Here is a 115,343-nt window from a genome sequence, read left to right as displayed (position 1 = left end):
AACAAAAGGCTAGACCACCGTATACCCTTGTCGAGGTGAGTTAGGCTTGTTGGGAAACGCCAGTTTGAGTTGCCTCGCATCCACCATGGGCTTTAAGTAATTCTGGCGAATACTCTGCGCCTTACGTCCCAATAATTTCTCCATAACTGCGACGGATAAGTAATGACCAGCGCACAACTGGACAAGCAACGCCTTCATCACCTCGGTTTCCAGTCGTCGTTGCGCCCGGGATGGCGCGGTTAACACTTCAAGCTCATGCCGGAATCCATCACTTAATGCGTCAAGATCATCAATGAACGGCTTATCTAAAAAGTGGCTGATGAACCGACCATATTCATCCCTTCCCTGAGGGTTACCGACTAAATCAGGAACGCTATGCGTTAAGCTGTTGCCACTATGCGTTAAGCCCTGAGCGTTATGCGTTAAGCTCGATGTAGAACTTAACGCATTTGCAAATATGTCTTCCGGCGATGGCAGTGCCATTCCAGGTAAACTATATGATTTATCTCGCTTTTGACCGCTGGCAACCAGAAATCCCCTATCGACTAATTTGGGAAATGCCAGGGTGACATCACGCGAATGTCTGCTCGTTAGCTGACAGGCTCGCTCATGGTTTACCCATCCCTCTGTCGCCGCGGTGATAACGATCATCCTTTCAAGATCATCAAGCAGAGAAAAACGGTGCCCAAACAAACCATTGAGCCGCTCAGTCACTACCTGTGATACAAGGCTTACTGTGGACAGTTCAAGCAACGTTTGTTCAGAGGGTTCCGTTTTTTCATATAACTTTGGTGTGCGCCAGTTTGCCCATTTCCAGCCGCTTATAATTTTCGGAACCCCGGACCCCGCTCGCTCCCCCGCCCCAATCATTAAAAACATCTGATGCATACGGCGGTTACGACAGTCGCTTTCTCCACCTTTCACTGCGATTTCCGGCGGTATTCGCATCAGCCCTGGATTACGGAAGCCAAAAAGATCCGGCCGTCTGACCACTAAGATTGAGCTTCGACCCGTATAATCAGCATGCACCAGGGTATTAACAAGCGCCTCTCGGATAGCTTCATGAACTTTGGTTTCATCCAGCCGAATACCGTCCTGCAATTCAAAAGGTACCTTAAGATCAGTGATCAGTTTTCGATAAGTCCGGCGGTAAAAATCAAAAACATTGCCTGACCATGAGCCATCCGGATAGATACGGTCGATCCAGCGGGAATCAGGTTGTGCATCGTCCCGTTCACGATAATCAACAAAATAGTTAGGGACCGCGTCCTGAATGGCATTCCAGGTGCCAAACATCAGGATACCAGCAAGAGTTATGCCCTCCTCCCCGCTCTGACGATTTTGACGCCAGCCGCCGATATTCTTAAATAAATCAACGAGATTTAGTTCCTGCCATGGATGCTGAGGTTTCGCCACCGCAAAGAGATTACGGTAGGCGCGCAAACTGTCCTGATCGATATCACTGAAATCAAAGCCGGTCAGGATCCGGTCATCACGGCTATCCTCGACCTGCTCTGCAAGCATTCTTTTGATTTGCTCTGCAGAGCAGTGGCAGTCCGCTTCATGACGGCGGAGATAGGTTTCCGTCATCGGCTGATTATTGAGATAGACGGGTTTTTGTTCTCGTCTTGCTATGGGAATCTCAATGACAATGACTTCTTTATTATCAAGTTTGATGACTTGTAGCGACTCTTCGGTCAGTAAATTGACATTGACTTTCTTCTTATTGTTAGCAATATCAAAAAGTTGCTTCGTAACGGTAGCCATATCGCTAATCCCTTCAACGATAAAGTTTCCTTTCTTTTCCCTGACACCTAACACGACATAGCCACCGCGGGTGTTCGCCATCGCACTGTACGTCCGCCAGAAATCCTCTGGCAGTTTACCTTTACCCTCCGCTCCCTGCGCCAGCTTAAACTCCAGTTCAACTGATTCAGAAAGCGTTTGTAAGTCCAGCAAATCACTGACAGGAAACATAATCGAATTGGCACCTGTTTGATTTTTCAATCAAGGGATGAAAAGGACAACCTGAGCGCTCAGTTAATCTCATTACCAATACATTTGCCTGCTGTGCCTGCAAAAACTTCGGCTTAATACGCAAAAAAAGCCTGCTCATTGAGCAGGCTTTCAGATTGCGGTTAAACGCACGCCCGGCGGCGCTGCGCTTGCGCGGGCCTACGGAACACAAGTCGAACTCTGCCCCCGGAGGTTCTCATCCTCGCAGGCCACAGATGCAAAAAAGCCTGCTCGTTGAGCAGGCTTTCAGATTGCGGTTAAACGCATGCCCGGCGGCGCTGCGATTGCGCGGGCCTACGGAACACAAGTCGAACTCTGCCCCCGGAGGTTCTCATCCTCACAGGCCACAGATGCAAAAAAGCCTGCTCGTTGAGCAGGCTTTTCGAATTTGGTCGGTGATAGAGGATGACTCACCACTTCGTGGCTCGCCCTGCGGGCCGTTGCTGACGCAACGTTCTCTCGCTTCGCTCGAGTCGAACCTCCTGCCCCCGGAGGTTCTCATCCTCACAGGCCACAGATGCAAAAAAGCCTGCTCGTTGAGCAGGCTTTTCGAATTTGGTCGGTGATAGAGGATTCGAACCTCCGACCCCTTCGTCCCGAACGAAGTGCGCTACCAGGCTGCGCCAATCACCGAATGCGGGGCGCATCTTACTGCTGGGATGCCTACCCGTCAATGCCTTATTTTCAAAAAATCGCTCAACCGGCGAGAAACTCAGCAGCCTGAGCAGCGAATCGTCGGTTGGTCATCGTTTTCAGCGGCAGGTCACCTCAAACGCTTTGCGATACTCGGATACCTTACAGGTCACCGGCTCACCGAGATAGGTCGAGCCCGCCGGGTTGAATTTAAATTCCCCCAGCAGCATCGTCAGTTCCCCCAGCTCCGGGCAGGATTGCTGATGACGCATAATATCCGGGCGGGTATCGTTATTCACCGCGCGGGCGATGTCGCTGTATGCCAGCTTGTCGGCAAAGGCATTAGCACAAAACTGCAGTTCGCTTTGCGCCATATGCGCGGCCTGCCCCTTCAGCTCGGCATGCTGCGCCAGCAGCAGCTGGCGAACCTCGCCGGCCCGGCTGTAACCGATCGCCGTATAGCCGGCCTTATTGCTGAGGTTGACGCTGGCGCCAGCCTCAAGCAGCGCCTCGACATTGGCTTTATTATTCATTTTGACCGCCAGCATCAGCGGGCTGAGGTCGTTGGCGGAGACCTGGTCCACCTTTGCGCCGCGCTGCACCAGCGCCGCGATCACCGCAGGCGACCCCTGACCCGCCGCCACCTGCAGCGCCGTGAGTCCTTCACGGTTCGGCTTATCCACCTCCACACCGGAGGCCGACAGCGCCAGCACCAGATTGGGATCATCCCCCGCCGCCGCCAGCATCAGCGGGGTGGTGCCGGATTTATCCGCCAGGCTGGTGTCCGCCCCGGCGTTGGCCAGCGTCGTGATGGTTTCCGCCGAACGCGCGTGATCGACCGCGAGGAAAAAGGCCGATTCCCCTGACGCATTGACGGCCTTCACGTCCGCCCCGTGCCTGATCAGCAGCGCCACGATCTCGTCGACGTTCTTCTTAAACGCGCCGGGCGCCAGTTGTAACGCCATGTCTTCGGTCATCAGCGCACGGTTACCCGTCGCCAGCGATTTCGCCGCCGTTGCGCCGACAATTTTATCCAGCGCGCTCTCCTTCTCGACAGGCGCATCGGGCTTTTTCATCGCCAGAATATGCTGATAGTCGTTTCTGACGTCCCCGCCGTCGGCAATGGCGGACATCAATGCCGTACTCTTCTCGACGCTGGTCTGATTTACCGACGCGCCGGCCTGGAGAAGATCGCCGATAATCGCGGCATCGCTGCCGCGCGCCGCCGCCAGCATCAGCGCCGTGACGCCCTGGCGCGTCTGGAGATTCGGCTTCGCCTGACGCTTAAGCAGTAACGCTACCACATCACGACGATTTTCCGCGGCAGCGACCATCAGGCCACTTAAGCCGGTTTTATCCTGACCATCCACATCAATGCCGTTATTCAGCATGGCTTCGATCGTCGCTGGCGCATCGTATTTACAGGCCAGCAGGAACTGGCTGGTCTCTTCCTCAGACTGGCAGCCCGCGAGCATCAACAGGCACAGTAAGGCCAACCCCTTTATCACCTTCATCCTTTCTCTCCATGAAAAGTTCGTGCACAGGGGGAGCGAGAAAACTGGAGGGTAATCAAAGAAGAAGAGGCAACCTGCCAGACACATCCACTGTGCGAAAAAAATCCCTCGCGCGGCGTCTGCCGGCGAGGGATTAGCTTATCCTGGGCTCAGGAAGGGAGAACAGACCCGAGAATCTGAAAATAAACCCCGTGCCTTACTTTTTCCACCGGCACCAGTTGTTATTCTCATTGATCCCGCCATCCGGCGAGGTATAGCCGAGACAGCCCATAATGGTGTCATACAGCTCGACGTGACGGCGCGGCACCTTCATCGCAGCCTGCTGCTGCAGATGGGCAAACGCGGCGGCATGATCGGGGTTCTCCAGGTATTTATCCGACATCCACACCATCATCGGCACGCGGAACTGCTCCGGCGGCGCCATCTTGCGCGGCGTTCCGTGCAGGTGTTCGCGTTCATTAATCGACTCCCCATGATCGGCGGCATAGAACACAATCGCTTTCTTATCCCGCAGCTGGTCGAGGACGCTGACGATAAAGTGATCGACGTAGGTCACGCTGTTATCGTAGGAGTTAATCAGCTCCGCTTTCGAGCACTTGTTGTCGACGCCGACGCACTCCGGCTTCCACTGGGCGAAGCTGCGCGGGTAGCGTTGGGTGTAGTTAAAGTGGGAGCCTTTGGTGTGGAGAATGATCAGATGCTTACCGGAGGCGTTGCCCTGCGCCATACCGCGCTTCATCTCCTCCACCAGCAGCATATCGTCAACGCTCTTACCACGGTTGCGCGGCTCGGCGCCAATCTGCTCGCGGTAGGCGATATTGTTAGCCATCGTGTTGCTGTAGAACCACATCTCGCTCTGCATGGCGTACAGATTGCCGCTGAAGCCCAGCTGATGCAGCACGGCAAAGACGTTCTGCTCTTTGAGCGTCCGCTGCGGGTTATCCTCCGCCCCGCCCTGACGCACAAACATGCAGCGTAACGACAGCTTGGTGGCGGTATCGCAGGAGTAGCCGCGGAAGGCGACCAGATTCTTCTCTTTCTCCAGCTCTGGCGTGGTATTGCGGCTATAGCCAAGGATGCCCATATGGTCCCAGCGGGTCGTTTCGCCAATGATAAACACCACGTAGGTGTCATCCAGGCCTTCCGGCGCGACGTAGGTAAACTTCTTCGCCGGGTTAATCAGCGATTTATTATCCGAGGATTCATCCACCTGCGCCCAGGCGTACAGCCCCAGCGCCGACAGCCAGTTAGATGGCAGATAGGAGTTGGCGATCACCCCGCCATAGCTCGGCATATCCACTTCCGAATGGCGCTCCACATCATGCTGACGCAGCTCAAGCAGGCGGATGGGACCCCAGACAATGAGCCCGGCCAGCACGACGATCAATACGTTTTTAACCCGCTGCCCCGGGGTGCGCAGTTGGCGCAGCAGCGTATGGCGGCAGCGGTTGCTCCAGATGAACAGCAGCGGCGGCGCGCTCACCACCACCAGCCAGAGGATCAGGTGCCAGCCAATGACCTCTTTCGACAGGTCGATATCGGTGGTCATCACCGAAGCGATAATTCCGTAGCCAATCACCACATTGAGGAACGTCATGTAGTAACTGGCGGCGGCGGAAAACAGGACAATCAGCGTCGCCAGAATGCGCCAGATGCGGCGACCAAACAGTGACAGCAGACGTAACAGGAAGAAGGTGACAAAGACCGTGGCGACCAGTTCAACGACACCGGAAAGCCCTTTCCAGAAAGTGAACTCTTGAGCATAACCATCGAAACGCCGGAAAAAAACGGCGATGTTCATAAACCAGCCGATGTACAGCGCCAGCCAAAAACTAAGCTTCTGCTGTGTCATCGTTCTAATATATTTCATGCAAGCAAACCTGGAAAAAGAAGAATAAAACACCGCCTGACGCTGTGGCACGAGTCAGTAGGCTAATAGGGTGCGTTAGGGTTGGTTATCAGAAACCTCTACAAAGCGCGATAAGTAGACCACAGGGAACGGGAAAAGTATCAGGAGGGAATGTGATCCAGCCAAACATTTACAAAACATTTGGCTGGATTGGCACTATTTGCTTAGGGGATTAACCAGGGGCACGTTTCGCGCTGCAGGTTTCAGGCGTGCGCCTCGCTATAAACACTGCCTTTCGGCTGACGGATGGTGGTGGACAGCGCCAGCGACAGAATCAGCAGGGCGAAGATCACGCAGAAGGTCACGTAGAAGCCGCCGAACAGCGAAGCGATGAGAGAGCCGCAGATGCTGCCGATACCAAAGCCCAGATAAATCACGCCGTAGTTTTTCGCCAGATTGTTCAGGCCAAAGAACTCACTCACCAGCGACGGGAAGACGGTGATGGTGCCGCCGAAGTTAAAGGCGACGCAGGCGATGGCGGCGAAGAAAGTCATGGCATTCAGCGGGGCGAACAGCAGCGCTGCCATCCCTACCAGCGACACGATCTGACCGAGGGTAATCACACGAATGCGGGAGATCTTGTCGGACAGGATGCCTAACACCAGGCGGCCGCTGAGGTTAGCAATCGAGATAACGGTTACCGCGTTTGCCGCCGTGGCGACATCCAGGTGGACCATCCCCTGGGCAATATCTTTCGCCACGCCAATCACGTACAGTCCGCTCATGCAGGCCGTCAGGAACATCACCGCCAGCATCCAGTACTGCGGTTTGCGCATCGATTCGGCGAGAGTAAAGTCATTTTCCACGACGCCGTTGGCCGCGGTGGTCGCCGTATGATTCGGCGCATCTTTCATCAGGGTCGCGCCAAAGACGATCATCACCAGCACGATAGCGCCCCAGATGACGAAGGTTTTTTCCAGGCCGACGGTGGCCAGCAGATGGGAATCAATGAATTTGAACCCCAGGCTGCCGAGCCCATAGGAACCAATGGAGAAAGCAGAGATCAGCCCTTTACGCTCCGGGAACCACTTCACGCAGTTCGACAGGGTCAGCAGATAGCCGGCGCCGTCCGCCAGCCCCACCAGCACGCCCGCGCTCAGCCACAGCATCATCAGGCTGTTGGAGTGCGCGGTCAGGAAGAAGCCCAAACCGAGCAGTATCCCGGAGGCCATGGTCACACGCTTAACGCCAAAGCGTTCCTGCAACTTCCCGGCGACCGACGAGGAGAGCGCCAGCCCGAGGCTCAGCAGGCCAAAGGAGAAAGCCACCTGGCTGACCGGCTCGCCCAGTTTGTCAGACAGCGAACTATTAAACAGGCTCCAGGTATAGACCGAACCGAGAGCAAATTGGGTGACGATGGTGCCGATTAGCGTAAGCCAGCGGGTCGATTGACGGTTTGCAGCGTTCATAGCAGTTGTCCTGATAAATTAACTGCCGCCACAATAGCGAAGGCCCCTCATCCTGTGGGGAAAAAGGCATGAACTGCCACCAGCAGGGAATGAAATGCATTAATGGCGGAACGAATGACATTGCAAAACATTCATTCCGCGAATTTCAGGAAAAAAGTTAGTGTGCGCTATCTCACAGAAATGCGCCATTACTGAGATTTAACAATAACCGCGTCGTTTCAAACGCGTAACAATATCGGTCAAAAGTTGGCGCTGACGCCCATCAGATAGAGCGTATTTTCCCCGGATGGGACATTGTCCGCCTGCGACAGCGTCGCCCATGCCGCAACATGGGATCCCAACCGCATATCGGCGCCCAGGGTGACATCACTCCAGCCGCCCTCTCTGGCGCGGGTCGTCGGCGACCAGGCATCGCTGGTAAGCGACTGGTTATAGCTCACCTGAGCCCAGGGATGCACGCCCCACAGCGACTGATAATCCATGCGCCAGCCGAGCGTGTTGACATACCCCGTCTCGCCAGCGCTTCTCGTCACTGGCGCGGTGACGTCACTGCGCAGGCTGGCCACCGGCCCGGAGGTCATGCCATTTGCCAGCAGATAATTCCAGCCAACGCTCTGACCACGGCTGCTGTCCGGTGGCGCCAGCGCCTGGTTTAATGCCAGCCCGCCAGGCGTCTCTGAGGACTTCATCCGCTCAGCGAGAATATCTTCGTAACGTGGTTGGTGATCGCTATCCCATGTATAGCGTTCCGGCGTATTACTTTTTGTATCGATAGCGATATATTCCTGTTGCCAGGCATTCGCTCCAGAGACACACGTCATCCAGACGGATACGCTCGCCGGGAACAAGAAGCCCCGGAGGCCATTGCATTTCTTTATTATCATTAATGCGACTCCAGAAAAGAGCCGAATCGGCAATATTGCTGTGTTTTTTTTGGGGATACGATTTCCCTGTATTAACTATTATCTTTATCTTTCAGCCGTCAAGCCGGGGCGTCCACTTTTTTAGCGCAGAGGGAGAAATAGCTATGCAACGTTGCGGATGGGTGAGTCAGGATCCGTTATATATCGAATATCACGATACCGAATGGGGTGTGGCGCAAAAAGAGGGCCGCCAGCTGTTTGAAATGATCTGCCTGGAGGGCCAGCAGGCCGGTTTGTCATGGATCACGGTGTTAAAAAAACGGCAGAACTACCGTCAGGCTTTTCACCAGTTCGACCCGGTGCGCGTGGCAGCGATGGGGGAAGACGATGTCGAGCAGTTGCTGCAGAATGCCGGCATCATTCGCCATCGGGGAAAAATCCAGGCCATTATCGGCAACGCCCGCGCCTATCTGGCGATGGAAGAAAATGGCGAGTCGTTCACTGATTTTGTCTGGTCCTTCGTCAACAATGAGCCGCAGGTGACCTGCGCCGCGACGCTGGCGGAGATCCCCACCACGACGCCGGCCTCCGATGCGCTGTCGAAGGCATTGAAAAAACGCGGCTTTAAATTTGTCGGCTCGACAATCTGTTATTCCTTTATGCAGGCCTGTGGGCTGGTCAACGACCATATCACCGGCTGCTTCTGTCACCCTGGAGGTCAGGATGATCCGCAAGTGGGACACTAAAGATACCGCGCCGCTGCTGGCCCTGTGGCTGGACAGCACGATTCATGCCCATCCTTTTATCAGCGAAAGTTACTGGCGCGACAGCGTCGCGGTGGTACGGGATGTCTATCTTCCCGCCGCCAGCACCTGGGTCTGGGAACGCGATGGGGAATTAAAAGGCTTTGTTAGCGTGCTGGACTCCCGCTTCGTCGGCGCGCTGTTTGTCGCGCCGGACGCCATCCGCCAGGGCATTGGCCGGGCGCTGCTGGATGAAGTCAAACAGCACTACGCCTGGCTGAGTCTCGAGGTTTACCAGAAGAACGAATCGGCGGTCAGTTTCTACCATGCGCAGGGCTTCCGGATTGAAGACTGCGCATGGCAGGACGACACTCAGCACCCGACGTGGATTATGCGTTGGCCGGCGGATCAAATGCTGTAAGCGGCAGCGTCGGGCCGGTATATTTCTCCAGCCACGCCAGGGCGGTGTTCCCGGCACAGCCGTTGCCCAGCCGGGATGTCGGGATATCTTTGGTTAAGACATTCACCGCCCCGTTTTTGCAGATGCCCACCCGCGGATCCAGGTCGGGCCATGCCCCTTCATGCAGGCAAATCACCCCCGGGCGGATCCCCTCCGTCACCACCGCGCCGGCCAGCACCTGACCGCGGGCGTTCCACACCCGCACCAGATCGCCATCGGCAATCCCCCGGGCCCGGGCATCCTGCGGATGAATAGTCACCGGTTCGCGTCCGGCGACAGCATAGCGTTCGCGCAGCGTGGTGTGGTTCAGTTGACTGTGCAGACGGTGGGCCGGATGGGCCGACAGCAGCTGCAGCTGCCCCGCCTCAGCGTTGCCATGCCACTCGTCGGGCTCCAGCCACATCGGGTGCGGCGGGCAATCGGCGTAGCCAAAGGCGGCGATGGTCGGCGAGTGGATCTCAATTTTACCGCTCGCCGTTTTCAGCGGATTAGCCTGCGGATCGGCGCGGAAGGCGGCGAAGCGCGCAAAACGGGCATTCTCCGGCTCCTCTGGCATCTCAATCAGCTGGTTAGCCTGCCAGAATTCGGCAAACGGCGGCAGCGTCACCTGCTGGTGAGCCCCGCGCTGGGCGGCGATCTGATAGAAGGTCTCCAGCCACTGCAAATCACTCTTCCCTTCGGTGAAGCGCTCGCGGCCGCCCACCTCCCAGCGTTCGCTGAGGTCGGCAAAGACCGCGAAATCGTCGCGCGCTTCATCTCGCGGGGCGACCACCTGCTTCATCGGCACCAGATGCTGATTGCTGTAATCTCCAGTCATGGTCAGATCGTTGCGCTCAAACGAGGTGGTCGCCGGCAGGACGATATCGGCATGGCGCGCGGCGGCGGTCCAGAAGCATTCGGAGATGACGATCAGCTCCGGCTTCTGCCAGGCCTGAATCAGGCGGTTGGTGTCCTGATGATGAGTAAAGTTGGCCCCGCCGGCCCACCAGATAAAGCGAATATCGGGGAAGCGACGCGCCATGCCGTTGTGCTGATACTCTGCCCCCGGATTCTCCAGCGCCTCGACGATCCGCGCGACCGGGATCTTCTCCACCGCGTCCACGCCCCCGGCGACGCTTCCCTGCATCGAGCCCAGTACCGCCGCGCGGCGCGTCGGGTTGCCGCCGTTGGCGAAATGATAGGAAAGACCAAACCCGCCTCCCGGGGTGCCAATCTGCCCCAGCATGGCGGCCAGGGTGACCAGCATCCAGTGCTTCTGCTCGCCATACTGCTGGCGCTGCATGCCCCAGCCAGACATCAGCATGGTGGTATTTTCATGGAAAATTTTCGCCAGTTCACGGATCTTATCCGCTTTCACGCCGCAGATCGCCGCCGCCCAGTCAGCGGTTTTCGCTACGCCGTCGCTTTCGCCGGTCAGATAGCGGGCAAAAATATCGTAGCCGCTGGTGCAGCGGGTAAGAAACGCATCATCCTGCCAGCTATTCTCCACCAGCGTATGGGCGATCCCCAGCATCAGCGCGACATCGGTGCCCATATGCGGCGCGATCCATTCCATCGAATCGCCAAAGAAATCGACGGTTTCCGATCGCATCGGATCGATGCAGATCAGGCGCTTACCGCTCTGGCGCAGCCGGTCGAACCACGGGATCCCCTGCTCGTCGGAGGCGTTCCAGGCAATTTTCAGGGTGTTCAGCGGGTTGGCGCTCCACAGCACCACCACTTCGCTGTGCTCGAGCACCAGCGGCCAGCTGGTCTGCTGCTGATACACCTCATTCCCGCCCACGACGTAAGGCATGATCGCCTGCGCCGCGCCAGTGGAGTAATCGCCAAGATGGCCGGTATAGCCGCCCGCCAGGCTCATGTAGCGCTGCAGCAGGGTGGCCGCCTTATGCAGGACGCCGTTAGAGCGCCAACCGTAGGAGCCGGCGAAAATCGACTGCGGACCGTAGCTTTCGCGGATCCGCCGATGCTGGGCGTCAATTAAATCCAGCGCCTGATCCCAGCTCACCCGCACGAATTCATCCTGACCGCGGACCCCCTGGGGCTTGTCCGGTGAAGCAAGGAAGCCTTTGCGCACCATCGGATAGCGCACGCGGGTTTTGCTGTGGACCTGATCGCGCACCGCCGTTTGCAGCGAGTTGGCAAACGGTGCCGCCAGCGCGCCGCGGGAAGAGAGGACGTTTTCACCGTCCGTTTCCACCAGCATCGGTCCCCAGTGGGCGGCGGTTAAGATGGTTTTGGTTGCAGATGAGGTTGGCAAGGGCGGCTCCTGGTCAGCGAATGCAGGTGTCATGACGGCGTGATGGGCAACCGTTCAATGTTATTTACAAAATGAGATGGTATCCGGGGAATTTTCTACGTAATCACGCGTCATAATCAACCGTCACGTTCGCTGTGACAAAGAATAAAAAGGATTAAGGACATTAAATGAAAAAACGCGTACTTATGATTGCGGCGCTGGTCAGCGGCACTCTGGCCATTTCTGGCTGCACCACCAACCCCTATACCGGTGAACGTGAAGCAGGTAAATCCGGTATTGGCGCAGGTATTGGCTCCTTAGTGGGCGCTGGCGTCGGCGCGCTCTCCTCTTCCAAACATGACCGCGGCAAAGGCGCGCTGATTGGCGCAGCGGCCGGCGCGGCGCTCGGCGGCGGCATTGGTTACTACATGGACGTGCAGGAAGCGAAGCTGCGCGACAAAATGCAGGGAACCGGGGTCAGCGTGACGCGAAATGGCGACAATATCGTGCTGAACATGCCGAATAACGTCACCTTCGACAGCAATAGCGCCAACCTGAAGCCGGCCGGCGCCAACACCCTGACCGGCGTGGCCATGGTGCTGAAAGAGTACGAGAAAACCGCTGTTAACGTCGTCGGCTACACCGACAGCACCGGCAGCAAGGATCTGAATATGCGTCTGTCGCAACAGCGTGCAGACAGCGTCGCCAGCGCGCTGATCACTCAGGGCGTGGCGGCCAATCGCATTCGCACCACCGGCATGGGGCCGGCGAATCCTATCGCCAGCAACAGCACGGCGGAAGGCAAAGCGCAGAACCGTCGCGTGGAAATTACCCTCAGCCCGCTGCAATAAGCGCATCCTCATGTCGCCCGGCAGCCGCTCTGCCGGGCAAAATGCTTGATATCGCTATTTTTCGCGCTAAGGTGTTGGCAGATTTTCAGCAAAGGAAGCCACCATGGCGAAAGCGGCGCGTGCAACTATCAGCGATGTGGCGAAAGCCGCAAAGACCGGCAAAACCAGCATTTCACGTTATCTTAACGGCGAGAAGCATCTGCTTTCCGACGATCTGTTATCACGTATTGAAAAAGCCATTGCCGAACTCGACTACCGCCCCAGCCTGATGGCCCGCGGCCTCAAGCACGGCCGAACCCGCCTTATTGGCCTGATCATCGCCGATATCACCAACCCCTACTCGGTCAATGTCATGAGCGGCATTGAAGCGGCCTGCCGGGAAAAAGGCTTCACCCTGCTGGTGTGTAATACCAATAACGAGCTGGATCAGGAACTGCACTACCTGGACCTGCTGCGCAGCTACCAGGTGGAAGGCATCGTGGTCAACGCAGTCGGTATGCGGGAGGATGGCCTGAACCGCCTGCAGCAGTCGGCCCTGCCGATGGTGCTGATTGACCGTAAAATCCCCGACTTCGCCTGCGATGTGGTCGGGCTTGATAACGCCCAGGCCGCCACCACCGCCACCGAACACCTGGTGGAGAAAGGGTTTGAGGCCATCCTGTTTCTCAGCGAACCGCTGGGCTCGGTGAATACCCGCCGCGAGCGTCTGAGCGCTTTTCGCGCTACCCTCACTCGTCACCACGGCGTGGTGGCTGAAAACGCCGAAGTGCAGCTCAACGACGGCGCGATGATGGACAACGTCCTGCGCCAGTTCCACGCCCGTCACCGCGGGATGCGCAAAGCGGTCATCTCCGCCAACGGCGCCCTGACGCTGCAGGTGGCCCGCGCTCTGAAGCGCGTCGGCCTGATCTGGGGGAGCGATATCGGCCTGCTGGGCTTCGACGAACTGGAGTGGGCGGAGCTGGCTGGCGTCGGTATTACCACCCTCAAACAGCCGACGTGGCAGATCGGCTACGCCGCGGTCGAACAGGTGATTCGGCGCATTGCCGGCACTAACGACCCCATCCGCGAGCGGGTCTTCTCCGGCGAGCTTATCGTCCGCGGATCAACCTCCCGTTAACGATCCTTCGTGATGCCGATCATAAATTAAACATCTCGCCCTTTCTTATGGAACCGATACCATCTAGCGTATTAAGGAGATTAAGCAACAAACGCCGGGAGTAAGAGCGCGATGGCCAGAAAAATTATTGTCGTTACCGCTGCGTATGGTAATGACCATGTTAAATCCTTAGGCGGCCAGGCCGCTGTCCTGCCGTTCATCGCCGACGCCGGTGCGGACGGTGTCGAAATCCGCCGCGAGCTGTGCAGCGCGGAAGAGCTCAACGCTCTGCCGTCGCTGGCGGCCACCATTGAGCGCCACGGCCTGCTGGCCTGCTACTCCGCGCCGCAGGCGCTGTTCGCCGATAACGGCGAGCTCAACCCGGAACTCCCGGCGCTGCTCGCGGAAGCGCAAACCCTTAACGCCCTGTGGCTAAAGCTCTCCCTTGGCCATTTCCTTCACAATCAGCAGTTGGATGAGCTGCGCGAGATCCTCCGCGACAGCGGCATGGCGTTGGTGGTAGAGAATGACCAGACCGACTGCGGCCAGCTGGCGCCGATGCAGCGCTTCAAAGCCGCCTGCAGGGTCCATCAGTTGCCGGTCACCTTAACGTTTGATATGGGCAACTGGCTGTGGGTCGGCGACTCGCCGGAAGAGGCGGCACGCCACCTTGCGCCGGCGGTCAGCTATATTCATGTGAAAGCGGCGGAGCCTCATCATGAGAAATTCCGCGCGGTACCGCCGGATCAGGCCGCCGATCGCTGGCTGGCCCTGCTCGATAATCTTCCTGCCGACGCGCCGCGTGGAATCGAGTTCCCGCTGACTGGCCATGACCTGACGGCCGTGACCCGCCGCTACGTCAACCTGTTACGCGAGGATTAAGCCGTGGAAAATTTAGATGTCATCACCATCGGCGAAGCCATGGCCATGTTTGTCGCCACCGAAACCGGCGATCTGGCCGAGGTGGAGCATTTCATGAAGCGTGTCGCCGGCGCCGAACTGAACGTCGCCACCGGCCTGGCGCGCCTGGGTCTGAAGGTCGGCTGGGTCAGCCGCGTCGGCAACGACAGCTTTGGCCGCTTCGTACTGCAATCGCTGGCGAAAGAGGGGATCGATAGCCACGCTGTCGCCATCGACAACCGCTTCGCTACCGGTTTCCAGATGAAATCGAAAGTCGAAAATGGAACCGATCCCATTGTGGAGTATTTCCGCAAAGGCTCTGCCGCCAGCCATCTGTCGCCGGACGATTTTCGCGCCGACTACTTCACCAGCGCCCGCCATCTGCACCTGAGCGGCGTGGCCGCCGCGCTCTCTGAAAGCTCATATGCGCTGCTGGAGCATGCGGCGAAGGTGATGAAAGCCGAGGGAAAAACCCTCTCTTTCGACCCTAATCTGCGCCCGGTGCTGTGGAAAAGCGAAGCCGAGATGGTGGAGAAACTCAACCGTCTCGCCTTCCAGGCTGACTGGGTTTTGCCAGGCTTAAAAGAGGGCGTGATTCTCACCGGCCAGCAGACCCCGGAAGGGATCGCCGATTTTTATCTCTCCCGCGGCGTCAAGGCGGTAGTCATTAAAACCGGCTGCGACGGCGCCTGGTTCAAGAGCGCCAGCGGCGAACAGGGAACGGTTGATGCCATTAAAGTCGAAAACGTCGTCGATACCGTCGGCGCCGGCGACGGCTTTGCCGTCGGGGTGATTAGCGCCCTGCTGGAAGGCAAAACCCTGCTTCAGGCGGTGAACCGTGGCAATAAAATCGGTTCGCTGGCGATTCAGGTCCAGGGCGACAGCGAGGGGCTCCCCACCCGCGATGCGCTGGGCGAATAACATTTATACGCAACAATAACAGCCGTCCTGTACCCTACCTGCAGCGCGGCACAGCAGCGTCCGTTTCGACGGACGGATGTCACCTCATTGACAGAGGCAAGCCTATGAATAGCTCAACAAATGCAACGAAACGCTGGTGGTACATCATGCCTATCGTGTTTATCACGTATAGCCTGGCGTACCTCGACCGTGCCAACTTCAGCTTCGCCTCCGCGGCAGGCATTACCGAAGACCTGGGCATCACCAAGGGGATCTCCTCCCTGCTGGGGGCCCTGTTCTTCCTCGGCTACTTCTTCTTCCAGATCCCCGGCGCTATCTATGCGGAGCGCCGCAGCGTTCGCAAACTGATCTTTATCTGCCTGATCCTCTGGGGCGGCTGCGCCTCGCTGACCGGTGTTGTGCATAATATCCCGGCGCTGGCGGCCATTCGCTTTATCCTCGGCGTCGTCGAAGCGGCGGTGATGCCGGCGATGCTGATCTATATCAGCAACTGGTTCACCAAATCAGAGCGCTCTCGCGCCAACACCTTCCTGATCCTCGGTAACCCGGTGACGGTCCTGTGGATGTCGGTGGTCTCCGGCTACCTGATTCAGGCCTTCGGCTGGCGGGAAATGTTCATCATCGAAGGGGTGCCGGCAGTGATCTGGGCCTTCTGCTGGTGGGTGCTGGTAAAAGACAAACCGTCGCAGGTTAACTGGCTGGCGGAGAGTGAAAAAGCCGCGCTGCAGGAACAACTGGATCGTGAACAGCAGGGCATCAAAGCGGTGCGTAACTATGGCGAAGCCTTCCGCTCCCGCAACGTGATCCTGCTCTGCGCGCAGTACTTTGCCTGGAGTATCGGCGTGTACGGTTTTGTACTGTGGCTGCCGTCGATTATCCGCAGCGGCGGTGAAAATATGGGGATGGTGGAAGTGGGCTGGCTCTCTTCTGTTCCCTATCTGGCGGCGACTATCGCCATGATCGTGGTCTCCTGGGCGTCCGATAAAATGCAGAACCGTAAGCTGTTCGTCTGGCCGCTGCTGCTGATTGGCGGACTGGCCTTCATCGGCTCCTGGGCGGTCGGCGCCAACCACTTCTGGGTGTCTTATACCCTGCTGGTGGTGGCCGGTGCGGCAATGTATGCGCCTTACGGCCCCTTCTTCGCTATTATTCCGGAAATGCTGCCGCGTAACGTCGCCGGAGGCGCCATGGCGCTGATCAACAGTATGGGCGCTCTGGGCTCCTTCTGCGGCTCGTGGTTTGTCGGCTACCTGAACGGTGCCACCGGCAGCCCCGCAGCCTCCTATATTTTTATGGGGGTGGCGCTTTTCGCCTCAGTATTGCTGACTTTGATTGTTAAGCCTGCTAATAATCAAAACATTCCGCTTGGCGCTCACCACGCCTGAACTATTTCTACTACGGAGATTCGCATGAAGCCGTCTGTCATTCTCTATAAAACGCTTCCCGACGACCTGCTACAGCGCCTGGAGGAGCACTTTTCCGTCACTCAGGTAAAAAACCTGCGGCCGGAGACCGTTTCGCAGCACGCAGAGGCCTTCGCCCAGGCCGAAGGTCTCCTGGGCTCCAGTGAAAAGGTTGACGCCGCGCTGCTGGAGAAGATGCCGAAGCTGCGTGCGACCTCTACCGTTTCCGTTGGCTATGACAACTTTGACGTCGAGGCGCTGAACGCTCGCCGGGTGCTGCTGATGCATACCCCGACCGTACTGACCGAGACCGTCGCCGATACGGTCATGGCGCTGGTGCTGAGCACCGCGCGCCGGGTAGTGGAAGTGGCGGAGCGCGTCAAAGCGGGCGAGTGGACGAAGAGCATTGGCCCGGACTGGTTCGGCTGCGACGTGCACCATAAAACCTTAGGTATCGTCGGCATGGGCCGCATCGGTATGGCGCTGGCGCAGCGCGCCCACTTCGGGTTCGGCATGCCGATCCTGTATAACGCGCGCCGCCAGCATCCGCAGGCGGAAGATCGCTTCAACGCCCGCTATTGCGATCTCGATACCCTGCTGCAGGAAGCCGATTTCGTCTGCTTGATCCTGCCCCTGAGCGAAGAGACCCATCATCTGTTCGGTCAGGCGCAGTTTGCCAAAATGAAATCTTCCGCCATCTTCATTAACGCCGGACGTGGCCCGGTGGTGGACGAGCAGGCGCTGATCGCTGCTCTGCAGGCGGGTGAAATTCATGCTGCCGGCCTTGATGTCTTCGAACACGAACCGCTGGCAAAAGACTCGCCGCTGTTAACCCTACCAAACGTTGTCGCGCTGCCGCATATCGGCTCTGCCACCCATGAGACGCGCTACAACATGGCGGCCTGCGCGGTGGACAACCTGATCGATGCCCTGAACGGTAATGTAGAGAAAAACTGCGTTAACCCGCAGGTCAAATAAGCCATAAAAAAACCCGGGTAGCGGCGGCAATCGCCCTCCCCGGGTTCTTTTTGCATCTTATCCATCATCCTGCTCGTTCGCCGCAGCCAACGTCAGCCAGATGAGACATTAACGGGTGGCGTTCACCGCTGCCGTCCATGCCTGATTAAACGCCTGATGCTGCGCCGCCAGCGGCCCAATCAGCGCATTGTACTGGCTGGCCTGCTGCGAGGTGGGGAACTGAATGCCGTTGGCCACAAAGCTCACCTGGGTCCCCTGCTGAGCGACAAAATCCCCCACCTGAACCAGCTGCTGGGTAAAGATTTGCGCGGCCGGGATCAGCGGCTGCAGCGCGTCAGCTGGCGCGGTCACCACCTTGGCGTAAACCTGATCGAAGACCGGCTTAAGATCGTCAGCCTGCTTCAGAGCGCTATGCGCGGCATCGGCCTGCATTTTCGCATTCTGCAACTGCTGGCTGAGCACGCCCAGCGCGCCGTTCGCCTGACGCAGCGGCTCACGCTGGGTCATATAGTCCTGCGGGACGCGGATAGCATTGACGCTGTCCACCACCGGGCGCAGACCAGCGTCCATCGCCTGGCTCACCTGCTGCGAGTAACCGTAGATCACCGCGTAGTCAGAGACAAAAGGCCCAAACTGTTTTTTCTGATCGGCGGTCAGCGTCGGCAGACGTTCACCGCTACGCATCGCCGTATTCTGCAGGAAGTCGATAAACGCTTTGCGCTGATCGCCTTCTTTATCAAAACACCCACTCAGGCTAACCACCATCAATAAGGCCGCCATAGCCGCAAACCAGCGAGAGCAGGACTTTCCTGTCGCCATTTTTTTACTCCTTTCAGCCAAAAAAAGCGCACAACGACACACACGTGCCAGACGCTGACAAGGATAGTCCAGCTCGGCCTCGCAGGATACCCTTTACTGCTAATCTTACGCAGGAAAAACGCCATTTCGCACGCCATCGTCGCGGTGTAGAACGTCTGTTATGCACATCACAAATATAGTCATCACATTCTGCGAGCGAAGTTTATATAACCATCTGATTTTTATGGCACTAAAAAAGTTTCCGTACGACGTGGCGTCCTAAAACGGACGATAATCGCACGCTTTGGCGCACGCCTGCATTGCCTGCCCCCCACTTCAATGATTTGATGAATGAGCGATTAACGGCGATACGTTCGATTATCGCACAAATCAAACTCAATGACGCGAGGACGACGATAAAAACAGACCTCTGTCCCTCGCTCAGTCTGCCAGGAAAGCCGTATGACTAAGACAACCATCGACATTCAGGCCTTTATCAACGAGCACCCCTTCACCCGCTACCAGTGGATGATCCTTGCGCTCTGCTTTATCACCGTCGCGATGGACGGATTCGACACCGCGATCATCGGATTTATCGCCTCCGACCTGGTACAGGAATGGGGCGTGGAAAAATCGGCGCTCGGCCCGGTGATGAGCGCCGCGCTGGTGGGCCTGGCGGTCGGCGCCTTAACCGCGGGGCCGCTGGCTGACCGCATCGGCCGCAAAAAAGTGCTGATTATGTCGATCGTGGTGTTCGGCGGATTCAGCCTGCTTACCGCCTTCGCCACCAGCCTTAATCAGCTGACGCTGCTGCGTTTCCTGACCGGTCTCGGGCTCGGCGCGGCGATGCCGAATGCGGCCACCCTGATGAGCGAATATGCGCCGGAGCGCCGTCGGGCGCTGCTGGTGAACCTGATGTTCGTCGGCTTTCCGATGGGATCATCGCTGGGCGGCTTTTTATCCGCCTGGATGATCCCGCACTATGGCTGGCAGAGCGTGCTGGTGCTGGGCGGCGTGATGCCCCTCCTGCTGGCCGTAGCGTTAATTTTTCTGCTGCCGGAGTCTGCCCGCTATCTGGTGGTGAAGCAGCAGCCGGCGAAGCGCATTGCCGCCATCCTGAAACGCATTGCGCCGCTGCCGGAGGTGGTGGAATTTGAGCTGCGCGAAGCAGGCCAGGTGAAAGAGAAATCGGCCATCGGCGTCATTTTCTCCCCACGCTACGCGGTGGGTACCGTGATGTTGTGCCTGACCTACTTTATGGGCCTGCTGATTTTCTACCTCCTGACCAGCTGGCTGCCGCTGCTGATCCGCGAAACCGGCGCCTCGATGAGTCAGGCCTCCATCATCACCGCCCTGTTCCCGCTGGGCGGCGGGATTGGCGTACTGATCCTTGGCGCCCTGATGGACAAGATCAATCCCAACAAGGTGGTGGCCGTCGGCTGGTTGCTGACCGGCGTTTGCGTCTGCCTGGTGGGTTTCTCCACCAGCAGCCTGGTGCTGATGGGGGTGATGGTGTTTATCGCCGGTAGTATTATGAATGGCGCGCAGTCGTCGATGCCCGCGCTGGCGGCAGGCTTCTACCCGACGCAGGGGCGCGCCACCGGCGTCGCCTGGATGCTGGGTATCGGCCGCTTCGGCGGGATCCTCGGCGCGTTCAGCGGCGCCTTCCTGATGCAGGCGCAGCTCTCCTTTGAAACCATCTTCACTCTGCTGGCCATCCCGGCGTTCCTGTCAGCCCTCGCGCTGCTGATCAAATACCGGGTCAGTAAATCCGCGCCGGCGACGAAAGACGACGCGAGAGGTCTGCAGAAAGCCTGATTGTTAAGCCGGCGGCCCGCGCCGGCTTTGCCGCTTTTTTCTTATCCGTTTACAAAAATTTTCGAAGCCATCTCATCGCGTTAGTAATCATTCTCTTAGGCTCCACTGCCGTTTGGCTGCCGGGGCCGATTCGATAGCCTGTTGGCAAATAATCACGGACGTTACCATCCGCTGCACGATTTTCTGACTATTCTTAAAGAGCTTTATAAAAAATCTCTTCCGCTGTGTGATAAAAGGAGTTCTCAATGGAATATAAAGATCCCGTGTTTGAACTGCTGAGCAGCCTGGAACACATCGTATTTAAGGATGATAATCAGAAACTTACCTCAAACCGTAAGTCCACTGTGTTTAGTGAATTTGAGCAGCTGCGTAAAGGCACTGGACTTAAGATTGACGACTTTGCCAACGTCATGGGCGTGAGCGTCGCCATGGTAAGAGAGTGGGAGTCGAGACGGGTTAGACCGTCTCCCACCGAGCTGAAATTGATGCGCCTGATTCAGGCCAATCCACAGCTTTCACGACAGTTACTCGATTAATCCAGCGCGCAGCGGCATGGGTCAGTAAGGGGGCTTTTGCCGCTGCACCGTAAAAAAAAGTTTGCTATCAGGTGCTGAACGTGCGTTAATGCTCGCAGGTTTGATGTACAGACCACAGAGCAGTCGAATAGAGCAGTCCTTCTAAGGTTATCCAAAGATACCCCCGTAGTGAACTTTCCCTTTATCGCTTTAAATCTGTAGTCCAGACCGCTACGCCGCAAGGCTCACTTATTTTTTTAAAGGTAATTCACTATGTCCGGTAAAATGACTGGTATCGTAAAATGGTTCAACGCTGACAAAGGTTTCGGCTTCATCACTCCTGACGATGGCTCTAAAGACGTGTTCGTACACTTCTCTGCTATCCAGAACGATGGCTACAAATCCCTGGACGAAGGTCAGAAAGTTTCCTTCACCATCGAAAGCGGCGCTAAAGGCCCGGCAGCTGGCAACGTAACTTCTCTGTAAGTTCAAGCCGCTAAGAATCGAGAATCCCTGCCTGATGGCGGGGATTTTTTTTATCTGCCGCCAACAGCCGCCAGCATACGATGGCGGCTGTTGGGCATTCAGAGCAGGGAAAAGTGCCAGCCCGTCTCCCGCCACGCCAGGCTATGGGTCAGCTTCAGACCGTGTAAAAAAGCCTCATCATGTGACACCACCAGCATCGCGCCTGGAAACGCCGCCAGCGCGCTTTCAATAGCCTGTGTCGATGCTAAATCGAGATGGTTGGTCGGCTCATCCAGCAAAAGCAGCTGAGCGGGATCGCGTCGCCAGAGCACGCACGCCAGGGCCGCTTTCAGACGCTCGCCGCCGCTGAGCGTCGCCAGCGGCAGAGTGACCTTATCCGCGCCAAGCTGGAGCTGCGCCAGACGGGTGCGCAGAAGGCCCTCATCCAGCGGGGTATCGTCCAGGCTCAGGTGCGCCATGACCGATAACGACAGATCCAGCTGCGTCAGATGTTGATCCAGATAAGCCGCGCTCACCGACAGCCGGACATCGCCTGAGACGGCCTGCTCCAGCCCCAGCAGCGTTTTCAGCAAAGTGGTTTTGCCACAGCCGTTCGGTCCCTTTAGCGCAATACGCATCGGACCATCCATACGCCAGTCCAGCGGCGCAGCGGGTGAATGGGCGAGCTGCAATGCTTCCACCACCAGAACCTGCTTGCCGGCGGCCACTTCGCTACCCGGCAGGGTGAACATCACCGGATTGTCGTCTTCTACCCGCTCCCGTGCCTGCTGCACGGCGGCATTCAGACTGCTGTTCTGTTCACGATGCTGACGGCGCAGCGTTCCCGGGCGCTCTTTTGCCGCACCTTTGTACTTCACACGTTCAAACGAGGCGATATTTAGCGTATCAACGGTCCGCAGCGTCTGAGCCGAGCGCCGCTGCGCGGCGTCATGCTCCTTTTGCATTCGCGCGCGGGTGCGCCGTCGCTCGGTCACAGCATGCTCCAGCGCCGCGCGCGCAGCCTGCTGCTCCGCCATACGCTGGCGCTGATATTCATCATAGTTGCCGCCGTAGCTGCGCAGCGCCGTCGGCGTCAGCTCAATAATCCTCGGCATCCGCGTCAGTAACTCGCGGTCGTGGCTGGCGATCAGAGCCCCACCCTGCCAGCTTTCCAGTTGGTGATAGAGCCACTCCCGCCCCTGGCGGTCCAGATGGTTGGTGGGCTCATCCAGCAGCAGATAATCGGCGCCGGAGACAAAGGCGCCGCACAGCAGAGCCTTCATCCGCTCGCCGCCGCTGAGTGAAAAAGCGGGACGATCGGCAGAGAACGGCGGGAGATCGGCTTCACGGAAAGCTAAACTCAGGCGATCGGGGAGATCCCAGTGGCCATCCAATAGATCGAAATCGGCAGCCAGCACTTGACCCTGTTCAAGGCGAGACAAGGCATCAAATATCGGCGCATAGCCCAGCAGCGCCGCGAGGGTCATCTCTGGCGTGACGTTCGGCTGCTGCGCCACCCAGGCAATGGAAGCCGCGCGTTCAATATGACCGTCGGCGGGGGAATCCAGACCGGCCAGCAGACGTAGCAGACACGTCTTGCCGACGCCGTTCCGGCCGACCAGGCCGCAAAGCGACGATTCCAGCGATAAATTCAGCGGACCAAATAGCGTATCTCCCGTCGCAAACTGACAGGTGACCTGATGTAAAACAAAAGCGGGGATATGGGCGCAATGAGCCATAAGCACTCCTGAATGAAATCAATACTCCCCTACCCGCAACATCTGCGAGGTAAGGCGTGAAATTCATCAGTCGTGTTTGTTCATTTGTGAGGCGCGCTCCGGTGAGACGAGGAATTCGTCGGGACATAGGATAGCCACACTCCGGTATGCGTTGCAAGCCTGTTTTATTCAACGATCGTGTAAAAATAAAAAGGCCTCCTGATATCAGGAGGCAAATGATTTATTTGGTGAACAATGAAAGGGTGCATTGAGAATGCCTGACACTGCAAGCATGGTGGGGATAGATCCCCACCAGATGCTCTTACTGTTTAATATCACAGGCTAAGAATGCCACCAGCTCAATATTTCCCTGCCTGAGCTGTAATTCACATAGCGAATCACGAACCATCCAGGTCAATAATAAAATAGTGAAGCAAATCACTACTAAGCCAAACAACAGATACTTTTGCGGCATTCCTCGCCTCCAGTGTTGATTTTCAACAAGTAAGAGGCTACTCTTATGGTGTTCATGCATAGGGGAGCCTCACTTTGATTACTATCAGGTGGGGCTTTTCTCTGTCTATCTCCCGCTGAATACCTGAGACACACAGTCTCAAGCACCCGCCGCCATTCTAGCGTAAATACCTCACGGAATTATGTTTATATATTCCTAAAACATTTCTTATCGATGAATGTAAATAATGGAGATATCAATGACAGAATTATTAACGGTTCATCTATTTATATTTCCCGTATAAAAAAACCTGCCCTGAGGCAGGTCTTTTATTATTACCGATACGCTTACTGCAGCAGAGAAATATCCGCGACCTGCAGGAACAGTTCACGCAGTTTGGACAGCAGCGTCAGACGGTTGATGCGAACATCTTTGTCTTCAGCGTTAACCATCACGTTCTCGAAGAATTCATCCACCGGCTCGCGCAGCGCAGCCAGCTCAATCAGCGCATCCTGATAACGGCCTGCGGCGAAATACGGCTGCAGTTTGTCGCGCAGCACCACCAGATTGCCCGCCAGCTTGATTTCCGCCGCTTCTTTCAGCACTGAAGCGTGAACGATGTCGTTCAGCGTCTCGTCGGATTTCGCGAGGATGTTGGAGACACGTTTGTTTGCCGCCGCCAGCGCGGAGGACTCTTCCAGGGTACGGAAGTGCGATACGGCTTTCATGCGCGCATCAAAATCCGCCGGGCGGGTTGGACGACGCGCCAGTACCGCCTGGATCGTGTCGACGCCGTAACCTTCGTCCTGATACCAGGCGCGGAAGCGGCCCAGCATAAAGTCGATCACATCATCAACCACGTTGGCGTTGGTCAGCTTCTCACCGTACAGACGCACCGCTTCTTCGGTCAGCGTTTGCAGATCGAGATTCAGGTTCTTCTCAACGATGATACGCAGCACGCCCAGCGCGGCGCGGCGCAGCGCAAACGGGTCTTTATCGCCTTTCGGATGCTGCCCGATACCAAAGATACCCGCCAGGGTGTCCATCTTATCGGCAATCGCCACCGCGCAGGCCACCGGGTTAGACGGCAGCGCGTCGCCGGCAAAGCGCGGCTGATACTGCTCGTTCAGCGCCACGGCCACGTCTTCCGCTTCGCCGTCATGGCGCGCGTAGTGCATCCCCATCACGCCCTGGGTGTCGGTGAACTCGAAGACCATGTTGGTCATCAGGTCGCACTTGGACAGCAGGCCCGCGCGGGTCGCATGGTTCACATCAGCGCCAATCTGCCCGGCAATCCAGCCCGCCAGCGCCTGGATGCGATCGGTCTTGTCGCGCAGGGTCCCAAGTTGCTGTTGGAACAGCACGGTTTCCAGACGCGGCAGGTTATCTTCCAGACGTTTTTTACGGTCGGTGTTGAAGAAGAATTCAGCATCGGCCAGACGCGGACGAACCACCTTCTCGTTACCGGAGATGATCTGCTGCGGATCTTTGGACTCGATGTTGGCTACGAAGATAAAGTTCGGCAGCAGTTTGCCGGCATTGTCGTAGACCGGGAAGTACTTCTGGTCGCCCTTCATGGTGTAAACCAGCGCTTCGGACGGCACCGCGAGGAATTTTTCTTCGAACTTCGCCGTCAGCACCACCGGCCATTCCACCAGCGAGGTGACTTCTTCCAGCAGGCTTTCGCTCAGATCGGCTTGACCGCCAATCTTACGCGCCGCTTCTTCCGCATCGGCTTTGATTTTGGCTTTACGCTGTTCGTAATCGGCGATGACTTTACCGCGCTCCAGCAGGATCTGCGGGTACTGGTCGGCATGATCGATAGTGAACTCCGGCTCACCCATAAAGCGATGCCCGCGAATCACGCGATCGGACGGAATACCGAGGATAGTGGCCGGGATCACTTTGTCACCCAGCAGCAAAGTCACCGTGTGAACCGGACGCACGAAGTGGACGTCAGACGCGCCCCAGCGCATCAGTTTCGGGATCGGCAGCTTCGCCAGCGAGCTGGCAATCATGTTCGGCAGCAGCGCTTCAGTGCTTTCGCCCTTTACATGGGCGCGATACAGCAGCCACTCGCCTTTGTCGGTGGTCAGACGTTCGGCCTGATCGACGGTGATACCGCAGCCGCGCGCCCAGCCTTCGGCCGCTTTGCTTGGCTTGCCTTCGGCATCGAACGCCTGGGCAATAGCCGGGCCGCGTTTTTCCACTTCGCGATCGGCTTGCGCCGCCGCGAGGTTGGCTACCTTCAGCGCCAGACGACGCGGGGCGGCAAACCATTCCACTTTACCGTGTGCGAGGCCGGCATTATCCAGCTCCGCGGTCACGTTCGCAGCAAAAGATTCCGCCAGGCTGCGCAGCGCTTTTGGTGGCAGCTCTTCAGTGCCGATTTCCACCAGAAAAGTATTCTCAGACATGGCCGCCTCTTATTTATTCTTGTTGCACATCGGGAAGCCGAGCGCTTCACGGGAAGCGTAGTACGCTTCCGCCACTGCTTTAGTCAGGGTGCGAATGCGCAGAATATAGCGCTGACGCTCGGTGACGGAGATGGCTTTACGCGCATCCAGCAGGTTAAAGCTGTGAGCCGCTTTCAAAATACGTTCATAGGCCGGCAGCGGCAGCGGGGTCTCCAGCGCCAGCAGCTGCTGGGCCTCTTTCTCATACTGCTCAAAGCAGGAGAACAGGAAGTCGACGTCGGCGTATTCGAAGTTATAGGTGGACTGCTCCACTTCATTCTGGTGGAACACGTCGCCGTAAGTGGTTTTACCCAGCGGGCCATCGCTCCAGACCAGGTCATAAACGCTGTCCACGCCCTGGATGTACATCGCCAGACGCTCCAGACCGTAGGTGATCTCGCCGGTCACCGGCTTACACTCGAGGCCGCCCACCTGCTGGAAGTAGGTGAACTGCGTCACTTCCATGCCGTTGAGCCACACTTCCCAGCCCAGACCCCAGGCGCCCAGCGTCGGGTTTTCCCAGTTGTCTTCGACAAAACGAATATCGTGAATGGTCGGGTCCATACCCAGCTCTTTCAGCGATCCGAGGTACAGCTCCTGAATGTTGTCCGGCGAGGGCTTAATCACCACCTGGAACTGATAGTAGTGCTGTAAACGGTTCGGGTTTTCGCCATAGCGGCCATCGGTTGGACGACGGGAAGGCTGCACGTAGGCGGTCGCCATTGGCTCCGGCCCTAACGCGCGCAGGCAGGTCATCGGGTGAGAGGTGCCGGCGCCGACTTCCATGTCCAGTGGTTGAACAATGGTGCAGCCCTGACGAGCCCAGTAATCCTGTAAGGTCAGGATCAGGCCCTGGAAGGTCCTGGTATCAAACTTTTGCATATGATTTCGTGCTGGATACGTGTGGATTTAAAGGAAGGAGTCAGTATACCCGCTGGCTGCGAGATATACAGTACGAAACGGCGTTGTTTCAGGAAAACGGACGAAATTTACGCCAGCCGGGGTCGATTCAGCGCATCGAAAGATGCATAAACTGGCCGTCCGGGTCAAAGGAACAGATGAAACGCTCATTCTTGCCGGTCCGCCCCGAAAGCTCATAGCTCGCCTGGAATTGTTCAAAATGGTTCACGTCAACGAGCTGCGTTTGCGTGTTGTAGCGAATAGCGGCCTGATCCTTGCAAAGCTGGGCCATATTGAGCGTCGTTTGCGGAGTAATGCGTGCGCGCTGCGCTTTTTGCGCCGGGGGAGAAATGGTCTCGCTGCAGCCCGCGAGGAGCAGCACCAGCATAATGGAAACAACACCTTTCACCACGTACTCCTCCACCGCCTTGTTAGCAAGTTGTTATCGTAAAGATTCAGTATTACAGGTATTTTGCGAATATCATAAAACCGCGACAAGTCTGTGACCGAAAACTCAGACTAATCTATTGCGACACCGGGACATAAGGCGGGTCAGACCTTATTTCGCCAGCAGACTTTGAGGGACTGATGCAAGAAAAGATACACTGGATCACCAACCTGCGCGGTATCGCCTGCATGATGGTGGTGATGATCCACAGTACCAGTTGGTATATCACTCATCCGCATGCCATCACCCTTATGGAATGGGACATCGCCAATCTGCTCAATTCCGCCTCCCGCGTCAGCGTGCCGCTGTTTTTTATGATCTCGGGATACCTGTTTTTTGGCGAGCGCAGCGCCCAGCCGCGCCATTTCTGGCGAATTGGTTTGTGCATTGCGTTCTATAGCGCGCTGTCTCTGCTGTATATCGCGCTGTTTACCCATATCAACGTCGAGCTATCGTTAAAGAATTTGCTGCAGAAGCCCGTCTTCTACCACCTGTGGTTTTTCTTTGCTATCGCCGTCATCTACCTGCTCTCACCGCTGATTCAGGTTAAGTCCGTCAGTGGCAAAATGCTGCTGGTGCTGATGGCGATCCTCGGTATTCTGGCCAACCCCAATATGGTCAGCGTCAAAGCCGCCGGGATTGAGTGGCTGCCAGTCAACCTCTATATCAACGGTGATACCTTCTACTACGTGCTCTACGGCGTGCTGGGCAGAGCCATTGGCACCCTGGACACCAATAAAAAATGGCTGACCCCGTTCTGCGCCGCGCTGTTCATCGCCGCCGTGTGGGTTATCTCCCGCGGCACGCTGCATGAGCTGCGCTGGCGCGGAGACTTTGGCGACACCTGGTATCTCTACTGCGGGCCGGCGGTGTTCGTTTGCGCGGTCGCCCTGCTGACGCTGGCCAAAAACTGGCTTAACGCGCGTCCCCTGCCCGGTATCGCCTGCATTGCGCGACATTCACTGGGGATCTACGGTTTCCATGCCCTGATAGTGCATGCGCTGCGCGCCAGCCATCTGGAGCTGTCCCGCTGGCCGCTGCTGGACATTGTGTGGATATTTAGCGCCGCCCTGCTCGGCAGCCTGCTGCTGTCAGGCCTGGTGCAGCGGATTGATAGCCGCCGGCTGGTCAGCTAACGGTCCGCCACCCGGAGGGGCCCGACTTACGACTCAGGCCCCTCTTCCGTCACGCTGAGAGGTTCCCGTAAGCGCGTCGGGTCCCAGGCATCACGCACGTTTTTCTGCACCGCAACAGCGCCAAACAGGCTCAAAAAGTACGCCAGCCCATAGAACCCTTTCTCGCTGAGCAGCAGAGTGGCATTCCACAGTCCGATAACCAGCAAGCCAACAGCGATAACGAAGACCACCAGACAGGTGGTGTAGTACAGCGCGGTGGTCGGAATGGCTTCATACTTATCGCGCACCGTCTTTTGATAAGATGCCGCGGCAAACAGCCCCAGTACCAGGACAGCAAAATAATAGCCTTTCTCATTCAACTGCATATCGGCATTCCACAGCCCCACCAGATAGGTGACGATGCCGCCGATCAGGGCAATCCAGGAGATCAAATGAAACGCCGGAGAATACGTCGCGTGCTTGTTTTCCATCACTTTTTACCTTTTACGCGCCTCGGGGCGGCGCTTATTCCGTTTTTTGCATCGCCCGGGCGACGCGGGTCCGTTCGGGGGTTGCCGATGCGCCATATAAGCAGACAAACCACGCCGCGATATAGACGGCTTTTTCATGCCAGTCTGCCGGCACATACCAGGCGCCAACCAGCAGCAGGCCGACCGATAGCAGCAGCACCAGCCGACATAAGGCAATAAAACCGTCGTCCTGTTCCTGCCACTGGCTGGCGCGCTGATGGGCGAGGACGGCAAACATCCCCATCACCAGTACGCCGAGAAAATAACCTTTACCGCTAAACAACGGGCAGGTTCGCCAGATACCGAGCAGATAAACCAGCGATCCTGCTGCCATCATCACCCTGGCAATGTTGCGTTTTGTGTTCATCTCACCTCCCTGGTCGACAGGGGCTGATTATGACCGACTCTCCCGGCGATGCCGCAGGTTACGCACCGGAAAGCAGAGATTTCGGAATAAACAAATACGCTTTTTTGGATGGATGTAGCCGGGACATTCAGGGAGGGAATCCGTCCGGCGCTGCCGGACGGACTGAGGCTAAGACATCAGCGATTTCAGCTGCTGATAAATCTGGCGGAAGGTTTCCCGCTGTGGCGCATAGTGGGCCACACGGCGATCGTCCGGGCGATGGGCTTGTTCAAGCGGCAGCGGCTTCAGCAGCCCGGCGCGGTCTGCCTCGTCGTGCACCGCCAGCTGCGCCAGCCGGGCCGCCCCCAGCGCCGGGCCGACATCGCCCCCGGTACGGTAATCGAGCTGCAGGCCGCTAATATCCGCCAGCATTTGCCGCCAGTAAGCGCTGCGCGCCCCGCCGCCGATAAGCGTGATGCTCTGCGGCTTGATGCCGCAGGCGTGTACCACGTCCATGCCATCCGCCAGCGCATAGCCCACTCCCTCCAGCACCGCCCGCGCCAGCTCTGCCGGCCCATGCTGATGCGTCAGGCCAAAAAAGACGCCCTTGGCCTGCGGGTTGTTGTGCGGCGTGCGTTCGCCCGACAGATAGGGCAGGAACCACACCGGACCGGCGCTTTCATCCGCCGTCTGCGCCGCCGCGATCAGCGCCGGCACGCTGGCCAGGCCGGTTAATTTCGCCGCCCAGTCCAGGCAGGAGGCCGCGCTGAGCATCACCGACATCAGATGCCAACGGCCCGGCAGCGCATGGCAGAAGCTGTGCACCGCGCTTTCGGGTTTGCTGAGGAACCCTTCGCTGACGGCGAAGTAGACGCCTGAGGTGCCCAGCGACAGCATTGCCTGCCCGGCGTCGGCCATTCCGACCCCGACCGCGCCTGCGGCGTTGTCGCCGCCGCCGCCCACCACCAGCGCCTGCGGCATATTCCACGCCTGCGCCACCTCAGGTCGCAGTTGCCCGGTGACGTCGCTGCCTTCAAACAGCGCCGGCATCGCATCCCGACTGAGATCGCAGGCGGCGAGCATCTCATCGCTCCAGTCACGCCGGGCGACGTCCAGCCACATCGTACCGGCGGCGTCAGACATGTCGCTGGCAAGCTCGCCGGTCATGCGCAGGCGCAGATAGTCCTTCGGCAGCAGCACTTTATCGACCTGGTTGAACACCGCCGCCTCGTGGCGCTGCACCCAGAGTAACTTCGGCGCCGTAAAGCCCGGCATCATCAGGTTGCCGGTGATCTGCCGGGAAGCGCTGACTTTTTCCTCCAGCAGCTGGCACTCTTCGGCGCAGCGGCCGTCATTCCATAAAATGGCCGGACGCAGCACCTGTAACGATTTATCCAGCAACGTGGCGCCGTGCATCTGACCAGCGATGCCCAGCGCCTTCACGTCGCGCAGGCTATGCTGCGCGCCCAGGGCTTTCATCGCCGTGTCTGTCGCCAGCCACCACTGTTCGGGATCTTGTTCCGACCACAGCGGATGCGGACGCGAGACGGTGAGTTTTTCGGTATGCGATGCCACTACCTCACCCTGCTCATTCAGCAGAATGGCTTTGACGCCCGATGTTCCCAGATCGATGCCGATATACATACTACCTCTCCTTAAACGCGCGCCACGGCTAAGCGTGGCGCGAACAGAGCATCCTGGTTGCGACGCCGGTCACGCCGGGCGCCGCCGCATGATTACTTATCAAACAGATAATGGTTGACCAGGTTTTCCAGTTGTTCCTGCTGGCCGCTGCGATGCTGCGGCGCCAGCTGATGCTGAGTGGCATACTGGGCAATGTCGCTGAGGGTCATCTGCCCGTTAAGGATCTGCTGCCCCAGCTCACCGTTCCAGCCGGCGTAGCGTCTGGCCACACGTTTATCCAGCTCACCGTCCTCAATCATCCGCGCCGCAACTTTCAGCGACAGCGCCATGGTATCCATCGCGCCAATATGACCATAGAACAGGTCGTATTTGTCGGTACTCTGCCGGCGCACTTTCGCATCAAAGTTGAGGCCGCCGGTGGTGAAGCCGCCCGCTTTAAGAATTTCATACATCACCAGCGCATTCTCTTCGACGCTGTTCGGGAACTGGTCGGTATCCCAGCCCAGCTGCGGATCGCCGCGGTTGGCGTCGACGGAGCCGAACAGCCCCAGCGCGATGGCCGTCGCGATTTCATGATGGAACGAATGGCCGGCGAGCGTGGCATGGTTAGCTTCAATATTCAGTTTAATCTCTTTTTCCAGACCAAACTGTTTGAGGAAGCCGTAAACGGTAGAGGCATCATAGTCATACTGATGCTTGGTCGGTTCCTGCGGTTTGGGCTCAATCAGCAGCGTGCCTTTAAAGCCAATTTTATGCTTATGCTCCACCACCAGTTGCATGAAGCGGCCAATCTGTTCACGCTCCTGGCGCAGGTCGGTATTCAGCAGGGTTTCATAGCCCTCGCGACCGCCCCACAGTACATAGTTTTCGCCTCCCAGCTGATGAGTGGCATTCATGGCGGTGACCACCTGGGTGGCCGCCCAGCTAAACACTTCCGGATCCGGGTTGGTGGCCGCGCCGGCACCGTAGCGCGGGTTGGTAAAGCAGTTTGCGGTCCCCCACAGAAGCTTCACGCCGCTCTGCTGCTGTTTCTCTGCCAGCACCTCGACCATGCGGGCGAAGTTATTGCTGTACTCCTGCAGCGAGGCGCCTTCCGGCGAGACATCGACATCGTGGAAGCAGTAGTAAGGCACATTGAGTTTGTGGAAGAATTCAAACGCCACATCGGCTTTACGTTTGGCCATTTCCAGGGCGTCGCCAGGCTGCTGCCATGGACGGTCGAAGGAGCCCACGCCAAACATATCGGCGCCATTCCAGCAGAAGGTATGCCAGTAACAGGCCGCAAAACGCAGATGATCTTCCATCCGTTTGCCCAGCACCAGTTCATCCGGGTTGTAGTGACGGAAAGCCAGCGAGTTAGTGGATTTCGGGCCTTCGTAACGAACGCGATCGAGTTGATCGAAATAGGTCTGCATAGAGAACTCCATATTCAGAGATGCGGCGAATAACCAATCAGATACCCTAAATAATTCGAGTTGCAGGAAGGCGGCAAGAGCGTGAACCTCCAGGCGCTGGTACCAGCAAGAGGTCGGAGCAACGAATGTCACCAACCCACCTACAACTTGAAGTATGACGGGTTTAAGCCAATATAGAATTTCACTTTCCATCTCCTCAATTACGTTATTTCACACCGCCATTGAGAGAATCCACAAACGTGCGCCAGCTCGCAAAAAATAATATACTTCCGCCTTCTCCGTGCCTTGTCGGACAAGTCCAGTGCAATAATAAGAGTGTGCATGAATAAAATACGATCGCCGTCATAATTTGCACATTAAACGAAATTTCATAACGGCAAAATAAGAACCGGTAATTGCCAGCCCTGCTTTCCGCGTTAAGAATCTGTAACGTATCCGCAACCTCATGTATCAAACATTATTTTCCGTTCGTCTTACCTACCCTTACAAAAAAGGTATCATTATTATGAAGATAAAGAACCTTTGCCTTACACTTTGCGCCAGCTCCCTCCTGCTCGCCAGCATGGCGGGGATGGCGAAAGAAGTGAAGATTGGCATGGCCATCGACGATCTGCGTCTGGAGCGCTGGCAGAAAGACCGTGATATTTTCGTCAATAAAGCGGAATCCTTAGGCGCCAAAGTTTTTGTCCAGTCCGCCAACGGCAATGAAGAAACGCAGATGTCGCAAATTGAAAATATGATCAACCGCGGCGTCGATGTGTTAGTCATTATTCCTTATAACGGTCAGGTACTCAGCAACGTGATTAAAGAAGCCAAGCAGGAAGGTATTAAAGTCCTGGCCTATGACCGTATGATTAATAATGCTGATATTGATTTCTATATTTCTTTCGACAATGAAAAAGTCGGTGAAATGCAGGCGCAAAGTCTGGTCGACAAAGTGCCGCAGGGTAATTATTTCCTGATGGGCGGCTCGCCGGTGGATAATAACGCCAAACTGTTCCGCGCCGGGCAGATGAAGGTCCTCAAACCGTATGTGGATGAAGGCAAAATTAAGATTGTCGGCGATCAGTGGGTTGACGGCTGGCTGCCGGAGAACGCGCTGAAAATAATGGAAAACGCGCTGACGGCGAATAATAACAAGATCGATGCCGTGGTCGCCTCCAATGACGCCACCGCCGGCGGCGCCATCCAGGCCTTAACCGCCCAGGGGCTGGCCGGTAAAGTGGCGATCTCCGGTCAGGATGCTGACCTGGCGGGTGTGAAGCGCATTATTTCCGGTACTCAGACGATGACCGTCTATAAACCGATTACCACCCTGGCCACCAACGCCGCTGAAATCGCCGTTGAGCTGGGTAACGATAAGCAGCCGAAGGCCGATACCACGCTGAATAACGGCTTAAAAGATGTCCCTTCGCGCCTGTTAACGCCCATTGAGGTGAATAAAGAGAATATTGACGCCACGGTGATTAAAGACGGTTTCCATAAAAAGAGTGAATTGTAATGGCTGACGCCCCGCTCCGGGGCGTCATTTTCATCCCGCCGGATATCACTTTTGCGGAGTCTTTATGGCCTGGCTACTCGAAATGAAGAACATCACCAAAACCTTCGGCGCCGTTAAAGCCGTGGATAACGTCAGCCTGCGTCTTAACGCGGGTGAGGTGGTCTCGTTATGCGGTGAAAATGGGTCGGGGAAATCGACGCTGATGAAGGTGTTGTGCGGTATCTATCCGCACGGAAGCTATGAGGGCGAGATTATTTTTGCCGGCGAAACGCTGCAGGCAAACCATATTCGCGATACCGAACGCAAAGGCATCGCCATTATTCACCAGGAGCTGGCGCTGGTGAAACATCTCACCGTGCTGGAGAATATTTTCCTCGGTGCCGAGATCTCCCGCCACGGTCTGCTGGATTATGAAACCATGACGCTGCGCTGTCAGAAGCTGTTGGCGCAGGTCAATCTGCCCATTTCGCCCGACACCCGCGTCGGCGACCTCGGCCTTGGCCAGCAGCAGCTGGTGGAGATCGCCAAGGCGCTGAATAAACAGGTTCGTCTGCTGATCCTCGACGAACCGACCGCTTCCTTAACCGAACAAGAGACCGCGACGCTGCTGACGATCATTCGCGATCTGCAAAACCACGGTATCGCCTGCATTTATATTTCTCACAAGCTCAATGAGGTCAAAGCGATCTCCGACACGATCTGTGTGATCCGCGATGGCCAGCACATCGGCACCCGCGACGCCAGCGGCATGAGCGAAGACGATATCATCACCATGATGGTCGGCCGCGAGCTCACCGCGCTCTATCCCAGCGAGCCGCACGCCCACGGCGAGGAGATCCTGCGGGTCGAACATTTAACCGCCTGGCACCCGGTAAACCGCCATATTAAACGCGTCAATGACGTCTCGTTTTCCCTGCGTCGCGGGGAAATCCTCGGCATCGCCGGGTTGGTCGGCGCCGGACGTACCGAGGCGGTACAGTGCCTGTTCGGCGTCTGGCCGGGGCGCTGGCAAGGGGAGATCTTTATTGATGGCCAGCCGGTGAGCATTTCTAACTGCCAGCAGGCCATTGCCCACGGCATCGCCATGGTGCCGGAAGACCGCAAAAAAGACGGTATCGTGCCGGTGATGGCGGTGGGCAAAAACATTACCCTGGCGGCGCTCAACCAGTTCACCGGCGCGATGAGCAGCCTGGACGACGCCGCCGAGCAGCACTGCATTCAGCAGTCCATTCAGCGTTTGAAAATTAAAACCTCTTCGCCGGAACTGGCGATTGGCCGCCTGAGCGGCGGCAACCAGCAAAAGGCGATACTCGCGCGCTGTCTGCTGCTCAATCCGCGCATTCTGATCCTCGACGAACCCACCCGTGGCATCGATATCGGGGCAAAGTATGAAATTTATAAACTGATTAACCAGCTGGTGCAGCAGGGCATCGCGGTCATTGTCATTTCATCAGAACTGCCCGAGGTGCTCGGTCTCAGCGATCGGGTGCTGGTTATGCACGAAGGCAGACTAAAAGCCAATTTGGTTAATCAACATCTGACCCAGGAGCAGGTGATGGAAGCCGCGCTGAGGAGCGAACGCCATGTCGAAGAACACGTCGTCTGAAATCAAACTCACCCCAACCGCCCCCGCCGCCTTGCCGGCGCTGAAGGGGCTGAATCTCCAGGTCTTTGTGATGATCGCCGCCATCGTCGTCATTATGCTGTTTTTCACCTGGGTTACCGATGGCGCCTACCTGAGCGCACGCAATATCTCCAACCTGCTGCGCCAGACGGCCATCACCGGCATCCTCGCCGTTGGCATGGTGTTTGTGATTATTTCGGCAGAAATCGACCTGTCCGTCGGCTCGATGATGGGGCTGCTGGGCGGCGCCGCGGCAATCTTTGACGTCTGGCTCGGCTGGCCGCTGCCGCTCACCATCCTGGTGACCCTGGTGATGGGCCTGCTGCTCGGGGCGTGGAACGGATGGTGGGTGGCCTATCGCAAGGTTCCCTCGTTTATCGTCACCCTCGCCGGGATGCTGGCGTTTCGCGGCATTCTGATCGGCATCACCAACGGGACCACCGTCTCGCCCACCAGCCCGGCGATGGCGCAGATCGGCCAAAGCTATCTGCCAGACGGTATTGGGTTTGGCATCGGCGTTGTCGGCATGGCGGCGTTTATCGTCTGGCAGTGGCGCGGGCGGATGCGCCGTCAGGCGTTAGGTCTGGCGACCTCGTCCTCCACCGCCGCCGTTGGCCGTCAGGCCATTACCGCGGTGATTGTGCTGGGCGCAATCTGGCTGCTCAATGACTATCGCGGCGTGCCCACCCCGGTGCTGATCCTCGCTGCCCTGCTGCTGGCAGGTCTGTTTATGGCCACCCGCACCGCCTTTGGTCGTCGCATCTATGCCATCGGCGGCAACCTGGAGGCGGCCCGCCTCTCAGGGATCAACGTCGAGCGAACCAAGCTGGCGGTGTTTGCCATTAACGGCCTGATGGTCGCCATTGCCGGGCTGATCCTCAGCTCGCGCCTCGGCGCCGGGTCGCCCTCGGCGGGCAATATCGCCGAACTGGACGCCATCGCCGCCTGCGTCATCGGCGGCACCAGCCTGGCGGGCGGCATCGGCAGCGTCGCCGGAGCGGTAATGGGGGCGTTTATTATGTCAGCCCTGGATAACGGCATGAGCATGATGGACGTCGCCACCTTCTGGCAATATATCGTTAAAGGCGCCATTTTGCTGCTGGCGGTGTGGATGGACTCCGCCACCAAGCGGCGCGCGTGAGGAGAGACTCTCTGGAGAATGTCTGAATTCTTTGCGCTACCGCCAAACTTCGCCACAAGGCGCTTGAAATATCTCGGGCATTAGCCGGTAGTGTATACCCAACAGCATTCGGGTTGCAGACGGCGCCCCCGGGCTGCGTACCGGCGTACGTGGCCCGGGTGAGTGAGGAAGCCAGGCCATCGGCAACATCATGAATGAAGGGGTATGACCGGGGTTAGAGCAGGAACATTATCTATGTTTGAAAAGCGTCACCGTATTACGCTGTTATTCAATGCCAACAAAGCTTATGACCGCCAGGTGGTTGAGGGCGTCGGCGAGTATCTGCAAGCCTCCCAGCTGGAGTGGGATATCTTTATTGAAGAGGATTTTCGGGCACGAATCGAAAACATCAAAGAGTGGTTGGGCGATGGCGTTATCGCCGACTATGACGATCCCGAAATTGAAAAGCTGCTGGCCGATGTCCACGTGCCCATCGTCGGCGTCGGCGGCTCTTATCATCAGCCAGAGCAGTACCCGCCGGTCCACTATATTGCCACGGACAACGCCGCGCTGGTGGAAAGCGCCTTTCTTCATTTGAAGGAAAAAGGGGTGCACCGCTTCGCGTTTTACGGACTCCCCACCTCCAGCGGTAAACGCTGGGCGGTAGAGCGCGAGTATGCCTTCTGCCAGCTGGTCGCGAAGGAGAAGTATCGCGGCGTGGTCTACCAGGGGCTGGAGACGGCGCCGGAAAACTGGCAGCACGCGCAAAACCGGCTCGCCGACTGGCTGCAAACCCTGCCGCCGCAAACCGGCATCATCGCCGTCACCGACGCCCGCGCCCGCCACGTCCTGCAGGCCTGCGAGCTGCTGCATATCCCGGTGCCAGAGAAACTCTGCGTTATTGGCATCGATAACGAGGAGCTGACCCGCTATCTCTCTCGCGTCGCCCTCTCCTCCGTCGCCCAGGGCACCCGCCAGATGGGTTATCAGGCGGCAAAATTACTCCACCGGCTGCTGAATAACGAGGTGCTCCCGCTGCAGCGCCAGCTGATCCCGCCGATGCGTGTCGTTGAGCGACGCTCCACCGACTACCGGTCATTGAACGATCCCTCCGTGATTCAGGCGATGCATTACATTCGCAACAATGCCTGCAAAGGCATCAAGGTGGAACAGGTGCTCGACGCCGTGGGCATCTCTCGCTCCAATCTGGAGAAACGCTTCAAAGAGGAAGTCGGGGAGACCATCCACACGGTGATCCACAGCGAGAAACTGGAAAAGGCGCGCAGCCTGCTGGTGTCCACCAGCCTGTCGATCAATGAGATTTCACAGATGTGCGGCTACCCATCGCTGCAATATTTTTATTCGGTGTTTAAGAAGGAGTACGACGTGACGCCGAAGGAGTACCGTGACCGGCACAGCGAGGTGATGCTGTAGGGCAAAAAAATGCCCGGCGACAAGGCCGGGCATCCGGATTACAGATGGGCGGCGATGAGCCGCTGATTGTCCTGATACATCGCGAAGAGATAGTTGTTGTAGCTCGACCCTTTGGTCGAATAACCCTTCAGCTTATGAATCATCGTACTGGCCGTCACTTCCTGATCCGCCTTGCGCAGCTGCAGGCGCGATTTGCGGAATGAAGAATAAGCCGGGTGGGTGTTCAGGTTGGTGACATAAGCCTGCACCGACTGCTCCACTGATTCGAACTGCGAGTAGCCTTTCATCGCCCCGCGGCAGCGACCGGCGCCGCACTTCATGCCAAACAGGTTGTTGTTCTCACGCGCCAGCTTGGAGGTACCCCAGCCACTTTCCGCCGCCGCCATGGTTGCTACCATGCTGTTCGGAATAATGTCGACACGCTCAAGCAGCGCGTTCCAGGGCACATGACGCGTATTGCCTGACCACTTCACCTTATAACGGGCAGCGATATCTTTCAGGCGCGCCTTCTCAGTCGGCGACCAGCGAGCATCGTACTGCTTGGAAACAAGCCAGTTACGATCCGCAGTAATCGCCTGATTCTGCTTGGTAATATAAGGCATGACCGTCCGGAGAAACGCTTTTTTCCTTGGTGTTCCGGAAGGGTATTTTCGCAAGTCAGGAAGTGAACTGCTCTTTACACTATTGCGAGAATACTCTTGTTTACTGCTTACCTTAGTACTACTGATCTTCTTAACCGTTGGGGCTTTATGACTCTTTGTTGCTGTGTGCGTTGTTGCCAACACACTACCTGAAAATACACAGGTTAGTAACATAAGTATGGCGGCCCCATATCGTCGTATGGGATTCGATATCATCAGGTCTCCTGGTCGGATATATGCATTCCAACACCTTGTTTTTCACAAAAAAACGATAGCTGAATCGCTAATAGTATCAAAAATACGCAATGAGAGCATCAACAGAAATAGTCCAATTCCGAATTGGTGTCATCTGAAATCGGTTTCTGCGCCGCATCGCCAGTGCGAAAATGCTAGCTTCGTCTCATTTTTAGCCTATTTTTTGAGCGGTGTCACTCACCCCTTTTCATCCTCCTGGTAAAACGCCGGCCAGGAGGAGTTCACCCGTGCGGCAACAAGGCACACTAGATAAAAACCGCTCAAGGATCCCGCAATGAAACTCGCTGCGCTTGCCACGTTATTCGTGCCTGGGATGGCCTTTGCCGCCTGGACTACCACCGACTTCCCTGCCTTTACCGAAGAGGGGACGGGCCGATTCATCAGCCAGAAAGTGGTTGAGAAGGGTACACGTCCTCTGCAGCTAAATTTTGACCAGCAGTGCTGGCAGCCTTCCGGCGGCATTAAGCTCAACCAGATGCTGTCCATGGAGCCCTGCCGTGGCACCCCGCCGCAATGGCGCATCTTCCGCCAGGGGTTATATACCCTGGAGGTGGATACCCGCTCCGGCACACCGACAATGATGATTTCGCTGGAGGAAAAAGAGGCCAGCGCCGCGGCGCCGCAGATCCGTCAGTGTCCGAAGTGGGATGGAAAACCGCTGACCATCGACGTCAGCAAAACCTTCGCCGAGGGCAGCAAGGTCCGCGATTTCTACAGCGGCAATGTCGCAACCGTCAGCGGCGGCAAAATCACCCTGCAGCCCGCCTTCGGCAGCAATGGCCTGCTGCTGCTCGAGCGCGCCGAGACCGCCGCCCCGGCGCCGTTTGACTGGCACAATGCCACTGTCTACTTCGTCCTGACCGATCGCTTTGTAAACGGCAACCCGGCCAACGACAACAGCTATGGCCGTCATAAAGACGGCATGCAGGAGATCGGCACCTTCCACGGCGGCGACCTGCAGGGATTAACCAGCAAGCTGGATTATCTGCAGCAGATGGGGGTTAACGCCCTGTGGATCAGCTCCCCGCTTGAGCAGATCCACGGCTGGGTCGGCGGCGGCACGAAGGGCGATTTTCCTCACTACGCCTACCACGGCTATTACACCCAGGACTGGTCGAAACTGGACGCCAACATGGGGACCGAAGCGGATCTCCGCCGGCTGGTGGATGAAGCGCATAAGCGCGGCATACGCATCCTGTTTGACGTGGTGATGAACCATACCGGTTACGCTACCCTGGCCGACATGCAGGAGTTCCAGTTCGGCGCCCTGTATCTGCAAGGCGATGAGCTGAAAAAAACCCTCGGCGAGCGCTGGACGGACTGGAAACCGGGCGCGGGCCAGACCTGGCATAGCTTTAACGACTATATCAACTTCAGCGACAAAGCCGGCTGGGAGAAATGGTGGGGCAAGAAGTGGATCCGCACCGATATCGGCGATTATGACAACCCAGGCTATGACGATCTCACCATGTCGCTGGCCTTCCTGCCGGACCTGAAAACCGAATCGAAGGAAGCCTCAGGCCTGCCGAACTTCTATAGCCATAAACCAGACACCGCAGCGAAAGCGATCCCGGGCTATACGCCGCGCGACTACCTGACCCACTGGCTGAGCCAGTGGGTGCGCGACTACGGCATCGACGGCTTCCGTGTCGATACCGCTAAACATGTGGAGATGGACGCCTGGCAGCAGTTAAAAACCCAGGCCACCGCCGCGCTGGCGGAGTGGAAGAAAGCCAATCCGGATAAAGCGCTGGATGCTTCGCCGTTCTGGATGACCGGCGAAGCCTGGGGACATGGGGTGATGCAGAGCGATTATTATCGCCACGGTTTTGATGCGATGATCAATTTCGACTATCAGGATCAGGCGGCGAAAGCGGCGACCTGTATGGCTAATATTGACCTCACCTGGCAGCAAATGGCGGACAAGCTGCAGAGCTTTAACGTCCTGAGTTACCTCTCCTCGCACGATACGCGCCTGTTCCGCGAAGGCGGCACCACTGCGGCGGAGCTGTTGCTGCTGGCCCCTGGCGCCGTGCAGATTTTCTATGGTGACGAATCATCACGTCCGTTCGGCCCCACCGGCTCGGACCCGCTACAGGGCACCCGTTCGCAGATGAACTGGCAGGATGTTAACGGCAAGGCGGCCCGCAGCGTCACTCACTGGCAGAAGATCGGTCAGTTCCGCGCTCGCCATCCGGCAATCGGCATGGGCAAACAGACAACGCTGTCGATGCCGCGTGGTTACGGGTTCGTGCGTGAGAGCGGTGAAGACAAAGTGATGGTCATCTGGGCCGGACAACAGCAGTAATCCACAGGTGGCTCTCCGCCCTGGCGGGGAGCCATTCAGAACAAAACGCTAACAAAATAGCAATTTACAGGATAAAGATAAAAAGCCGTCTCCTCCCGCCGATTTGCACCACGCTAGCGCTGGCGTTATGGTTAGCCACTTTCCAGAACCACCGATAGACTATTCGCGATGACATTTTCCCTTTTCGGCGACAAATTCACCCGTCATTCAGGCATCACCCGCTTGATGGAAGACCTTAATGACGGTCTGCGCACGCCGGGCGCTATTATGCTGGGCGGCGGCAACCCCGCTCAGATCCCGGAAATGAATGACTACTTCCAGCAGCTGCTGTCCGACATGCTGGATAATGGCAAAGCCCTTGATGCGCTTTGTAATTATGATGGTCCGCAGGGCAAAAGCGAGCTGCTGAGCCTGCTGGCGAACATGCTGCGCGACGAGCTGGGCTGGGAGATCGAACCACAGAATATTGCGCTAACAAACGGCAGTCAGAGCGCATTTTTCTACTTATTTAATCTGTTTGCAGGCCGTCGGGCAGATGGCACCACGCGTAAGGTACTGTTCCCACTGACGCCGGAATATATTGGTTACGCCGATGCCGGTCTGGAAGAGGATCTGTTCGTTGCCACCCGGCCGAACATCGAACTGCTGCCGGAAGGCCAGTTCAAATACCACGTTGATTTTGAACATCTGCAGGTGACGGAAGAGACCGGGATGATCTGCGTCTCGCGCCCCACCAACCCGACCGGCAACGTCATCACTGATGAAGAGCTGATCAAACTGGATGCGCTGGCGAATCAGCACGGGGTCCCGCTGGTGATTGATAATGCCTACGGCGTGCCGTTCCCGGGCATTATCTTTAGCGATGCCCGACCGCTGTGGAATCCAAACATCGTGCTGTGTATGAGCCTGTCCAAACTGGGCCTGCCGGGCAGCCGCTGCGGGATTATCATCGCCAACGAGAAAATCATCACCGCCATCAGCAACATGAACGGCATTATCAGCCTCGCCCCTGGCGGCATTGGGCCGGCAATGATGTGCGAAATGATTAAACGACAGGATCTGCTGCGCCTGTCAGAGACGGTGATCAAGCCCTTCTATTACCAGCGGGTGCAGGAAACCATCGCCATTATTCGCCGTTATTTACCGGAGGAGCGCTGCCTGATCCACAAACCGGAGGGAGCCATTTTCCTCTGGCTATGGTTTAAGGACCTGCCGGTCTCCACCGAGCTGCTGTATCAGCGGCTGAAAAAGCGCGGCGTGCTGATGGTGCCGGGGGATTACTTCTTCCCGGGTCTGGATAAGCCGTGGCCGCACACTCACCAGTGTATGCGCATGAACTATGTGCCAGACCCGCAAAAAATTGAGGCCGGGGTGAAAATTCTCGCCGAAGAGATTGAATTCGCCTGGCGCGAACAGGAAGCATAGCCTCTGACGCCACGGGCGGTTAACGCCCGTCAGCGCCCCCACTCACGCCAGCGCCAGCCGCTGGCGTTTTTGCGCACATAGCGCCTCCAGCTCCGCGGGAACCATCACCCGCAGCGCCTGCGTCGGGCAGGCGGCCACGCAGGCTGGTCCTTCAGCGCGGTGATGGCATAAATCGCATTTCAGCGCCTGCGCCTGCTCCTTCACTACCGTAACGGTCATCGCGCCGTACGGGCAGGCCACCATGCAACTTTTGCAGCCGATGCAGCGCCGCTGGTCGACCCACCAGACGTCATTGTCGCGCTGAATCGCCCCTTGCGGGCAAACGCTGGCGCAGGGCGCATCCTCGCATTGCCGGCACGCCGTCGCCGTCGATATGTCACCGCTTTTCACCACCCGGATACGCGGCGCGAAATGGTTCGTCGACAGGGCGGCGACATCCTGCGCCTGCTGGTGCGCCACCGCACAAGCCACTTCACAGGTACGACAGCCAATACACCGCTGGGCATTGGCAATAAGAAACTGGTTCATCCTCTGCTCCCTGGGGATAAAACCGCAGGGTGCCAGAATAGTCCCTGCCCGCGCTTTGATCCTGAATGGAATCAGCGCTGTTTTTTGTCAGATGGCCTGCAGGATGTGGTCATTTGCCTGACGCTTCACGCACCGTGAAACCCAGCTCACGCGAAATTGCTTCGGCGGTCTCACGCAGCGGTTTTAACAAGTTCTTTTCGCCAGCTCCCCTGCACGAAGTCCGCCGGGGAGCTGGCGTGAATGATTACAGAAACAACGCCTTATCGCGCAGGATATGATCGTTACCGCGACGGCGGGTGAAGCCAATCCGATCGAAATACTCCAGGATCTGAATCGCCAGCTTACGCCCGACGTTTAAGGTGTCGCGGAAATCCGCGGCGCAGGTTGATCCGCGCAGCTGATCCAGCTCTCGCACCCGTTGGGCGAACTGCACAATGCGATCGTTGCGGTAGTAACGATCCTTGACGATCGCAGTAATCATCCCCTGCTGCGCCGCCTGGCGCAGCACCGCGCGCATCAGGGACTCTTCAACATGGACTTCGCGCGCGAGATCGCGCACCCACCAGGGGTCATCGCCGAACAGGGTTTCCACCTTCTGCCAGACCGCCTGCTGCTCGTCGGTAAACCCGGCTTTATGCTCCGGCAAATGCAGCCAGCCGTGATGGCTGTGGACTATGCCGCTCTCACGCATCTGCTCAATCAGCAGCAGCACCAGCGCTTCATCTTCCATCGGCAGCGCGATGCGGCGCAGGCGCTCCCGGCCCGGCCCGGGCTCATCGCGATGCTGCTCATGGTAACGCGCCAGAGCATCCAGCAATTTTCGCTGCCAGCGGGCGGCAAGCGGGGCACTGAGCAGGCGCTGTCCGGCCTGCAGATAGTCCGGTCGCTGGATCAGGGCCGCCATTCCGGCTTCGCTGAGCTGCCGTGCCCAGGCGAAGTGCTCAAGCCGGACGGCATCCCGCTGCAGATGCAGCTCAAGCGCCTGCGCATCGTCAGCGCCAACTGCCGCCAGGGCGTGCAGCCACTGCAGATATTCCGGTTTACGTTTGCCGCGGCGCGGGGGATCCAGCGTCACCACCCGTGCGCCGGCCAGCGTCATACGCGCAGAGATATCGCGGAGCACCAGCCGGTCGTTATCCGCCAGCCACAGCGGGGTATCCAGCACCAGCTCCGCCAGGTTGTCCTCGAGGAGCGACACCCGGCCGGTAATGTGGCTGGCAGCATGGTGAATATGCAGCGGTTGCCACTGGCTGAGCGGCGTATGGCACTGCAGCTCGACAATCACCCGTTCCGCAGGCTCCGGCGGCGGTGAGGACAACAGCCAGTCGCCGCGGTGCACTGCCTCTTTCTGTGCATCGCCGACAATATTCAGCGCGATGCGCTGCCCGGCGTGCGCCTGCTCAACCGCTTGATTCTGGGCATGCAGGCCGCGGACGCGCATCGGCGTGTTGACGCCGGTGAGCCACAGAGTATCCCCGACCCGGACTTCGCCGGAGAGCGCCGTCCCGGTGACCACCAGCCCCGCGCCTTTGACGGTAAAAGCACGGTCCAGCGCCAGGCGAAACCGCTGCTGCTGCGGGTGGGGGCGCTCCGCAAGCTGCAGCAGATGGCTGCGCAGTTCGGCAATACCGATGTTTTCCGCCGCCGCGGTGGGAAAGAAAGCGACGGCGTCAAAGCCCAGCTCGCGCAGGGTCTGCTCGACCTCCGCCTGCACCTCCTCCACCCTGGCGGCCGTCACACGGTCCGTTTTGGTGAGCGCCACGGTCAGCGTCGGCTTTCCGGTCAACAGCAGGATCGCCAGGTGTTCGCGGGTTTGCGCCATCACCCCGTCATCGCAGGCCACCACCAGCAGCGCATGGTCAATACCCCCCACCCCCGCCAGCATGTTGGACAAAAACTTTTCGTGCCCGGGAACGTCAATAAATCCCAGCACCCGCCCGTCCGGCTGCGGCCAGTAGGCATAGCCGAGATCGATCGTCATTCCCCGCGCTTTCTCTTCCGGCAGACGATCGGCATTTACGCCGGTTATCGCCTGCAGCAGCGTCGTTTTGCCGTGGTCAACATGTCCAGCGGTGGCAATAATCATCGTAACAACATCTCCATAAACCGGGTTTCATCTTCCAGACAGCGCAGGTCCAGCCAGAGCCGACCATCATCAATGCGGCCAATCACCGGACACGGCAGCGCGCGCCAGCGGGCAGCCAGCGCCTCCAGCCGGCTGCCGCGGCCGTCATGCGGGGTAAAGGTCAACGCCGCGCTGGGCAGGCGGTCAACGGGTAACGAACCGCTGCCAATCTGCGACTGGCAGGCTGCCACGCTGACGGCAAAGTCAGCATAGTGTGCCGCCAGGTCAGGCAGCAGGCGTTCAGCCAGCCGGCGGATCTCTTCCGCCGGACGGGTGAGCAAGCGCAGCGTCGGTAATCTCTCCGTCAGCACCTCCGGGTGCTGATAGAGGCGCAGCGTGGCTTCCAGCGCCGCGAGGGTCATTTTATCCGCGCGCAGGGCCCGCTTCAGCGGATGGCTTTGCAGCCGGGCAATCAGCGCGCGTTTGCCGACGATAATTCCGGCCTGCGGGCCGCCGAGCAGCTTGTCGCCAGAGAAACTGACCAGGCTCACCCCGGCGGCGATCATCTCCTGCGGCATCGGCTCCTTCGGCAGGCCATACTGGCTGAGATCCACCAGCGACCCGCTGCCCAGGTCGGCCACCACCGGGATGTCCAGTTCGCGGCCAATGGCCGCCAGCTCCGCTTCGTCGACGGCTTTAGTAAAGCCTTCAATGCTGTAGTTGCTGGTGTGAACCTTCATCAGCAGCGCGGTATTTTCATTCACCGCCTGACGATAGTCTTTGGCATGGGTGCGGTTGGTGGTACCCACTTCGTACAGCTGACAACCCGCCTGACGCATCACATCAGGAATGCGAAATGCGCCGCCGATTTCCACCAGTTCGCCGCGGGAAACCACCACTTCGCGGCCGCTGGCGGTGGCCGCCAGCATCAGCAGAACGGCCGCCGCGTTGTTGTTCACGATACAGGCATCTTCCGCGCCGGTGATCTGGCACAGCAGATCGGCAATGGCGCGATCGCGATGGCCGCGCCCGGCGTCGTCGAGATCATATTCGAGCGTCACCGGCGCGCGCATCGCGCTGGCAACCGCCTCCACGGCCGACTCCGCCTGGATGGCACGCCCCAGATTGGTATGCAATACCGTACCGGTGAGATTAAACACCGGACGCAGGGCGCTCCGCTGGCCGGCGGTGAGCCGCTGCTCACAGGCGTGCAGCCAGTCATGGCTCCAGTCAGGGAGCGTCTGCCGTTGGCTAATCTGTTCCCGCGCCTCATCCAGCATCTGGCGCAGCTGCGCCACCACCTGCGAATGGCCGTGCTGTGCCAGCAGGGGAGAAAAAGCGGGGTCGCGTAGTAAGCGGTCAATGGCCGGAAGCCGGGTATAAAGCGCACGAATATCGGTAGTCATGAATGGGCCTGGCGGTAAGTTATTTTCCCCCCTCCCGACGGGAGAGGGAGTCAACAATCAGCGGCGATTGTAACGCCTCCTTGCGCAAACTGTTACCTGCCTGGGTCAAGTCCGCGGCGGTTCGGTACGCGCAAAGCTGGCGCGCTGGAACAACGCATCCACCAGCTTCACCAGTTGCGGCCGGGTGGCGCACCAGCCGGGCGCGACCCGGCGAAAGTTCAGATAAGCAATGGCGCAGGCCGTTGAAATGGTCGCCAGATTAACCTCGTCGCCGCGCAGCGTTCCGTCTGCCGCGCAGGCTTCCAGCCGGTCGAGGCCGCGAGCCACTTTCTCCCGCTGGCGGAGCAGCTCTTGCTCTGACTGTTGCGCGCCCGGGCGAGCCTTTTCACGCACCAGCGCCTGGGCGGCCTCCATCACCCCATCCGCCAGTGCTTCAAGCTGGCGCATCCTGAGAGCGGCTCTGGGGTCGGAGGGGATCATCGGCGGCGCCACGCCCAGTAGCTCCAGATACTGGGCGATGACCGGGGAGTCAAACCAGCACTCACCGTCGTCTGTCACCAGCGCCGGTACCTTGCCCAGCGGGTTATAGCGCGCCACACCGTTGCTTTCGCTGTAGGGGGATTCGTTGACAAACTCAAAAGGGATGCGCTTTTCCAGCAGGATCACGGAGATTTTGCGCACAAAGGGACTGGTGTAGCTGCCGATCAGTTTCATAGCCTGCTCCTTATCGCCAACAAATTATCGCCAACAAAGATATGAGTATGGCTCAGGGCAGGACAAAAGGCAGGTGAGCGTCCCGCTCAACCTGCCGCCGATCGCATTAATGATCGAGATAGAGGTAGTGCATCCAGCTGGTCATCCGCAGCAGCACTTTACGCATCACCGAGACGTGGGCGAAATGGTCGGAGTAGACCGCCACCTGCGCGTAGATGCCATCGGGCAGCGCATCAATTTCGGCATTGGGGTCGAGCTCGATGGTCGCCAGCACGCCATCGCTGCCCGGCGTCACGGTCAGCGACTGTAACGCCCCTTGCGCCTGATAACTTCCTCCCGGCACCACCGGTAAAATACTCACCAGTTTGCCGTGGAACACCTGCCCGGGCAGAGCGTTAAACACCGCTTCCGCATCGTCTCCTTTCTCCAGCCTTAACAGGGAGTTTTGCCGAAACTGGGCGACGATCAGCCGTTTTTGCTCCGGGATAAACACCATCACCGGACGCAGCGGCAGCGAGGCGGCATAGGTCCCCGGACGGATCAGCACCTGGGTGATATACCCATCGCTTGGCGCCCGCACGGTGGTCTGGTCGAGATTATATTTCGCCTCCGCCAGCTGGGCGCGCAGGCTGGCCACTTGCGACTGCTCGCCGTTGATCATGCTGTCCAGCTGGCTCTGGATCTGCGCCTGCTCCGCCACCGACGCCTTGACCAGCGCGTCCTGGGCAAGGTAATTCTGCCTGGCGTTATCGATGTCACTTTCCGAGAACGGGTTCACCCGCGCCTGGCTCCCTTTCAGGTAGCGCTGATAGTCCTTGTATAAGCGATCGCGCTCCGCCGACACGCGGGTGGTGTTGGCCTGGGCTTCAGAGAGCTGCGCCTTGAGGGTGTTAATACTGTGCAGCGCCGTCACCAGGTCGGCCTGCAGACGGTCGACCCGCGCCTGATAGCGTGCCGGGTCAATGGTAAAAAGCACCTCACCCTTTTTGACGCGCTGATTCGCTTTGTCGGTGACGCTGTTAACCACTCCGGTAACCTGCGGCGTAATAGGAATAGATATCACCGCCTTTTGCGCCAGAAAGGTGTAAGGGTGGTTATAGTTCATTAATAAAATAAGCGCGCTAACAATAAATACGCCCCCCAGCGCCGCGGTAGGTACCGTCCATTTATTTACGGGTATTTTGAAGATTTTAAATATCGACCAGGCGATGGCCACATAGGTCAAAATTATCAACAGATCCATAGATTATTTCTCCGCCGCAGAGGTGGACTGCGGCCGCTGAATGGCCGCCACCTGGTGTTCAAGGTCGCTCAGTCGTTGGCGAAGCTGTTGTATATCGGTCTCTTTTTCAGGTTCGTCAGGGGCCGTATTCGCCTTATGCTGCATGCCCCAGCCGCGCTCAGGCTGGTACAACGTGGCCCAAATCCATAAAAACGGCCAGATGACGTGGAGAGTAAAAAGACTGACCCATCCGGCGACATGAATAGCATCGGAATGAGGGTGGTTGCGTTTTTTGGCGATCAAATAAGGAATATCGTGAATAATGATAATCCCATAAAAAATGACCAGAAAAACGAAGATCAGAACGCCCAGCGCAAAATAATTGAGAAACATAATTCCCTCGGCTTTACGCTAATAATTTATATGAATTTTATTCACGACCCACTGACATCCGGGCCGCTATTTTGAGCATAATTCACGCCTTTCATTTTTGCCATCCGGCGTAAAAAAGTTATTCGGCAGTTAAGGTTGCTTAGTTACAGAGCCATCCCGACGTGGAAGCAAAACCGGGCCGAGATCACAGCGGCAAAAATCCACCGTGAAATTCTTTGTGATCAAAATCACAAACAAACAACAAAACCACGAAACAAAATTGTGACAAATATCACACAAAAAGGCAGATCAGCGGCTAAAAAGGCGCTGTGTTGTTTTTTTACACAGGAATTATGTGATCAGCATCACTACAAAAAGCGCTTTGCCCCCTATATTCATGTGATCCGTGTCACACAAAAGGGCGCTGGCTGGACAGCTAAACGATTCAGTGCCAGATTTCGCACTATCAATCAGGGCCCGGCTACCTCTGCCGCCACATTAACAACAAACCTCGGGCTTTAAGCCTGCGCGATACGCAAAACAGAAGAAGGGGTGTTTTATGTCATCCGATATCAAGATCAAGGTGCAAAGCTTTGGTCGTTTCCTCAGCAATATGGTGATGCCGAATATCGGCGCGTTTATCGCGTGGGGTATCATCACCGCGCTTTTCATTCCGACAGGGTGGTTGCCAAACGAAACGCTGGCGAAGCTGGTCGGTCCGATGATCACCTACCTGCTGCCGCTGCTGATCGGTTACACCGGCGGTAAATTAGTCGGCGGCGAACGTGGTGGCGTGGTCGGGGCGATCACCACCATGGGCGTTATCGTCGGCGCGGATATGCCGATGTTCCTCGGCTCAATGATTGCCGGTCCGCTGGGCGGCTACTGCATCAAGAAGTTCGATAACTGGGTAGACGGTAAGATCAAATCCGGTTTTGAAATGCTGGTGAATAACTTCTCCGCTGGCATCATCGGGATGATCCTTGCCATCCTGGCCTTCCTCGGCATTGGCCCGGCGGTTGAAGTTCTGTCAAAAATTCTGGCGGCTGGCGTTAACTTTATGGTGGCGCACGACATGCTGCCGCTGGCGTCTATCTTCGTCGAACCGGCAAAAATCCTGTTCCTCAATAACGCCATCAACCACGGTATCTTCTCACCGCTGGGTATTCAGCAGTCCCACGAGCTGGGTAAATCTATCTTCTTCCTGATTGAAGCTAACCCGGGTCCGGGGATGGGCGTTCTGCTGGCGTACATGTTCTTTGGTCGCGGCAGCGCAAAACAGTCAGCAGGCGGGGCGGCTATCATCCACTTCCTGGGGGGTATCCATGAAATCTACTTCCCGTACGTGCTGATGAACCCACGTCTGATCCTGGCCGTTATCCTCGGCGGGATGACCGGTGTCTTCACCCTGACCATCCTCAATGGCGGTCTGGTCTCTCCGGCTTCCCCTGGCTCTATCCTGGCGGTGCTGGCGATGACGCCGAAAGGCGCCTACTTCGCTAACATCGCCGCGATTATCGCAGCGATGGCGGTCTCCTTCGTGGTCTCTGCGGTTCTGCTGAAGACCAGCAAGGTAAAAGAAGAAGACGATATCGAAGCCGCAACGCGTCGTATGCATGACATGAAAGCGGAATCCAAAGGCGCCAGCCCGCTGGCGGCCGGTAATGTCACCAACGACCTGAGCCATGTGCGTAAAATCATCGTCGCCTGCGACGCCGGGATGGGTTCCAGCGCCATGGGTGCCGGGGTGCTGCGCAAGAAAGTGCAGGATGCCGGACTGAGTAACATCTCGGTTACCAACAGCGCGATCAATAACCTGCCGCCGGATGTTGACCTGGTCATCACTCACCGTGACCTGACCGAGCGGGCGATGCGCCAGGTACCACAGGCGCAGCATATTTCGCTGACCAACTTCCTCGACAGCGGTCTGTACACCAGCCTGACTGAGCGTCTGGTCGCGGCCCAGCGCCACATCGAGAATGAAGTGAAAGTTACCGATAGCCTGAAAGACAGCTTTGATGATGGCGACAAAAACCTGTTCCAGTTGGGTGCGGATAACATCTTCCTCGGGCGCAAAGCAGCCACCAAAGAAGAAGCCATTCGCTTCGCCGGCGAGCAGCTGGTGAAAGGCGGCTACGTCGAGCCGGAATATGTGCAGGCGATGCTGGACCGCGAAAAACTGACCTCGACCTATCTCGGCGAGTCCATCGCGGTACCGCACGGCACCATCGAAGCGAAAGATCGTGTGCTGAAAACCGGCGTCGTCTTCTGCCAGTACCCGGAAGGCGTGCGCTTTGGGGAAGATGAAGACGATGTCGCCCGTCTGGTCATCGGCATCGCGGCCCGCAACAACGAGCATATTCAGGTTATCACCAGCCTGACTAACGCCCTGGATGACGAAACCGTGATTGAGCGCCTGGCGAAAACCACCAGCGTCGACGAAGTTCTGGCACTGTTGAATAAATAACCAAATCGGTCCATTCCCTCTCCCTTTGGGAGAGGGTTTGGGTGAGGGGCAAAGCCTCACCCCAGCCCTCTCAGGTAAAAACATTAATTGAAGGTTAATACTATGAAAGCATTACATTTTGGCGCAGGTAATATCGGACGTGGCTTTATCGGTAAATTGCTGGCCGACGCGGGCATTGAACTGACGTTCGCCGATGTCAATCAGACCGTACTTGATGCCCTGAATGCCCGTCATAGCTATCAGGTTCACGTCGTCGGTGAGAATGAGCAGGTGGATACTGTCTCCGGCGTCAATGCCGTCAGCAGCATCGGCGATGAGGTTGTGGACCTGATCGCTGAGGTGGATCTGGTCACCACCGCCGTCGGTCCCGTCGTACTTGAGCGCATCGCCCCGGCCATCGCCAAAGGGCTGGCGAAGCGCAAAGCGCAGGGCAGCGAACGTCCGCTGAACATTATCGCCTGCGAAAATATGGTGCGCGGCACCACGCAGTTAAAAGGCCACGTGTTTAACGCGCTGGCGGAAGAAGATAAAGCGTGGGTTGAAGCCCATATCGGCTTTGTCGACTCAGCCGTTGACCGTATTGTGCCGCCATCGGCTTCCGCCACCCATGACCCGCTGGAAGTCACCGTGGAAACCTTCAGCGAGTGGATTGTCGATAAGACGCAGTTCAAGGGCGCGCTGCCGACTATCCCGGGAATGGAATTAACTGATAACCTGATGGCATTTGTCGAACGCAAGCTCTTCACCTTGAACACCGGGCATGCTATAACCGCCTACCTCGGAAAACTGGCGGGCCACCAGACGATTCGCGACGCGATCCTCGACGAGAAAATTCGTGCCGTCGTGCAGGGCGCGATGGAAGAGAGCGGTGCGGTGCTGATCAAACGTTACGCCTTTGACCCGCAGAAACACGCGGCTTATATCCAGAAAATTCTTGGACGTTTCGAGAACCCGTACCTGAAAGACGATGTTGAGCGCGTTGGCCGTCAGCCGCTGCGCAAACTGAGCGCTGGCGACCGTTTAATTAAGCCGCTGCTGGGTACCCTGGAATACGGTCTGCCGCACCGCAACCTGGTGAAAGGGATTGCAGCGGCGATGCATTTCCGTAGCGAAGACGATCCGCAGGCGCAGGAGTTGGCAGCCCTGATCGCCGACAAGGGGCCGCAGGCCGCGCTGGCGCAGATTTCCGGCCTGGATGCCGCAAGTGATGTCGTCGCGGAGGCCGTTAACGACTACAACGCGGAAAAATGATGCACAACCTGGCGCGACCAACGTCGCGCCCATTACGACTCCTGTCAGATATGCAGGCAATGATGGAAGAAACACAAGCATTTGAAAACCGTGTGCTTGAGCGTCTGAATGCTGGCAAAACCGTACGAAGCTTCCTGATCGCCACCGTCGAACTGTTAACGGAAGCGGTCAATATTCTGGTGCTTCAGGTGTTCCGTAAAGACGACTACGCGGTGAAATACGCCGTCGAGCCCTTGCTGGAGGGCAGCGGGCCGCTCGGCGATCTCTCTGTACGCCTGAAGCTGATTTATGGCCTTGGGGTGATAAGTCGTGCCGAATATGAAGACGCCGAACTGCTGATGGCCCTGCGCGAAGAGCTTAACCACGACGGCAATGAGTACAGCTTTACCGACGACGAAATTATCGGGCCGTTCGGCGAGCTGCACTGCGTCGCCGCCCTGCCGCCAACGCCACAGTTTGATGACAGCGATGCCGAACTGCTGGCAATGCAGAAGCTGCGTTACCAGCAGATGGTGCGCTCAACAATGGTGTTGTCCCTGACTGAGCTGATTTCGCGAATCAGCTTAAAAAAAGCCTTCCAGAAATCAACGCTCTGACTCCGGCTCCGTCTGGTCGCAGGTCGGCCGGTAAAGCTGACGATAATATTCCAGACGCTGCAGAAACAACGCTTCCTTATCCTGGGGAATATCTCGCGGTATATGCTGCAGACGCGGAGATTTTTTCAAATACTCCATAAACGCCTGACTGGAAGCCATAAAATCAACCGCTTTATCGATTAAACGTGGTACGCCGTCGCCGATCTTTGCCATCACGTCCTCCTTTTGGGAATAATCTGATTAAGCATTAGCCAAATCACCGGCGCGGGTTAAGGAAAACGTGCTTATCTGCCGACGGGCTTCACAGAAATGAAATTAGAACGGGTATTAGGTGGAATATTAATAAAATTCAAATTATTAGCGAGCGCTGGTATAGCATTCTGCGGGCGATAAACGGCGAATTTTTGATAAATAACTATCAACAATGGCGGTCACGGCACATACTATAGGCGAATGAAGCCCCTTTATTAACAGATTAAGTCACCATGAAAGAAGTCGAAAAAAATGAAATCAAGCGCCTGAGCGACCGTCTCGACGCCATCCGCCATCAGCAGGCCGAGCTGTCGCTGGTGGAAGCCGCCGACAAATACGCCGAGCTGGAAAAAGAAAAAGCCACCCTGGAAGCGGAGATTGAACGTCTGCGTTCCGTCCAGAGCCAGAAGCTGAGCAAAGAGGCGCAAAAACTAATGAGTCTGCCGTTCCGCCGCGCGATCACCAAAAAAGAGCAGGCCGATATGGGCAAGCTGAAGAAAAGCGTTCGCGGTCTGGTGGTCGTCCATCCGATGACCGCTCTGGGCCGGGAAATGGGTCTGAAAGAGATGACCGGTTTCGCCCGCAGCGAATTCTGATCCCCTGCCCTCTCCGCCCGGAGAGGGTCATTCTGTCTTCACTTCCCACATTTTTACCCTCAGCCAGGTCGATTGGTCCAACCAATAATTTCATCTACCCCCCAGCAGTTCACAAATCCATCAAAATACATCACAAACACGTTGCTTAAGAGCAACATCTGATTAACCATTCGTTGTCATCAACCCTGATACCCTTAATTGGCCGGGCCAATTTTACCCACGATGGGATCGGCAATGAGCGCAGACTCAGCCCTCCTCTCCTGGCGGCCCGATGGAGACCCTGCATGAATCTCTGGCAACAAAACTACGATCCCGCCGGTAATATCTGGTTATCCAGTCTTATCGCATCGCTACCGATTCTGTTTTTCTTTTTTGCGCTGATTAAGCTCAAACTGAAAGGCTACCTCGCAGCCACCTGGACCGTCGCTATTGCGCTGGCCGTCGCCTTGCTGTTCTATAAAATGCCGGTGGACCGCGCCTTAGCCTCGGTGGTCTACGGCTTCTTCTACGGCCTGTGGCCTATCGCGTGGATTATTATCGCCGCGGTCTTCGTCTATAAAATCTCGGTGAAGACCGGGCAGTTCGACATCATCCGCTCATCGATTCTGTCGATTACGCCGGACCAGCGCCTGCAGATGCTGATCGTCGGCTTCTCGTTCGGCGCCTTTCTCGAAGGGGCGGCGGGTTTCGGCGCGCCGGTGGCGATTACCGCCGCGCTGCTGGTCGGCCTTGGGTTTAACCCGCTGTATGCGGCTGGCCTGTGCCTGATCGTCAACACCGCGCCGGTAGCCTTCGGCGCGATGGGCATCCCGATCCTGGTCGCCGGCCAGGTGACCGGTATCGACAGCTTTGCTATCGGCCAGATGGTGGGCCGTCAGCTGCCGTTCCTGACCATTATCGTCCTGTTCTGGATCATGGCCATCATGGATGGCTGGCGCGGCATCAAAGAGACCTGGCCGGCGGTGATGGTGGCAGGTGGTTCGTTCGCTATTGCCCAGTACCTCAGCTCTAACTTCCTTGGCCCGGAGCTGCCGGACATCATCTCGTCGCTGGTCTCCCTGGTCTGTCTGACCCTGTTCCTCAAACGCTGGCAGCCGGTACGCATCTTCCGCTTCGGCGATATCGGCGCCTCGCAGGTGGATATGACGCTGGCCCGCACCCGCTACACGGCGGGACAAGTGATCCGCGCCTGGTCGCCGTTCCTGTTCCTGACCGCCACCGTGACCCTGTGGAGCGTACCGCCGTTTAAAGCGCTGTTCGCACCGGGCGGCGCAATGTATGACTTCGTTATCAATATTTCGGTGCCGTTCCTCGACAAAATGGTTGCCCGTATGCCGCCGGTAGTTAGCGCCGCGACTCCATACGCCGCGGTGTATAAATTCGACTGGCTGTCGGCAACCGGCACCGCCATTCTGTTCGCCGCCCTGCTGTCCATCGTCTGGCTGCGCATGAAGCCAAAAGACGCGCTGACCACCTTCGCCGGGACGCTGAAGGATCTGGCGCTGCCGATCTACTCTATCGGCATGGTGCTGGCGTTCGCCTTTATCTCCAACTACTCCGGGCTGTCGTCGACCCTGGCCCTGGCGCTGGCGCATACCGGCCACGCGTTTACCTTCTTCTCGCCGTTCCTTGGCTGGCTGGGGGTATTCCTGACCGGTTCGGACACCTCGTCTAACGCCCTGTTCGCCGCACTGCAGGCAACGGCCGCGCAGCAGATTGGCGTCTCCGATATTCTGCTGGTCGCGGCCAACACCACCGGCGGTGTCACCGGCAAGATGATTTCCCCGCAGTCGATCGCCATCGCCTGCGCCGCGGTAGGCCTGGTGGGTAAAGAGTCGGATCTGTTCCGCTTTACCGTCAAACACAGCCTTATCTTCACCTGCATGGTGGGCCTGATCACCACGCTGCAGGCCTACGTTTTAACCTGGATGATCCCGTGATAGTGATGCCTAAACGCCTGGCCGACGACGTGGCGCGTCGCGTCCGGGCGCTGATTGAAGAACAACAGCTGGAGGCGGGCATGCGACTGCCCGCTGAACGCCAGCTCGCCGCCCAGCTCGGCGTCTCGCGCAATTCCCTGCGCGAAGCGCTGGCGATGCTGGTCAATGAAGGCGTGCTGCTGAGCCGTCGCGGCGGCGGCACCTTCGTCCGCTGGCAGCATGAACCGTGGTCGGAGCAAAACATCGTCCAGCCGCTGAAGACGCTGCTGGCCGATGACCCGGACTACAGCTTCGACATCCTCGAAGCCCGCCACGCCATCGAGGCCAGCACCGCGTGGCACGCAGCGATACGGGCCACCGACGCCGATAAAGAAAAAATTCGTCTGTGCTTTGAAGCGACCCAGAGTGAAGACCCGGATATCGCCTCGCAGGCGGATGTCCGCTTCCATCTGGCCATCGCCGAAGCCTCGCATAACGTGGTGCTCCTGCAAACCATGCGCGGTTTTTTCGACCTGCTGCACTCCTCCGTTAAGCAGAGCCGCCAGCGCATGTATCTGGTGCCGCCGGTGTTTGCCCGCCTGACTGAACAGCACCAGGCCGTTATGGAGGCTATTGTTGCCGGTGACGCCGAGGCGGCGCGCCAGGCGATGATGGGCCACTTAGGTTTTGTCCACGCCACGATTAAACGTTTTGATGAAGACCAGGCCCGCCAGGCGCGAATTACCCGCCTGCCCGGTGACCACAATGAAAATTCCAGGGAGAACTCGTGATGATTATTTCCGCCGCCAGCGACTATCGCGCCGCCGCACAGCGTATCCTGCCGCCGTTTCTGTTCCACTATATCGACGGCGGCGCCTACGCCGAACATACCCTGCGCCGTAACGTCGAGGACCTGTCCGATGTGGCCTTGCGCCAGCGTATTTTGCGCAATATGTCGGATCTGAGTCTCGAGACCACTCTGTTCAATGAGAAGCTGGCGATGCCGACGGCGCTGGCGCCGGTCGGGCTGTGCGGCATGTACGCTCGCCGCGGCGAAGTGCAGGCCGCCGGCGCGGCGGACGACAAAGGCATTCCGTTCACCCTCTCTACCGTTTCCGTTTGCCCGATTGAAGAGGTCGCCCCGACCATCAAACGCCCGATGTGGTTCCAGTTATACGTCCTGCGCGACCGCGGCTTTATGCGCAATGCGCTGGAGCGCGCCAAGGCCGCCGGCTGCTCGACGCTGGTCTTTACCGTCGATATGCCGACCCCTGGCGCCCGCTACCGCGACGCCCATTCCGGCATGAGCGGCCCGAACGCCGCCCTGCGCCGCTACTGGCAGGCGGTGACTCATCCGCAGTGGGCGTGGGACGTCGGCCTTAACGGTCGCCCGCACGATCTGGGCAATATCTCCGCCTATCTCGGCCAACCGACCGGTCTGGAGGATTACATCGGCTGGCTGGCGAATAACTTCGATCCGTCGATTTCATGGAAAGACCTCGAGTGGATCCGCGATTTCTGGGACGGTCCGATGGTGATCAAAGGGATCCTCGATCCGGAGGACGCCCGCGACGCGGTGCGCTTCGGCGCTGACGGCATTGTGGTCTCTAACCACGGCGGCCGCCAGCTCGATGGCGTGCTCTCCTCGGCCCGCGCCCTGCCGGCAATTGCCGACGCGGTGAAAGGCGACATCACTATTCTCGCCGACAGCGGCATCCGCAACGGGCTCGACGTGGTGCGGATGATCGCCCTGGGCGCCGACAGCGTGCTACTGGGCCGCGCTTACCTGTACGCCCTGGCGACCCACGGTAAGCAGGGCGTGGCGAATCTGCTGAACCTGATCGAAAAAGAAATGAAAGTGGCGATGACCCTGACCGGGGCGAAAACCATCCGTGAAATCAGCCGTGATTCGCTGGTGCAGAACGCCGAAGCGCTGCAGACCTTCGATGCGCTCAAGCAGAATAACGCCGCGTAGGCGGCGGCGTCATTCTCTCCCCTCACCCTAACCCTCTCCCTCAGGGAGAGGGGACTGTCCGGCAGACAGGTTAGCGGCGGCGTTTCCCTGAGCCTCTGTCCACGAAAAGTATCGACTGATGGGTGAGTCCTTTACCCGCACCCTCCGATCCACCGACCGGCGCCGGTTTTCCCCCTCTCCCTCAGGGAGAGGGCCGGGGTGAGGGTTCGCCAAATATCTGCTATTCTGCCCCCCGCAATTAAGGGGGCAGTATGCTGAACATCGTGTTATTCGAACCAGAGATCCCGCCGAACACCGGGAATATTATCCGCCTGTGCGCCAACACGGGCTTCAGTCTGCATATCATTGAGCCGATGGGCTTTACCTGGGACGATAAACGCCTGAGACGCGCCGGACTGGACTATCACGAGTTCACTGCCGTGCAGCGCCATGCGGATTACGCGGCGTTTCTCGCCAGCGCGCAGCCACAGCGGTTGTTCGCCCTGACCACCAAAGGCACGCCGGCGCACAGCGCAGTGAGCTATCAGGATGGCGATTTCTTGATGTTTGGCCCGGAAACCCGCGGTCTGCCGGCCAGCATCCTCGATGCCCTGCCGCCAGAGCAGAAAATCCGTATTCCGATGATGCCGGACAGCCGCAGCATGAACCTGTCCAACGCGGTGTCGGTGGTGGTGTATGAAGCCTGGCGCCAGCTGGGGTATCCGGGCGCCGTGTTGCGCAGCTAACCTGAGCCATTCCCGGATGGCGGCGCACCGCGCCTTATCCGGGCTACATATCTGAGCTTAACAGCGGCAAATGGCAATACATCAAATCCCGTCGCCGTACTCGAAGGTGTGGTGGATGCCGTTGAAATGCTGATCCATGTCCATCGCCGGCTTGTCGCTCTCCGGCTTGCCAACGATGCGCGCCGGTACGCCCGCCGCGGTGGTGTGCGGCGGAACCGGCTGCAATACCACCGAACCGGCGCCAATCTTCGCCCCGCGTCCCACTTCGATATTACCGAGGATCTTCGCCCCGGCGCCAATCATCACGCCTTCGCGAATTTTCGGGTGACGGTCGCCGCTGGTTTTACCGGTACCGCCGAGGGTGACCGACTGCAGGATAGAGACGTCATCTTCAATCACCGCCGTTTCGCCGACCACAATGCCGGTGGCGTGGTCGAGCATGATCCCGCGGCCGATTTTCGCCGCCGGGTGGATATCCACCTGGAAGGAGACGGAGACCTGATTTTGCAGGAAAATCGCCAGCGCACGTCGGCCCTGAGTCCACAGCCAGTGGCCGATACGGTAGGCCTGCAGCGCATGAAAACCCTTCAGGTAGAGCAGCGGCGTGGAGTATTTATCCACCGCCGGGTCGCGCGTGCGCACCGCCTGAATATCGCAGGCGGCGGAGGCGATCATTTCCGGATCGGCGGCATAGGCCTCTTCGACCACTTCGCGAATGGCGATCGCTGGCATAATCGGCGAGGCCAGCTTGTTGGCCAGCATATAGCTCAGCGCACTGCCCAGATTTTCATGCTTGAGTAGCGTAGCGTGGTAAAAACTGGCGAGCATCGGCTCACAGTCAGCCAGAGCCCGGGCTTCGGCTTTAATATTATTCCAGACGATATCCAGTTCTTCACACGGCATTGCATACTCCAGACGATATGATAATGACCTGCCAGTTCTGCGCTGGCAGGGTCATTCAGGTGACAAAGGAAAGCTAATTGCTGCTGCGCTCGTCCTTGCGGGCGCGACCCAATAAGGTCAATGCTGCCTCGCGCGCAATTTTTCCGCAATACAATACCTGATAAATTTCCTCGGTTATTGGCATTTCGACACCTAAACGCTGTGCCAAAACGCGAACTTCCTTGGTATTGCGGTAGCCTTCGACCACCTGGCCAATCTTGTCCTGGGCGCTCTGCACGTCCATACCCTGGCCGAGCATCATGCCGAAGCGACGGTTACGGGACTGGTTGTCGGTGCAGGTGAGCACCAGGTCACCGAGACCGGCCATGCCCATAAAGGTTTCCGGATCGGCGCCCAGCGCCGCGCCGAGACGGGACATTTCCACCAGCCCACGGGTAATCAGCGCCGTACGCGCATTGGCGCCGAAGCCGATGCCATCCGACATACCGGCCCCGATGGCAATGACGTTTTTCACCGCGCCGCCGAGCTGCACGCCGATAAAGTCCGGATTGATGTAGACGCGGAAACTTTTGCCGCAGTGCAGCAGGTGCTGCAGATCCTCGGCAAACTGCGGATCCGTCGCTGCCAGCGAAATCGCCGTCGGCAGACCGGCGGCCAGCTCTTTGGCGAAGGTTGGCCCCGAGATCACCGCCAGCGGGATATCATCGCCCAGCGCTTCACGCGCCACGTCCTGCAGCAGGCGGCCGGTTTCAGCCTCGAGGCCTTTGGTCGCCCACACCAGACGTGCGTCGGGACGCATCAGCGGTTTAATCTGACGTAATACCTGGCCGAACACATGGCTTGGCACCACGACAAGGATGTCTCGGCTGGCGGCCAGCGCGGTGGCCAGGTCGCTCTCAAGATGCAGCGTATCCGGGAAAGGCACATCGGGAAGGAACGCGGCGTTGCAGCGATCGTGTTGCAGCGTCGCGATATGTTTCGGGTCATGGCCCCAGAGCACAACGTGGTGGCCATTTCTTGCCAGGGTGATGGCAAGAGCGGTGCCGTAAGAGCCGGCACCGATCACAGTCATTGCAGCATTAAGTGCGTTCATCAGGCATCCTGATGTTGTTCAGCACCTTCGCCAGCCTGCTGCTGCAGATAGTTCATAAACAGCGCGTCGAAGTTCACTGGCGCAAGGTTAAGTTGCGGGAAGGTGCCGCGGGAAACCAGGCTGGTGATGCACTCACGCGCGTACGGGAACAGAATGTTCGGGCAGTATGCGCCGAGGCAGTGCGCCATCTGGGTGCCTTCGATGCCGTCGATGGAGAAAATACCGCCCTGCTGTACTTCACAGAGGAACGCGGTTTCTTCGCCCAGCGCGGCGGTCACGGTCACACGCAGCACCACTTCATAAACGCCTTCAGCCAGCTGGGTGGAGGCGGTATCCAGATCAAGTTTAACTTCCGGCTGCCAGTCTTTCTGGAAAACTTGCGGCGCGTTCGGCGCTTCAAAAGAGATATCTTTGGTATAGATACGCTGGATCTGGAAGGTCATTTCGGTGCTGTTTTGTTCTGACATAGTAAAACCCTTTCGTGTTGTCCTTAAATACGCGCTTCCGCCAGGGAAAGCGCGCAAAAATTAGCGCAAGAGGGGATCAAGTCCACCACGTGAATCAAGCGCATACAAGTCGTCACAGCCGCCAATGTGCTGCGCATCAATAAAAATCTGCGGAACCGTCGTCCGTCCGCTGCGCTGGATCATCTCCTCACGCTTCGCGGCATCGCCATCGATCGGCAACTCATGGAACGTTACGCCTTTGCTGTTCAACAGCGCTTTCGCGCGTACGCAGAACGGGCAGGTCGCTTTGGTGTAGATCTCAATATTGGCCATGACTTTACTCCTGTTTTTACCCTGGGGTTTTACGCCGCAGCCTGAGCTTCCCCTCACGTCAGGCATGAAGGGGAAAGCGCGGCGGCATTACCACGCGAGGTAAGTTATTTGCCGCGTACCAGAGGAAGGTTTTCGCCGCTCCAGCCTGCGATGCCCTCTTTCAGTACAAAGACTTTTTCAAACCCGGCTTTGTTCAGCGCGCTGGCTGGCTCTTGCGCCTGCATGCCGGAACCGTCTACCACAATAATGGGTTGCGATTTGTGTTTTTCCAACTCGCCGACGTTATTGGCTTTGATATCGGCAGGCAGCAGGTTGATGGCGCCGGCAATATGGCCTTTACGGAAATCGTCACGCTGACGCAGGTCGACCACCACCGCATCTTCTTTATTGATAAGACGCGTCGCTTCACCACGGGTGATGACTTTAACTTTCGACATCAACCCTTTAAAGGTGGTGAAGAGTACCGCACCCAGCAGCGCGATCCACGCGATGCTCAGGACCGGGTGACGGCCGATGAATTGCATAATTTCTTGCATGGGGGGTTACAACTCCCGACTAAGTGATAAAAAACCAGGGAAGGAGTATACCTGTGCATTGCGGCAAATACAGCCAGTGAGCGCGATGTAATGTATTTTCTGCGGGCGGTCACGAAAAAAAAGCCGCCTTCATCATCGCCTCTGACGCCGCCCCTTCCCTTTCTTTGATCTTTCACGGGGATTTAAACGATTCAGCTGTAGTAAAATTACGCAAAATTTCTGTCTTTGAGCATGAGGTTGTCGCAATGTCGGTTTCTAAAAAACCTATGGTACTGGTGATTCTGGATGGCTACGGCTATCGCGAAGACCAACAGGATAACGCCATTTACAGCGCTAAAACGCCGGTAATGGACGCCCTGTGGGCCAAACGTCCGCATACCCTGATCGATGCATCTGGCCTGGAAGTCGGCCTGCCGGACCGTCAGATGGGGAACTCCGAAGTAGGCCACGTCAACCTGGGCGCCGGTCGTATCGTCTACCAGGACCTGACCCGTCTCGATGTTGAAATTAAAGAACGCACCTTCTTCGCCAACCCGGTACTCACCGCCGCGGTCGACAAAGCGGTTGCCGCCGGTAAAGCGGTCCACATCATGGGCCTGATGTCCCCGGGCGGCGTCCACAGCCACGAAGATCACATCATGGCGATGGTGGAGCTGGCAGCAGAGCGCGGCGCTGAGAAAATCTATCTGCACGCCTTCCTTGATGGCCGTGATACGCCGCCGCGCAGCGCGGAAAAAACGCTGGCGACATTCGAAGCCAAATTTGCCGCGCTGGGCAAAGGCCGCATCGCGTCTATTATTGGCCGCTACTATGCCATGGACCGCGATAACCGCTGGGATCGCGTGGAACAAGCTTATGATCTGATGACCCTGGCGAAAGGCGAATTCCAGGCCGATACCGCCGTCGCGGGTCTGCAGGCCGCCTACGCCCGTGACGAAAACGACGAATTCGTCAAAGCCACCGTTATCCGCGCCGCCGGCCAGGCCGATGCCGCGATGGAAGACGGCGACGCGCTGATCTTCATGAACTTCCGTGCTGACCGCGCGCGTGAAATCACCCGCGCCTTCGTCAACGCCGACTTCGACGGCTTCGCGCGTAAGAAAGTGGTTAACCTCGACTTCGTGATGCTCACCGAATACGCCGCCGACATCAAAGTCGCCTGCGCTTATCCGCCCGCCTCACTGGCTAACACCTTCGGCGAGTGGATGGCGAAGCACGATAAAACCCAGCTGCGCATCTCCGAAACCGAGAAATACGCTCACGTCACCTTCTTCTTCAACGGCGGCGTAGAAGAGCCGTTTAAAGGCGAAGAGCGTATTCTGATTAACTCACCAAAAGTGGCAACCTACGATCTGCAGCCAGAAATGAGCTCCGCCGAGCTGACCGAGAAACTGGTCGCCGCCATCAAAGGTGGCAAATACGACACCATCATCTGTAACTACCCGAACGGCGATATGGTTGGCCATACCGGGGTGATGGAAGCGGCAGTGAAGGCGGTTGAAGCGCTGGATCACTGCATCGACCAGGTGACTCAGGCGGTGGAATCCGTTGGCGGCCAGTTGCTGATCACCGCCGACCACGGCAACGCCGAGCAGATGCGCGACCCGGCCACCGGTCAGGCGCACACCGCCCATACCAACCTGCCGGTTCCGCTGATCTACGTCGGTAACAAAGCGGTCAAAGCGGTCAATGGCGGTAAACTTTCCGACATCGCCCCGACCATGCTGTCGCTGATGGGAATGGAAATCCCGCAAGAGATGACTGGCAAGCCGCTGTTCATCGTGGAATAATCCTTCCCCATGAGGGGAAAGGCGACGTATTCAACTACATGGATCGCAACGGCAGTTCGATCCGTCCTTTACGCCAGCGCGCTCAGCGCTGGCGTATTGCTGTGCGCGTCATCTGCGCACGCCGACGATCGCGATCAGCTAAAGTCCATCCAGGCCGACATCGCCGCCAGGCAGCGGGCGATTAAGCAACAGCAGCAGCAGCGCGCAAGCCTGCTCGCCCAGCTCAAAGCGCAGGAAGAGGCGATCGCCGCCGCGGCCCGCAAACTGCGTGAAACCCAGGACAGCCTGAACCAGCTCAATAAGCAGATTGACGAGATGAACGCTTCTCTCGCGAAGCTGGAGCGTCAGCGCGCGTCTCAGGAACGTAACCTCGCCGCGCAGCTTGACGCCGCGTTCCGCCAGGGGCCGCATACCGGCATCCAGATGGTGCTGAGCGGTGAAGAGGGCCAGCGCAATCAGCGGATGCAGGTCTACTTCAGCTATTTCAACCAGGCCCGTCAGGAGACTATTGCGGAGCTGAAGAAAACGCGCGAAGAGATGGCGGTGCAAAAGTCGATGCTCGAAGAGAAGCAGAGCCAGCAGCAGACGCTGGTCTACGAACAAAAAGCCCAGCAGGCGAAGCTGGAGCAGGCGCGTAACGAACGGAAAAAGACCCTTTCCGGTCTGGAGTCCGCCATTCAGCAGGGTCAGCAACAGTTAAGTGAATTGCGGGCTAACGAATCGCGCCTACGCGGTCGTATCGCCCAGGCGGAGGCTGCCGCCAAAGCCCGTGCCGATCGGGAAGCTCGCGATGCGCAGGCGGTGCGCGACCGCCAGCAGGAAGCATCGCGCAAAGGCACCACCTATAAACCAACGGAAAGCGAGCGTTCGCTGATGTCACGCACCGGCGGGCTGGGCTCGCCGCGCGGCCAGGCGTTCTGGCCGGTTCGCGGTCCGCTCCTTCATCGATATGGCGAACAGCTGCAAGGTGAACTACGTTGGAAAGGGATGGTTATCGCCGCGTCTGAAGGCACCGAAGTCAGAGCCATTGCCGATGGTCGGGTCATTCTGGCCGACTGGCTGCAGGGCTATGGTCTGGTGGTGGTGGTCGAACATGGCAAAGGCGACATGAGCCTGTATGGCTATAACCAAAGCGCGCTGGTCAGCGTCGGTACGCAGGTTCGTGCCGGTCAGCCTATCGCGCTCGTAGGCAGCAGCGGCGGTCAGGGCCGTCCGTCGCTCTATTTCGAAATTCGCCGCCAGGGTCAGGCGGTCAATCCACAGCCGTGGTTGGGAAGATAAGTTTTGCTTCAATTTCGCGCAATTGCTCTTGCCGTAGCCGGTTCGCTGGCTCTGGCGGCGCCAGCGTTCGCTGGCAAACTCTCCATCGTTATTGACGATTTTGGCTACCGCCCGCAGACCGAGAATCAGGTGCTGGCGCTGCCGTCAACTATCTCCGTCGCCGTGCTGCCGAACGCGCCGCACGCCCGGGAAATGGCCACGAAGGCGCATAATCTGGGCCATGAAGTGCTCATCCACCTGCCGATGGCGCCGCTCAGCAAACAGCCGCTGGAAAAAGACACCCTGCGTCCCGAAATGAGCAGCGAGGAGATCGAGCGCATCATTCGCGAGGCTTACGGCAAAGTTCCCTACGCCGTCGGGCTGAATAACCATATGGGCAGCGCGATGACTTCCAACCTGTTTGGCATGCAGAAGGTGATGCAGGCCCTGGAGCGCTACAATCTCTATTTTCTCGACAGCGTCACCATCGGCAACACCCAGGCCATGCGCGCCGCGCAGGGCACCGGGGTGAAGGTGATTAAGCGCAAGGTGTTTCTTGACGATACGCAGAATGAAGCCGATATCCGCACCCAGTTCAATCGCGCCATCGCCCTGGCGCGGCGCAACGGTTCGGCGATAGCCATTGGCCATCCGCATCCGACAACGGTGCGGGTGCTGCAGCAGATGGTCTATAACCTGCCGCCGGATATCACGCTGGTGCGCCCGAGCAGCCTGCTCAACGAGCCACAGGTCGACAACTCGACGCCAAACTATGCTCAGCCGCCTGCGCAACAAACGCTGCCAACGCCGCAGAAACCGCGCAATCCGTTCCACGGCGTGAAGTATTGCAAGCCGAAGCGCCCGCTGGAGCCCGTGAACGCCAGCCGCTTCTTCACTATCCTCAGCGACAGCATCAGCCAGAGCGCGCTGGTCCAGTACTATCGCCTCAAATGGCAGGGCTGGGACAATCCCGGCAACTAGACCACTCAGGGGTCCGTTCGCTTTTGCGCGACGGGCGCCTGGTTATCTTCGTGGGCGTACCACGCCTTAAAATATTTGAGAAAGCTGTAAAACGTGGCGTACAGGCCGGTGACCACGCCGACTTTGCCATAGCGCCACGCTCCGCTAAAGAGATACCACTTAAAGAAAGCGCCAATGGCGCTGACGATCCCCCGCGTCAGCGAAGGTTTGATCTGCTGGTACTTCACCAGCCGGGTGGTATAGCTGTTCAGCTTATTAAACACTTCATGCAGCGAATAAAAGGTGTCATGGCGTACAAAGCCCGGCAGCCTGACGGAGCGTGCGTGTCCGACCACCTGGTCATCCACCGGCCGGTCGTTAAACCGCGCCTGCTGGCGGTTAAAGAGACGCACCGGGTAATCCGGCGAAGAAATAGGGTAGATCGTTCGCACCTGCGTGCCGAGCACAAACCAGTAGCGCGGCAGACGCCAGGCGCAGGTTGGGTCTGGCTCCTCCCCCGCTTTTAGCGCCTGAATGGCCGCCACCACGTCGTTATCAAGAATCTCATCGCTATCCATACACAGCACCCAGTCATGGCTGGCCAGCCCGATGGCATAGTTCATCTGGGCGCCGTGGGCTTTATAGGCATGATGATGGACGGTGAGACCAAACTGCTGACAAATAGAGACCGTTTCGTCGGTGCTGCCGGAGTCGACGATGATACATTCATCGGCCACCTTCAGCAGCGGCGGCAGCACCTCCATCAGCAGGCGCGCAGAGTTACAGGTCAGTAAGCATACGGAGAGTTTAAGCATGATAGTTACAAAGTTAAACCGCGACTAAACACACTGTATAAGCGAATAACCGTAAAATCGATGTAGAAATTGTGCGCTTAATATTAAGCAGGCTAAAAATGTTATCCAAATCTAAATTAAGGCGCCCGCAGGCGCCTTTTTTGCTGATTTTTACAACAGCCCGGAGGCGTTATTCCCAGCTCAGAACCACTTTACCGGACTGGCCGGAGCGCATCGCGTCAAAACCTTTCTGGAAGTCATCAATGCCGAAGCGGTGGGTGATGATCGGTGAAAGGTCCAGACCAGACTGGATCAGCGCCGCCATTTTGTACCAGGTTTCGAACATTTCGCGACCATAGATACCTTTAATAAACAGCCCTTTGAAGATGACCTTGGTCCAGTCGATGGACATATCCGACGGCGGGATACCCAGCATCGCGATACGGCCGCCGTGGTTCATGGTATCGAGCATGCTGCGAAACGCCGGCGGCGCGCCGGACATCTCCAGGCCCACGTCGAAACCTTCGGTCATGCCCAGCTCGGCCATCACGTCGTTGAGGTTCTCTTTGGCCACGTTCACCGCGCGGGTAACGCCCATTTTGCGCGCCAGCTCAAGACGGTACTCGTTGACGTCGGTGATCACCACGTTACGCGCGCCGACGTGTTTCGCCACCGCCGCCGCCATCACGCCGATCGGACCGGCGCCGGAAACCAGTACATCTTCCCCGACCAGATCGAAGGAGAGCGCGGTGTGCACCGCGTTGCCGAACGGGTCGAAGATAGACGCCAGGTCATCAGAGATATTGTCGGGGATTTTAAAGGCGTTAAAAGCCGGGATCACCAGATACTCGGCAAAGCAGCCCGGGCGGTTAACGCCCACGCCGATGGTGTTGCGGCACAAATGGGTGCGGCCCGCGCGGCAGTTGCGGCAGTGGCCGCAGGTGATATGCCCCTCGCCGGAGACGCGGTCGCCAATCTTAAAGCCGCGCACTTCCTGACCAATCCCCACCACTTCGCCGACGTATTCGTGACCGACCACCATCGGCACCGGAATGGTCTTCTGCGACCACTCATCCCAGTTGTAGATGTGCACGTCGGTTCCGCAAATGGCGGTCTTGCGGATTTTAATCAGCAGATCGTTATGGCCGACTTCCGGTTCCGGTACGTCGGTCATCCAGATGCCTTCTTCCGCTTTCAGTTTGGATAACGCTTTCATCTCACACCCTTATTAGGCGATGACGCCCAGTTGTTTGCCGATGCGGGTAAAGGCTTCCACCGCACGCTCAATTTGTTCAGGGGTATGCGCCGCCGACATCTGGGTGCGAATACGCGCCTGGCCTTTCGGTACCACCGGATAGAAGAAGCCGGTGACATAGATCCCTTCTTTCTGCAGCTCGCGGGCAAAGTTCTGCGCCACCACCGCTTCACCCAGCATCACCGGAATGATGGCGTGGTCGGCGCCCGCCAGCGTGAAGCCTGCCGCGGTCATTTTTTCGCGGAACAGACGCGCGTTAGCCCACAGCCGATCGCGCAGGTCTGCACCCTCTTCAACCATCTCCAGCACTTTGATGGAGGCGGCCACAATGGCCGGCGCCAGAGAGTTGGAGAACAGATACGGACGGGAACGCTGGCGCAGCCACTCAACCACCTCTTTGCGTGCGGCGGTGTAGCCCCCGGAGGCGCCGCCCAGCGCTTTACCCAGCGTGCCGGTGATGATGTCGACGCGACCCATCACGTCGCAATATTCATGAGAGCCGCGACCGTTTTCGCCGACGAAGCCGACGGCGTGGGAGTCATCGACCATCACCAGCGCATCGTATTTATCCGCCAGGTCGCAAACGCCTTTCAGGTTGGCGATCACGCCATCCATCGAGAAGACGCCATCGGTGGCGATCAGCACGTGACGCGCGCCGGCCTCGCGCGCTTCTTTCAGACGCGCTTCCAGCTCCTGCATGTCGTTGTTGGCATAGCGGAAACGCTTCGCTTTACACAGGCGCACGCCGTCGATGATCGAGGCATGGTTCAGGGCGTCGGAGATAATGGCGTCTTCCGGCCCGAGCAGCGTTTCAAACAGGCCGCCGTTGGCGTCAAAGCAGGAGGAGTAGAGGATCGCGTCTTCCATACCGAGGAAATCGGCCAGCTTCTTCTCCAGCTGCTTATGCGTATCCTGGGTGCCGCAGATGAAGCGTACCGAGGCCATCCCGAAGCCGTGGCTGTCCATGCCGGATTTCGCTGCGGCAATCAGTTCCGGGTGGTTCGCCAGACCCAGATAGTTATTGGCGCAGAAGTTAATCACATGGCTGTCGCCGACGGTAATGTCCGCCTGCTGCGCCGAGGTGATGATCCGCTCTTCTTTGAACAAGCCTTCGGCCCGAGCGGTTTCCAGATTACTCGTTAACTGTTTGTAGAAATCACCACGCATTGCAACTCTCCAGATTCGGCAAAATTTGGCACATATTACCCAAAGCTATACGCTGATACGAGATGATGCAGGCCTGAATGAATTATTTGCAGCATAAATCACGTCAGCCCAGCACCTTATTCTGCGAATGGCTGTAGGCTTGCTCATGTGGTGATATGATATGAGCATTCATGCCCGGATTGTCTTCGGGCTCCCAACTTCAAAGGTACAGTTATGATCATCGTTACCGGCGGCGCAGGCTTTATCGGCAGCAACATCGTTAAAGCGCTGAATGACAAAGGCATCACCGACATTCTGGTTGTCGACAATCTGAAAGACGGCACCAAGTTTGTGAATCTGGTTGACCTGAACATCGCTGACTACATGGATAAAGAAGACTTTCTGATCCAGATAATGGCGGGTGAAGAGTTCGGTGAAATCGAAGCGATCTTCCACGAAGGCGCGTGCTCTTCCACCACAGAGTGGGATGGCAAGTACATGATGGATAACAACTATCAGTACTCTAAAGAGCTGCTGCACTACTGCCTGGAGCGCGAAATCCCGTTCCTGTACGCCTCTTCCGCCGCCACCTACGGCGGGCGCACCAGCGACTTCATCGAGTCCCGTGAGTACGAACAGCCGCTGAACGTCTACGGCTACTCCAAATTCCTGTTCGACGAATACGTCCGCCAGATCCTGCCGGAAGCCAATTCGCAGATCGTCGGCTTCCGCTACTTCAACGTCTACGGGCCGCGCGAAGGCCACAAAGGCAGCATGGCGAGCGTCGCTTTCCACCTCAACACCCAGCTGAATAATGGCGAAAGTCCGAAACTGTTCGAAGGCAGCGACGGCTTCAAGCGCGACTTCGTCTACGTGGGCGACGTGGCAGACGTCAACCTGTGGTTCTGGGAAAACGGCGTGTCCGGGATCTTCAACCTTGGCACCGGCCGCGCGGAATCCTTCCAGGCGGTTGCCGATGCGACCCTGGCTTTCCATAAAAAAGGCAGCATTGAGTACATCCCGTTCCCGGACAAACTGAAAGGCCGCTACCAGGCATTCACCCAGGCCGATCTGACTAACCTGCGCAAAGCGGGCTATGACAAACCGTTCAAAACCGTTGCCGAAGGCGTAACGGAATATATGGCCTGGCTGAATCGGGATGCGTAAGAGATAACATGAAAATTCTGGTGGTAGGCCCGTCTTGGGTGGGCGACATGATGATGTCGCAAAGTCTTTATCGTACGCTCAGGGCGCGCTATCCCCAGGCGATTATCGACGTGATGGCGCCAGCCTGGTGCCGTCCGTTGCTATCGCGCATGCCGGAAGTGAATGAAGCGATCCCGATGCCGCTGGGCCACGGCGCGCTGGCTATCGGCGAACGCCGCAAGCTCGGCCACAGCCTGCGCGAGCGTCGCTACGATCGCGCTTACGTGCTGCCGAACTCGTTTAAATCGGCATTAGTCCCCTTCTTTGCCAACATCCCGCTGCGCACCGGCTGGCGCGGCGAGATGCGCTACGGCCTGCTCAACGACGCCCGGGTGCTGGACAAAGACGCCTGGCCGCTGATGGTGGAACGCTACGTGGCGCTGGCCTACGACAACGGCGTGATGCGCTGCGCCAAAGATCTGCCGCAGCCGCTGCTGTGGCCGCAGCTGCAGGTCAACGATGGCGAAAAATCACAGGCCTGCAACGCCTTTAATCTCTCAAACGAGCGGCCGATCATCGGCTTCTGCCCCGGCGCGGAATTCGGTCCGGCCAAACGCTGGCCGCACTATCACTATGCTGCGCTGGCGAAAAAGCTTATCGACGATGGCTATCAGATTGCGTTATTCGGCTCGGCGAAAGATAACGAGGCCGGCAAAGAGATCATCGCCGCCCTCAGCAGCGAGCAGCAGGCCTGGTGTCGTAATCTGGCGGGTGAAACCCAGCTGGAGCAGGCGGTCATTCTGATCGCCGCCTGTAAAGCTGTAGTGACTAACGATTCGGGGCTGATGCACGTCGCCGCCGCGCTGGACCGCCCGCTGGTGGCGCTGTATGGCCCGAGCAGCCCGGACTTCACCCCGCCGCTGTCGCATAAAGCGCGGGTTATCCGCCTGATTAGCGGCTACCACAAGGTGCGCAAAGGCGATGCCGCGGAAGGCTATCATCAGAGCCTGATCGACATCACCCCAGAACGCGTCCTGCAAGAGCTGAACGAACTGTTAGCGGAAAAAACCGAGCACGAGGAAGCGTAACGGATGCGGGTATTGATCGTAAAAACCTCGTCCATGGGCGACGTGCTACACACGCTGCCCGCGCTAACCGACGCTGCGCAGGCCATCCCCGGCATTCGCTTCGACTGGGTGGTTGAAGAGGGTTTCGCGCAGATCCCCTCCTGGCATGAAAGCGTCGAGCGGGTGATCCCGGTGGCGATCCGCCGCTGGCGTAAAGCCTGGTTTTCCGCGCCGATTAAAGCGGAGCGTCAAGCCTTCCGCGAGGCCGTGCAGGCGGTAAAGTATGACGCCATCATCGACGCCCAGGGGCTGGTGAAAAGCGCCGCGCTGGTTACTCGCCTGGCGCACGGCGTCAAGCACGGTATGGACTGGCAAACGGCCCGCGAGCCGCTGGCGAGCCTGTTTTACAACCGCCGCCACCATATCGCGAAACAGCAGCACGCGGTGGAGCGTACCCGCGAGCTGTTCGCCAAAAGCCTTGGCTACACGAAACCCCAGACCCAGGGGGATTACGCCATTGCGCGCCATTTCCTGCAGCACGAGGCTAGCGCTGCCGCGCCCTATCTGGTGTTTCTGCACGCCACCACCCGCGATGATAAGCACTGGCCGGAAACCCGCTGGCAGGAGCTTCTCGATCTGCTGGCCGACAGCGGCGTCCGCATTAAGCTGCCGTGGGGCGCCCCGCACGAAGAGGCGCGGGCAAAACGACTGGCGGAAGGCCGGGAGTATGTTGAAGTGCTGCCGCGCATGAGCCTTGAGCAGGTGGCGCAGGTTCTGGCCAGCGCCCGGGCTGTCGTCTCGGTCGATACCGGACTGAGTCATTTGACCGCCGCGCTGGATAAACCGAACTTCACGCTCTACGGCCCGACCGATCCGGGGCTGATTGGCGGATACGGTAAAAACCAGCATATCGTCAGGCCGGAAAACAGCACCAGCACCAGCGATATTCCGGCCAGCCGGGTTCATCTTCTCCTGCAAAATCAGGGGCTGCTCTGATGGGATCCCTGTTTAAACAGATCTACCGCTATACGCGCCCTCGCGCTTATCGCCACAATGAAAATCTGTGGCCTTTTACCCGTATTACGCGCGCGCCAAGCGGCGAAATCAGCGCGTTACGCTATAAAGGGAAAACGGTGCCGCTGGTCAGCCTGAGCGCGCTGAAAAACAGCATGCAGGGCGAAGTCCTGCTGACCGCCACCGGCCCCTCAACCCGCAATATCGATTTTTCCCTGTTGTCGAAAACGATCCCGGTGATGGGCGTCAATGGCGCCTGGCATCTTGCCGACCGGCTACACTTTTCGCTCTATACCATCGTCGACATGGAATTTTTCGATAAGAAGCCTGATATTATCCGCGCCATTGTCAGCCAGCCGGAGATTCTGCTGTTCACCACCATGCACGGGATCGCCAAAATCCTCGATCGCTATGGGGACGCACTACGCTGCCGTTTGGCGTTGATTGAGGACGGTTGCTATAAGATTTACCAGCCGAAAGTCGCCAGCGAAGCGATAAAGCGCACTTACCAGCAGAATGCGGCGATGTGCTTTCATCCTCAGCGCCCGGATATCTGTTTTAGCACCGATATTCGCCAGGGCATCTTTGATGCCGGCACGGTGGTCTACTGGGCGCTGCAAATTCTCGCCTGGCTGGGCTTCAATACTATCCTGGTGAGCGGCCTGGATATGACCAACTTTAACCAGCCGCGATTCTACGAAACACAACAAGAAAAATTGCCTTCTTACCTGGCAACAAAAGTGGATACCCTCGTCATGCCCTCCTTTGCGCATGCCGCGCAGGTACTGCAGCAACGTCAGATTCGGGTGATTAATTTTTCCCCAGAAAGCGCTGTGCCGGATACTATCTTCGAAAAGGTTGCGTTTAATGAGTACTTTAAAAGTGAGTAGCTTCGCCAGACAGGGTTACTCGATTGTCTTTCCTTTGTTTTTATTTTTCAGCGCGATTTTTTGCATGTCCACCCGGACCAATAATCTGCTGCATTTATCGATCCTGCTGCTATTGCTGTCGCTGGTACGCCAGGAAAACCGCCAGGCGCTGGCCGGGGTGTTACGCGAGCAGTGGCAGACCTGGACGCTGCTGGCGGCTTTCTTTATCTATTACGCCCTCAGTAACCTGTGGGGACATACGCCGCAGCATATTGACTCGCCGATCACCCACGGCGTGTATCTGACGGGGTATCTGTTGCTGATGACGATGCTGCTCAGCGACGAACGGACCCGCCGCCTGGCCATGCTGGCGGTGGTTGGCGGGATCACCGTGCTCTCCCTGTGGACGCTGATTATCGACCACACGCTGGTCCTCACTGCACGAGCGGTCTCCCCCGAGAACCCCGGGCCAACGAACGTTATCGATCTTGCCGGTTACTGCGGCATCGGCATTTTAATCTGCGGCATGCTACTGAAAGAAAAAGCCAGCCACTGGCTCTATCTGCCGGTGGTCATCATGCTGGTGATGCTGCTGCTCACCCAAAGCCGTGGGCCGATCATCGCCCTGGTGCTGGCGGTCGGCTGCACGTTGCACCTGCACGTCTTCACCCGCCGCAACCTGCTGATCGCCGCGGCGCTGGCTGTGCTGGTAGCGCTGCTTTTGGTCATGACGCCGGTGGGCGACATGCTGCTCGCCCGTTTCGAAGAGCTTGGCACCCAAAGCGGGCTGCGCCTGAGCATCTGGCATCATACGCTGTCGGAGATGGCCAGCCAGCCGTGGCTGGGGCGCGGCTTCAGCTATGAACTGGATTTCATCAACTACAGCGGCGAGCACATCACCACCACCCACAGCGTGTATATGGGCGCCCTGCTGAAAGGCGGCATCCTGGGGTTACTGCTGCTGCTGGCGGTCATTGCCTGCGGGCTATGGCAGGCGTGGCGCAAGCGCCACACCGACAGCCGCTACAGTCTGGCGATCCTGTTTTACGCGCTGGTGTTTATGGCCTCGCAGGGGATGTTTATCATCAGCAACCCCCGGGAAACCTGGGTGCTGTTCTGGCTGCCGCTGGGCATCGCGCTCAGCAAAGGGCTGGCGGAAAAACGCTAACAAAAAGGGCCGTCAGCGGCCCTTTTTTATATTCACTTTTAAATCAACTGCGGGCGGCGACCAGCCGGTCGGCCTGCTCTTTAATCACGGGCCACACCGACTCAATCGCCACATCGGCGACATTCGCTTCTTCACAGACAATCTGTTTCGCCTTGTCATAGCCCGGCGCCCAGATGTGATAGCCGGGCAGCCCGGTATCCTTGAGTTTGCGCTTGTTATAGACCGCCACCATCGGTTTATCGAAGGCCCGGGCGATATGCACGATCGAGGTGTCTGGCGTAATGACTAAATCACAGCTGCGGATCACTTCGACGGCGGAGTTGATGGTGCTGTCGGCGATATACAGCGCCATATCCAGCCCCAGCTGGCGGATTTTCTCACTACGCCCCACCATCACGATACAGACCCGGTAAGGTAGGGCGCGTAACCGCTCGACAAGGGTCGCCACCTGGTGACGACAGAAGTCTTTATCCTCAGACGCGGTAAAAGGGTTAATGGCGATACGCAGTTCGACCTCTCCGGCCTGGGAAAGCAAGCGAGCCACTTTCTCCCGCTCATGGCGGCAGCCGGGGAGATGATAGTGATACGGGTGGTCGTCAACGATGCCAAACAGTTTCACCACCTGTTTATAGCGCTGGGAAATATGGCTGTTGCTGTCAAAAAAAGCGATCGAATGATCGTAAAGTTTATATTGATCTTTATTAAAACCAATCACGCTGGCCGCCCGTAAATCGGCGAGTAATTTAAAGCGTTCATAGCTGGTGACGTCATCAAAATCGATAACTGCATCAAAACCTACCGCCCGCAACGTATTTAAGGACATGCGCGGCCGATATAAATATACTTGCTGAATGAATTCTGAGCCTGCTAATATTTCGCAGCATATTGGTCCGGTTAACACCGAAACCTGATATCCCCGTTCGGCCAGTATTCTGGCGCAGCCGGTCGTGACCACCATATCCCCGACTTTATCGTCCAGGCGCAATAGCAGTACGCGGCGGACAGCCGCTGGGTCGAAGGCTTTACGCGCCGGCTTATTTCTGTATCGATAGTTAATTAAATTAAATTTAATGCCGCGGAAAAAAGCATTCTTTTTCCGCGTTAATTGTTTAAGGATACGCATACGGTACCTTGAGCTGTGTTAGCGCTGTGTGATTTTCCGCTGGTAATATTCTGCCAACGTCATGCCCTTCACCTGCGGCGCCAGCCAGCTAAAAAAGGCTTCAAGGTCAGCGTATAAACGCTCAATATCCCGTTCATTCTGGAACGTGGGGCTGCCGCCGGGCATATACTCTGAAGAGTGGAGCATATATTCCACGTAGTCATTGCCCTGCGTCAACGTTTGTTCGACGACTTTTTTCATCGTCTCCACGTTGCCGCCCATCGGACGCAGCCAGTGTACGGAGGGGGAACGCACTTTACCCCGCAGGCGATCGTAGCCCTGCTTCACGCTGTTCATCCACGCTGAGTGCTTGTACTGAATGCTCATCGGCACTTCCAGCAGCGGAGAGTGGCCTTCGCGGCTGATATCATTTTCATCGAGAAAATAGGCATGCTGCGGGAAGCGGCGATAATCGGTCCCGCCATCGCCCTGCGGCGCTCCCTTGGCGGTCTTCCAGTTCACCCGCGGGGTCACCGAGCAATCCACCTGATAACCGTGCTCCACCAGCAGACGCGCATAGCGCTCGTCAAAGGCCCAGCGCCCGGCGCGATGGCTGACCATTTTAGTCTGGAAAGTATCCTCCAGCAGATGCGTCATATAGTCGACCTTCTCACGCATCATGGCATCGCTGTATTCAATGAGATAAGGCTTATGCCGCCAGTCATCGGCGGTCAGCGGCTCGGTCGGCGGGCTGTTCCACGCATGCAGATGCATGCCGACTTCCGCGGTGCCGCGGGCAATCACGTCTCTGGCGAATTCGATATAAAAGGGGTCGATGGCCATTTCATAGTTGGTCAAATAGACCGGTTTAAAGCCATACTTTTCGCAAAGCTGCTGAAAACGCGGGAGATAACGCGCATTCTCGGTGGTGATGCTGTCATGTTTTTGCCAGAGGTTATCGCCCTCTGTATCAATCGTGATGAGAAATGCGGGATTGTGCACGAAAACGTCCTCAGGCCATACGTATCGGGTCATGGTAGAGCAATACAACGCTTCTCTCAATCTGTCTGATCCCCTAGAATCGGAACCCTTATCCTGGATGAAGAACAGAGTATGACGCCTGAAACCCTCTCCCGCGGCCCGTTGAACCCGGCGCGGATCCTGGTCATTAAGCTGCGCCATCATGGCGACATGCTGCTGATCACGCCGCTTATTCACGCGCTGAAACAGCAGTATCCCGCCGCCAGCGTGGATGTGCTGCTGTATGAAGAGACCCGGGATATGCTCGCCGCCAACCCCGATATCCATCATATTTATGGTCTCGATCGCCGCTGGAAAAAGCAGGGAAAAAGGCATCAGTTGAAGATGCAATGGCAGCTCATTCAGACGCTGCGTCAGCAGCGATACGATATGGTGCTTAACCTTGCTGACCAGTGGCCGAGCGCGATTATCAGCAAACTGACCGGCGCCGCGACGCGGATTGGTTTTGATTTTCCGAAGCGCCGCCACCCGGTCTGGCGCTATTGCCACACCGCGCTGGCCTCCACCCAACAGCACAACCAGCTGCATACGGTACAGCAGAATCTCTCTATTCTCGCTCCGCTCGGTCTCCCGTTGAACGACGCGCCGGCGCGGATGGGCTACAGCGAAGCAGACTGGGCCACCAGCCGCGCCCTGCTGCCGGAGGAGTTCCGGGAAAACTACATCGTCATCCAGCCAACGTCGCGCTGGTTTTTTAAATGCTGGCGCGAAGATCGTATGAGCGCCCTGATCAACGCGCTGTCCGCCGAGGGGTACGCGGTGGTGCTCACCTCCGGCCCCGACGATCGAGAGAAGAAGATGGTGGACACCATCATCGCCGGCTGCCCGCAGGCGCGTCTGCACTCTTTAGCCGGCCAGTTAACGCTGCGCCAGCTGGCGGCGGTGATCGATCACGCCCGCCTGTTTATCGGCGTCGACTCGGTGCCGATGCATATGGCTGCGGCGCTCGGCACTCCGCTGGTCGCCCTGTTCGGCCCCTCGAAGCTGACCTTCTGGCGTCCGTGGCAGGCGAAAGGCGAGGTGATCTGGGCCGGCGACTTCGGTCCACTGCCCGATCCGGACGCCATCAACACCAACACCGAAGAACGTTATCTCGATTTAATTCCTACCGACGCCGTGATCGCAGCGGCGAAAAAGGTACTGGCATGAGTAAATTCAGGCTGGCTCTGGTGCGGCAGAAGTACCGCCCGGACGGCGGCGCAGAACGGTTTGTCTCCCGCGCGCTGGAAGCCCTCGACAGCAGTCATCTGCAGCTGAACGTCATCACCCGCGAATGGCAGGGGCCGGTGAAACCGGACTGGCAGATCCATATCTGTAACCCACGTAAATGGGGGCGCATCAGCCGCGAGCGCGGCTTTGCCAACGCCGCGCGTGCGCTCTGGCAGCGTGAGTCTTTTGACCTGGTGCAGAGCCATGAACGTATTCCCGGCTGCGATCTCTACCGCGCTGGCGATGGCGTTCATCGCCGCTGGCTGCAGCAGCGCTCGCGCATTTTACCGGCCTGGAAAAGCCGCCTGCTGTTCGCCGACCGTTACCACCGCTACGTCATGCAGGCGGAGCGCGAGATGTATGAAGACTCACACCTGCGCGGGGTGATCTGCAACGCCGAGATGATCAAGCGCGAGATCATCGAAGACTTTGGCCTGCCGGCGGAGAAGATCCACGTTATTTACAACGCCATTGATAACCAGCGCTTCCTGCCGCCGGACGAAGAGACCTTTGCCGCCTTACGCGCCAAATGGCAGCTACCGCTGCAGGCGACCTGCCTGATCTACGTCGGCTCCGGCTTTGAGCGCAAGGGACTGGCGGCGGCAATCCGCGCCATCGCCCCCACCAATCGCTATCTGCTGGTGGTTGGCAAAGATAAGGATCAGCCGCGCTATCAGGCGCTGGCGAAGAGTCTCGGCTGCGAAGCGCGGGTGCGCTTCTTCGGCATGCAGTCGGAGACGCTGCCCTTCTATCAGATGGCCGATGGTCTGCTGCTGCCCACCCTCTACGATCCGTTCCCCAACGTCATTCTCGAGGCAATGGCCTGCGGTCTGCCGGTGATCACCACCACCGGCTGCGGCGGGGCGGAGTTTATCGTCGACGGCCACAACGGTTACGTCTGCGACGCCCTGGATATCCCGGCGCTGCAGCAGGCGGTGATGGCCCTGCCTGCCCGCGCGCTGGGCTCCGCGCAAGGTGGTCGCGCCCGCGAGCGCATCATGGCCTGCACCAGCGAGCGACTCTCAACCCAGCTGCTTTCTCTTTATCAGGATCTGGTGAAATAACGATGCGCATCTTATTTGTGATTGACGGTTTACCCGGCGGCGGCGCGGAAAAAGTGGTCCTGACCCTGGCAGCACAGTTCCTGCGCGACGGCGATCGGGTGTCGCTCATTTCGCTGCGCGATGTCTGCGAGTATCCGTTGCCCGAGGGTCTCGACTATCAGGTGGTGGCCGATCGCTGCCGTAAACCGTGGCGCAAGCTGACCGAGCTGTCCCGCCGCGCCCGCCAGCTGGACGCCGCGGTCATCCGGGCCGAACAGCAGGGGCAATTTGACCTCGTGCTTTCCAACCTGCACAAAACCGACCGCATCGTCGCCCGCAGCCGGGCGCTGCGCGAGCGTAACGTCTGGTTCTGCCTGCACGGCGTATTCTCTGCCTCCTATCTCGGGCACCGCACCGGCTTTGACCGCTGGATGAAGCAGCAGAAAATTAAGCGAATTTACCAGGGTCGCAACGTGGTGGCGGTTTCCGACGCCGTGGGACGCGATCTGGTGGAAGCCTTCGCCCTGCGTCCGGCACAGCTGAAAACCATCTACAACCCCTTCGATATCGCCACTCTGCGCGCCGAGGCGGAAGCCGAGAGCGAGCGACCGGCCGGTGACTATCTGATTCACGTCGGCCGCTTCCATCCAGGCAAACGCCACGACCGCCTGCTTGAAGCCTATGCGCAAAGCGGCATTGACGCGCCGCTGGTGCTGTTAGGCCAGGGAAAACCGGAGCAAGAGCAGCGCCTGCGCCAGCTGGCCAAAACGCTGCAGGTTGACGATCGGGTGTGGTTCAAGGGTTTTCAGAAAAACCCCTTACCGTGGATCAAAGGCGCACGGATGCTGGTTTTAAGCTCCGATAGCGAAGGATTCGGCAATGTGGTGGTGGAAGCGCTGCTGTTGCATACGCCGGTTGCCAGCACCCGCTGCCCCGGCGGCGTCACCGAGATCCTCACCGGCGAACTTGCCCGCGGTCTGGCGGATCTGACCAGTCCGGCGCTGGCTCAGACGATGCAAAGCATTTACCATAACCCGCCGACTATCGACGACGCCGCGCTGGAAAAATTCAGCGTCGTGTCCATTTGTCAGCAGTACCGTCAGCTGCAGCGCACCTGACGCCGTTAGTTAACCAGGATCGAAGATTTATGAGTCAAACGCCTTTATTGAGCATCGTGGCTGCCGTCTACAACGGTGAGAAATTTCTTGCGCAGTTCTTTGAGTGCCTTGAACAGCAGCAGCTGGAAAGCTATGAACTGATCCTGGTGAACGATGGTTCGACAGACAACAGCCTGGCGGTGATCGCCGAATGGCGGGATCGGCTGCAGAACGTCCAGGTACTGGAGCAAGAAAACCAGGGCGTCTCGGTCGCGCGCAATACCGGCCTCGCCGCCGCCAGCGGCAAATATCTGGCGTTTCCGGATATCGACGACAAACTCTATCCGGACATGTATCGCACGCTGCTGGAGATGGCCGAGAAAGAACATCTCGATATCGCGACCTGCAACGGCACCTACGTGTATGAAAAGCGCCGCGAGAGCCACCCGATCTTCCCGCTGGATCGCCTGCCCTCGACCGGCGTGCTGCCGGGTCATGTCTGGCTCAAGCAGGCCCTGGACTCGCGGAAGTTTCTACACGTCACCTGGCTCAACATCTATCGCCACGACTTTATCCGCCAGCATCACTTCCATTTCGAGCCCGGCCTGCGCCATCAGGATATCCCGTGGACGACAGAGGCGCTGCTGGCCGCGGAGCGCGTGCAGTACACCAGCCAGCAGTTCTATGATTACTACATCCACTCTGAGTCGGTGTCGCATAAGCCGGACAACGACGACACGCTGATGCGTTCGGCGCGCCACTATATGAAGATTCTGGAGATGCTGGAGGCGATCAACCAGCGCTACCCGGATAAAGTGCGCCATATCACCGCCTGTCGCTGGCAGATCGCCAAAGAAGGCCTGGGGATCATCCACACCTTCGACAGCATGAAAGATGAGTCGAAAAAGCATGTTATTATTAAAGAATTCTTCGACCGCGGTATCTGGCGGTTAATCTGGAAAAACGCCTGTACTTTCCGTTTACGCTGGCGACTGGGACGCCGTTATCTGCGTATTAAGCGTTATCGCCACGCGGTATAGACCAAAAACCCGCTGTTTCCGCCAAAGAGATAGCTTTACGCGGGCTAAATGCTTAGAATTTGCCCGCCAAAACAGAGAACGGATAAATAGTTTGGAATTGCTTTATACCACCCTACTTTACCTTATTCAGCCGCTGGTGTGGCTGCGGCTGCTGCTGCGCAGTCGTAAGGCTCCTGCCTATCGTAAACGCTGGGCGGAACGCTATGGCTTCTGTCAGAACAAGGTAGAGCCGGATGGCATTCTGCTGCACTCCGTTTCCGTCGGAGAAACCCTGGCCGCCATTCCGCTGGTTCGCGCTCTGCGCCACCGCTACCCTTCGATGCCGATCACCGTCACCACCATGACGCCGACCGGCTCCGAGCGCGCCATGTCGGCGTTCGGCAAAGATGTCCATCACGTCTATCTGCCCTACGATCTGCCCGGCGCCATGAACCGCTTCCTGAATACCGTTCAGCCGAAGCTGGTTATCGTGATGGAAACCGAGCTATGGCCGAATATGGTGGCCGCGCTGCATAAGCGTAAGATCCCGCTGGTGATCGCCAACGCCCGCCTTTCTGAACGTTCCGCCAAAGGCTATGCCAAACTGGGCGGTTTTATGCGCCGCCTGTTAAGCCGTATTACGCTTATCGCCGCGCAGAATGAAGAGGATGGCAACCGCTTCCTTGCTCTCGGACTGAAGCGCAACCAGCTGGCGGTCACCGGAAGTCTGAAATTCGATATCTCCGTCACCCCGGAGCTGGCGGCCCGCGCGATTACGTTGCGCCGCCAATGGGCGCCACACCGCAAGGTCTGGATTGCCACCAGCACTCACGACGGCGAAGAACAAATCATCCTGCAGGCGCATAAAAAACTGCTGGAGACCTTCCCGAACCTGCTGCTGATCCTCGTTCCTCGGCATCCGGAGCGCTTCCCCGACGCGCGTGAGATGGTGCAAAAGGCCGGAATGAGCTTTACTCTGCGCAGCACCGGCGAGATCCCCTCCTCCAGTACCCAGGTGGTGATTGGCGATACCATGGGTGAACTGATGCTGCTCTACGGCATTGCCGACCTCGCCTTCGTTGGCGGCAGCCTGGTGGAGCGCGGCGGCCATAACCCGCTCGAGCCGGCGGCGCATGCCATTCCGGTGCTGATGGGGCCGCATACCTTCAACTTCAAAGATATCTGCGCCAAGCTGCAGCAGGATGATGGCCTGATCACGGTCACCGACGCCGACTCGCTGGTCAGGGAAGTGTCCACGCTCCTGACCGATGAAGACTACCGCCTGTGGTATGGCCGTCACGCGGTGGAAGTGCTGCACCAGAACCAGGGCGCGCTGTCGCGTCTGCTCAAGTTACTGCAACCTTACATGCCGCAACGGAGTCATTAATGTCGAACCGGCTTTCCGTGGTGATGATCGCCAAAGATGCAGCGGACCTGCTGCCGGATTGTCTGGACTCCGTTAGCTGGGCAGATGAAATCATCGTCCTCGACTCTGGCAGTACCGACAACACCGTCGAGCTGGCCCGCCGCCTCGGCGCCCAGGTCTATACCCATACCGACTGGCGAGGCTATGGCATTCAGCGCCAGCGCGCGCAGGACTATGCCACCGGCGACTGGGTGTTGATGATCGATACCGATGAGCGCGTCACGCCAGAACTCAGGCAGGCTATTCTTAAGGTGCTGGCAGCGCCGCAGCGCGGCGCCATCTACAGTATTGCTCGTCGCAACTACTTTCTCGGACGCTTTATGCGCCACAGCGGTTGGTATCCCGATCGCGTGCTGCGCCTGTACGAACGCGCCCGTTACCGCTATAACGATAATCTGGTCCATGAATCGCTGGATAGCCTGGGCGCAGAGGTCATTCCGCTAACCGGCGATCTCCTGCATCTGACCTGCCGCGACTTCGCTGGCTTCCAGCAAAAACAGCTGGCGTATGCTGCCGCGTGGGCGCTTGAGCGCCACCGCAAGGGCAAGAAGACCTCGATGGCGGGCATTTTCAGCCATACCCTGGGCGCGTTCCTGAAAACGCTGCTGCTGCGCGGTGGGGTGCTGGACGGTAAGCAGGGCTGGTTACTGGCGATGGTCAACGCGCAGTATACGTTTACGAAATATACCGAGCTGTGGGCGCTGAGCCACGGCTACTCGGAGAAAGGGTAATCATGAGCACAAAAGCGATCTATCCGGGTACCTTTGATCCCATCACCAACGGTCATATCGACATTGTCACCCGCGCGGCGAGCATGTTCGATAAAGTGGTGCTGGCTATCGCCGCGAGCCCGAGCAAAAAGCCGATGTTTACCCTCGACGAGCGTATCGCGCTGGCCACTCAGGCAACAGCGCATCTGGTTAACGTGGAGGTTATCGGCTTTAGCGACCTGATGGCCAGTTTCGCCCGCGCGCAGCAGGCCAATATTTTAATTCGCGGCCTGCGGGCGGTGGCGGATTTCGAGTATGAGATGCAGCTGGCCCACATGAACCGCCACCTGATGCCAACGCTGGAGAGCGTGTTCCTGATGCCGTGCAAAGAGTGGTCGTTTATCTCTTCCTCACTGGTGAAGGAAGTGGCGCGTCACCAGGGCGACGTTTCTCATTTCCTGCCAGCTAACGTCCACCAGGCGCTGTTGAATAAGCTGAAGTAACGCATCAGCTGGGGCATGAGCCACGCAGGCTGGCGCTGCACTGCGCCGCCCATCCACACCGGCTCTGTCCCGGTCTTTGTGCCAGGTGGCGCTACGCTGACCTGGCCTACAAACCTTCCTGTTCCTGAGAACTACTTCTGGCACTGACGGCAATAAAAGGTCGCCCGCTGGGCATGTTTGGTCCCGACAACCGGCGTGCCGCAGAGCCGGCACGGTTCGCCCTTGCGGCCATAGACCTGCAGCTCCTGGGCAAAATAGCCCGGCTTGCCATCGCTTTGCAGGAAATCCTTCAGCGTGGTGCCGCCCTGCTCTATCGAACGCAGCAGGACCAGCTTAATCACTTTCACCAGCTGCTCACACTCTTCCCGCGACAGTGAAGAAGCCAACCTGTCGGGATGGATCCCGGCCGAGAACAGCGACTCGCTGGCGTAGATATTGCCGACCCCTACCACCAGCTTGTTATCCATCAGCCAGGGTTTGATCGCAGTTTTTTTCTTCGCGCATTTCTGCTGAAGATAGTCGGCGTTAAATTCATCGCTGAGCGGCTCCGGGCCAAGGTGGGCCAGTACCGGATGGTCTTCCAGCGTTTTGGTCCACAGCCAGGCGCCAAAGCGGCGCGGATCGGTATAGCGCAGCACCTTGCCATTACTCATGACCAGGTCAACGTGATCGTGTTTTTCGGCCGGTAGCTCTTCGCTCAGGATACGCAGGCTTCCCGACATCCCGAGATGAACGATGATCCAGCCGTCCGGCAGTTCCAGAAGCAGGTATTTGGCACGACGCCGCACGCTGAGTACCGGAACGTCGCTCAGGCGATAAATCTCTTCGGAAACCGGCCAGCGCAGCCGTCCATTGCGCACAATGGCGTGCAGAATAGTTGCGCCAACCAGGTGCGGCTCGATGCCGCGGCGGCTGGTTTCAACCTCTGGTAATTCAGGCATGATTTTCCTCCATTTACCCGACGTATTGTGCTTCACGGACAGGTGACTGAAAAGGGAGTATGTGAAAGCAATATGGGGGAGTTTTAAAAACAAAAAACCCCGCCGAAGCGGGGTTTTTATACAAGGAGGCTAAAATTATTTGATTTTAGCTTCTTTGTAGATAACGTGCTGACGTACAACCGGATCGTACTTTTTCAGTTCCATTTTTTCCGGTTTGGTACGCTTGTTCTTCGTGGTGGTATAGAAGTGACCAGTACCAGCGGAAGAAACCAGCTTGATTTTCTCACGAATACCTTTAGCCATGATTTATTTCCTCTAAGTACTTAGTACTTTTCGCCACGGGCACGCAGTTCAGACAGAACTGTATCGATGCCTTTCTTATCGATTACACGCATACCTTTAGCAGATACGCGCAGGGTGACAAAACGCTTCTCGCTCTCAACCCAGAAACGGTGAGAGTGCAGGTTCGGCAGGAAACGGCGTTTAGTCGCGTTCAGTGCGTGGGAACGGTTGTTACCGGTCACCGGACGCTTGCCAGTAACTTGGCAGACTCGGGACATGTCTATTCTCCAAAAATCAAATTAGCTCGAGCTTCGTATGGGGTATTGGCGCCTCGTCAGGCTTTACAGCCTGGTCATCGCAGTTCAATGTGAACTCTCGACTGCCAGGCCCAAATGCCAAACCCGAGATTCTCAAAGGTGGCGTAGTATACGCTGACTCGGCGATGTGCTCAAGTCCCGAACAGACAAAGATCCCGAAGGATCGCCAGTTCGGGGCTAAATCCAGCCACGCTCGGCAAAAGATACATACGCACCGCGGCCGATAACCAGATGGTCAAGCACGCGTATCTCCATGAATCGACAACATTTTACCACCCTTTCGGTAATCAGCCTGTCTGCCTGGCTCGGCTCCGGACTACCGGAGGGATGATTATGCGCAAGGATCACGGCGGCAGCGTTCACTTTGATGGCTTCGCGTACAATTTCTCGCGGATGCACCTCAACGTGGCTAAGAGTACCAGAAAAAAGGCGACTATGTTTCAACACCCGATTCTGATTATCTAAAAAGATCACCATAAAGATCTCGCGCTCCTCTTCCGTGAGCTGGCTTTGTAAAAATTCCCGCGTCGTCGAGGGGCTGACCAGCGCAGCCTCCTCGACCAGCTGTGAGCTAAAATAGCGTCGCGCCAGCTCGGCAATACCCTTCAGTTGCGCATATTTCGCCAGCCCCAGTCCATCCACGGCAATCAACTGCGCTTTATCCGCGGAAAGCAGAGCGTAGAGCGAGCCAAAACGCTGCAGTAACGCCTGCGCATAGCTGAGCACATCCTGACGACGCGTGCCGACGCGCAGAAACAGCGCCAGCAGCTCAACATCCGTTAGCGCTTCGATGCCGTACTGCAACATCTTCTCTCGTGGCATCAGATTTTCCGTTTCGTCCATGCGCCCTCCTGGGTGAATTTGCCTATCCTGGCACAGCCTGACGGCGCTGCCGACCCGCTGCTTTTCACCCTGCGTAGCCGCTCGCAAAGTGAATGCCCACCAGAGGCACGACGACGACAGGATTGTGATAAGATGCGCGGATTCTGGTCTACGGCAACAGGAAGACATCATGATGACTCTGGCGGGTAAAAAAATCGTCCTGGGCGTCAGCGGCGGTATCGCGGCGTATAAAACCCCGGAACTGGTGCGCCGACTGCGCGAACGCGGCGCGGAGGTGCGTGTCGCGATGACGGAGGCGGCAAAAGCGTTCATCACCCCACTCAGCCTGCAGGCGGTATCCGGCTATCCGGTTTCCGACAGCCTGCTCGATCCGGCGGCGGAAGCGGCCATGGGCCATATTGAGCTCGGGAAATGGGCCGATCTGGTGATCCTCGCCCCGGCAACCGCTGATTTAATCGCCCGCGTGGCGGCCGGCATGGCCAACGACCTGGTGTCGACGATCTGTCTTGCCACCCCTTCCCCGGTTGCCGTGGTGCCCGCCATGAACCAGCAGATGTATCGCGCGCAGGCCACCCAGCAGAATCTGCAGACGCTGGCTTCCCGCGGCCTGCTGCTGTGGGGACCGGACAGCGGCAGCCAGGCCTGCGGCGACGTCGGCCCGGGGAGAATGCTCGATCCGTTAACCATCGTGGAGATGGCCGCGCAGCATTTCGCCTCCCCTGTCAAAGATTTGCAACATCTCAACCTCATGATTACCGCGGGCCCGACCCGTGAGCCGTTGGATCCGGTGCGTTACATCAGCAACCACAGCTCAGGCAAAATGGGCTTCGCGATTGCCGCCGCCGCCGCGCAGCGGGGCGCGAACGTGACCCTGGTCAGCGGCCCGGTATCACTACCGACACCGCCGTTTGTGCAGCGCATTGATGTCACTACCGCACTGGAAATGGAAGCCGCCGTCCAGGCCGGCGCTCAGCAGCAGCATATTTTTATTGGCTGCGCCGCGGTGGCGGATTACCGCGCCGCCGTCATCGCCGAAGATAAAATTAAAAAACAAGGTGATGAATTAACAATAAAAATGATTAAAAACCCGGATATCGTGGCCGGGGTTGCGGCGCTAAAAGCCCATCGCCCTTACGTCGTTGGGTTTGCCGCCGAAACGAATAATGTGGAAGAATATGCGCGGCAAAAACGTGCCCGCAAAAACCTCGACCTGATTTGCGCTAACGATGTTTCTCAGCCTGATCAGGGCTTTAATAGCGATAACAACGCATTACACCTTTTCTGGCAGGATGGGGAAAAGCGCTTACCACTTGAGCGCAAGGAACTCCTGGGCCAATTATTACTCGACGAGATCGTGACCCGTTATGATGAAAAAAATCGACGTTAAGATTCTGGACCCGCGTGTCGGCCAGCAATTTCCGCTGCCGACCTATGCCACCTCCGGCTCCGCCGGACTTGACCTGCGAGCCTGTCTCGACGACGCCGTAGAGCTGGCGCCGGGTGCAACCACGCTGTTGCCGACGGGCCTTGCGATTCATATCGCCGATCCCTCTCTGGCGGCGGTAATTCTGCCACGCTCCGGCCTGGGCCATAAGCATGGCGTAGTACTGGGCAATCTGGTGGGCCTCATCGACTCCGATTACCAGGGGCAACTGATGGTGTCCGTCTGGAACCGCGGTCAGCAGAGCTTTATTATCGAGCCGGGCGAACGTATCGCGCAGATGGTCTTTGTGCCGGTCGTGCAGGCGGAATTTAACCTGGTGGAAGAGTTTGACGCCACCGACCGCGGCGAAGGCGGCTTCGGTCACTCAGGGCGTAAATAAGCCCAGCAACACGGAACCTGCATCCCAACGCGCATAACGCAATAACATCACCGCAAACTCCGGTTTGCGGTCGCGTTGTGGATGTCTGCCTGACAAGTGCTTATTTTCAGGGGTATTTTAAAACATGGCAGAAAAACAAACTGCGAAACGGAATCGTCGCGAAGAAATACTTCAATCTCTAGCGCTCATGCTGGAATCCAGCGATGGTAGTCAACGTATTACCACCGCGAAACTGGCGGCTTCCGTCGGCGTCTCCGAAGCCGCGCTGTATCGCCATTTTCCCAGCAAAACCCGCATGTTTGACAGCCTGATCGAGTTCATTGAAGACAGTCTGATTACGCGCATCAATTTGATTTTGAAAGATGAAAAGGACACCACCGCGCGCCTGCGCCTGATCGTTCTGTTGATTCTTGGGTTTGGCGAGCGTAATCCTGGGCTGACGCGTATCCTCACCGGGCACGCGCTGATGTTCGAACAGGACCGGCTACAGGGCCGCATCAACCAGCTTTTTGAGCGCATCGAAGTGCAGCTGCGTCAGGTGATGCGCGAGAAAAAAATGCGTGAAGGCGAAGGCTACACCCTCGACGAAACCCTGCTGGCCAGCCAGCTGCTGGCCTTCTGCGAGGGTATGCTGTCGCGCTTTGTGCGCAGCGAGTTCAAATATCGTCCGACGGATGATTTCGAGGCCCGCTGGCCGCTGGTCGCCGCACAGCTGCAGTAAATCCTCACATGCAGCCGCCAGGCTGCATGATTCTCCTCGCAATCTGCGTAAGTTTGTTGCAAATCCCAGGGCCATTGGTTGAATTGCCCAATGCGCGTTTCCGCTTTCCTTTCCTACTATCCAGCTTGCTGATCGTTTCACCCTCCCCCAACACCACCCGACAAGGAGAGATTTGATGGCGACGTCACGGCGGGATTTATTGAAGATAGGCGGGTTGGCAACCGCATCGCTACTAGTCAGTCAAAAAAGCTTCGCAGCATGGGCCCCTTCTGAACGCTATCCTGACCCACGCATCGTGGCCGTCGATGACAGCTTTCGTCGCTATATGCTTGCCAGCGCAAAGGTTGAACGCATCGCCAGCGGCTTCCGTTGGGCGGAAGGCCCGGTCTGGTTCGGCGACATGCGAATGCTGCTGTGGAGCGACATTCCGAATAACGCCATCATGCGCTGGGATGAAATCAGTGGAGAAACCAGCGTCTTTCGCTACCCGGCCAATTATAGCAATGGCCACGCCCGCGACAGACAGGGGCGCTTAATCAGTTGCGAGCACGACACCCGCCGCATTACGCGTACCGAATACGATGGATCTGTCACCGTACTGGCCGATAGCTACCAAGGTAAGCGCCTCAATTCCCCAAACGATATCGTTGTGAAGTCAGACGGTACCATCTGGTTTACCGACCCGCCATTTGGCATCAGCGGCTTTTACGAAGGCCACAAAGCAACGCCAGAATTGCTGCAAAACGTCTATTGCCTGGAGCCGGAAAGCCGCAAACTAAGCGTGGTATTGGGCGACATAAAAGGGCCAAATGGTTTGTGTTTCTCGCCGGACGAAAAGACCCTGTACGTGGTGGAAAGCCGGGCGACACCGAACCGCTTAATTCTGGCGTGGGACGTGGAAGGCAATACGCTGAAAAATAAACGGGTGTATCTCGACTGTGGCAACGGTACCGCCGATGGGATCGCCTGCGACGCAGACGGCAATCTGTGGTGCGGATGGGGAAGCGGAAACGAAGAACTCGACGGCGTGCGGATCTTTAACCCTCAGGGTAAGCATATCGGCACCATTCAACTGCCGGAGCGCTGCGCGAACTTGTGTTTTGGCGGCGAACAGCGCAATCGGCTGTTTATGGCGTCCAGTACGTCAATCTATTCGCTGTACGTCAATGCGCAGGGCGCTAAGCTGGTATAGAGGAAATATCCGGCAGCCGAGGCTGCCGGATGCATCATCAGATGCCGTAGGCTTCACGATAGGCACGAACTGACGCCAGATATTCCGCCATCTCGGGTTTCTCTTCCAGATAAGCAATCAGCTCTTTCAGAGTGATGATTGAGATAACCTGGCAGCCGTAATCCCGCTCCACTTCCTGAATAGCGGAGATCTCGCCGCGGCCGCGCTCCTGACGATCCAGGGAGATCAGTACGCCCGCCAGCTGGGCGCCCTGGGCCTGGATAATCTCCATGGATTCGCGGATCGCCGTACCGGCGGTGATCACGTCATCCACCAGCATCACACGCCCCTGCAGCGGGCTACCGACCAGGTTGCCGCCTTCGCCGTGGGTTTTTGCCTCTTTGCGGTTAAAGCAGTAAGGCAGATCGCGGTCATGATGCTCGGCTAACGCCACCGCGGTGGTGGTGGCGATCGGAATACCTTTATAGGCCGGGCCAAACAGCAGGTCGAACTCAATCCCGGAATCCACCAGCGCCTCGGCATAAAAACGGCCCAGCAGTGCCAGATCGCGCCCGGTGTTAAACAGGCCGGCGTTGAAGAAATAGGGGCTCTTGCGCCCGGATTTCAGCGTGAACTCGCCAAACTTAAGAACCTGCTTGCTAAGCGCAAACTCAATAAACTGGCGCTGATAAGGCTTCATGGATTCGCTCCTTTTGGTACTTTCATCATTGTCAGACTACGCGCTCATCCTTCGCAGGTGTAATGAAGGATGAAGCGCAAAAAAAAGGCGACTTCTCAGTCGCCTTAATCATTAATTTTCTAACGCCGCCTTCTGCGTCGTGATAATGGATTCGATCCCCCCTCGGGCTAACGCCAGGAGAGTGAGGAGCTCTTCATGGGTGAACGGCTCGCCTTCTGCCGTCCCCTGCACCTCAATAATGCGGCCATCTTCGGTCATCACCACGTTCATGTCGGTTTCCGCTGCGGAATCTTCGATGTACTCCAGATCGCAAATGGCTTCGCCGTTAACGATACCAACGGACACCGCGGCAACCATCCCCTTCATTGGGTTGGTTTTCAGCTTGCCGGCTGCCACCAGTTTGTTCAGCGCATCGGCCAGCGCCACGCAGGCTCCGGTAATCGACGCCGTACGGGTGCCGCCATCGGCCTGCAGCACATCGCAGTCAAGGGTGATGGTGAATTCACCCAGCGCTTTCAGGTCAACCGCCGCGCGCAGCGCGCGAGCGATCAGACGCTGGATTTCCATCGTCCGGCCGCCCTGCTTGCCTTTTGCTGCTTCACGCGCGTTACGCGTGTGCGTTGAGCGCGGCAGCATGCCATATTCAGCGGTGATCCAGCCCTGTCCCTGTCCTTTCAGGAAACGCGGAACGCCTTCGTCAATGGAAGCGGTGCACAACACTTTGGTATCACCGAATTCGACCAGCACGGAGCCTTCAGCGTGTTTTGTGTAATTACGGGTCAGGGTGACGGGACGCACCTGATTAGCGCTACGGCCTGCTGGACGCATGATAGAAATCTCCGGCTTGAAACGAATGTGGGGCGCATTATACGAATTTCATGGCGAAAAGCCTATGCCAACACGTGCCGGGCATGCACATAATGTCAGTCCAGTGTTTTACGATAAGATTTCAACCCCACGCCAATCACTATCACCGCCAGGCCGATCAGTGGCAAAAGGTCGGGTAATAATGCCATCGCAGAATAGCCTTTCAGCATGATGCCCTTAACCAGTCGGATGAAATAGGTCAGCGGTAAACAGGAGCCAATGGCTTTCGCCCAGTCAGGCATACTAATAAAGGGGCTGATAAAGCCGGAAAGCATAATGGAAGGAATAAAGTAAAATGACGACATTTGCAGCGCCTGCAGTTGGTTTTGTGCCAGGCCAGAAATACCAATGCCAATTGACAGGCAGAGGAAAACATATATTAACAGCACCAAAAAAAGCAGAAAAACGCTACCATGAAGGGGAATATCGAACAATAGCACAGCGGCAATCAGAATTAACGTCGCCTGGAACAAACCGATGACAACAAAAGGCGTTATCTTCCCGACAATGACCTCAAACCCGGTCAAAGGAGAGACCAGTAAATTTTCTAACGCCCCGTTTTCTCGCTCACGGGTAATAGACAGGGCGGTCATCAGGATCAAGGTGGTACTGAGTATCGATCCCATAATACCTGGAATAGTATTAAACTGGGTAATCCCCTCAGGGTTAAACATCCGATGGATAATAAGCTCGAAATCATCCTCTTTTTGCGAGACACGCATGTCGCCCGGCAAATCGTGTTGAAACATCGATTTCGCCACCTGTACAAGGGCACTTAGCGCATTCCCCGTGGTTATCGGATCGATGGCATCCCCCTGAATTAACAGCTGAGGCTTTTCTCCACGCAGCATCTTGCGCGTAAACCCCTCAGGAATTGTCACGATAAAAGTGACATCTCCCCGAACGAACGCTTTCTGCGCCGCCTCTTCTGAATCGACAGGAATCATTGAAAAATACCCTGTATTTTGCGCTTCCGTCACAAAAATATGACTCATGCGTTCGGTATCGTAATTTAATAACGCGGTAGGAAGATTATGGGGATCCATATTGATCGCATAGCCAAGAATGATCAGCTGAAAAATAGGTGTCAGGAGCACCATACTAATGCTGACTTTATCACGACGTAATTCGTGGATTTCCTTAATAACCACGCCGATCCAACGGGTAAAGGAGAAGCTTAAATTAATTTTTTTCACAATCGTTTTTCATCAAGTAGGTAAATGCATCTTCCAGATTGGTAGCCACCTGACAGAACTCATAGCCCTGTTGTGTAAATGCAAAAAGCGTGGACTTTAATTTGGCTTCATCTCTGGAAGTAATATAAAGCTGATTGCCAAAAATGACCGTTTGCTCAATATCCGGCAAGCGTTGTAGCTGGTTTTCAAGCAGCGTCAGACCGGTGCCACTGGTTCGCATGGTGATCAGATTCTGGGACGCGATAATCGACGAAATAGTGCCATTCGCCAACAGACGGCCATAAGACAGATAGGCAACCTTATGGCAGCGCTCGGCCTCATCCATATAATGCGTGCTCACCAGGATTGAGATCCCTCTGTCCGATAACTGATGCAGCATTTGCCAGAACTCTCGCCGCGCTTTCGGATCCACGCCAGCGGTTGGTTCATCGAGAAACAACAAAACGGGTTCATGCAACATGCAAGCGGCGAGGGCCATTCTTTGCTTCCAGCCGCCAGAAAGCTCCCTGGCCTGCTGATGCTGTCGGGTAGTGAGGCCTAACTCTGAAAGCGCGCGTTCAACCCGGGCTTTACGTTGGTCGAGGCTATACAACCGCGCGATAAAAAGTAAGTTTTCCCGGATGGTTAAATTTCCCCACATTGAGAAATACTGGGTCATATAACCTATCTTTTTTTTTATTTTTTCCCGCTGCGTAAAGATGTCCATGCCCAGACAAGAGCCTTCACCTGAATCCGGGGTAATCAAACCACACATCATCCGAATCGATGTTGTTTTCCCGCTACCGTTCGGCCCAAGAAAACCATAAATTTCGCCTTTTGCCACCTGCAAAGAGAAATCCTTTACGACGTGATGCTCACCAAAATACTTATTGAGATTTTTTACATCAATACAAAGATTATTCATTACCAATAACCTCCACATCAAACGGCTGGCCGATTTTCATCCGCTCAGCCTGCTTCCGGGCAGGAACAGCCTCAGCCATAAAAATGAGTTTCTCCCGGCGTTTCGTACTATAAATAACCGGAGGCGTAAATTCCGCTTCAGGACTGATGTAGTTAATCACGCCAGCAATGGGCTCAGCGCAACCATCGCATATCAGTTTTACCTTAGTTCCGATTTTAAATTTACCAAGCATCGCCTCGGGTATAAAAAAGCGTACTTTTATATTCTCAGGAGGTAACAGACTAATTATTGGTCTGCCGGCAGTGGGCCGTTCCCCGGCACGATAAATAATATCGAAGACTTTAGCATTGACCGGAGAAACAATCGTCGTTTGCTGGACATCCCAAAGCGCCTTGTCACGTTCGAGTTTTGCCGCGGCCACCATCGAGAGCTGTTTGCTAATCTCATCCTGACGGGCAGGCAGTTGCCGCGCTTTGAGTTGATTAATTAACTCTTCAACCTGCGCGCCTTTTTGCGTTAACTCATCCCGGATATCCTCCCATTCTGCGAGCGAGATGGCGCGACTGGCGTAAAGATTACGATACCGCTCAAGCTGACGCTTTACCTGGGATTCCGCCGATCGTGCTTTTTTAATCTGGGCACGAATAATATCCAGCTCTTCAGGCCGCTCTCCCGACTCCAGATTTCGCAATAATGCGCTCTCTGCAGAAAGTTTTTCCTCAGCTCGCAGGAAAATATTTTGCGCATCAAAGGACTCAATCTTCACTAACTCTTGCCCAGGCGTGACATTATCTCCTTTCTTAATGAATAGCTGTTCAATTTTTGCAGTGGAAGAATAAGAAAGATAGACAAATTCGCCATGTGAATAACCAGATAACCTGTTCTCCGGTTTGTTATCACACCCCGTTATCATCAGCATCGCTATCACAACAATAAATATATTTACTGGCTTTTGCATTAAAACGCATCCGTACGCATAGAGTTTTCATTACTGATGTCTGGATTGAATTATTCTCATTCCAAACCCTAACGTTATCGTCAGTTTAATCCTTTAAATAATGCTTAAAGTATATTTCATTCAATTTATCGAGAGCACTCAGGTTTAAACCAGCGATCGAGTGAAAAGCATCATCTTTTGTGAATGCAAGAATCGACGATCCGCCTGGAGAAAACCATTTAGCGCTCTGTTTAAAAGGCCATGGTAGTTCATAACCTTTTTCTCTCAGTAAATCGTTAAGCACACGCCAGTCGTCTCTAAAATCATTTCCGGAAAATGGGCTATCACTTTGTGCACCTTCTGCAGTGAATAATTGAATTGGCGTACAAAAGTTAACCGAACTGGGAAAGTACATATTATAAAAGCTTACAATGAGTTTCTGCACCTCTTCAGGAAAAGAGCCGGGGATCGTCAACACACCTAACAAATATTTATAGTCTGGATATCTTTTTATAAAATCAAATATCCCGCGCCATAAATAATCAAGAACATTACTTTTTTGATAAGGCTTCTGGATAAATCCACGGCCGATTTCCACACACTGGCTTAAACAGGAATAGGCATTATTATGGTACTTGAACAGGCTGTTGCTATAGAGGCCTGTTATTCCATGTTGCGCTAACTGCTCACCAACGGGTATTAGACGATAGGCACCCAGTATTTCTTCATCAGAAGGATCCCATAAAATGATATGGTAATAGGTTTCATCAAAAACATCATTATCTCTGTCTTTACCGGATCCAGCGCCAATATCGCGATAACAGCGCTCGCGTAAGCGCCCTAGCTCATCAAGAATGGGTGAGTCCCCGAGGGTATTGCAGCGAAATATCAATAATTTTCTACCATCATCAAATTGTCTTAATACTTCGCACTCTTCTATTGCGTTTATTAAACTCTCTCGACTACCTGTTAATTTTTGCGGAGAAACCGTATCTACCAGCGCCGGACCATTCTCTCCGATGCTCTGGAGATGCATCAAGCATACACTTGACGCGGCGGACAGATCTTTATTAAATCGATTAAACGAAGATAAGGCTATTTGCTGCCCTACTTTGATTTTCATGGTCTTACCACGATGGCGTAGCGCTTCACGAATAATCATTATATTTGACAGTTGCCGCCAGACCGTCGCAGCTAAATAATAAGTTTTGCTGTTTGATCCCGTAATATGGACAGGTACCAGCGCCGCGTTGTTTCTCATCGCCAGTTGTAAAAAACCGGGATTCCATTGATGTTCCTGTAAACCTGAAAGAGACCAGCTAGCCAACTTACCTGCAGGACAAATAATCAACACACCACCGTTCTTCAGGTGATCGTTCATTTCCCTGAATTTCTTATGGCTCATCTTACCAGCCATATTCTCAATACCAATGGTAAGTTCTGCCACCTGTGGGAATATCATTGGCAAAATATGGTTAGCCACTATTTTTATATCTTTCCTGACCTGAGCGATAGTATGTATTAAAGCAATACCATCCATTACCGTCGGATGATTTGAAATAACAACTGTAGCACCCTGTCGGGGTATATTATTAAAGTCAGAGTATTCCGTTTCACATCGGACGTTAAAAAAATCAATGACCGAACTAACCCAATGCACACCATTTTTATCAATTAACCGTTCGTCGTTTATTAAACGAGAGAATATCTTATTGCCAAATGCGGCTCTGAAAACCCATTTTTTCCAGTGTGGAATATGGGTATCTGGGAAAAACTCTCGAATGACTCTGTCAAAGATAGCGTTCATATTAAAATCCTTTTTATAGAACTAATCTAAAACGACTATACTCGTGATCCTTCTGTCGGACAATACCGCCCAAAATGAAAACCCACTAATACAAAATTAATGAATATAGTTGAAGTGATAATATTCATGAAGACAATATAAACAATAGCAGGTTTAATATATTCGCCGCAATAAATTCAAAAAAATCATACATAATACTTAAAGATAATACACCGCAGTATTTCCTGTGGTTATATTTGGCACGAAAGCATCACTCTGATAAGATTTTCCGACAAGAAACTAGCTCGTATAGCATCATCTGTATTTGATGTTCACGCCAAATAACATAAAACCATTAACTACAGCAAAAAGTAATATCTCCCCGCGGTCAACAAAGCGCAGAAAAACCATTTCTTCAGTAAGCCCAAATAATTAACCACATATAACTTAACAGCGTCATTGACGTAAAATCGCTAATACAAAACGTCTTATTTTTACCCACAACAGAAGCATACCGCTCGCTTAACTTAGTAATTGCATGAAATAGATTGTGGCTATGCCCCTCAAAACAATCGCCATCCAGGTATTTCATCACTATTCCTGTTAAGTCACCGCCCGCATAGCTATAATCCTTGCATTCATTATTACGAAAACAGGAACGTCTATGATCCGCAGTATGACCGCCTATGCCCGCCGTGAAATCAAGGGTGACTGGGGTAGCGCCGCATGGGAGCTGCGCTCGGTAAACCAGCGCTATCTGGAAACGTACTTCCGCCTGCCGGAGCAGTTCCGTAGTCTGGAGCCCGTGGTACGCGAGCGCATTCGCGCCCGCCTGACTCGCGGTAAAGTCGAATGCACCCTGCGTTTTGAACAAGATCCCAGCGCTCAGGGTGAACTTATCCTCAACGAAAAGCTGGCTAAACAGCTGGTCAACGCTGCCAACTGGGTGAAAATGCAGAGCGATGAAGGGGAAATCAACCCGGTTGATATCCTGCGCTGGCCGGGCGTGATGGCCGCCAAAGAGCAGGATCTCGACGCCATCGCCGCCGACATTCTGGCCGCTCTTGATGGCGCGCTGGACGACTTCATCGTCGCCCGCGAAACGGAAGGCCAGGCCCTGAAAGCGCTTATCGAGCAGCGGCTTGAAGGGGTGAGCGGCGAAGTGACCAAAGTTCGCGCCCATATGCCGGAAATCCTCCAGTGGCAGCGCGAGCGTCTGGTTGCCAAACTGGAAGACGCGGAAGTGCAGCTGGAAAATAACCGTCTTGAGCAAGAGCTGGTGCTGATGGCGCAGCGTATCGACGTTGCCGAAGAGCTGGACCGCCTCGAAGCGCACGTTAAAGAGACCTACAACATTCTGAAAAAGAAAGAGGCTGTGGGTCGCCGTCTCGACTTTATGATGCAGGAGTTCAACCGTGAGTCGAACACCCTGGCGTCAAAATCGATTAACGCCGAGGTCACCAACTCCGCGATTGAGCTGAAGGTACTGATCGAGCAAATGCGCGAACAGATACAGAATATCGAGTAACGCTTTCTCACCCATCCAGGCACTACAGTATAAAAGGTCATGATCAATCATGGCCTTTTTATTTATCTCTCCCGCCGGCTGACGATAAGAATCTACGTATAAAAATAGTCGTCCAGTTTTCGGTTGTGGCAAATGAGCCCAACGCGGCACAGTCTGGGGACACACTACCGCGGGAGAAAAGAATGAACTTCAACGCGCTTCACCAGCAAAACCAACCGTTGTTGCTTGCCAACGTCTGGGATGCCAGCAGCGCTCAGGCCGCTCAGCAGGCCGGTTATCAGGCGCTGGGCTCCTCCAGCGCTGCTATCGCCGCAATGTTAGGGTATGAAGATGGCGAAGAGATGAGTTTTGACGAGCTGTTATATATCGTCTCACGCATCAAAGCTGTTAGCGAACTGCCGTTAAGCGTCGATTTAGAGGCGGGCTACAGCGCCACAACCAGCCACATCATTGACAATATCCGGCGTCTGGCGCATCTCGGCGTGAGCGGAATAAACCTCGAGGATAGTCATGTGGTGAATAATACGCGTCGTCTTGACGATGCCGTGGTCTTTGCCGCCAAAATCCAGGAAATCACCCACGCTTGTCCCGATATGTTTGTTAATGTCCGCACCGATACCTTTCTTCTCAACGTACCAAATGCACTGGATGAGACGCTCTATCGCGGTCAGTTATACGCTAACCATGGCGGATGCGGTTTTTTTGTGCCTTGCGTCACCCGCGCGGAAGATATTACCGCCATTGTCCGCCACGTGCCTTTACCCTTAAACGTAATGTGCATGCCTGAGCTGGCGGACTTCAGTACCTTATCGGCACTGGGCGTAAAACGAATTTCGATGGGCAATTTTATTCATGCTGCCACACAGGCCAGACTGAAAGACTTATTATGTCAGGTGCAAGCTAACTACTCTTTCTCGGGTGTTTTTTGACCATGAAAATTACCGACAGCATCCAGTGCGATATCTGGTATCAGGCGCTGCTTGAACGCGCTGTGGAGTTTACCGGCGTCTTTTTCGTTGGCGTGAAAACCACCGGCGTATTTTGTATCTCGGTCTGTCGGGCGCGAAAACCCAGGCGGGAAAACGTCGAATTCTATAATGACGTTAAATCCGCGCTGGATGCCGGGTTCCGGCCATGCAAAGTCTATCGCCCGACGGAGAATGCCCGGACAGCCCCCGCCTTTGTTGAGCAAGCGCTCCGCCTGCTGCGAGAAGACCCGAAGGTTCGCCTCAGTGATAGCGAACTACGTCAGCACGATATTAGCCCGGAACGCGTTCGCCGCTGGTTCCTGCAAAACCACGGGATCACCTTTCAGGCTTTTCAACGGATGCAGCGCGTTAATATGGCGCTTCAGGAGCTGAAAGCAGGCCGATCAACCACCGATGTCGCTTTCGATAGCGGCTATGAGTCCTTAAGCGGTTTCGGCTATACCTGCAAAAAATTGACCGGTTCCGCACCCAGCGCGCAACGCCAGGTTGTTTTAATTCATCGTTTTACCACCCCATTAGGGCCAATGTTTGTTTGTGCAACGCAGCGGGGGATTTGTCTGCTGGAGTTTGTCGACAGACGAGCGCTGGAGACAGAATTCAGCGACCTGCAGCGACGGTTCGACGCCAGCATCATCGCTGGTGAAAACGCCCACACCCGGCAGGCGCAACAGGAAATAACGGAGTATTTTGCCGGGCGGCGTCAATCGTTCGAGGTGGCGCTTGATACCCCAGGCAGCGAATTCCAGCGAGCGGTCTGGCGCCATTTACAGTACGTTAGCTTCGGTGAGACGACGCATTATCAATCGATTGCGATGGATATAGGTAAACCAACGGCCACGCGCGCGGTGGCTGCAGCAAACGGCGCTAACCGCGTCGCGATTATCATCCCCTGCCATCGAATTATCGGCAAAGATGGTTCGATGACCGGTTACGGCGGCGGCGTTGCACGTAAAAAATGGCTTATTAACCATGAGGCAACCATCAGGGAAAAATGCGGCTGATTTTACTTCCCGGATGAAGGGCCCCTCCCTGTTCACTTTCACTGCGGTTCGGTAAACCTATTTTTTGTCCAGCGCCCGGCAGGTTAAAAACGCCCCTGCCGCGCACAGCAGCGCCGGAGCCAGATAGCTGTGATCCATGTGGGTGAACTCCATCACCAGCACCACCGCAGTCAGCGGCATCTGCATGGAGGCGGCGAGAAACGCGGCCGCCCCCACCAGAGCGAAGCTGCTTTTATCTCCGCCAGGGAAGCCGAGCTGCCAGAGTGCGCAGAGCAGCAGACTGACCAGTCCGCCTACCGCCAGCCCCGGGGTTAACAATCCACCCTCCGCGCCGCCGCGCAGCACCGCCAGGATCACCACCATCTTCAACACTAACAGGATAGCGACCATAGAGAGAGGCAGCCCGTCGCTGAGCGCCAACTGCATTGGTCCCTTGCCATTGCCCGGAAGTTCCGGGAAATAAAGGCTCAGGATGGCAAGAAGGGAAAACCCCAGCAGACAGAACACCGGCATCTGCCAGTTACTTCGGACGCGTGAACGCGCTGCGCTGGTCGCTTTACGAAAGAGCCAGGCGCCGGTGCCAAGAATCGGGCCCGCCAGAATCGCCCACCAGAGAAAGGAATGCGGAAGCGTGCTGGAAACAAAATGGTATTGCGATTCATCCCCTAACCCCAGGGTAGCCGTCCACGCGGCAATCGCCGAGGTCATTATCGCCGCCAGCGTTTTTTCCCAGCTAAACGACAGCAGCATGACCTCAAGGCTGAACAACGCCCCTGCCAGCGGGACGTTATAGACCGCCGCCAGACCGGCGCCCGCCCCACAGGCGATCAGGGTGCGGGTTTCATCTTCCAGCAGGCCCAGCTTACGCGCCACCATCCCCGCCCCCAGCGCGCCCATTTCCCGGGGCGCCACTTCGCGGCCAAGCGGGGAACCCAGCGCTACGGTGACGATCTGCAGCAGGGCGTGGATCGTCGTGGTGCCTGCTGGCATGGGTACGGAAGGGTTGGCCACCGCCGCCGCAATGGAAACCCGCTTCTGCCCATAGCGACCAAGCAGCCACCAGCCAAATCCGGCGACGACGCCGCCGGCCACGATTGCCGCGATGCGGCGTGGCCAGGACGACTCCGTGACGCCCTGTAAAAATGACACCGAACCGACGATCTGCCCGGCACTGTAGCCAAAAGCCAGGTGCTGTATCGCGTGTAAAATCAGTGCCAGCACCATACCGGACAAACCGGCCAGAATCCCGGTTAATACCACGGCTATCAGGCGAGTCAGATTGTTTTTATTCCCGGCGGCGACGCTCATTTTCTCAGGCCTTGAAAAGGAAAAATAAAAGAATAAAGGACGAGACTTAAACATTGCGTAATCATAGTGTTTTCGATAGTGATACCCGTCGCTTCACTTAGCATTACTTTTTCTAATCAATAAAAATACCTAAAAAATCAATAAACCTTTAAATCAAGCCATCACAGATACTACTTCCATTAATTTTTCCTGGCGTAAATGATTCGCTTTAGAAAATCTCAATCGTGATCCTGCGCACAAATCGTTAACCTGCCCGCCATTATCTGGGGGGATCTATGCTGCTTCATGTTCTGTATTTAATCGGTATCACCGCGGAAGCCATGACCGGCGCGCTGGCTGCCGGGCGCCGGCGGATGGACACGTTTGGCGTCATCATTATCGCCACCGCGACCGCGCTGGGCGGGGGTTCCGTTCGCGATATCCTGCTGGGACATTATCCTCTCGGCTGGGTGAAACATCCGGAATATGTCATTATTGTCGCTGTCGCCGCCGTCCTCACCACCATTGCCGCTCCAGTGATGCCTCACCTTCGCCGGCTGTTTCTGGTGCTGGACGCGCTGGGGCTGATCGTGTTTTCCATCATCGGCGCGCAGATCGCCCTGGATATGGGCGAAGGTCCGATCATCGCCTCTATCGCCGCGGTCATCACCGGCGTTTTTGGCGGCGTACTGCGAGATATGTTCTGCAAACGCATTCCGCTGGTCTTCCAGAAAGAGCTGTATGCCGGGATCTCGTTTGCCGCAGCCGTACTCTATATTGCCCTGCAACATTACGTCAGCAGCCACGATGTGGTGGTGCTGGCTACGCTGCTGTTCGGCTTTACCGCCCGCATGCTGGCACTGCGCTGGAAACTGGGGCTACCGGTCTTCCACTACACCCATGATAGCCACTAACCGCCTCAAAATCCGGGGATGCGCTGCCCACTGAGCCATTGCGCCAGCGCCACCACATCCGGATGGTGCAGGAAGGCCACCAGCTGGCGGGCTCTGATCTCCCCCACGCCCGGCAGCGCGCGCCATTGCGCTTCACTTTTTGCCGCCAGCAGATGCCAGTTCTCGCTTTCGAGCTGCGTCAGCGCCCCCTGAGGCACCGGGAGCCCCATCGCCAGCACCCAGCGGATAAAAGGCCGTTTGCGAACGAGATCAAATTGATGCCAGAGGTGCTGCCCGCGGGCGGCGGAGATCCCTGGCACCGCCTGCAGCTGCTCCACCGTAAGCGCCAGCCAGGAAAAAATATGCGTCATCGGGTTTTGCTGCTGAATGGCGCGCCATAAATGTTCCCCCACGCCATCGACATCCAGCGCGGACTTTGATGACAGCCAGATCAGCCGGGAAAGAAACTGTTCGCTGCACTCAGGGGTGGCGAAATAGCAGGTTAGCGCATTGAATTTCGCCGCCGGCGGCGTCGGTTTATGGCGCTCGGCCGTCCGCCAGACGACGGCGTCGATCCGAGGAATACCCTGCCCTGCCAGACTGATCTGCAGCTGATCGCCAACCCCAATATCCAGCGCCTGCCAGCGGGCCACAGAGCCAACATTAACCCGCTGCACGCGTTTATCATCCAGCCGCTGGGGCTCAAGCTGGGCCACGACGTTGAGCCTGCCGCTGCGGCCAGTGCTGAAATGGATCGCCCGTACCTCCATCACTTGCGAGGCCGGAGGATACTTCCAGGCCGCCAGCCACTCTCCCTTTCCGGGAGACCAGACACGTCCCGGCGGTTCGCGCCCTTCGCGCACAATCACGCCATCGCTGACGAAGGGGAGCGGCGAGCGATACCAGCGCTGGCGCCACTCCGCCACCTGCTCAACGCGCGTTACCGAATGGGTGTATTGTCCGCTGTAGCCAAACCCCGCCTGCGCCAGCAGCTGCTGTCGACGGCGCATATCCGAGGGACCGTCTGGCCAGGCCCAGATAAAAACGTCCAGCTGGCTGAGCGGCGCCGCCGCCGCGTCGGCTCGCATCATCAACCCGGCGACTTTCGCCCGCGCGTTCATCCCCCCAGCCTGCTGCTGTACATGGCCGTCCCGGCGCAGAAACAGCTCCCCCTGCAGCACGCTGTTGGCCAGTTCACCGGTCGTCACTTTCGCCAGCGCCGGGATCTGCCGCGCTCGGGCGGTCCATGCCTCACCGCGCAGACCATCGCCGCGGCTAATGGCCTGAACCAAACTCCCCTGGCGATAGACCAGGGTCACCGCCACGCCGTCCACTTTAGGCTGTATCCACAGGTCGGTTTTATTTTTCATCCAGTGGGCCACGCTGGCGCCATCGGCCAGTTTGCGCACGCCGGTATGCGCCACCGGATGACGCGTATCGCCCGTCGGCGGAGGCAGATCGTCATCCTCAGGCGTCTCGTCCGGAAAACATTGCCGCCACTGCGCCAGCCGCAGAGTGAGCTGGTCATAAACGTCATCGCTTACCTCACTGGTGCCTTGTCGCCAGTAGGCCTCTTTCCAGGCGACAATTTGCTGATGAAGGCGTGAAATCTCCTGCCTTCCTTTGGCCGGCGGCCAGTCCGGACACGTCGCCAGCGCGCTGGCAGAGAACATCCCCATCGCCAGCCACCACCCTCCTTTTCGCATAGCATTCCTCTCCTTCGTCACCTGGCGGAGAGTCTGCTGTAGAACACCGCGAACCGCGATGGGTACTTTTTCGCCTTGCGAAGCGCCTTCCAGGATTTACGCCTCATTGCAGCAACGGCTGGCGAATTCAGGAAAACGGCAGGCAAAATGAAAGAAACCGCGGCAAAAAGTGTGACAATGACTGCGTCACGCCGCGGCGACGTGTATAATAGGCTCGTATGTAGGACCTCTTTCGATAACCACATACAAAAGACACTCATGGCTCAAGGCACGCTTTATATTGTTTCCGCCCCTAGCGGCGCGGGTAAATCCAGCCTGATTCAGGCTTTATTAAAAACCCAACCGTTGTATGACACCCAGGTATCGGTCTCCCATACCACGCGGGCGCCGCGTCCGGGTGAAGTGCACGGCGAACACTATTTCTTCGTGAATCACGACGAATTCCGCTCGATGATTGGCGAAAACGCGTTTCTGGAACATGCAGAGGTCTTTGGCAACTATTACGGCACGTCGCGTAAAGCGATCGAGCAGGTGCTGGCGACTGGCGTCGATGTCTTCCTCGATATCGACTGGCAAGGTGCGCAGCAGATCCGTAAAAGCATGCCCGGCGCACGCAGCATTTTTATTCTGCCGCCGTCAAAAGATGAACTGGACCGTCGCCTGCGCGGCCGCGGCCAGGACAGCGAAGAGGTGATCGCGAAACGGATGGCCCAGGCCGTTGCGGAAATGAGCCATTACGCGGAATATGATTACCTGATTGTGAACGATGATTTTGACACCGCCCTGAGCGACCTGAAAAATATCATCCGCGCTGAACGTCTGCGCATGAGCCGCCAAAAGCAGCGACATGGCGCTTTAATCACCAAACTATTGGCAGACTGAACCCACATTCAGTATCATGCCCAGTCATTTCTTCACCTGTGGAGCATTTTAAGTATGGCACGCGTAACTGTTCAGGACGCTGTAGAGAAAATTGGTAACCGTTTTGACCTGGTACTGGTCGCCGCGCGTCGCGCTCGTCAGATGCAGGTAGGCGGAAAGGATCCGCTGGTACCGGAAGAAAACGATAAAACCACCGTTATCGCACTGCGCGAAATCGAAGAAGGTCTGATCAACAACCAGATCCTCGACGTACGTGAGCGCCAGGAACAGCAAGAGCAGGAAGCCGCTGAATTACAAGCCGTTACCGCGATTGCTGAAGGTCGTCGTTAATCACACAGCGGGTCGCCCTTGTATCTGTTTGAAAGCCTGAATCAGCTGATTCAAAACTACCTGCCGGAAGAGCAAATCAAGCGCCTTCGGCAGGCGTATCTCGTTGCACGTGACGCTCACGAGGGTCAGACACGTTCAAGCGGTGAACCCTATATCACGCACCCGGTCGCGGTAGCCTACATTCTGGCCGAGATGAAGCTCGACTATGAAACGCTGATGGCCGCGCTGCTGCATGATGTGATTGAAGATACCCCCGCCACCTACCAGGACATGGAACAGCTTTTTGGTAAAAGCGTTGCCGAACTGGTAGAGGGGGTGTCGAAACTTGATAAGCTCAAGTTTCGCGATAAGAAAGAGGCGCAGGCCGAAAACTTTCGCAAAATGATCATGGCGATGGTGCAGGACATCCGCGTCATCCTCATCAAGCTTGCCGACCGCACCCACAACATGCGTACTCTGGGCTCGTTACGCCCGGATAAACGCCGCCGCATCGCCCGCGAAACGCTGGAAATTTACAGCCCGCTGGCGCACCGTTTAGGTATCCATCACATCAAGACCGAGCTCGAAGAGCTGGGCTTTGAAGCGCTGTACCCTAACCGCTACCGCGTCATTAAAGAGGTGGTCAAAGCGGCGCGCGGCAACCGTAAAGAGATGATCCAAAAAATCCTCTCCGAAATCGAAGGACGGTTGCAGGAAGCGGGGATCCCCTGCCGCGTCAGCGGTCGCGAAAAGCATCTGTACTCCATCTACTGCAAAATGGTGCTTAAAGAGCAGCGTTTTCACTCGATCATGGATATCTACGCCTTCCGCGTTATCGTCCATGATGCCGATATCTGCTATCGCGTGCTCGGCCAGATGCACAGCCTCTACAAACCGCGTCCAGGTCGTTTCAAAGATTACATCGCCATTCCGAAAGCGAACGGCTATCAGTCTTTGCATACCTCGATGATCGGCCCCCACGGCGTCCCGGTCGAGGTACAAATTCGTACCGAAGACATGGACCAGATGGCGGAGATGGGGGTTGCGGCGCACTGGGCTTATAAAGAGCACGGCGGCGAAAGCAGCACCACCGCGCAAATCCGCGCTCAGCGCTGGATGCAAAGCCTGCTGGAGCTGCAGCAGAGCGCCGGCAGCTCGTTTGAATTTATCGAGAGCGTAAAATCCGATCTGTTCCCGGATGAGATTTACGTTTTCACCCCGGAAGGTCGCATTGTCGAACTGCCCGCTGGCGCCACGCCGGTGGACTTCGCCTACGCGGTGCATACCGATATCGGCCATGCCTGCGTTGGCGCGCGCGTCGATCGCCAGCCTTATCCGCTGTCGCAGCCGCTCTCCAGCGGCCAGACTGTCGAAATTATCACCGCGCCGGGCGCACGCCCGAATGCCGCCTGGCTGAACTTTGTCGTCAGCTCGAAAGCGCGCGCCAAGATCCGTCAGCTGCTGAAAAACCTTAAGCGCGACGATTCGGTCAGCCTTGGCCGTCGTCTGCTCAATCACGCGCTGGGCGGAAGCCGCAAACTCGCCGAGATCCCGCCGGAGAATATCCAGCGCGAACTTGATCGCATGAAGCTGGCCACGCTTGACGATCTGCTGGCGGAAATCGGTCTGGGCAACGCCATGAGCGTCGTGGTGGCGAAAAACCTGCAGCAGGGCGAAGCCGCTGCGGCGCCGGTACCGGCTAACGCGTCGAACCACGGCCATCTGCCGATCAAAGGCGCCGATGGCGTGTTGATCACCTTCGCCAAGTGCTGTCGCCCGATCCCAGGTGACCCGATTATCGCCCACGTCAGTCCGGGTAAAGGGCTGGTTATCCACCATGAATCCTGTCGTAACATTCGCGGCTACCAGAAAGAGCCGGAGAAATTTATGGCGGTTGAGTGGGATAAAGAGACCGCTCAGGAGTTCATCACCGAAATCAAGGTGGACATGTTTAACCACCAGGGCGCGCTGGCTAACCTGACGGCGGCGATCAACACCGCGTCTTCCAATATCCAGAGCCTGAATACGGAAGAGAAAGATGGCCGCGTATACAGCGCCTTTATCCGCCTGACCGCGCGTGACCGCGTGCATCTGGCGAATATCATGCGCAAAATCCGCGTCATGCCGGACGTGATTAAAGTCACCCGTAACCGAAACTAGCTTTATGAACTCAAAGCGCTACGAGCGTATCTGCGAGATGCTCGCCAGGCGTCAGCCTGACCTGACGGTCTGCATGGAGCAGGTCCATAAGCCTCATAACGTCTCTGCGGTCATTCGGACCGCAGATGCCGTTGGCGTACACGAAGTGCATGCCGTCTGGCCAAGCAGCCGGATGCGTACCATGGCCTCCGCCGCCGCGGGCAGCAACAGCTGGGTGCAGGTGAAAACCCACCGCACCATCGCAGATGCCGTCGGCCACCTGAAAGGCCAGGGTATGCAAATCCTCGCCACTCACCTTTCCGACAAAGCCATCGATTTTCGTGAAATCGACTATACGCGTCCAACCTGCATCCTGATGGGCCAGGAGAAAACCGGCATCACCCAGGAAGCGCTGGCGCTGGCCGATCAGGACATCATTATCCCGATGATCGGCATGGTGCAGTCGCTGAACGTCTCCGTCGCCTCGGCGCTGATCCTTTACGAGGCGCAGCGCCAGCGGCAGAACGCCGGGATGTACCAACGCGCCAACAGCATGCTGCCGCCGGAAGAGCAGCAGCGCCTGCTGTTCGAAGGCGGTTATCCGGTGCTGGCCCGCGTCGCCCGACAAAAAGGTCTGCCTTACCCCCACGTCAACGAGCAGGGCGAAGTGGAAGCCGATGACGCATGGTGGGCTACCATGCAGGCAACGAGGTAAACCTGATGTCAGGCCGCCTGCTCGATGCCGTTCCGCTCAGCTCACTCACCGGAGTGGGCGCTACGCAAAGCAGTAAACTGGCGAAGATCGGCCTGCATACGGTTCAGGACCTGCTGCTGCACCTGCCGCTGCGTTACGAAGATCGCACCCATCTTTACCCGATAGCCGAGCTGCTTCCCGGGGTTTATGCCACCGTGGAAGGCGAAGTGCTCAACAGCAATATCACCTTCGGCGGCCGGCGGATGATGACCTGCCAGATCAGCGACGGCACCGGCATCCTCACCATGCGCTTTTTCAACTTTAACGCGGCGATGAAAAACAGCCTCGCGACTGGTCGTCGGGTGCTGGCCTACGGTGAAGCCAAACGCGGGAAGTACGGCGCCGAGATGATCCACCCGGAATACCGCGTCCAGGGCGATATGAGCACCCCGGAGCTGCAGGAAACGTTAACTCCGGTCTATCCGACCACCGAAGGCATCAAGCAGGCGACCCTGCGCAAGCTCACCGACCAGGCGCTTGAGCTCCTGGAAACCTGCGCGATTAGCGAACTCCTCCCACCGGAGCTGGCGCAGGGGATGATGAGCCTGCCGGAAGCGCTGCGTACGCTGCACCGTCCGCCTCCTTCCTTGCAACTTAGCGAGCTGGAAAGCGGCAAGCACCCGGCGCAGCAGCGTCTGATTCTGGAAGAGCTGCTGGCGCATAACCTCAGCATGCTGGCGCTGAGGGCAGGCGCCCAGCGCTACCACGCCCTGCCGCTCGGCGCCAACGATACCCTGAAAAACCAGCTGCTGGCCTCCCTGCCCTTTAAGCCCACCGGCGCGCAGGCGCGGGTTACCGCCGAGATCGAACACGATATGGCGCTGGACGTGCCGATGATGCGCCTGGTGCAGGGCGATGTTGGCTCCGGTAAAACGCTGGTCGCCGCGCTGGCCGCCGTGCGCGCTATCGCCCACGGCAAACAGGTGGCGCTGATGGCGCCCACCGAACTACTTGCCGAACAGCACGCCAATAACTTCCGCAGCTGGTTTGAACCGCTGGGCATAGAAGTCGGCTGGCTGGCGGGCAAACAGAAAGGCAAAGCCCGTCAGGCGCAGCAGGAGGCTATCGCCAGCGGCGAAGTGCAGATGATTGTCGGCACTCACGCCATCTTCCAGGAGCAGGTGCAGTTTAACGGCCTGGCGCTGGTGATTATCGACGAACAGCACCGCTTCGGCGTGCATCAGCGGCTGGCGCTGTGGGAAAAAGGTCAGCAGCAGAGGTTCCACCCGCATCAGCTGATCATGACCGCCACGCCTATCCCCCGCACCCTGGCAATGACCGCCTACGCCGATCTGGACACCTCGATTATCGACGAGCTGCCGCCGGGCCGAACCCCGGTGACTACCGTCGCCATCCCGGACACCCGGCGCAGCGATATTATCGACCGCGTACGCAACGCCTGCACCCACGAAGGGCGCCAGGCCTATTGGGTTTGTACGCTAATTGAAGAGTCCGATCTGCTGGAAGCCCAGGCGGCGGAAGCGACCTGGGAAGAGCTCAAACTGGCGCTGCCGGAACTGAATATCGGCCTCGTCCACGGGCGGATGAAACCGGCCGAGAAGCAGGCGGTAATGCAGGCCTTCAAGCAGGGCGAAATGCACCTGCTGGTGGCCACCACGGTGATTGAAGTCGGCGTCGACGTGCCTAACTCAAGCCTGATGATTATCGAAAACCCGGAACGTCTGGGTCTGGCGCAGCTGCACCAGCTCAGAGGGCGCGTCGGGCGCGGCGCGGTCGCTTCCCACTGCGTGCTACTCTATAAATCGCCGCTCTCCAAAACGGCGCAGAAACGCCTGCAGGTCCTGCGCGACAGCAACGACGGTTTCGTCATCGCCCAGAAAGACCTCGAAATCCGCGGTCCCGGCGAGCTGCTCGGCACCCGCCAGACTGGCAACGCCGAATTTAAAGTAGCGGACTTGCTGCGCGATCAGGCGATGATCCCCGACGTTCAACGCATTGCTCGCCATATTCATGAACGCTATCCGCTGCAGGCCCAGGCGCTTATCGAGCGCTGGATGCCGGAAACCGAACGCTATTCCAACGCGTAGCGCGCGCTTTTGCCGCGCTGCGGGCAATTTTTCTACACAACGAGTGGATTATGAAACGAGAACTGGCCATCGAATTTTCGCGTGTCACCGAAGCCGCCGCGCTGGCGGGCTATAAATGGCTGGGCCGCGGCGATAAGAATACCGCCGACGGCGCAGCGGTTAACGCCATGCGCATTATGCTTAACCTCGTCAATATCGACGGCACCATCGTCATCGGCGAGGGCGAAATCGATGAAGCGCCGATGCTCTATATCGGCGAAAAAGTGGGTACCGGCAAGGGCGATGCGGTAGATATCGCCGTCGATCCCATCGAAGGCACCCGCATGACGGCGATGGGCCAGGCCAACGCCCTGGCGGTGATGGCGGTCGGCGATAAGGGCTGCTTCCTCAACGCGCCGGATATGTATATGGAAAAGCTGATTGTCGGCCCCGGCGCCAAAGGCGCCATCGATCTCAATCTGCCGCTGGAAGATAACCTGCACAATATCGCCCGCGCCCTGAACAAGCCGCTGGGCGAGCTGACCGTCACCGTGCTGGCGAAACCGCGCCACGACGCGGTCATTGCCCAGCTGCAGCAGCTGGGCGTGCGTGTATTCGCGATTCCCGATGGCGACGTCGCGGCCTCTATTCTCACCTGCATGCCGGATAGCGAAGTCGACGTACTGTACGGCATCGGCGGCGCGCCGGAAGGGGTGGTTTCCGCCGCGGTGATCCGCGCCCTCGACGGTGATATGCAGGGGCGTCTGCTGGCTCGCCACCACGTGAAGGGCGATAACGAAGAGAACCGCCGCATCGGTGAAAACGAGCTGGCGCGCTGCAAAACCATGGGCATTGAAGCAGGCAAAGTGCTGCGTCTGGATGAAATGGCGCGCAGCGATAACGTCGTCTTCTCCGCCACCGGGATCACCAAAGGCGATCTGCTGGACGGCATCACCCGCAAGGGCAACATGGCCACCACCGAGACGCTGCTGATCCGTGGCAAGTCGCGCACTATCCGTCGTATTCAGTCGATTCATTACCTCGACCGTAAAGATCCGGACATCCAGCAGCACATCCTGTAATACCGCTTTTTCTCTCCCAGGCAACCGTCCGCAGGCGGTTGCCCTGTTCTTCGTTTATATTTGATCAATAGAGCTTTCTTGTACCTTCGGGGTGGAAATCTTGCTCGTCTGGACCGAAGATAAGGCATCGCTTGGCAACAGGAGAAGACGATGGCGGACTGGGTTAGCGGCAAAGTGACAAAAGTGGAGTACTGGACGGATGCCTTGTTCAGTTTATACGTGCGGGCGCCTGTTCATCCGTTTACCGCCGGGCAGTTTACCAAGCTCGGACTGGAAATCGACGGAGAACGCGTGCAGCGCGCCTACTCCTACGTCAATGCCCCCGGCAATCCCGATCTCGAGTTCTATCTGGTCACCGTCCCGGAAGGCAAGCTGAGCCCGCGTCTGGCGGCGCTGAAGCCGGGCGATGAAGTCCTGGTGGTGAGTGAAGCGGCAGGTTTCTTCGTCCTCGAGGAGGTACCGGATTGCGATACCCTGTGGATGCTGGCGACCGGCACTGCCCTCGGGCCGTACCTGTCAATTTTGCAGGAAGGCAAAGATCTTGAACGCTTTAACAACCTGGTACTGGTCCACGCCGTCCGCTACGCCGCGGACCTGAGCTATCTGCCGCTGATGCGCGAACTCGAGCAGCGCTATGCCGGTAAACTACGCATCCAGACCGTGGTCAGTCGCGAAACAGTGGAAGGCTCGCTGACCGGCCGGGTACCGTTCCTGATTGAAACCGGCGCGCTGGAAGAGGCGGTCGGGCTGGCGATGAACACCGACACCAGCCACGTCATGCTGTGCGGCAACCCGCAAATGGTGCGCGATACCCAACAGCTGTTAAAAGAGACCCGGCAGATGACCAAACATCTGCGTCGCCGGCCGGGCCATATGACAGCGGAGCACTACTGGTAATCAGGCGTCCGCTTTCCAGCGCACGTCCTGGGTCTCCTTGCCGAACTTATTCTCGCCCTGGGTGCCGACAAACGCCCCCAGGTCGATCAACATCATGACGATAATCAACGTCGGCACAAAGCGCCCGACGCCCCACTGCCAGACCTGCGGCAGCATCGCCCAGTTCCCCGCCAGCAGCATCCACGCCAGAATCATCAGCAGCGCCCACAGTCCGGATTTGCCGCGATCGTGCAGCCGCTTGACCACCACCGCCGCCGTCGGCCACAGCAGGCAGACGATAATAAACGCCGCCGTCTGCAGGTTGAGAAGATTGCTGCCTGCCAGGGTAAACAGGGCGCTCATGGTCACCAGCCAAATGGCAATCCAGATCCAGAAATCGCGGCGGCCAATGCGCCCTTTAATTGAGAATAACCACTGCTGTAGGGTCATGCGTTTTTCCTTATCATCATCGTCTGCGTAGTTTACCCTGGCGTCGTGACTTTTTGACAAGCGCCGCGCTTCCCGATTTAATCGTCAGCAGGCAAAAAAAGGAACGACGGGCATGAAGAAGTGGACAATCTTGTGTTTAAGTGGGCTGATGGGCCTGACCGTCGGCCCGCACGCGTTGTCCGCAGAAAGCGAATCGGCGACAGCGGCGCCCTATCTGCTCTCTGGCGCCCCGAGTTTTGACCTGTCGATCAGCCAGTTCCGGGAAAAATTTAACGCCGATAACCCGAAGCTGCCCCTGAACGAATTCCGTTCCATCGCCACCAGCCGGGATCAGGCTAATCTGACCCGCGCCGCCAGCAAAATTAATGAAAATCTCTATGCCTCGACCGCGCTGGAGCGCGGCACGCTGAAGATCAAATCCATGCAGATCACCTGGCTGCCGATCCAGGGGCCGGAGCAAAAGGCGGCGAAAGCCAAAGCGCTGGAGTATATGAGCGCCATGATCCGCGCCTTTGTCCCCACCCTTAGCCCGGCGCAAAGCCAGCAAAAGCTGCAGAAACTGCTGACCGCCGGCAAGGGCAAACGCTACTTTGCCGATACCGAAGGCGCTGTACGCTATGTGGTGGCAGATCATGGCGAAAAGGGTCTGACCTTCGCCATTGAACCGATTAAGCTGGCGTTATCTGAAACGCTGGAAGGCAACAATAAATGACAAAAAGCAAAGCCTTTCCAGTGACGAGTCTCTATACTGTTTCACAGACCATGCTGCCCTCTGGGGCGGCTATATTCCTTAATTCGCTTAAGTAGCGTGGAGAATTAAAATGCGACATCCTTTAGTGATGGGTAACTGGAAACTGAACGGCAGCCGCCACATGGTAAACGAACTGGTTGCGAACCTGCGTACCGAGCTGGCTGGCGTAAGCGGCTGTGCAGTTGCCATCGCCCCGCCGGAAATGTATCTGGACCTGGCTAAACGTGCGGCAGAAGGCAGCCACATTCACCTGGGCGCGCAGAACGTTGACGTGAACCTGTCCGGCGCATTCACCGGTGAAACCTCCGCCGAAATGCTGAAAGATATCGGCGCACAGTACATCATCATCGGCCACTCCGAGCGTCGTACCTACCACAAAGAATCCGACGAGCTGATCGCGAAGAAATTCGCTGTGCTGAAAGAGCAGGGTCTGACCCCGGTACTGTGCATCGGTGAAACCGAAGCCGAAAACGAAGCGGGCAAAACCGAAGAAGTTTGCGCACGTCAGATCGACGCCGTGCTGAAAACGCAGGGCGCTGCCGCTTTCGAAGGCGTGGTTATCGCTTACGAACCGGTATGGGCTATCGGTACCGGCAAATCCGCGACCCCGGCTCAGGCTCAGGCGGTGCACAAATTCATCCGTGACCACATTGCTAAAGCTGACGCGAAAATCGCTGAGCAAGTGATCATCCAGTACGGTGGTTCCGTTAACGCTGGCAACGCAGCAGAGCTGTTCACCCAGCCGGACATCGACGGCGCGCTGGTTGGCGGCGCCTCCCTGAAAGCTGACGCTTTCGCGGTGATCGTTAAAGCAGCAGAAGCAGCGAAAAAAGCGTAATTCGCTTTTCCCGGTGGCGAAACGCGACCGGGGTGACTGACAAAACTCGGGAGCCCGGCTTAGCACAGCGCAAGCCGGGCTTTCTTTTGCCGTTACAGTTTCCCCAACAGCTGATACCACGCGTAGTCCAGCGGCAGTAAAATCAGATAACTCACCGCCGCCAGCACCAGACACAGTTGCATCCCCGCCCTCGCCGGGACCTTGCCTAACCCCATCGCCACCACGATCGGCGACGCCTGATAGGGCAGCAGCGGCGTGGAATACCCCAGCACCTGAATCATGATCACGCTGAGCAGCGGAAAGCCGGTCGCGTCGGCAAAGCTCTGCGCAAAAGTGGTATACAGCGCCGGCACGCCGTTGGCGGTCATAATAAAGTTCAGCGCGCTGGTTATCCCGGTCAGGGCGAGGAAGCTGGTGAACGGATTGTCTTTATCCAGCGGCATCACCTGCAGCAGCGCATTGCCCACCGCACCGCCAATTCCGGTTTGGGTAACGGCGATCGCCAGTCCCAGAATCCCGGCAACATAAATGCAGGTGCGCATATTCACCCCGCTGGCAAACTCCTCACCGTTGATAAAGCCCACCCGCGGCAGCAGCGTGACCACTGCCGCCGCCAGGCCGGTCCACGCCGGGCCGACGCCGTGCCAGCTCTCGGTCACCCATAGCGTAAGGACTACCGCCAGCAGCCACGCCAGACGTTTCTCGTCGCGGCTCATCGGCGGCAGCGGCGCCAGGTCACGAGGTGGATGCGGCTTGCCGGGAAACAGCCAGCAAATCAGCGCCACCAGCACCGCCCCTTTCAGCCAGCCAAGCACCGGCGTATGCAGCAGCAAATAGGGAACATAATTCAGATGGATACCGTACGAGCCTTCCGCCGCGCCGCTCATCACCAGATTTGGCACGTTAGCGGGCAAAATCGTCGCCGAAAGCTGAAAGGTGCCGAACCCCACCGCCAGCGCCAGGCCGAACCAGCCGCGGCTGCCATCGACAATGCCCGCGCGGCGGGCCATCGCCGCCACGATCGGCATCAGCAGCGCGATACGTCCCATGTTGGAAGGCATCACAAACGCCAGCGCGTAGCTCAGCAACACCACGCTGCCGACCATCCGCGGCCAGGAGTCAGTGAGCCGCGCAGACAGCGCCTGCGCCGCCCGGTCCGCCAGCCCGGTTTTACGGATCGCGATACCGAGCACAAAGCCGCTGAACACCAGCCAGAACGCCGAGGAGGCAAAGCCGCCGAAGATCACCTCCGGCGGAGCGATTTTGGCCATCATCGCCGCCGCGAAGAACAGCAGCGCGGTGATAAATTCCGGCAGCAGCGACGTCGCCCAGAGCACAATGGTGACGCCGACAATCAATGAAGGAAGGAACAGCGGGTGGGTAAGCCAGAGCGACATGCCTGTCTCCTGTCGTTTTTTTCAGCAAGAATACGACGACAGGTAAGACAGGTAAACGCC

The 115,343-nt window shown here is 57.2% G+C and carries 106 protein-coding genes, 1 tRNA gene, 1 other RNA gene and 1 pseudogene; 58 read left to right on the top strand and 51 right to left on the bottom strand.

Features of this window, described 5'->3' with window-relative positions:
- Positions 1–9: 9 nt before the first annotated feature.
- The 7 genes from AS136_RS08775 to AS136_RS08745 all read right to left on the bottom strand — a co-directional run bounded on the left by AS136_RS08775 (position 10) and on the right by AS136_RS08745 (position 8,302).
- Positions 10–1,977 carry an RNA-binding domain-containing protein gene (locus tag AS136_RS08775; protein ID WP_023323375.1) on the bottom strand — a complete coding sequence of 656 codons (1,968 nt, stop codon included), beginning with the start codon at positions 1,975–1,977 and terminating at the stop codon, positions 10–12.
- Between the two features lie 428 nt (positions 1,978–2,405).
- A non-coding RNA gene (locus AS136_RS08770) (RtT sRNA) lies at positions 2,406–2,538 on the bottom strand.
- Between the two features lie 34 nt (positions 2,539–2,572).
- Positions 2,573–2,649, bottom strand: a tRNA-Pro gene (locus tag AS136_RS08765).
- 119 nt (positions 2,650–2,768) lie between these two features.
- Positions 2,769–4,163 (bottom strand): ankyrin repeat domain-containing protein, encoded by a 1,395-nt coding sequence (locus tag AS136_RS08760; protein ID WP_012540344.1) that lies wholly within the window; start codon positions 4,161–4,163, stop codon positions 2,769–2,771.
- 196 nt (positions 4,164–4,359) lie between these two features.
- The gene (eptB, locus tag AS136_RS08755; RefSeq protein WP_023323376.1) at positions 4,360–6,033 is read right to left on the bottom strand and encodes a kdo(2)-lipid A phosphoethanolamine 7''-transferase; all 1,674 of its coding nucleotides are present in this window, start codon (positions 6,031–6,033) and stop codon (positions 4,360–4,362) included.
- A gap of 242 nt (positions 6,034–6,275) precedes the next feature.
- Positions 6,276–7,481 carry an L-lactate MFS transporter gene (locus tag AS136_RS08750; RefSeq protein WP_023323377.1) on the bottom strand — a complete coding sequence of 402 codons (1,206 nt, stop codon included), beginning with the start codon at positions 7,479–7,481 and terminating at the stop codon, positions 6,276–6,278.
- Between the two features lie 239 nt (positions 7,482–7,720).
- Positions 7,721–8,302, bottom strand: a complete 582-nt coding sequence (locus AS136_RS08745) for an autotransporter outer membrane beta-barrel domain-containing protein (protein WP_162493230.1) — start codon at positions 8,300–8,302, stop codon at positions 7,721–7,723.
- A gap of 206 nt (positions 8,303–8,508) precedes the next feature.
- On the opposite strand from AS136_RS08745, the gene tag reads away from it, so the two are divergent.
- Complete coding sequence (gene tag, locus AS136_RS08740) at positions 8,509–9,090, top strand: DNA-3-methyladenine glycosylase I (RefSeq protein WP_008806894.1); 582 nt, start codon at positions 8,509–8,511, stop codon at positions 9,088–9,090.
- Positions 9,068–9,508, top strand: coding sequence for an N-acetyltransferase (locus tag AS136_RS08735; protein WP_008806893.1), 441 nt, complete (start codon positions 9,068–9,070; stop codon positions 9,506–9,508). Before tag ends, AS136_RS08735 begins: the two co-directional genes overlap by 23 nt.
- On the opposite strand, the gene AS136_RS08730 is transcribed toward AS136_RS08735, so the two are convergent.
- Positions 9,477–11,807 (bottom strand): molybdopterin guanine dinucleotide-containing S/N-oxide reductase, encoded by a 2,331-nt coding sequence (locus AS136_RS08730; protein WP_023323378.1) that lies wholly within the window; start codon positions 11,805–11,807, stop codon positions 9,477–9,479. The genes AS136_RS08735 and AS136_RS08730 overlap by 32 nt on opposite strands.
- Before the next feature lie 167 nt (positions 11,808–11,974).
- On the opposite strand from AS136_RS08730, the gene AS136_RS08725 reads away from it, so the two are divergent.
- The 6 genes from AS136_RS08725 (at position 11,975) to ghrB (ending at position 17,938) form a co-directional block, all read left to right on the top strand.
- Positions 11,975–12,637 (top strand): OmpA family lipoprotein, encoded by a 663-nt coding sequence (locus tag AS136_RS08725; RefSeq protein WP_002921917.1) that lies wholly within the window; start codon positions 11,975–11,977, stop codon positions 12,635–12,637.
- Positions 12,638–12,740: 103 nt separating this feature from the next.
- Positions 12,741–13,757 carry a LacI family DNA-binding transcriptional regulator gene (locus tag AS136_RS08720; protein ID WP_008806891.1) on the top strand — a complete coding sequence of 339 codons (1,017 nt, stop codon included), beginning with the start codon at positions 12,741–12,743 and terminating at the stop codon, positions 13,755–13,757.
- 111 nt (positions 13,758–13,868) lie between these two features.
- Positions 13,869–14,618: a sugar phosphate isomerase/epimerase family protein gene (locus AS136_RS08715; protein ID WP_008806890.1), complete on the top strand. Its 750-nt coding sequence runs from the start codon at positions 13,869–13,871 to the stop codon at positions 14,616–14,618.
- Between the two features lie 3 nt (positions 14,619–14,621).
- Positions 14,622–15,557 carry a sugar kinase gene (locus AS136_RS08710; RefSeq protein WP_008806889.1) on the top strand — a complete coding sequence of 312 codons (936 nt, stop codon included), beginning with the start codon at positions 14,622–14,624 and terminating at the stop codon, positions 15,555–15,557.
- Positions 15,558–15,661: 104 nt separating this feature from the next.
- On the top strand, positions 15,662–16,942 hold the full coding sequence (locus AS136_RS08705) for an MFS transporter (RefSeq protein WP_008806888.1): 1,281 nt from the start codon (positions 15,662–15,664) through the stop codon (positions 16,940–16,942).
- Positions 16,943–16,966: 24 nt separating this feature from the next.
- Positions 16,967–17,938 carry a glyoxylate/hydroxypyruvate reductase GhrB gene (ghrB, locus tag AS136_RS08700; RefSeq protein ID WP_022064583.1) on the top strand — a complete coding sequence of 324 codons (972 nt, stop codon included), beginning with the start codon at positions 16,967–16,969 and terminating at the stop codon, positions 17,936–17,938.
- 108 nt (positions 17,939–18,046) lie between these two features.
- On the opposite strand, the gene AS136_RS08695 is transcribed toward ghrB, so the two are convergent.
- Entirely contained in the window at positions 18,047–18,757 is a 711-nt protein-coding gene (locus AS136_RS08695) for a DUF3053 domain-containing protein (protein ID WP_012540337.1), read from the bottom strand.
- Positions 18,758–19,198: 441 nt separating this feature from the next.
- On the opposite strand from AS136_RS08695, the gene AS136_RS08690 reads away from it, so the two are divergent.
- The 3 genes from AS136_RS08690 (at position 19,199) to cspE (ending at position 21,555) form a co-directional block, all read left to right on the top strand.
- Positions 19,199–20,554: an MFS transporter gene (locus AS136_RS08690; RefSeq protein ID WP_023323379.1), complete on the top strand. Its 1,356-nt coding sequence runs from the start codon at positions 19,199–19,201 to the stop codon at positions 20,552–20,554.
- Between the two features lie 245 nt (positions 20,555–20,799).
- Entirely contained in the window at positions 20,800–21,090 is a 291-nt protein-coding gene (locus AS136_RS08685) for an HTH-type transcriptional regulator (protein ID WP_002921931.1), read from the top strand.
- 252 nt (positions 21,091–21,342) lie between these two features.
- Positions 21,343–21,555 carry a transcription antiterminator/RNA stability regulator CspE gene (gene cspE, locus AS136_RS08680; protein WP_000014594.1) on the top strand — a complete coding sequence of 71 codons (213 nt, stop codon included), beginning with the start codon at positions 21,343–21,345 and terminating at the stop codon, positions 21,553–21,555.
- Between the two features lie 98 nt (positions 21,556–21,653).
- Here cspE and AS136_RS08675 read toward each other — a convergent pair whose 3' ends face one another.
- From AS136_RS08675 to AS136_RS08655, 5 genes are all read right to left on the bottom strand, one after another.
- Positions 21,654–23,273 (bottom strand): ATP-binding cassette domain-containing protein, encoded by a 1,620-nt coding sequence (locus AS136_RS08675; RefSeq protein WP_023323380.1) that lies wholly within the window; start codon positions 23,271–23,273, stop codon positions 21,654–21,656.
- 301 nt (positions 23,274–23,574) lie between these two features.
- A complete protein-coding gene (hokA, locus tag AS136_RS08670) occupies positions 23,575–23,727 on the bottom strand; it encodes a type I toxin-antitoxin system toxin HokA (protein WP_012967075.1) in 153 nt (50 codons plus the stop codon).
- Positions 23,728–24,053: 326 nt separating this feature from the next.
- Entirely contained in the window at positions 24,054–26,123 is a 2,070-nt protein-coding gene (gene glyS / locus AS136_RS08665; protein WP_012967074.1) for a glycine--tRNA ligase subunit beta, read from the bottom strand.
- A gap of 9 nt (positions 26,124–26,132) precedes the next feature.
- The gene (gene glyQ, locus AS136_RS08660) at positions 26,133–27,044 is read right to left on the bottom strand and encodes a glycine--tRNA ligase subunit alpha (protein ID WP_004205014.1); all 912 of its coding nucleotides are present in this window, start codon (positions 27,042–27,044) and stop codon (positions 26,133–26,135) included.
- Between the two features lie 127 nt (positions 27,045–27,171).
- Positions 27,172–27,471, bottom strand: a complete 300-nt coding sequence (locus tag AS136_RS08655; RefSeq protein ID WP_077598881.1) for a YsaB family lipoprotein — start codon at positions 27,469–27,471, stop codon at positions 27,172–27,174.
- 179 nt (positions 27,472–27,650) lie between these two features.
- Here AS136_RS08655 and AS136_RS08650 point away from each other — a divergent pair, with 179 nt between their 5' ends.
- Positions 27,651–28,646 carry an acyltransferase gene (locus AS136_RS08650; RefSeq protein ID WP_012540332.1) on the top strand — a complete coding sequence of 332 codons (996 nt, stop codon included), beginning with the start codon at positions 27,651–27,653 and terminating at the stop codon, positions 28,644–28,646.
- A gap of 26 nt (positions 28,647–28,672) precedes the next feature.
- Here AS136_RS08650 and yiaA read toward each other — a convergent pair whose 3' ends face one another.
- The 4 genes from yiaA to xylA all read right to left on the bottom strand — a co-directional run bounded on the left by yiaA (position 28,673) and on the right by xylA (position 32,560).
- Complete coding sequence (gene yiaA / locus AS136_RS08645; RefSeq protein ID WP_008806879.1) at positions 28,673–29,119, bottom strand: inner membrane protein YiaA; 447 nt, start codon at positions 29,117–29,119, stop codon at positions 28,673–28,675.
- A gap of 31 nt (positions 29,120–29,150) precedes the next feature.
- A complete protein-coding gene (gene yiaB, locus AS136_RS08640) occupies positions 29,151–29,522 on the bottom strand; it encodes an inner membrane protein YiaB (RefSeq protein ID WP_008806878.1) in 372 nt (123 codons plus the stop codon).
- Between the two features lie 168 nt (positions 29,523–29,690).
- On the bottom strand, positions 29,691–31,145 hold the full coding sequence (gene xylB, locus AS136_RS08635; RefSeq protein ID WP_023323381.1) for a xylulokinase: 1,455 nt from the start codon (positions 31,143–31,145) through the stop codon (positions 29,691–29,693).
- Between the two features lie 92 nt (positions 31,146–31,237).
- Entirely contained in the window at positions 31,238–32,560 is a 1,323-nt protein-coding gene (gene xylA, locus AS136_RS08630) for a xylose isomerase (protein ID WP_023323382.1), read from the bottom strand.
- Between the two features lie 505 nt (positions 32,561–33,065).
- Between xylA and xylF the strand changes: the two genes are divergently transcribed.
- The 4 genes from xylF (at position 33,066) to xylR (ending at position 38,239) form a co-directional block, all read left to right on the top strand.
- Positions 33,066–34,061 carry a D-xylose ABC transporter substrate-binding protein gene (xylF, locus tag AS136_RS08625; RefSeq protein WP_004210164.1) on the top strand — a complete coding sequence of 332 codons (996 nt, stop codon included), beginning with the start codon at positions 33,066–33,068 and terminating at the stop codon, positions 34,059–34,061.
- Positions 34,062–34,125: 64 nt separating this feature from the next.
- Positions 34,126–35,667: a xylose ABC transporter ATP-binding protein gene (locus AS136_RS08620; protein ID WP_012540329.1), complete on the top strand. Its 1,542-nt coding sequence runs from the start codon at positions 34,126–34,128 to the stop codon at positions 35,665–35,667.
- Complete coding sequence (gene xylH, locus AS136_RS08615) at positions 35,645–36,826, top strand: xylose ABC transporter permease XylH (RefSeq protein WP_008806873.1); 1,182 nt, start codon at positions 35,645–35,647, stop codon at positions 36,824–36,826. Before AS136_RS08620 ends, xylH begins: the two co-directional genes overlap by 23 nt.
- 234 nt (positions 36,827–37,060) lie before the next feature.
- Entirely contained in the window at positions 37,061–38,239 is a 1,179-nt protein-coding gene (xylR, locus tag AS136_RS08610) for a D-xylose utilization transcriptional activator XylR (protein WP_008806872.1), read from the top strand.
- A gap of 38 nt (positions 38,240–38,277) precedes the next feature.
- Here the strand turns inward: xylR and AS136_RS08605 are convergent, their stop codons facing one another.
- Complete coding sequence (locus AS136_RS08605; RefSeq protein WP_008806871.1) at positions 38,278–39,096, bottom strand: protein bax; 819 nt, start codon at positions 39,094–39,096, stop codon at positions 38,278–38,280.
- A 313-nt stretch (positions 39,097–39,409) separates the two neighbouring features.
- Between AS136_RS08605 and AS136_RS08600 the strand changes: the two genes are divergently transcribed.
- Together AS136_RS08600 and avtA are read left to right on the top strand one after the other, a co-directional pair.
- Complete coding sequence (locus tag AS136_RS08600) at positions 39,410–41,443, top strand: alpha-amylase (protein ID WP_023323383.1); 2,034 nt, start codon at positions 39,410–39,412, stop codon at positions 41,441–41,443.
- A 168-nt stretch (positions 41,444–41,611) separates the two neighbouring features.
- Positions 41,612–42,868 (top strand): valine--pyruvate transaminase, encoded by a 1,257-nt coding sequence (gene avtA / locus AS136_RS08595; protein WP_008806869.1) that lies wholly within the window; start codon positions 41,612–41,614, stop codon positions 42,866–42,868.
- A gap of 42 nt (positions 42,869–42,910) precedes the next feature.
- Here the strand turns inward: avtA and AS136_RS08590 are convergent, their stop codons facing one another.
- The 7 genes and pseudogenes from AS136_RS08590 to AS136_RS08565 all read right to left on the bottom strand — a co-directional run bounded on the left by AS136_RS08590 (position 42,911) and on the right by AS136_RS08565 (position 49,196).
- Complete coding sequence (locus AS136_RS08590; RefSeq protein ID WP_016161946.1) at positions 42,911–43,396, bottom strand: 4Fe-4S dicluster domain-containing protein; 486 nt, start codon at positions 43,394–43,396, stop codon at positions 42,911–42,913.
- Between the two features lie 109 nt (positions 43,397–43,505).
- A pseudogene (locus AS136_RS26535) lies at positions 43,506–43,598 on the bottom strand (IclR family transcriptional regulator); the annotation flags it as partial.
- A gap of 42 nt (positions 43,599–43,640) precedes the next feature.
- Positions 43,641–45,482, bottom strand: a complete 1,842-nt coding sequence (gene selB, locus AS136_RS08585; RefSeq protein WP_016161947.1) for a selenocysteine-specific translation elongation factor — start codon at positions 45,480–45,482, stop codon at positions 43,641–43,643.
- Positions 45,479–46,867 carry an L-seryl-tRNA(Sec) selenium transferase gene (gene selA, locus AS136_RS08580; protein ID WP_016161948.1) on the bottom strand — a complete coding sequence of 463 codons (1,389 nt, stop codon included), beginning with the start codon at positions 46,865–46,867 and terminating at the stop codon, positions 45,479–45,481. Before selA ends, selB begins: the two co-directional genes overlap by 4 nt.
- Before the next feature lie 105 nt (positions 46,868–46,972).
- Positions 46,973–47,581 carry a glutathione S-transferase gene (locus AS136_RS08575; protein WP_016161949.1) on the bottom strand — a complete coding sequence of 203 codons (609 nt, stop codon included), beginning with the start codon at positions 47,579–47,581 and terminating at the stop codon, positions 46,973–46,975.
- 106 nt (positions 47,582–47,687) lie between these two features.
- On the bottom strand, positions 47,688–48,824 hold the full coding sequence (locus AS136_RS08570; RefSeq protein ID WP_009484617.1) for an HlyD family secretion protein: 1,137 nt from the start codon (positions 48,822–48,824) through the stop codon (positions 47,688–47,690).
- A 3-nt stretch (positions 48,825–48,827) separates the two neighbouring features.
- On the bottom strand, positions 48,828–49,196 hold the full coding sequence (locus AS136_RS08565) for a DUF3302 domain-containing protein (protein WP_004152044.1): 369 nt from the start codon (positions 49,194–49,196) through the stop codon (positions 48,828–48,830).
- Between the two features lie 538 nt (positions 49,197–49,734).
- Here AS136_RS08565 and mtlA point away from each other — a divergent pair.
- The 3 genes from mtlA (at position 49,735) to mtlR (ending at position 53,489) form a co-directional block, all read left to right on the top strand.
- Positions 49,735–51,642 carry a PTS mannitol transporter subunit IICBA gene (mtlA, locus tag AS136_RS08560; protein ID WP_004173919.1) on the top strand — a complete coding sequence of 636 codons (1,908 nt, stop codon included), beginning with the start codon at positions 49,735–49,737 and terminating at the stop codon, positions 51,640–51,642.
- A gap of 102 nt (positions 51,643–51,744) precedes the next feature.
- On the top strand, positions 51,745–52,893 hold the full coding sequence (mtlD, locus tag AS136_RS08555) for a mannitol-1-phosphate 5-dehydrogenase (RefSeq protein ID WP_008806863.1): 1,149 nt from the start codon (positions 51,745–51,747) through the stop codon (positions 52,891–52,893).
- A complete protein-coding gene (mtlR, locus tag AS136_RS08550; protein ID WP_002922401.1) occupies positions 52,893–53,489 on the top strand; it encodes a mannitol operon repressor MtlR in 597 nt (198 codons plus the stop codon). The genes mtlD and mtlR overlap by 1 nt, the downstream gene beginning before the upstream one ends.
- Here mtlR and AS136_RS08545 read toward each other — a convergent pair.
- Positions 53,478–53,702, bottom strand: a complete 225-nt coding sequence (locus tag AS136_RS08545; RefSeq protein ID WP_012540317.1) for a hypothetical protein — start codon at positions 53,700–53,702, stop codon at positions 53,478–53,480. The two genes, mtlR and AS136_RS08545, sit on opposite strands and share 12 nt — an antisense overlap.
- A gap of 272 nt (positions 53,703–53,974) precedes the next feature.
- On the opposite strand from AS136_RS08545, the gene AS136_RS08540 reads away from it, so the two are divergent.
- The 5 genes from AS136_RS08540 to trmL all read left to right on the top strand — a co-directional run bounded on the left by AS136_RS08540 (position 53,975) and on the right by trmL (position 58,956).
- Positions 53,975–54,337, top strand: a complete 363-nt coding sequence (locus tag AS136_RS08540) for a YibL family ribosome-associated protein (RefSeq protein WP_008806861.1) — start codon at positions 53,975–53,977, stop codon at positions 54,335–54,337.
- 284 nt (positions 54,338–54,621) lie between these two features.
- Positions 54,622–56,277, top strand: coding sequence for an L-lactate permease (lldP, locus tag AS136_RS08535; protein WP_008806860.1), 1,656 nt, complete (start codon positions 54,622–54,624; stop codon positions 56,275–56,277).
- Entirely contained in the window at positions 56,274–57,047 is a 774-nt protein-coding gene (gene lldR, locus AS136_RS08530; RefSeq protein WP_063266752.1) for a transcriptional regulator LldR, read from the top strand. The genes lldP and lldR overlap by 4 nt, the downstream gene beginning before the upstream one ends.
- Positions 57,047–58,231, top strand: a complete 1,185-nt coding sequence (lldD, locus tag AS136_RS08525; protein WP_008806858.1) for an FMN-dependent L-lactate dehydrogenase LldD — start codon at positions 57,047–57,049, stop codon at positions 58,229–58,231. Before lldR ends, lldD begins: the two co-directional genes overlap by 1 nt.
- A 251-nt stretch (positions 58,232–58,482) precedes the next feature.
- Positions 58,483–58,956 (top strand): tRNA (uridine(34)/cytosine(34)/5-carboxymethylaminomethyluridine(34)-2'-O)-methyltransferase TrmL, encoded by a 474-nt coding sequence (gene trmL / locus AS136_RS08520; RefSeq protein ID WP_004205043.1) that lies wholly within the window; start codon positions 58,483–58,485, stop codon positions 58,954–58,956.
- 81 nt (positions 58,957–59,037) lie between these two features.
- Here trmL and cysE read toward each other — a convergent pair whose 3' ends face one another.
- The 5 genes from cysE to AS136_RS08495 all read right to left on the bottom strand — a co-directional run bounded on the left by cysE (position 59,038) and on the right by AS136_RS08495 (position 62,267).
- Positions 59,038–59,859, bottom strand: a complete 822-nt coding sequence (gene cysE / locus AS136_RS08515; protein WP_002922426.1) for a serine O-acetyltransferase — start codon at positions 59,857–59,859, stop codon at positions 59,038–59,040.
- Positions 59,860–59,932: 73 nt separating this feature from the next.
- Positions 59,933–60,952 carry an NAD(P)H-dependent glycerol-3-phosphate dehydrogenase gene (gene gpsA, locus AS136_RS08510; RefSeq protein WP_008806857.1) on the bottom strand — a complete coding sequence of 340 codons (1,020 nt, stop codon included), beginning with the start codon at positions 60,950–60,952 and terminating at the stop codon, positions 59,933–59,935.
- A complete protein-coding gene (secB, locus tag AS136_RS08505) occupies positions 60,952–61,419 on the bottom strand; it encodes a protein-export chaperone SecB (RefSeq protein WP_002922428.1) in 468 nt (155 codons plus the stop codon). The genes gpsA and secB overlap by 1 nt, the downstream gene beginning before the upstream one ends.
- A gap of 60 nt (positions 61,420–61,479) precedes the next feature.
- Positions 61,480–61,731, bottom strand: a complete 252-nt coding sequence (gene grxC, locus AS136_RS08500) for a glutaredoxin 3 (RefSeq protein WP_008806856.1) — start codon at positions 61,729–61,731, stop codon at positions 61,480–61,482.
- Between the two features lie 104 nt (positions 61,732–61,835).
- Entirely contained in the window at positions 61,836–62,267 is a 432-nt protein-coding gene (locus tag AS136_RS08495) for a rhodanese-like domain-containing protein (protein ID WP_008806855.1), read from the bottom strand.
- A 245-nt stretch (positions 62,268–62,512) separates the two neighbouring features.
- Between AS136_RS08495 and gpmM the strand changes: the two genes are divergently transcribed.
- The 3 genes from gpmM to AS136_RS08480 are packed head-to-tail and all read left to right on the top strand — an operon-like array spanning position 62,513 to position 66,298.
- Positions 62,513–64,057 (top strand): 2,3-bisphosphoglycerate-independent phosphoglycerate mutase, encoded by a 1,545-nt coding sequence (gpmM, locus tag AS136_RS08490; RefSeq protein ID WP_008806854.1) that lies wholly within the window; start codon positions 62,513–62,515, stop codon positions 64,055–64,057.
- A 9-nt stretch (positions 64,058–64,066) separates the two neighbouring features.
- Entirely contained in the window at positions 64,067–65,338 is a 1,272-nt protein-coding gene (gene envC / locus AS136_RS08485) for a murein hydrolase activator EnvC (protein ID WP_008806853.1), read from the top strand.
- Between the two features lie 3 nt (positions 65,339–65,341).
- Entirely contained in the window at positions 65,342–66,298 is a 957-nt protein-coding gene (locus tag AS136_RS08480) for a divergent polysaccharide deacetylase family protein (RefSeq protein WP_023323385.1), read from the top strand.
- A gap of 5 nt (positions 66,299–66,303) precedes the next feature.
- Here the strand turns inward: AS136_RS08480 and AS136_RS08475 are convergent, their stop codons facing one another.
- The 3 genes from AS136_RS08475 to kbl form a co-directional block, all read right to left on the bottom strand.
- Entirely contained in the window at positions 66,304–67,092 is a 789-nt protein-coding gene (locus tag AS136_RS08475; RefSeq protein ID WP_008806851.1) for a glycosyltransferase family 2 protein, read from the bottom strand.
- 169 nt (positions 67,093–67,261) lie between these two features.
- On the bottom strand, positions 67,262–68,287 hold the full coding sequence (tdh, locus tag AS136_RS08470; RefSeq protein ID WP_004205051.1) for an L-threonine 3-dehydrogenase: 1,026 nt from the start codon (positions 68,285–68,287) through the stop codon (positions 67,262–67,264).
- Positions 68,288–68,299: 12 nt separating this feature from the next.
- Entirely contained in the window at positions 68,300–69,493 is a 1,194-nt protein-coding gene (kbl, locus tag AS136_RS08465; protein WP_012967063.1) for a glycine C-acetyltransferase, read from the bottom strand.
- A 213-nt stretch (positions 69,494–69,706) separates the two neighbouring features.
- Here kbl and rfaD point away from each other — a divergent pair, with 213 nt between their 5' ends.
- Genes rfaD through AS136_RS08440 form a run of 5 tightly spaced genes read left to right on the top strand, consistent with a single transcriptional unit; the run spans position 69,707 to position 74,736 of the window.
- Positions 69,707–70,639 carry an ADP-glyceromanno-heptose 6-epimerase gene (rfaD, locus tag AS136_RS08460; RefSeq protein WP_008806849.1) on the top strand — a complete coding sequence of 311 codons (933 nt, stop codon included), beginning with the start codon at positions 69,707–69,709 and terminating at the stop codon, positions 70,637–70,639.
- An 8-nt stretch (positions 70,640–70,647) separates the two neighbouring features.
- Positions 70,648–71,706, top strand: coding sequence for an ADP-heptose--LPS heptosyltransferase RfaF (gene rfaF / locus AS136_RS08455; RefSeq protein WP_008806848.1), 1,059 nt, complete (start codon positions 70,648–70,650; stop codon positions 71,704–71,706).
- Between the two features lie 3 nt (positions 71,707–71,709).
- Entirely contained in the window at positions 71,710–72,681 is a 972-nt protein-coding gene (gene rfaC, locus AS136_RS08450) for a lipopolysaccharide heptosyltransferase RfaC (protein WP_016161953.1), read from the top strand.
- Positions 72,681–73,589 (top strand): sugar glycosyltransferase, encoded by a 909-nt coding sequence (locus tag AS136_RS08445; protein WP_012540313.1) that lies wholly within the window; start codon positions 72,681–72,683, stop codon positions 73,587–73,589. The genes rfaC and AS136_RS08445 overlap by 1 nt, the downstream gene beginning before the upstream one ends.
- Positions 73,567–74,736 carry an O-antigen ligase family protein gene (locus AS136_RS08440; protein ID WP_016161954.1) on the top strand — a complete coding sequence of 390 codons (1,170 nt, stop codon included), beginning with the start codon at positions 73,567–73,569 and terminating at the stop codon, positions 74,734–74,736. Before AS136_RS08445 ends, AS136_RS08440 begins: the two co-directional genes overlap by 23 nt.
- Before the next feature lie 43 nt (positions 74,737–74,779).
- Here AS136_RS08440 and AS136_RS08435 read toward each other — a convergent pair whose 3' ends face one another.
- A complete protein-coding gene (locus AS136_RS08435) occupies positions 74,780–75,859 on the bottom strand; it encodes a glycosyltransferase family 9 protein (RefSeq protein ID WP_008806844.1) in 1,080 nt (359 codons plus the stop codon).
- Between the two features lie 18 nt (positions 75,860–75,877).
- A complete protein-coding gene (locus AS136_RS08430) occupies positions 75,878–76,840 on the bottom strand; it encodes a polysaccharide deacetylase family protein (RefSeq protein WP_012540311.1) in 963 nt (320 codons plus the stop codon).
- Between the two features lie 111 nt (positions 76,841–76,951).
- Here AS136_RS08430 and rfaQ point away from each other — a divergent pair, with 111 nt between their 5' ends.
- The 7 genes from rfaQ to coaD all read left to right on the top strand — a co-directional run bounded on the left by rfaQ (position 76,952) and on the right by coaD (position 83,886).
- Entirely contained in the window at positions 76,952–78,028 is a 1,077-nt protein-coding gene (gene rfaQ, locus AS136_RS08425) for a putative lipopolysaccharide heptosyltransferase III (protein ID WP_016161955.1), read from the top strand.
- Complete coding sequence (locus tag AS136_RS08420) at positions 78,025–79,152, top strand: glycosyltransferase family 4 protein (protein WP_016161956.1); 1,128 nt, start codon at positions 78,025–78,027, stop codon at positions 79,150–79,152. Before rfaQ ends, AS136_RS08420 begins: the two co-directional genes overlap by 4 nt.
- 2 nt (positions 79,153–79,154) lie before the next feature.
- Entirely contained in the window at positions 79,155–80,249 is a 1,095-nt protein-coding gene (locus AS136_RS08415) for a glycosyltransferase (RefSeq protein ID WP_008806840.1), read from the top strand.
- 29 nt (positions 80,250–80,278) lie between these two features.
- A complete protein-coding gene (locus AS136_RS08410; protein ID WP_016161957.1) occupies positions 80,279–81,268 on the top strand; it encodes a glycosyltransferase in 990 nt (329 codons plus the stop codon).
- Positions 81,269–81,359: 91 nt separating this feature from the next.
- On the top strand, positions 81,360–82,634 hold the full coding sequence (gene waaA, locus AS136_RS08405; protein WP_008806838.1) for a lipid IV(A) 3-deoxy-D-manno-octulosonic acid transferase: 1,275 nt from the start codon (positions 81,360–81,362) through the stop codon (positions 82,632–82,634).
- Entirely contained in the window at positions 82,634–83,404 is a 771-nt protein-coding gene (locus tag AS136_RS08400; RefSeq protein ID WP_008806837.1) for a glycosyltransferase family 2 protein, read from the top strand. Before waaA ends, AS136_RS08400 begins: the two co-directional genes overlap by 1 nt.
- A gap of 2 nt (positions 83,405–83,406) precedes the next feature.
- Positions 83,407–83,886 carry a pantetheine-phosphate adenylyltransferase gene (gene coaD, locus AS136_RS08395; protein ID WP_008806836.1) on the top strand — a complete coding sequence of 160 codons (480 nt, stop codon included), beginning with the start codon at positions 83,407–83,409 and terminating at the stop codon, positions 83,884–83,886.
- Between the two features lie 131 nt (positions 83,887–84,017).
- Here coaD and mutM read toward each other — a convergent pair whose 3' ends face one another.
- From mutM to radC, 4 genes are all read right to left on the bottom strand, one after another.
- On the bottom strand, positions 84,018–84,827 hold the full coding sequence (mutM, locus tag AS136_RS08390; protein ID WP_016161958.1) for a bifunctional DNA-formamidopyrimidine glycosylase/DNA-(apurinic or apyrimidinic site) lyase: 810 nt from the start codon (positions 84,825–84,827) through the stop codon (positions 84,018–84,020).
- Positions 84,828–84,962: 135 nt separating this feature from the next.
- Positions 84,963–85,130, bottom strand: coding sequence for a 50S ribosomal protein L33 (gene rpmG / locus AS136_RS08385; protein WP_002922510.1), 168 nt, complete (start codon positions 85,128–85,130; stop codon positions 84,963–84,965).
- 20 nt (positions 85,131–85,150) lie between these two features.
- A complete protein-coding gene (gene rpmB / locus AS136_RS08380; RefSeq protein ID WP_002436699.1) occupies positions 85,151–85,387 on the bottom strand; it encodes a 50S ribosomal protein L28 in 237 nt (78 codons plus the stop codon).
- A gap of 216 nt (positions 85,388–85,603) precedes the next feature.
- Positions 85,604–86,269, bottom strand: a complete 666-nt coding sequence (radC, locus tag AS136_RS08375; RefSeq protein WP_012540307.1) for a RadC family protein — start codon at positions 86,267–86,269, stop codon at positions 85,604–85,606.
- A gap of 172 nt (positions 86,270–86,441) precedes the next feature.
- On the opposite strand from radC, the gene coaBC reads away from it, so the two are divergent.
- The 4 genes from coaBC to AS136_RS08355 all read left to right on the top strand — a co-directional run bounded on the left by coaBC (position 86,442) and on the right by AS136_RS08355 (position 90,005).
- Positions 86,442–87,656 (top strand): bifunctional phosphopantothenoylcysteine decarboxylase/phosphopantothenate--cysteine ligase CoaBC, encoded by a 1,215-nt coding sequence (gene coaBC / locus AS136_RS08370; protein WP_032691473.1) that lies wholly within the window; start codon positions 86,442–86,444, stop codon positions 87,654–87,656.
- A complete protein-coding gene (gene dut, locus AS136_RS08365) occupies positions 87,634–88,092 on the top strand; it encodes a dUTP diphosphatase (protein WP_012540306.1) in 459 nt (152 codons plus the stop codon). The genes coaBC and dut overlap by 23 nt, the downstream gene beginning before the upstream one ends.
- Before the next feature lie 124 nt (positions 88,093–88,216).
- Positions 88,217–88,813 carry a nucleoid occlusion factor SlmA gene (gene slmA / locus AS136_RS08360; protein WP_008806831.1) on the top strand — a complete coding sequence of 199 codons (597 nt, stop codon included), beginning with the start codon at positions 88,217–88,219 and terminating at the stop codon, positions 88,811–88,813.
- 175 nt (positions 88,814–88,988) lie between these two features.
- On the top strand, positions 88,989–90,005 hold the full coding sequence (locus tag AS136_RS08355; RefSeq protein WP_016161960.1) for an SMP-30/gluconolactonase/LRE family protein: 1,017 nt from the start codon (positions 88,989–88,991) through the stop codon (positions 90,003–90,005).
- Between the two features lie 37 nt (positions 90,006–90,042).
- On the opposite strand, the gene pyrE is transcribed toward AS136_RS08355, so the two are convergent.
- The 6 genes from pyrE to AS136_RS08325 all read right to left on the bottom strand — a co-directional run bounded on the left by pyrE (position 90,043) and on the right by AS136_RS08325 (position 96,395).
- Positions 90,043–90,684 carry an orotate phosphoribosyltransferase gene (gene pyrE, locus AS136_RS08350; RefSeq protein ID WP_008806829.1) on the bottom strand — a complete coding sequence of 214 codons (642 nt, stop codon included), beginning with the start codon at positions 90,682–90,684 and terminating at the stop codon, positions 90,043–90,045.
- Between the two features lie 111 nt (positions 90,685–90,795).
- Positions 90,796–91,512, bottom strand: coding sequence for a ribonuclease PH (gene rph, locus AS136_RS08345; RefSeq protein ID WP_002922602.1), 717 nt, complete (start codon positions 91,510–91,512; stop codon positions 90,796–90,798).
- 95 nt (positions 91,513–91,607) lie between these two features.
- Entirely contained in the window at positions 91,608–92,747 is a 1,140-nt protein-coding gene (locus tag AS136_RS08340; protein WP_016161961.1) for an ABC transporter permease, read from the bottom strand.
- Positions 92,734–93,651 (bottom strand): ABC transporter ATP-binding protein, encoded by a 918-nt coding sequence (locus AS136_RS08335; RefSeq protein ID WP_016161962.1) that lies wholly within the window; start codon positions 93,649–93,651, stop codon positions 92,734–92,736. Before AS136_RS08335 ends, AS136_RS08340 begins: the two co-directional genes overlap by 14 nt.
- Entirely contained in the window at positions 93,644–94,609 is a 966-nt protein-coding gene (locus AS136_RS08330; RefSeq protein WP_012967055.1) for an HlyD family secretion protein, read from the bottom strand. Before AS136_RS08330 ends, AS136_RS08335 begins: the two co-directional genes overlap by 8 nt.
- 85 nt (positions 94,610–94,694) lie before the next feature.
- Positions 94,695–96,395: a lysophospholipid acyltransferase family protein gene (locus AS136_RS08325; RefSeq protein ID WP_016161963.1), complete on the bottom strand. Its 1,701-nt coding sequence runs from the start codon at positions 96,393–96,395 to the stop codon at positions 94,695–94,697.
- A gap of 643 nt (positions 96,396–97,038) precedes the next feature.
- Between AS136_RS08325 and AS136_RS08320 the strand changes: the two genes are divergently transcribed.
- The 3 genes from AS136_RS08320 (at position 97,039) to AS136_RS08310 (ending at position 99,892) form a co-directional block, all read left to right on the top strand.
- A complete protein-coding gene (locus tag AS136_RS08320; RefSeq protein WP_008806823.1) occupies positions 97,039–97,902 on the top strand; it encodes a YicC/YloC family endoribonuclease in 864 nt (287 codons plus the stop codon).
- Positions 97,903–98,084: 182 nt separating this feature from the next.
- On the top strand, positions 98,085–98,831 hold the full coding sequence (locus AS136_RS08315) for an isocitrate lyase/PEP mutase family protein (RefSeq protein ID WP_016161964.1): 747 nt from the start codon (positions 98,085–98,087) through the stop codon (positions 98,829–98,831).
- A 2-nt stretch (positions 98,832–98,833) separates the two neighbouring features.
- On the top strand, positions 98,834–99,892 hold the full coding sequence (locus AS136_RS08310; RefSeq protein WP_016161965.1) for a bifunctional transcriptional activator/DNA repair enzyme AdaA: 1,059 nt from the start codon (positions 98,834–98,836) through the stop codon (positions 99,890–99,892).
- A 57-nt stretch (positions 99,893–99,949) separates the two neighbouring features.
- Here the strand turns inward: AS136_RS08310 and AS136_RS08305 are convergent, their stop codons facing one another.
- Positions 99,950–101,200, bottom strand: coding sequence for a chloride channel protein (locus AS136_RS08305; RefSeq protein ID WP_016161966.1), 1,251 nt, complete (start codon positions 101,198–101,200; stop codon positions 99,950–99,952).
- Between the two features lie 275 nt (positions 101,201–101,475).
- Between AS136_RS08305 and AS136_RS08300 the strand changes: the two genes are divergently transcribed.
- The gene (locus AS136_RS08300; RefSeq protein WP_012540300.1) at positions 101,476–102,093 is read left to right on the top strand and encodes a trimeric intracellular cation channel family protein; all 618 of its coding nucleotides are present in this window, start codon (positions 101,476–101,478) and stop codon (positions 102,091–102,093) included.
- Positions 102,094–102,098: 5 nt separating this feature from the next.
- Here the strand turns inward: AS136_RS08300 and ligB are convergent, their stop codons facing one another.
- On the bottom strand, positions 102,099–103,778 hold the full coding sequence (gene ligB, locus AS136_RS08295; protein ID WP_016161967.1) for an NAD-dependent DNA ligase LigB: 1,680 nt from the start codon (positions 103,776–103,778) through the stop codon (positions 102,099–102,101).
- 258 nt (positions 103,779–104,036) lie between these two features.
- On the opposite strand from ligB, the gene gmk reads away from it, so the two are divergent.
- The 7 genes from gmk to fpr all read left to right on the top strand — a co-directional run bounded on the left by gmk (position 104,037) and on the right by fpr (position 111,868).
- Positions 104,037–104,660, top strand: a complete 624-nt coding sequence (gmk, locus tag AS136_RS08290; RefSeq protein ID WP_002922664.1) for a guanylate kinase — start codon at positions 104,037–104,039, stop codon at positions 104,658–104,660.
- 54 nt (positions 104,661–104,714) lie between these two features.
- Positions 104,715–104,990, top strand: a complete 276-nt coding sequence (gene rpoZ, locus AS136_RS08285; protein ID WP_000135058.1) for a DNA-directed RNA polymerase subunit omega — start codon at positions 104,715–104,717, stop codon at positions 104,988–104,990.
- A gap of 18 nt (positions 104,991–105,008) precedes the next feature.
- On the top strand, positions 105,009–107,129 hold the full coding sequence (gene spoT, locus AS136_RS08280) for a bifunctional GTP diphosphokinase/guanosine-3',5'-bis pyrophosphate 3'-pyrophosphohydrolase (protein WP_063266751.1): 2,121 nt from the start codon (positions 105,009–105,011) through the stop codon (positions 107,127–107,129).
- Between the two features lie 4 nt (positions 107,130–107,133).
- Positions 107,134–107,823 (top strand): tRNA (guanosine(18)-2'-O)-methyltransferase TrmH, encoded by a 690-nt coding sequence (gene trmH, locus AS136_RS08275; protein WP_008806817.1) that lies wholly within the window; start codon positions 107,134–107,136, stop codon positions 107,821–107,823.
- 5 nt (positions 107,824–107,828) lie between these two features.
- A complete protein-coding gene (recG, locus tag AS136_RS08270) occupies positions 107,829–109,910 on the top strand; it encodes an ATP-dependent DNA helicase RecG (protein ID WP_016161969.1) in 2,082 nt (693 codons plus the stop codon).
- 50 nt (positions 109,911–109,960) lie between these two features.
- Positions 109,961–110,971: a class II fructose-bisphosphatase gene (gene glpX, locus AS136_RS08265; protein ID WP_016161970.1), complete on the top strand. Its 1,011-nt coding sequence runs from the start codon at positions 109,961–109,963 to the stop codon at positions 110,969–110,971.
- A 150-nt stretch (positions 110,972–111,121) separates the two neighbouring features.
- Positions 111,122–111,868 (top strand): ferredoxin--NADP(+) reductase, encoded by a 747-nt coding sequence (gene fpr, locus AS136_RS08260; RefSeq protein WP_012540295.1) that lies wholly within the window; start codon positions 111,122–111,124, stop codon positions 111,866–111,868.
- On the opposite strand, the gene AS136_RS08255 is transcribed toward fpr, so the two are convergent.
- Positions 111,869–112,297: a DUF805 domain-containing protein gene (locus AS136_RS08255; RefSeq protein WP_004173894.1), complete on the bottom strand. Its 429-nt coding sequence runs from the start codon at positions 112,295–112,297 to the stop codon at positions 111,869–111,871.
- Positions 112,298–112,409: 112 nt separating this feature from the next.
- On the opposite strand from AS136_RS08255, the gene AS136_RS08250 reads away from it, so the two are divergent.
- On the top strand, positions 112,410–113,009 hold the full coding sequence (locus AS136_RS08250; protein WP_008806815.1) for a YiiQ family protein: 600 nt from the start codon (positions 112,410–112,412) through the stop codon (positions 113,007–113,009).
- Between the two features lie 109 nt (positions 113,010–113,118).
- A complete protein-coding gene (gene tpiA, locus AS136_RS08245; RefSeq protein ID WP_002922909.1) occupies positions 113,119–113,886 on the top strand; it encodes a triose-phosphate isomerase in 768 nt (255 codons plus the stop codon).
- A gap of 92 nt (positions 113,887–113,978) precedes the next feature.
- Here tpiA and AS136_RS08240 read toward each other — a convergent pair whose 3' ends face one another.
- Entirely contained in the window at positions 113,979–115,283 is a 1,305-nt protein-coding gene (locus tag AS136_RS08240) for an SLC13 family permease (protein ID WP_016161971.1), read from the bottom strand.
- Between the last annotated feature and the right edge of the window lie 60 nt (positions 115,284–115,343).

Source organism: Klebsiella sp. D5A, assembly GCF_001620885.1.
Classification (GTDB): Bacteria; Pseudomonadota; Gammaproteobacteria; order Enterobacterales; family Enterobacteriaceae; genus Klebsiella; species Klebsiella variicola.
The sequence above is the reverse complement of the archived record's forward strand: the minus strand, read 5'-3'. Positions and strand labels throughout refer to the sequence as shown.

Excerpts from the sequence above, each read along its gene's own strand:
- eptB (WP_023323376.1), bottom strand. The coding sequence starts at position 6,033 with ATGAAATATATTAGAACGATGACACAGCAGAAGCTTAGTTTTTGGCTG.
- tdh (WP_004205051.1), bottom strand. The coding sequence starts at position 68,287 with ATGAAAGCGTTATCCAAACTGAAAGCGGAAGAAGGCATCTGGATGACC.
- cspE (WP_000014594.1), top strand. The coding sequence starts at position 21,343 with ATGTCCGGTAAAATGACTGGTATCGTAAAATGGTTCAACGCTGACAAA.
- rpmG (WP_002922510.1), bottom strand. The coding sequence starts at position 85,130 with ATGGCTAAAGGTATTCGTGAGAAAATCAAGCTGGTTTCTTCCGCTGGT.
- AS136_RS08745 (WP_162493230.1), bottom strand. The coding sequence starts at position 8,302 with ATGACGTGTGTCTCTGGAGCGAATGCCTGGCAACAGGAATATATCGCT.
- dut (WP_012540306.1), top strand. The coding sequence starts at position 87,634 with ATGATGAAAAAAATCGACGTTAAGATTCTGGACCCGCGTGTCGGCCAG.
- AS136_RS08750 (WP_023323377.1), bottom strand. The coding sequence starts at position 7,481 with ATGAACGCTGCAAACCGTCAATCGACCCGCTGGCTTACGCTAATCGGC.
- AS136_RS08475 (WP_008806851.1), bottom strand. The coding sequence starts at position 67,092 with ATGCTTAAACTCTCCGTATGCTTACTGACCTGTAACTCTGCGCGCCTG.
- gpsA (WP_008806857.1), bottom strand. The coding sequence starts at position 60,952 with ATGAACGCACTTAATGCTGCAATGACTGTGATCGGTGCCGGCTCTTAC.
- AS136_RS08775 (WP_023323375.1), bottom strand. The coding sequence starts at position 1,977 with ATGTTTCCTGTCAGTGATTTGCTGGACTTACAAACGCTTTCTGAATCA.
- AS136_RS08720 (WP_008806891.1), top strand. The coding sequence starts at position 12,741 with ATGGCGAAAGCGGCGCGTGCAACTATCAGCGATGTGGCGAAAGCCGCA.
- avtA (WP_008806869.1), top strand. The coding sequence starts at position 41,612 with ATGACATTTTCCCTTTTCGGCGACAAATTCACCCGTCATTCAGGCATC.
- AS136_RS08320 (WP_008806823.1), top strand. The coding sequence starts at position 97,039 with ATGATCCGCAGTATGACCGCCTATGCCCGCCGTGAAATCAAGGGTGAC.
- envC (WP_008806853.1), top strand. The coding sequence starts at position 64,067 with ATGAGGGGAAAGGCGACGTATTCAACTACATGGATCGCAACGGCAGTT.
- tpiA (WP_002922909.1), top strand. The coding sequence starts at position 113,119 with ATGCGACATCCTTTAGTGATGGGTAACTGGAAACTGAACGGCAGCCGC.
- rph (WP_002922602.1), bottom strand. The coding sequence starts at position 91,512 with ATGCGTCCAGCAGGCCGTAGCGCTAATCAGGTGCGTCCCGTCACCCTG.
- AS136_RS08725 (WP_002921917.1), top strand. The coding sequence starts at position 11,975 with ATGAAAAAACGCGTACTTATGATTGCGGCGCTGGTCAGCGGCACTCTG.
- mtlD (WP_008806863.1), top strand. The coding sequence starts at position 51,745 with ATGAAAGCATTACATTTTGGCGCAGGTAATATCGGACGTGGCTTTATC.
- xylB (WP_023323381.1), bottom strand. The coding sequence starts at position 31,145 with ATGTATATCGGCATCGATCTGGGAACATCGGGCGTCAAAGCCATTCTG.
- cysE (WP_002922426.1), bottom strand. The coding sequence starts at position 59,859 with ATGCCGTGTGAAGAACTGGATATCGTCTGGAATAATATTAAAGCCGAA.
- secB (WP_002922428.1), bottom strand. The coding sequence starts at position 61,419 with ATGTCAGAACAAAACAGCACCGAAATGACCTTCCAGATCCAGCGTATC.
- AS136_RS08400 (WP_008806837.1), top strand. The coding sequence starts at position 82,634 with ATGTCGAACCGGCTTTCCGTGGTGATGATCGCCAAAGATGCAGCGGAC.
- gmk (WP_002922664.1), top strand. The coding sequence starts at position 104,037 with ATGGCTCAAGGCACGCTTTATATTGTTTCCGCCCCTAGCGGCGCGGGT.
- AS136_RS08420 (WP_016161956.1), top strand. The coding sequence starts at position 78,025 with ATGAGTAAATTCAGGCTGGCTCTGGTGCGGCAGAAGTACCGCCCGGAC.
- xylA (WP_023323382.1), bottom strand. The coding sequence starts at position 32,560 with ATGCAGACCTATTTCGATCAACTCGATCGCGTTCGTTACGAAGGCCCG.
- coaD (WP_008806836.1), top strand. The coding sequence starts at position 83,407 with ATGAGCACAAAAGCGATCTATCCGGGTACCTTTGATCCCATCACCAAC.
- xylR (WP_008806872.1), top strand. The coding sequence starts at position 37,061 with ATGTTTGAAAAGCGTCACCGTATTACGCTGTTATTCAATGCCAACAAA.
- AS136_RS08355 (WP_016161960.1), top strand. The coding sequence starts at position 88,989 with ATGGCGACGTCACGGCGGGATTTATTGAAGATAGGCGGGTTGGCAACC.
- ghrB (WP_022064583.1), top strand. The coding sequence starts at position 16,967 with ATGAAGCCGTCTGTCATTCTCTATAAAACGCTTCCCGACGACCTGCTA.
- trmH (WP_008806817.1), top strand. The coding sequence starts at position 107,134 with ATGAACTCAAAGCGCTACGAGCGTATCTGCGAGATGCTCGCCAGGCGT.
- pyrE (WP_008806829.1), bottom strand. The coding sequence starts at position 90,684 with ATGAAGCCTTATCAGCGCCAGTTTATTGAGTTTGCGCTTAGCAAGCAG.
- rfaC (WP_016161953.1), top strand. The coding sequence starts at position 71,710 with ATGCGGGTATTGATCGTAAAAACCTCGTCCATGGGCGACGTGCTACAC.
- AS136_RS08570 (WP_009484617.1), bottom strand. The coding sequence starts at position 48,824 with ATGGATCTGTTGATAATTTTGACCTATGTGGCCATCGCCTGGTCGATA.
- AS136_RS08250 (WP_008806815.1), top strand. The coding sequence starts at position 112,410 with ATGAAGAAGTGGACAATCTTGTGTTTAAGTGGGCTGATGGGCCTGACC.
- AS136_RS08240 (WP_016161971.1), bottom strand. The coding sequence starts at position 115,283 with ATGTCGCTCTGGCTTACCCACCCGCTGTTCCTTCCTTCATTGATTGTC.
- hokA (WP_012967075.1), bottom strand. The coding sequence starts at position 23,727 with ATGCCGCAAAAGTATCTGTTGTTTGGCTTAGTAGTGATTTGCTTCACT.
- recG (WP_016161969.1), top strand. The coding sequence starts at position 107,829 with ATGTCAGGCCGCCTGCTCGATGCCGTTCCGCTCAGCTCACTCACCGGA.
- AS136_RS08600 (WP_023323383.1), top strand. The coding sequence starts at position 39,410 with ATGAAACTCGCTGCGCTTGCCACGTTATTCGTGCCTGGGATGGCCTTT.
- AS136_RS08685 (WP_002921931.1), top strand. The coding sequence starts at position 20,800 with ATGGAATATAAAGATCCCGTGTTTGAACTGCTGAGCAGCCTGGAACAC.
- AS136_RS08540 (WP_008806861.1), top strand. The coding sequence starts at position 53,975 with ATGAAAGAAGTCGAAAAAAATGAAATCAAGCGCCTGAGCGACCGTCTC.
- slmA (WP_008806831.1), top strand. The coding sequence starts at position 88,217 with ATGGCAGAAAAACAAACTGCGAAACGGAATCGTCGCGAAGAAATACTT.
- AS136_RS08435 (WP_008806844.1), bottom strand. The coding sequence starts at position 75,859 with ATGCGTATCCTTAAACAATTAACGCGGAAAAAGAATGCTTTTTTCCGC.
- AS136_RS08255 (WP_004173894.1), bottom strand. The coding sequence starts at position 112,297 with ATGACCCTACAGCAGTGGTTATTCTCAATTAAAGGGCGCATTGGCCGC.
- AS136_RS08415 (WP_008806840.1), top strand. The coding sequence starts at position 79,155 with ATGCGCATCTTATTTGTGATTGACGGTTTACCCGGCGGCGGCGCGGAA.
- AS136_RS08690 (WP_023323379.1), top strand. The coding sequence starts at position 19,199 with ATGACTAAGACAACCATCGACATTCAGGCCTTTATCAACGAGCACCCC.
- rpmB (WP_002436699.1), bottom strand. The coding sequence starts at position 85,387 with ATGTCCCGAGTCTGCCAAGTTACTGGCAAGCGTCCGGTGACCGGTAAC.
- AS136_RS08735 (WP_008806893.1), top strand. The coding sequence starts at position 9,068 with ATGATCCGCAAGTGGGACACTAAAGATACCGCGCCGCTGCTGGCCCTG.
- coaBC (WP_032691473.1), top strand. The coding sequence starts at position 86,442 with ATGACTCTGGCGGGTAAAAAAATCGTCCTGGGCGTCAGCGGCGGTATC.
- AS136_RS08410 (WP_016161957.1), top strand. The coding sequence starts at position 80,279 with ATGAGTCAAACGCCTTTATTGAGCATCGTGGCTGCCGTCTACAACGGT.
- AS136_RS08325 (WP_016161963.1), bottom strand. The coding sequence starts at position 96,395 with ATGAACGCTATCTTTGACAGAGTCATTCGAGAGTTTTTCCCAGATACC.
- tag (WP_008806894.1), top strand. The coding sequence starts at position 8,509 with ATGCAACGTTGCGGATGGGTGAGTCAGGATCCGTTATATATCGAATAT.
- AS136_RS08445 (WP_012540313.1), top strand. The coding sequence starts at position 72,681 with ATGGGATCCCTGTTTAAACAGATCTACCGCTATACGCGCCCTCGCGCT.
- rfaF (WP_008806848.1), top strand. The coding sequence starts at position 70,648 with ATGAAAATTCTGGTGGTAGGCCCGTCTTGGGTGGGCGACATGATGATG.
- glyQ (WP_004205014.1), bottom strand. The coding sequence starts at position 27,044 with ATGCAAAAGTTTGATACCAGGACCTTCCAGGGCCTGATCCTGACCTTA.
- AS136_RS08545 (WP_012540317.1), bottom strand. The coding sequence starts at position 53,702 with ATGGCAAAGATCGGCGACGGCGTACCACGTTTAATCGATAAAGCGGTT.
- radC (WP_012540307.1), bottom strand. The coding sequence starts at position 86,269 with ATGGACGAAACGGAAAATCTGATGCCACGAGAGAAGATGTTGCAGTAC.
- AS136_RS08605 (WP_008806871.1), bottom strand. The coding sequence starts at position 39,096 with ATGATATCGAATCCCATACGACGATATGGGGCCGCCATACTTATGTTA.
- rfaD (WP_008806849.1), top strand. The coding sequence starts at position 69,707 with ATGATCATCGTTACCGGCGGCGCAGGCTTTATCGGCAGCAACATCGTT.
- AS136_RS08305 (WP_016161966.1), bottom strand. The coding sequence starts at position 101,200 with ATGAGCGTCGCCGCCGGGAATAAAAACAATCTGACTCGCCTGATAGCC.
- selB (WP_016161947.1), bottom strand. The coding sequence starts at position 45,482 with ATGATTATTGCCACCGCTGGACATGTTGACCACGGCAAAACGACGCTG.
- glpX (WP_016161970.1), top strand. The coding sequence starts at position 109,961 with ATGAAACGAGAACTGGCCATCGAATTTTCGCGTGTCACCGAAGCCGCC.
- AS136_RS08495 (WP_008806855.1), bottom strand. The coding sequence starts at position 62,267 with ATGCAAGAAATTATGCAATTCATCGGCCGTCACCCGGTCCTGAGCATC.
- xylH (WP_008806873.1), top strand. The coding sequence starts at position 35,645 with ATGTCGAAGAACACGTCGTCTGAAATCAAACTCACCCCAACCGCCCCC.
- fpr (WP_012540295.1), top strand. The coding sequence starts at position 111,122 with ATGGCGGACTGGGTTAGCGGCAAAGTGACAAAAGTGGAGTACTGGACG.
- AS136_RS08575 (WP_016161949.1), bottom strand. The coding sequence starts at position 47,581 with ATGAAACTGATCGGCAGCTACACCAGTCCCTTTGTGCGCAAAATCTCC.
- AS136_RS08760 (WP_012540344.1), bottom strand. The coding sequence starts at position 4,163 with ATGAAGGTGATAAAGGGGTTGGCCTTACTGTGCCTGTTGATGCTCGCG.
- trmL (WP_004205043.1), top strand. The coding sequence starts at position 58,483 with ATGCTGAACATCGTGTTATTCGAACCAGAGATCCCGCCGAACACCGGG.
- AS136_RS08440 (WP_016161954.1), top strand. The coding sequence starts at position 73,567 with ATGAGTACTTTAAAAGTGAGTAGCTTCGCCAGACAGGGTTACTCGATT.
- AS136_RS08310 (WP_016161965.1), top strand. The coding sequence starts at position 98,834 with ATGAAAATTACCGACAGCATCCAGTGCGATATCTGGTATCAGGCGCTG.
- AS136_RS08330 (WP_012967055.1), bottom strand. The coding sequence starts at position 94,609 with ATGCAAAAGCCAGTAAATATATTTATTGTTGTGATAGCGATGCTGATG.
- AS136_RS08705 (WP_008806888.1), top strand. The coding sequence starts at position 15,662 with ATGAATAGCTCAACAAATGCAACGAAACGCTGGTGGTACATCATGCCT.
- lldD (WP_008806858.1), top strand. The coding sequence starts at position 57,047 with ATGATTATTTCCGCCGCCAGCGACTATCGCGCCGCCGCACAGCGTATC.
- rfaQ (WP_016161955.1), top strand. The coding sequence starts at position 76,952 with ATGACGCCTGAAACCCTCTCCCGCGGCCCGTTGAACCCGGCGCGGATC.
- AS136_RS08675 (WP_023323380.1), bottom strand. The coding sequence starts at position 23,273 with ATGGCTCATTGCGCCCATATCCCCGCTTTTGTTTTACATCAGGTCACC.
- kbl (WP_012967063.1), bottom strand. The coding sequence starts at position 69,493 with ATGCGTGGTGATTTCTACAAACAGTTAACGAGTAATCTGGAAACCGCT.
- AS136_RS08315 (WP_016161964.1), top strand. The coding sequence starts at position 98,085 with ATGAACTTCAACGCGCTTCACCAGCAAAACCAACCGTTGTTGCTTGCC.
- AS136_RS08565 (WP_004152044.1), bottom strand. The coding sequence starts at position 49,196 with ATGTTTCTCAATTATTTTGCGCTGGGCGTTCTGATCTTCGTTTTTCTG.
- mutM (WP_016161958.1), bottom strand. The coding sequence starts at position 84,827 with ATGCCTGAATTACCAGAGGTTGAAACCAGCCGCCGCGGCATCGAGCCG.
- AS136_RS08715 (WP_008806890.1), top strand. The coding sequence starts at position 13,869 with ATGGCCAGAAAAATTATTGTCGTTACCGCTGCGTATGGTAATGACCAT.
- yiaB (WP_008806878.1), bottom strand. The coding sequence starts at position 29,522 with ATGAACACAAAACGCAACATTGCCAGGGTGATGATGGCAGCAGGATCG.
- selA (WP_016161948.1), bottom strand. The coding sequence starts at position 46,867 with ATGACTACCGATATTCGTGCGCTTTATACCCGGCTTCCGGCCATTGAC.
- grxC (WP_008806856.1), bottom strand. The coding sequence starts at position 61,731 with ATGGCCAATATTGAGATCTACACCAAAGCGACCTGCCCGTTCTGCGTA.
- AS136_RS08695 (WP_012540337.1), bottom strand. The coding sequence starts at position 18,757 with ATGGCGACAGGAAAGTCCTGCTCTCGCTGGTTTGCGGCTATGGCGGCC.
- gpmM (WP_008806854.1), top strand. The coding sequence starts at position 62,513 with ATGTCGGTTTCTAAAAAACCTATGGTACTGGTGATTCTGGATGGCTAC.
- mtlR (WP_002922401.1), top strand. The coding sequence starts at position 52,893 with ATGCACAACCTGGCGCGACCAACGTCGCGCCCATTACGACTCCTGTCA.
- AS136_RS08300 (WP_012540300.1), top strand. The coding sequence starts at position 101,476 with ATGCTGCTTCATGTTCTGTATTTAATCGGTATCACCGCGGAAGCCATG.
- AS136_RS08620 (WP_012540329.1), top strand. The coding sequence starts at position 34,126 with ATGGCCTGGCTACTCGAAATGAAGAACATCACCAAAACCTTCGGCGCC.
- AS136_RS08335 (WP_016161962.1), bottom strand. The coding sequence starts at position 93,651 with ATGAATAATCTTTGTATTGATGTAAAAAATCTCAATAAGTATTTTGGT.
- AS136_RS08650 (WP_012540332.1), top strand. The coding sequence starts at position 27,651 with ATGCAAGAAAAGATACACTGGATCACCAACCTGCGCGGTATCGCCTGC.
- glyS (WP_012967074.1), bottom strand. The coding sequence starts at position 26,123 with ATGTCTGAGAATACTTTTCTGGTGGAAATCGGCACTGAAGAGCTGCCA.
- mtlA (WP_004173919.1), top strand. The coding sequence starts at position 49,735 with ATGTCATCCGATATCAAGATCAAGGTGCAAAGCTTTGGTCGTTTCCTC.
- lldP (WP_008806860.1), top strand. The coding sequence starts at position 54,622 with ATGAATCTCTGGCAACAAAACTACGATCCCGCCGGTAATATCTGGTTA.
- AS136_RS08590 (WP_016161946.1), bottom strand. The coding sequence starts at position 43,396 with ATGAACCAGTTTCTTATTGCCAATGCCCAGCGGTGTATTGGCTGTCGT.
- rpoZ (WP_000135058.1), top strand. The coding sequence starts at position 104,715 with ATGGCACGCGTAACTGTTCAGGACGCTGTAGAGAAAATTGGTAACCGT.
- xylF (WP_004210164.1), top strand. The coding sequence starts at position 33,066 with ATGAAGATAAAGAACCTTTGCCTTACACTTTGCGCCAGCTCCCTCCTG.
- ligB (WP_016161967.1), bottom strand. The coding sequence starts at position 103,778 with ATGCGAAAAGGAGGGTGGTGGCTGGCGATGGGGATGTTCTCTGCCAGC.